General features: G+C 37.8%; 91 protein-coding genes, 7 tRNA genes and 1 pseudogene. 33 read left to right on the top strand and 66 right to left on the bottom strand.

Annotation, left to right across the window (positions count from 1 at the left end; translation table 11 throughout):
• Positions 1-385 precede the first annotated feature (385 nt).
• Positions 386-985: an OmpH family outer membrane protein gene (locus J7E57_RS23935; protein ID WP_029279685.1), complete on the top strand. Its 600-nt coding sequence runs from the start codon at positions 386-388 to the stop codon at positions 983-985.
• An 83-nt stretch (positions 986-1,068) separates the two neighbouring features.
• Positions 1,069-1,545, top strand: a complete 477-nt coding sequence (locus J7E57_RS23930) for a nucleoside deaminase (protein WP_215129351.1) — start codon at positions 1,069-1,071, stop codon at positions 1,543-1,545.
• Between the two features lie 50 nt (positions 1,546-1,595).
• On the opposite strand, the gene J7E57_RS23925 is transcribed toward J7E57_RS23930, so the two are convergent.
• Positions 1,596-3,521, bottom strand: coding sequence for a redoxin domain-containing protein (locus J7E57_RS23925; RefSeq protein ID WP_215129349.1), 1,926 nt, complete (start codon positions 3,519-3,521; stop codon positions 1,596-1,598).
• Positions 3,522-3,629: 108 nt separating this feature from the next.
• Here J7E57_RS23925 and J7E57_RS23920 point away from each other — a divergent pair, with 108 nt between their 5' ends.
• On the top strand, positions 3,630-4,403 hold the full coding sequence (locus J7E57_RS23920) for an EcsC family protein (protein ID WP_215129347.1): 774 nt from the start codon (positions 3,630-3,632) through the stop codon (positions 4,401-4,403).
• Between the two features lie 57 nt (positions 4,404-4,460).
• Here the strand turns inward: J7E57_RS23920 and J7E57_RS23915 are convergent, their stop codons facing one another.
• Entirely contained in the window at positions 4,461-4,862 is a 402-nt protein-coding gene (locus J7E57_RS23915) for an RNA-binding S4 domain-containing protein (protein WP_215129345.1), read from the bottom strand.
• Positions 4,863-5,110: 248 nt separating this feature from the next.
• Between J7E57_RS23915 and J7E57_RS23910 the strand changes: the two genes are divergently transcribed.
• Both J7E57_RS23910 and J7E57_RS23905 read left to right on the top strand, forming a co-directional pair.
• The gene (locus J7E57_RS23910) at positions 5,111-5,929 is read left to right on the top strand and encodes a 2,3,4,5-tetrahydropyridine-2,6-dicarboxylate N-succinyltransferase (protein WP_184469604.1); all 819 of its coding nucleotides are present in this window, start codon (positions 5,111-5,113) and stop codon (positions 5,927-5,929) included.
• A gap of 78 nt (positions 5,930-6,007) precedes the next feature.
• Positions 6,008-7,123 carry a glycosyltransferase family 4 protein gene (locus tag J7E57_RS23905; RefSeq protein ID WP_215129343.1) on the top strand — a complete coding sequence of 372 codons (1,116 nt, stop codon included), beginning with the start codon at positions 6,008-6,010 and terminating at the stop codon, positions 7,121-7,123.
• Between the two features lie 10 nt (positions 7,124-7,133).
• Here the strand turns inward: J7E57_RS23905 and J7E57_RS23900 are convergent, their stop codons facing one another.
• The 3 genes and pseudogenes from J7E57_RS23900 to J7E57_RS27530 all read right to left on the bottom strand — a co-directional run.
• Positions 7,134-7,691 (bottom strand): DUF4136 domain-containing protein, encoded by a 558-nt coding sequence (locus tag J7E57_RS23900; protein ID WP_215129341.1) that lies wholly within the window; start codon positions 7,689-7,691, stop codon positions 7,134-7,136.
• A 160-nt stretch (positions 7,692-7,851) separates the two neighbouring features.
• A complete protein-coding gene (locus J7E57_RS23895; protein WP_215129339.1) occupies positions 7,852-8,019 on the bottom strand; it encodes a hypothetical protein in 168 nt (55 codons plus the stop codon).
• 18 nt (positions 8,020-8,037) lie between these two features.
• A pseudogene (locus J7E57_RS27530) lies at positions 8,038-8,178 on the bottom strand (hypothetical protein); the annotation flags it as partial.
• A gap of 536 nt (positions 8,179-8,714) precedes the next feature.
• Here J7E57_RS27530 and J7E57_RS23885 point away from each other — a divergent pair.
• The 4 genes from J7E57_RS23885 (at position 8,715) to miaA (ending at position 12,592) form a co-directional block, all read left to right on the top strand.
• A complete protein-coding gene (locus J7E57_RS23885) occupies positions 8,715-9,281 on the top strand; it encodes an L-threonylcarbamoyladenylate synthase (RefSeq protein WP_215129337.1) in 567 nt (188 codons plus the stop codon).
• Between the two features lie 119 nt (positions 9,282-9,400).
• A complete protein-coding gene (locus tag J7E57_RS23880) occupies positions 9,401-10,807 on the top strand; it encodes a CCA tRNA nucleotidyltransferase (RefSeq protein WP_215129335.1) in 1,407 nt (468 codons plus the stop codon).
• Positions 10,808-10,906: 99 nt separating this feature from the next.
• Positions 10,907-11,554 (top strand): IS1096 element passenger TnpR family protein, encoded by a 648-nt coding sequence (locus tag J7E57_RS23875; RefSeq protein ID WP_215129333.1) that lies wholly within the window; start codon positions 10,907-10,909, stop codon positions 11,552-11,554.
• A 108-nt stretch (positions 11,555-11,662) separates the two neighbouring features.
• Positions 11,663-12,592, top strand: a complete 930-nt coding sequence (miaA, locus tag J7E57_RS23870; protein WP_215129331.1) for a tRNA (adenosine(37)-N6)-dimethylallyltransferase MiaA — start codon at positions 11,663-11,665, stop codon at positions 12,590-12,592.
• Positions 12,593-12,645: 53 nt separating this feature from the next.
• Here the strand turns inward: miaA and J7E57_RS23865 are convergent, their stop codons facing one another.
• The 23 genes from J7E57_RS23865 to rpsU all read right to left on the bottom strand — a co-directional run bounded on the left by J7E57_RS23865 (position 12,646) and on the right by rpsU (position 35,401).
• A complete protein-coding gene (locus tag J7E57_RS23865) occupies positions 12,646-13,944 on the bottom strand; it encodes a G-D-S-L family lipolytic protein (RefSeq protein WP_215129329.1) in 1,299 nt (432 codons plus the stop codon).
• 11 nt (positions 13,945-13,955) lie between these two features.
• Positions 13,956-15,179 carry an OmpP1/FadL family transporter gene (locus J7E57_RS23860; RefSeq protein ID WP_029279710.1) on the bottom strand — a complete coding sequence of 408 codons (1,224 nt, stop codon included), beginning with the start codon at positions 15,177-15,179 and terminating at the stop codon, positions 13,956-13,958.
• A gap of 76 nt (positions 15,180-15,255) precedes the next feature.
• Positions 15,256-15,567 (bottom strand): DUF3467 domain-containing protein, encoded by a 312-nt coding sequence (locus J7E57_RS23855; RefSeq protein WP_029279713.1) that lies wholly within the window; start codon positions 15,565-15,567, stop codon positions 15,256-15,258.
• 236 nt (positions 15,568-15,803) lie between these two features.
• Positions 15,804-17,537, bottom strand: coding sequence for a DUF4091 domain-containing protein (locus tag J7E57_RS23850; protein ID WP_215129327.1), 1,734 nt, complete (start codon positions 17,535-17,537; stop codon positions 15,804-15,806).
• 159 nt (positions 17,538-17,696) lie between these two features.
• Positions 17,697-21,983 (bottom strand): DNA-directed RNA polymerase subunit beta', encoded by a 4,287-nt coding sequence (gene rpoC / locus J7E57_RS23845; RefSeq protein WP_215129325.1) that lies wholly within the window; start codon positions 21,981-21,983, stop codon positions 17,697-17,699.
• An 88-nt stretch (positions 21,984-22,071) separates the two neighbouring features.
• Entirely contained in the window at positions 22,072-25,875 is a 3,804-nt protein-coding gene (gene rpoB / locus J7E57_RS23840; RefSeq protein ID WP_193419907.1) for a DNA-directed RNA polymerase subunit beta, read from the bottom strand.
• Positions 25,876-26,032: 157 nt separating this feature from the next.
• The gene (gene rplL, locus J7E57_RS23835; protein ID WP_029279312.1) at positions 26,033-26,410 is read right to left on the bottom strand and encodes a 50S ribosomal protein L7/L12; all 378 of its coding nucleotides are present in this window, start codon (positions 26,408-26,410) and stop codon (positions 26,033-26,035) included.
• Positions 26,411-26,474: 64 nt separating this feature from the next.
• Complete coding sequence (gene rplJ, locus J7E57_RS23830) at positions 26,475-26,996, bottom strand: 50S ribosomal protein L10 (RefSeq protein ID WP_215129323.1); 522 nt, start codon at positions 26,994-26,996, stop codon at positions 26,475-26,477.
• A 2-nt stretch (positions 26,997-26,998) separates the two neighbouring features.
• On the bottom strand, positions 26,999-27,697 hold the full coding sequence (gene rplA / locus J7E57_RS23825) for a 50S ribosomal protein L1 (protein ID WP_116250007.1): 699 nt from the start codon (positions 27,695-27,697) through the stop codon (positions 26,999-27,001).
• Between the two features lie 20 nt (positions 27,698-27,717).
• Positions 27,718-28,161, bottom strand: coding sequence for a 50S ribosomal protein L11 (gene rplK / locus J7E57_RS23820; RefSeq protein ID WP_010601094.1), 444 nt, complete (start codon positions 28,159-28,161; stop codon positions 27,718-27,720).
• A 223-nt stretch (positions 28,162-28,384) separates the two neighbouring features.
• Complete coding sequence (locus tag J7E57_RS23815) at positions 28,385-28,921, bottom strand: hypothetical protein (protein WP_215129321.1); 537 nt, start codon at positions 28,919-28,921, stop codon at positions 28,385-28,387.
• A gap of 6 nt (positions 28,922-28,927) precedes the next feature.
• Entirely contained in the window at positions 28,928-30,271 is a 1,344-nt protein-coding gene (locus tag J7E57_RS23810) for a hypothetical protein (protein WP_215129319.1), read from the bottom strand.
• Between the two features lie 167 nt (positions 30,272-30,438).
• Positions 30,439-30,978 carry a transcription termination/antitermination protein NusG gene (gene nusG / locus J7E57_RS23805; protein WP_025143263.1) on the bottom strand — a complete coding sequence of 180 codons (540 nt, stop codon included), beginning with the start codon at positions 30,976-30,978 and terminating at the stop codon, positions 30,439-30,441.
• Between the two features lie 9 nt (positions 30,979-30,987).
• Entirely contained in the window at positions 30,988-31,185 is a 198-nt protein-coding gene (gene secE, locus J7E57_RS23800; protein WP_029279332.1) for a preprotein translocase subunit SecE, read from the bottom strand.
• Positions 31,186-31,294: 109 nt separating this feature from the next.
• Positions 31,295-31,365, bottom strand: a tRNA-Trp gene (locus J7E57_RS23795).
• Between the two features lie 83 nt (positions 31,366-31,448).
• Positions 31,449-32,636: an elongation factor Tu gene (tuf, locus tag J7E57_RS23790; RefSeq protein ID WP_029279334.1), complete on the bottom strand. Its 1,188-nt coding sequence runs from the start codon at positions 32,634-32,636 to the stop codon at positions 31,449-31,451.
• Between the two features lie 125 nt (positions 32,637-32,761).
• Positions 32,762-32,833: transfer RNA gene (locus tag J7E57_RS23785), tRNA-Thr, on the bottom strand.
• A gap of 80 nt (positions 32,834-32,913) precedes the next feature.
• Positions 32,914-32,989, bottom strand: a tRNA-Gly gene (locus tag J7E57_RS23780).
• An 81-nt stretch (positions 32,990-33,070) separates the two neighbouring features.
• A tRNA-Tyr gene (locus J7E57_RS23775) sits at positions 33,071-33,153 on the bottom strand.
• Between the two features lie 39 nt (positions 33,154-33,192).
• Positions 33,193-33,265, bottom strand: a tRNA-Thr gene (locus J7E57_RS23770).
• A gap of 536 nt (positions 33,266-33,801) precedes the next feature.
• A complete protein-coding gene (hpf, locus tag J7E57_RS23765) occupies positions 33,802-34,149 on the bottom strand; it encodes a ribosome hibernation-promoting factor, HPF/YfiA family (RefSeq protein WP_215129317.1) in 348 nt (115 codons plus the stop codon).
• 14 nt (positions 34,150-34,163) lie between these two features.
• Positions 34,164-35,048 carry a tyrosine-type recombinase/integrase gene (locus tag J7E57_RS23760; RefSeq protein ID WP_215129315.1) on the bottom strand — a complete coding sequence of 295 codons (885 nt, stop codon included), beginning with the start codon at positions 35,046-35,048 and terminating at the stop codon, positions 34,164-34,166.
• Between the two features lie 158 nt (positions 35,049-35,206).
• Positions 35,207-35,401, bottom strand: coding sequence for a 30S ribosomal protein S21 (gene rpsU, locus J7E57_RS23755; RefSeq protein WP_025143268.1), 195 nt, complete (start codon positions 35,399-35,401; stop codon positions 35,207-35,209).
• Between the two features lie 169 nt (positions 35,402-35,570).
• Between rpsU and J7E57_RS23750 the strand changes: the two genes are divergently transcribed.
• Positions 35,571-35,957 (top strand): hypothetical protein, encoded by a 387-nt coding sequence (locus tag J7E57_RS23750; protein WP_029277247.1) that lies wholly within the window; start codon positions 35,571-35,573, stop codon positions 35,955-35,957.
• An 86-nt stretch (positions 35,958-36,043) separates the two neighbouring features.
• Here J7E57_RS23750 and J7E57_RS23745 read toward each other — a convergent pair whose 3' ends face one another.
• From J7E57_RS23745 to J7E57_RS23735, 3 genes are all read right to left on the bottom strand, one after another.
• On the bottom strand, positions 36,044-36,217 hold the full coding sequence (locus tag J7E57_RS23745; RefSeq protein WP_167343677.1) for a DUF6496 domain-containing protein: 174 nt from the start codon (positions 36,215-36,217) through the stop codon (positions 36,044-36,046).
• A 245-nt stretch (positions 36,218-36,462) separates the two neighbouring features.
• A complete protein-coding gene (locus J7E57_RS23740; RefSeq protein ID WP_215129313.1) occupies positions 36,463-37,617 on the bottom strand; it encodes an acyl-CoA dehydrogenase family protein in 1,155 nt (384 codons plus the stop codon).
• 753 nt (positions 37,618-38,370) lie between these two features.
• Entirely contained in the window at positions 38,371-39,264 is an 894-nt protein-coding gene (locus tag J7E57_RS23735) for a ComEA family DNA-binding protein (protein ID WP_215129311.1), read from the bottom strand.
• Between the two features lie 95 nt (positions 39,265-39,359).
• Here J7E57_RS23735 and J7E57_RS23730 point away from each other — a divergent pair, with 95 nt between their 5' ends.
• From J7E57_RS23730 to J7E57_RS23715, 4 genes are all read left to right on the top strand, one after another.
• On the top strand, positions 39,360-41,111 hold the full coding sequence (locus J7E57_RS23730) for a lysophospholipid acyltransferase family protein (RefSeq protein ID WP_215129308.1): 1,752 nt from the start codon (positions 39,360-39,362) through the stop codon (positions 41,109-41,111).
• A 338-nt stretch (positions 41,112-41,449) separates the two neighbouring features.
• Positions 41,450-42,256 (top strand): lysophospholipid acyltransferase family protein, encoded by an 807-nt coding sequence (locus J7E57_RS23725; RefSeq protein ID WP_215129306.1) that lies wholly within the window; start codon positions 41,450-41,452, stop codon positions 42,254-42,256.
• 181 nt (positions 42,257-42,437) lie between these two features.
• Positions 42,438-43,589 carry a hypothetical protein gene (locus J7E57_RS23720; RefSeq protein ID WP_215129304.1) on the top strand — a complete coding sequence of 384 codons (1,152 nt, stop codon included), beginning with the start codon at positions 42,438-42,440 and terminating at the stop codon, positions 43,587-43,589.
• Between the two features lie 115 nt (positions 43,590-43,704).
• Positions 43,705-43,980 (top strand): hypothetical protein, encoded by a 276-nt coding sequence (locus J7E57_RS23715; protein WP_116250017.1) that lies wholly within the window; start codon positions 43,705-43,707, stop codon positions 43,978-43,980.
• On the opposite strand, the gene J7E57_RS23710 is transcribed toward J7E57_RS23715, so the two are convergent.
• Complete coding sequence (locus tag J7E57_RS23710; RefSeq protein WP_215129302.1) at positions 43,977-44,129, bottom strand: hypothetical protein; 153 nt, start codon at positions 44,127-44,129, stop codon at positions 43,977-43,979. The two genes, J7E57_RS23715 and J7E57_RS23710, sit on opposite strands and share 4 nt — an antisense overlap.
• 148 nt (positions 44,130-44,277) lie before the next feature.
• Between J7E57_RS23710 and J7E57_RS23705 the strand changes: the two genes are divergently transcribed.
• Positions 44,278-44,583 (top strand): hypothetical protein, encoded by a 306-nt coding sequence (locus J7E57_RS23705; RefSeq protein WP_215129300.1) that lies wholly within the window; start codon positions 44,278-44,280, stop codon positions 44,581-44,583.
• A gap of 109 nt (positions 44,584-44,692) precedes the next feature.
• On the opposite strand, the gene J7E57_RS23700 is transcribed toward J7E57_RS23705, so the two are convergent.
• The 15 genes from J7E57_RS23700 to rpsT all read right to left on the bottom strand — a co-directional run bounded on the left by J7E57_RS23700 (position 44,693) and on the right by rpsT (position 60,609).
• The gene (locus J7E57_RS23700; RefSeq protein ID WP_215129298.1) at positions 44,693-45,865 is read right to left on the bottom strand and encodes a M57 family metalloprotease; all 1,173 of its coding nucleotides are present in this window, start codon (positions 45,863-45,865) and stop codon (positions 44,693-44,695) included.
• A gap of 121 nt (positions 45,866-45,986) precedes the next feature.
• Complete coding sequence (locus J7E57_RS23695) at positions 45,987-47,351, bottom strand: hypothetical protein (protein WP_215129296.1); 1,365 nt, start codon at positions 47,349-47,351, stop codon at positions 45,987-45,989.
• A 78-nt stretch (positions 47,352-47,429) separates the two neighbouring features.
• Positions 47,430-50,222, bottom strand: coding sequence for a TonB-dependent receptor (locus J7E57_RS23690; RefSeq protein ID WP_215129294.1), 2,793 nt, complete (start codon positions 50,220-50,222; stop codon positions 47,430-47,432).
• 111 nt (positions 50,223-50,333) lie between these two features.
• Positions 50,334-50,849, bottom strand: coding sequence for a DUF962 domain-containing protein (locus tag J7E57_RS23685; RefSeq protein WP_215129292.1), 516 nt, complete (start codon positions 50,847-50,849; stop codon positions 50,334-50,336).
• 186 nt (positions 50,850-51,035) lie between these two features.
• Positions 51,036-52,607, bottom strand: a complete 1,572-nt coding sequence (gene rny, locus J7E57_RS23680; RefSeq protein ID WP_215129290.1) for a ribonuclease Y — start codon at positions 52,605-52,607, stop codon at positions 51,036-51,038.
• A gap of 294 nt (positions 52,608-52,901) precedes the next feature.
• On the bottom strand, positions 52,902-53,192 hold the full coding sequence (locus tag J7E57_RS23675; protein WP_029277272.1) for a cell division protein ZapA: 291 nt from the start codon (positions 53,190-53,192) through the stop codon (positions 52,902-52,904).
• A gap of 33 nt (positions 53,193-53,225) precedes the next feature.
• Positions 53,226-53,516 carry a hypothetical protein gene (locus J7E57_RS23670; protein ID WP_029277274.1) on the bottom strand — a complete coding sequence of 97 codons (291 nt, stop codon included), beginning with the start codon at positions 53,514-53,516 and terminating at the stop codon, positions 53,226-53,228.
• A 31-nt stretch (positions 53,517-53,547) separates the two neighbouring features.
• Positions 53,548-55,947: a phenylalanine--tRNA ligase subunit beta gene (gene pheT, locus J7E57_RS23665; protein WP_215129288.1), complete on the bottom strand. Its 2,400-nt coding sequence runs from the start codon at positions 55,945-55,947 to the stop codon at positions 53,548-53,550.
• Positions 55,948-56,080: 133 nt separating this feature from the next.
• Positions 56,081-56,275, bottom strand: coding sequence for a hypothetical protein (locus tag J7E57_RS23660; RefSeq protein WP_215129286.1), 195 nt, complete (start codon positions 56,273-56,275; stop codon positions 56,081-56,083).
• 9 nt (positions 56,276-56,284) lie between these two features.
• On the bottom strand, positions 56,285-56,479 hold the full coding sequence (locus J7E57_RS23655; protein ID WP_215129284.1) for a hypothetical protein: 195 nt from the start codon (positions 56,477-56,479) through the stop codon (positions 56,285-56,287).
• 1 nt (position 56,480) lies between these two features.
• Positions 56,481-57,875 carry a radical SAM protein gene (locus J7E57_RS23650; RefSeq protein ID WP_215129282.1) on the bottom strand — a complete coding sequence of 465 codons (1,395 nt, stop codon included), beginning with the start codon at positions 57,873-57,875 and terminating at the stop codon, positions 56,481-56,483.
• A 5-nt stretch (positions 57,876-57,880) separates the two neighbouring features.
• Positions 57,881-58,639, bottom strand: a complete 759-nt coding sequence (locus tag J7E57_RS23645) for a prolipoprotein diacylglyceryl transferase (protein WP_215129281.1) — start codon at positions 58,637-58,639, stop codon at positions 57,881-57,883.
• 3 nt (positions 58,640-58,642) lie between these two features.
• On the bottom strand, positions 58,643-59,479 hold the full coding sequence (locus J7E57_RS23640; protein WP_215129280.1) for an endonuclease/exonuclease/phosphatase family protein: 837 nt from the start codon (positions 59,477-59,479) through the stop codon (positions 58,643-58,645).
• A 107-nt stretch (positions 59,480-59,586) separates the two neighbouring features.
• Complete coding sequence (gene radC, locus J7E57_RS23635; protein ID WP_215129279.1) at positions 59,587-60,285, bottom strand: RadC family protein; 699 nt, start codon at positions 60,283-60,285, stop codon at positions 59,587-59,589.
• Positions 60,286-60,354: 69 nt separating this feature from the next.
• Entirely contained in the window at positions 60,355-60,609 is a 255-nt protein-coding gene (gene rpsT / locus J7E57_RS23630; protein WP_187071663.1) for a 30S ribosomal protein S20, read from the bottom strand.
• Between the two features lie 242 nt (positions 60,610-60,851).
• Between rpsT and purN the strand changes: the two genes are divergently transcribed.
• The 7 genes from purN to rodA all read left to right on the top strand — a co-directional run bounded on the left by purN (position 60,852) and on the right by rodA (position 69,219).
• Positions 60,852-61,430 (top strand): phosphoribosylglycinamide formyltransferase, encoded by a 579-nt coding sequence (gene purN / locus J7E57_RS23625; RefSeq protein ID WP_215129278.1) that lies wholly within the window; start codon positions 60,852-60,854, stop codon positions 61,428-61,430.
• Between the two features lie 171 nt (positions 61,431-61,601).
• Positions 61,602-63,128 (top strand): bifunctional phosphoribosylaminoimidazolecarboxamide formyltransferase/IMP cyclohydrolase, encoded by a 1,527-nt coding sequence (gene purH, locus J7E57_RS23620; protein WP_215129276.1) that lies wholly within the window; start codon positions 61,602-61,604, stop codon positions 63,126-63,128.
• Between the two features lie 352 nt (positions 63,129-63,480).
• The gene (locus tag J7E57_RS23615) at positions 63,481-64,503 is read left to right on the top strand and encodes a rod shape-determining protein (RefSeq protein WP_010601761.1); all 1,023 of its coding nucleotides are present in this window, start codon (positions 63,481-63,483) and stop codon (positions 64,501-64,503) included.
• A gap of 95 nt (positions 64,504-64,598) precedes the next feature.
• Complete coding sequence (gene mreC / locus J7E57_RS23610) at positions 64,599-65,438, top strand: rod shape-determining protein MreC (protein WP_215129274.1); 840 nt, start codon at positions 64,599-64,601, stop codon at positions 65,436-65,438.
• Entirely contained in the window at positions 65,431-65,946 is a 516-nt protein-coding gene (locus J7E57_RS23605) for a rod shape-determining protein MreD (protein WP_215129272.1), read from the top strand. The genes mreC and J7E57_RS23605 overlap by 8 nt, the downstream gene beginning before the upstream one ends.
• The gene (mrdA, locus tag J7E57_RS23600) at positions 65,946-67,955 is read left to right on the top strand and encodes a penicillin-binding protein 2 (RefSeq protein ID WP_215129270.1); all 2,010 of its coding nucleotides are present in this window, start codon (positions 65,946-65,948) and stop codon (positions 67,953-67,955) included. The genes J7E57_RS23605 and mrdA overlap by 1 nt, the downstream gene beginning before the upstream one ends.
• Before the next feature lies 1 nt (position 67,956).
• Complete coding sequence (rodA, locus tag J7E57_RS23595) at positions 67,957-69,219, top strand: rod shape-determining protein RodA (RefSeq protein WP_215129268.1); 1,263 nt, start codon at positions 67,957-67,959, stop codon at positions 69,217-69,219.
• Between the two features lie 564 nt (positions 69,220-69,783).
• Here rodA and J7E57_RS23590 read toward each other — a convergent pair.
• The gene (locus J7E57_RS23590; RefSeq protein WP_215129266.1) at positions 69,784-70,974 is read right to left on the bottom strand and encodes a hypothetical protein; all 1,191 of its coding nucleotides are present in this window, start codon (positions 70,972-70,974) and stop codon (positions 69,784-69,786) included.
• 123 nt (positions 70,975-71,097) lie between these two features.
• Between J7E57_RS23590 and J7E57_RS23585 the strand changes: the two genes are divergently transcribed.
• From J7E57_RS23585 to J7E57_RS23570, 4 genes are all read left to right on the top strand, one after another.
• Complete coding sequence (locus J7E57_RS23585) at positions 71,098-71,679, top strand: thymidine kinase (RefSeq protein WP_215129264.1); 582 nt, start codon at positions 71,098-71,100, stop codon at positions 71,677-71,679.
• 48 nt (positions 71,680-71,727) lie between these two features.
• Positions 71,728-72,333, top strand: a complete 606-nt coding sequence (locus J7E57_RS23580) for a Crp/Fnr family transcriptional regulator (RefSeq protein WP_215129262.1) — start codon at positions 71,728-71,730, stop codon at positions 72,331-72,333.
• Positions 72,334-72,406: 73 nt separating this feature from the next.
• Positions 72,407-73,339, top strand: a complete 933-nt coding sequence (locus J7E57_RS23575) for an NAD-dependent epimerase/dehydratase family protein (protein WP_215129260.1) — start codon at positions 72,407-72,409, stop codon at positions 73,337-73,339.
• 47 nt (positions 73,340-73,386) lie between these two features.
• Positions 73,387-74,208 (top strand): SDR family oxidoreductase, encoded by an 822-nt coding sequence (locus J7E57_RS23570; protein WP_215129258.1) that lies wholly within the window; start codon positions 73,387-73,389, stop codon positions 74,206-74,208.
• A 181-nt stretch (positions 74,209-74,389) separates the two neighbouring features.
• On the opposite strand, the gene J7E57_RS23565 is transcribed toward J7E57_RS23570, so the two are convergent.
• The 12 genes from J7E57_RS23565 to J7E57_RS23510 all read right to left on the bottom strand — a co-directional run bounded on the left by J7E57_RS23565 (position 74,390) and on the right by J7E57_RS23510 (position 90,270).
• Complete coding sequence (locus tag J7E57_RS23565; RefSeq protein ID WP_215129256.1) at positions 74,390-77,776, bottom strand: DEAD/DEAH box helicase; 3,387 nt, start codon at positions 77,774-77,776, stop codon at positions 74,390-74,392.
• Positions 77,777-77,803: 27 nt separating this feature from the next.
• The gene (locus J7E57_RS23560; protein WP_215129254.1) at positions 77,804-78,109 is read right to left on the bottom strand and encodes a helix-turn-helix domain-containing protein; all 306 of its coding nucleotides are present in this window, start codon (positions 78,107-78,109) and stop codon (positions 77,804-77,806) included.
• On the bottom strand, positions 78,090-78,443 hold the full coding sequence (locus tag J7E57_RS23555; protein ID WP_215129252.1) for a type II toxin-antitoxin system RelE/ParE family toxin: 354 nt from the start codon (positions 78,441-78,443) through the stop codon (positions 78,090-78,092). Before J7E57_RS23555 ends, J7E57_RS23560 begins: the two co-directional genes overlap by 20 nt.
• 136 nt (positions 78,444-78,579) lie before the next feature.
• Positions 78,580-79,611, bottom strand: a complete 1,032-nt coding sequence (locus J7E57_RS23550; protein WP_215129250.1) for a GntR family transcriptional regulator — start codon at positions 79,609-79,611, stop codon at positions 78,580-78,582.
• A gap of 43 nt (positions 79,612-79,654) precedes the next feature.
• The gene (locus tag J7E57_RS23545; protein ID WP_215129248.1) at positions 79,655-81,040 is read right to left on the bottom strand and encodes an FGGY-family carbohydrate kinase; all 1,386 of its coding nucleotides are present in this window, start codon (positions 81,038-81,040) and stop codon (positions 79,655-79,657) included.
• A 15-nt stretch (positions 81,041-81,055) separates the two neighbouring features.
• Positions 81,056-82,336: a sugar isomerase gene (locus J7E57_RS23540; RefSeq protein WP_215129246.1), complete on the bottom strand. Its 1,281-nt coding sequence runs from the start codon at positions 82,334-82,336 to the stop codon at positions 81,056-81,058.
• Between the two features lie 229 nt (positions 82,337-82,565).
• Positions 82,566-84,686: a bifunctional aldolase/short-chain dehydrogenase gene (locus J7E57_RS23535; RefSeq protein WP_215129244.1), complete on the bottom strand. Its 2,121-nt coding sequence runs from the start codon at positions 84,684-84,686 to the stop codon at positions 82,566-82,568.
• 28 nt (positions 84,687-84,714) lie between these two features.
• A complete protein-coding gene (rhaT, locus tag J7E57_RS23530) occupies positions 84,715-85,809 on the bottom strand; it encodes an L-rhamnose/proton symporter RhaT (protein WP_215129242.1) in 1,095 nt (364 codons plus the stop codon).
• A 600-nt stretch (positions 85,810-86,409) separates the two neighbouring features.
• Positions 86,410-87,267, bottom strand: coding sequence for an alpha/beta hydrolase (locus tag J7E57_RS23525; protein ID WP_215129240.1), 858 nt, complete (start codon positions 87,265-87,267; stop codon positions 86,410-86,412).
• 18 nt (positions 87,268-87,285) lie between these two features.
• Positions 87,286-87,753: a nucleoside triphosphate pyrophosphohydrolase family protein gene (locus J7E57_RS23520; protein WP_057932530.1), complete on the bottom strand. Its 468-nt coding sequence runs from the start codon at positions 87,751-87,753 to the stop codon at positions 87,286-87,288.
• Between the two features lie 698 nt (positions 87,754-88,451).
• Positions 88,452-89,186, bottom strand: a complete 735-nt coding sequence (locus J7E57_RS23515) for a LytR/AlgR family response regulator transcription factor (protein WP_215129238.1) — start codon at positions 89,184-89,186, stop codon at positions 88,452-88,454.
• Between the two features lie 76 nt (positions 89,187-89,262).
• Entirely contained in the window at positions 89,263-90,270 is a 1,008-nt protein-coding gene (locus J7E57_RS23510) for a sensor histidine kinase (protein ID WP_215129236.1), read from the bottom strand.
• Between the two features lie 207 nt (positions 90,271-90,477).
• Between J7E57_RS23510 and J7E57_RS23505 the strand changes: the two genes are divergently transcribed.
• On the top strand, positions 90,478-92,892 hold the full coding sequence (locus J7E57_RS23505; RefSeq protein WP_215129234.1) for an outer membrane beta-barrel family protein: 2,415 nt from the start codon (positions 90,478-90,480) through the stop codon (positions 92,890-92,892).
• 141 nt (positions 92,893-93,033) lie between these two features.
• On the opposite strand, the gene J7E57_RS23500 is transcribed toward J7E57_RS23505, so the two are convergent.
• A complete protein-coding gene (locus J7E57_RS23500; RefSeq protein WP_215129232.1) occupies positions 93,034-93,516 on the bottom strand; it encodes a GNAT family N-acetyltransferase in 483 nt (160 codons plus the stop codon).
• 106 nt (positions 93,517-93,622) lie between these two features.
• Here J7E57_RS23500 and J7E57_RS23495 point away from each other — a divergent pair, with 106 nt between their 5' ends.
• Together J7E57_RS23495 and J7E57_RS23490 are read left to right on the top strand one after the other, a co-directional pair.
• A complete protein-coding gene (locus J7E57_RS23495) occupies positions 93,623-93,904 on the top strand; it encodes a hypothetical protein (protein WP_215129230.1) in 282 nt (93 codons plus the stop codon).
• Between the two features lie 62 nt (positions 93,905-93,966).
• Positions 93,967-94,569, top strand: a complete 603-nt coding sequence (locus tag J7E57_RS23490; protein WP_215129228.1) for a hypothetical protein — start codon at positions 93,967-93,969, stop codon at positions 94,567-94,569.
• Positions 94,570-94,636: 67 nt separating this feature from the next.
• Here the strand turns inward: J7E57_RS23490 and J7E57_RS23485 are convergent, their stop codons facing one another.
• The gene (locus J7E57_RS23485; protein ID WP_215129226.1) at positions 94,637-96,235 is read right to left on the bottom strand and encodes a S41 family peptidase; all 1,599 of its coding nucleotides are present in this window, start codon (positions 96,233-96,235) and stop codon (positions 94,637-94,639) included.
• Positions 96,236-96,554: 319 nt separating this feature from the next.
• Between J7E57_RS23485 and J7E57_RS23480 the strand changes: the two genes are divergently transcribed.
• On the top strand, positions 96,555-97,004 hold the full coding sequence (locus tag J7E57_RS23480) for an SRPBCC family protein (protein ID WP_215129224.1): 450 nt from the start codon (positions 96,555-96,557) through the stop codon (positions 97,002-97,004).
• 59 nt (positions 97,005-97,063) lie between these two features.
• On the opposite strand, the gene J7E57_RS23475 is transcribed toward J7E57_RS23480, so the two are convergent.
• Positions 97,064-97,136, bottom strand: a tRNA-Phe gene (locus J7E57_RS23475).
• Between the two features lie 964 nt (positions 97,137-98,100).
• Positions 98,101-98,173 (bottom strand) — tRNA-Phe (locus tag J7E57_RS23470).
• 228 nt (positions 98,174-98,401) lie between these two features.
• On the opposite strand from J7E57_RS23470, the gene J7E57_RS23465 reads away from it, so the two are divergent.
• Genes J7E57_RS23465 through J7E57_RS23455 form a run of 3 tightly spaced genes read left to right on the top strand, consistent with a single transcriptional unit; the run spans position 98,402 to position 101,093 of the window.
• Positions 98,402-99,697, top strand: a complete 1,296-nt coding sequence (locus tag J7E57_RS23465; RefSeq protein ID WP_215129222.1) for a (Fe-S)-binding protein — start codon at positions 98,402-98,404, stop codon at positions 99,695-99,697.
• A 9-nt stretch (positions 99,698-99,706) separates the two neighbouring features.
• The gene (locus J7E57_RS23460; protein ID WP_215129221.1) at positions 99,707-100,258 is read left to right on the top strand and encodes a TPM domain-containing protein; all 552 of its coding nucleotides are present in this window, start codon (positions 99,707-99,709) and stop codon (positions 100,256-100,258) included.
• Between the two features lie 46 nt (positions 100,259-100,304).
• Positions 100,305-101,093, top strand: coding sequence for a (Fe-S)-binding protein (locus J7E57_RS23455; protein ID WP_251030022.1), 789 nt, complete (start codon positions 100,305-100,307; stop codon positions 101,091-101,093).
• Between the two features lie 373 nt (positions 101,094-101,466).
• Here J7E57_RS23455 and J7E57_RS23450 read toward each other — a convergent pair whose 3' ends face one another.
• A complete protein-coding gene (locus tag J7E57_RS23450) occupies positions 101,467-102,804 on the bottom strand; it encodes a TldD/PmbA family protein (RefSeq protein WP_215129217.1) in 1,338 nt (445 codons plus the stop codon).
• Positions 102,805-102,812: 8 nt separating this feature from the next.
• Positions 102,813-104,450, bottom strand: a complete 1,638-nt coding sequence (locus J7E57_RS23445) for a TldD/PmbA family protein (protein ID WP_215129215.1) — start codon at positions 104,448-104,450, stop codon at positions 102,813-102,815.
• Positions 104,451-104,646 lie beyond the last annotated feature (196 nt).

The following is a 104,646-nucleotide window of genomic DNA, read 5'->3' as shown; positions in this document are numbered from 1 at the left end:
GTTCCAGAGGAACGCCTCATGGGTAGAAAAAAATGAAACATTTTTTTCGTTCCGTAGGAACGTTTGGTGTTATGAAATTTACTATGGCCACCCTGCAACCCCTAATAGCCATTACTAGCCGTGCCACCTAAACCCGATGGCAGCGGGCATGAAATAAAGCGGACAGCGGGACGAGCAACGATTTGAAATACTGACCTTGCTTTTCAAATCACCACTTATCATATTGCGCGGTTAGTGGTAGGCGCTTAGCGTTTAGTAAATTAAATGCTTAACCAACGGCCCAACGCAAAATCTACTTTGCATCAACTTGTGTTGCGATAGACTTTTCTTTAAATTGGATATAAAAACTAATTTATATAAGTTTGCTAAAATTTATTAAACAAGAATGGAAAGAAGAACCTTTAAAACCTTTGGTTTACTTGCAACAGCAACTTTGATAACTGCTTTCTCTGCATGCCAGAACAAAGACACTAAAACTACTGAAACTAAAAAAACAGAGGGTACTACTGCAGCGGTTTCTCAAACTGAGAAAATTGTGTATGTAAACTCCGACTCGTTACTTACAAAATATGAATACTTCAAAGACCTAAAAGTGAAATTTGAAGGTAAGACCAAAAATGCTCAGGCAGACATGCAAGCTAAAGGTCAGGCTTTTCAAAGAGAAGTTGCACAATACCAGCAATCGGCACAAACTTTATCTGCCGATCAACGTAAAAGCACCGAAGAGCGTTTAGCACGTAAACAACAAGAGCTACAAACTTACCAACAAAATGCTGGCGGTGCTTTACAGAATGAGCAAGCTGCTGAGAATGAAAAACTTTATGATAAAGTGGCTGATTACTTAAAAGGTTACGCTAAAGAAAAAGGTTATAAAATGGTTTTAACTTACTCAAAAGGTAACAGCGCTATTTTATTTGCCGACGAAAGTTTAGATGTTACTTCAGAAGTAATTAAAGGCTTAAACGCAGAATACAGCAAAAAATAAGCGAATAGCCATTAAAATATAAATGCCTCGTATAAAATCGGGGCATTTTTTTTGTGCTGTTTTTTATAGAAGATCAAATTAATATGGACAATCAACATCAGGAATATATGCGGATGGCAATCGAGTTATCCGTACAAAATGTAAGCGAAAGCATTGGTGGGCCTTTTGGAGCTGTAGTGGTAAAAGATGGGAGGTTGATTGCCAAATCGGCAAATAAGGTAACCTCTACCAACGATCCAACAGCGCATGCGGAGGTTTCGGCAATCAGGCTGGCCTGTACCGAATTAAACACTTTCGATTTAAGTGGCTGTGTAATTTATACCAGTTGTGAACCTTGCCCCATGTGTTTAGGCGCCATTTATTGGGCAAGAATTGATACGATTTATTATGCAAATACCAAGGCTGACGCCGAACACATTGGTTTTAGTGATAAATTTATCTACGAAGAGCTAGACAAGCCGATGGAAAACAGAAGCCTGCCGGTTATCCAGCTGATGCGCGATGAAGCCCTGGCAGCTTTTAAGCTATGGGAAACCTCACCAATGAGGATAGAATACTAAAACAGAAAAGGTGCCGATAATCAGCACCTTTTCTGTTTGGAAATCATTGTTTATTTGCTCGATTCTTTTCCTGCCAGCAAGCCGATCATCGAGTCTATTTCTTTCACCACACCATCATCAGAGCCAGAAAAACCTACAGCTTTAAACCTGATATTACCATCCCCATCAATCACAAATTTGGTTGGGATTCCATCAACTTTATAGGCGCTTACCACATCAAATCTGGAAGGGTCTTTTACGTTTTTGGTATCGTACAGCACATTAAAATTGTATTTTTTTGCAGTAATAAAATCAGTTACCAATTTTTCTCTATTCTCTTCTGTTTGCCAGGTATTTACAAACAGGAATACCACATTTGGATTACTGGCGTATTTGTTTAAGGCCTTTTGCATGCCTGGGAAAGAAGACACACAAGGTCCGCACCAGGTTGCCCAATAATCTAAAATTACGATCTTTCCTTTCAAACTGGCTAGACTTACGGTTTCGCCTTTAAGATTGGTTAATGAAAACGCAGGGGCTGGAATATTAATCATTTTCTTTATCCATTCTGCACGCTCCTTTTCCAATGCTGCTTTTTCTAAATTGGCCAGGTAAGTTTCATAAGTTCCATCTTTCTTTAGTTTAGTATAAAGCATTTTAAATTCGTTCTTTAACGAATCATTGCCTTTACCCTCTTTAATTAATTTTTCGGCCTCACTATAAGCTTTATCATCTTGGCCATCCTTAATTAAATAAGTTACATAACGGGACGATACATCGGGCGGAACTGTTGCATATAAAGGAATGGCCTTCTCTTGCATAGCTAAAGCCTCTTTAAATTTTCCCTGATGATATAGTAACAGTCCATAAGTATCAGCATACATACCATAAGCGCCGTCTAAATATTTGAGGTATTCTTCTTTAGTGTTGTAATATTTTGGCATCTCATCATTTCTTGATGCTTCTATCAGTTCGAGCGATTGTTTTGAAAGCTGAGCAGCAAGCCCGATATTCTCTTTTTTCTCAGCAGACGGCCAGGCAAAACTATTGTTATACAAACTTGCCCTGGTCATTTTATCGGTGACCTTCTTGGCGTAATCCTGAAATTTCTCCAGATCTTTAGCTTTTATAGCGCTGTTAGCCAACATACTATAAATTGAGTTCAATCTACCTGCATCTACTGTTTTACCTGGATCAAGTTTAAAGGCAGCAATCATTTCTTCGGCCTTTTGTATTTGTGTGGCAAAATCTTTTGTACCATAAAGTGAATTCATACCATCATTCCAGGCGTAATTTCCTGTAGGGTATTTTTTAATTATGATGGCTTTAACAGAATCTGCCTGAGTTTTTTTCTTTAATAGCGAGTAAAGGCTTAAAGCTGTACCTAAATCTTCTTCTTTTGGTTCTTTTAGTTTCGTTAATGCAGAAATATTCTCGTTGATTAGTTTTGTTCCTTTGTCTTTATCTGCTTTGTACTCGAGCGACAGATATTGATTTAGATTTTTCTTTTTCAGCTCGGGTTTTAAAGCAAAAGCTTGTTTATACAGTGAAACGGCCTTTTCAGGATCGATAGTAAGACCCAAATAGTAATTTCCTGCCAATCCGTACAAAAAAGCTTCGTTAAGATAAGCTTCAGCTGGCACTTTCCCTGCTTTAGTGAATTCTAAAACATAACCAGCAGGCGCTTCATCTTTTTTATCACCTACCGAAAAAGCAAGTCCAACTATGGTAACGCTATCCGGAGTAGAAATTTCTCCCGTATAAACCGTTCCGTCTTTAGTGAGTTCAATTTTAGTGCTTTTGGGGTTCGATTTTGAAAAAAAAGTATAACTGGTACATTTTACATCAGCCAAATTTTCGAGATTGGTCCCCTTGGGGTTGTAAGTAAATTTAACTGTATTTCCTGCTGCAGGCGTATTAGCAGAAAATTTCACGCCTTGTGCATTTGCTACTCCAGCAGCAAATACGAGTAAGCATAATAATTTTAAGGTTTTCATAATGAAAGGATTAAGTTTTTATCAGGCAACTAAATATATAGTTTATTCTTTATTCTTCAAAGTTATTTTATATTAAATTTTAAGGAATAATTATTGTAGTAATTAAGCATGACCTACGAACAAAAAATAACGGGTGAATTAGATTTCTGGAGGTTTAAAACCTTGCAGAAACCTTCTCTTTTTAATAAGGTAACCGATAAAGTTCAGAAAAAAATTAATAGTTATATCCCTGATAAGGTTCATAACGCGATCACATCCGCCATTAAACAAATGGTTAAGGCTGTGCTTTTTGGTTCAACATTTACCACGTCGAAGCCAATTACCGATTTAACCTTGATGCACCGCGAGGCATTAATTAAGCAAAAGATAGAAAACTATAAAAAAACAGGTGCTGCAGAAGGCGGAATTACAGGTGCAGGAGGTTTTTTAATGAGCCTGGCAGATTTCCCCCTATTGCTGGGCATAAAGATGAAGATGCTTTTTGATATTGCCGCAGTTTACGGATACGATGTTAAAGATTACCGCGAACGTTTATATATTTTACACATCTTCCAGCTGGCCTTTTCAAGCAAAGAAGAAAGCCAGAATGTATTTATGAAAATGCAGGATTGGGATGATAAAGCCCACCAATTACCTACCAATATTGATGAATTTGACTGGCTTACCTTCCAACAGCAATACCGCGATTATATTGATTTAGCCAAACTTGCGCAGATGCTTCCATTTGTAGGGGCAGCAGTCGGTGCAGTCGCCAATTATAAATTGATCGAAAAACTGGGCAAAACAGCAATGATGAGCTACCGGATGCGGTATTTTAGTCTTCAGTCCATAGTCCTAAGTCATGAGTCTATTGACGACTTAAGGCTCAAAAATGGGGGTTAATTATTTAATCCGAGCCTCGATTAGACTAAGGACTTTTGACTCAAGACTGGGGGCCAACTAATCCTCCTCGTCAAACATTCCTCCTATCAAATCGTCAGTTTCACGTCTGTCTTTTTTAGTCGGACGGCCAGTACCTCTATCGCGTTTTAAATTTGGTGCATGAAACATCGATTTAAAAGCATGTGTTTCTTCAACGGGCGTTAAATCTTTATATTTTGTTAAGGCTGTTGGCGAATCTGTTCTGTTGTACGACAGTTCTAGCACTTCGATAATTTTCTTTTCAATCCCTTTCGATACTTGATAAACCTCACCAACTTTCACAATAGCAGAAGGTTTAATATTCTGCCCTTTGAGTTTCACTCTTCCTGCTTTACAGGCATCGGTGGCCAGGCTCCGTGTTTTAAACAACCTGATCGCCCACAAATATTTATCTATCCTAAGTTTTTCTGTCTCTGTCATAAAATTCAAAAATACATAATTAGGTTAATTCCTATGTTGATTAATTGTAGAAACTGGTCAATCGGTTAGCTGCAGAATACGCCTAACCACAATTAACCTAATTCATAAGAATTTAACAATTAAGCACCCCGCAGACTCGGTTAACCAATTCAAAAGATTAACCAGTTAACCTATCTACAAAACAATTTAAACAATTAACCATTTAATAAGCAAAAATTGATTTATTTTGCGTAAAATTTAAAAACATCATGTATTCAGATTTAAAGAAATTAATTGAAGCCGCTTGGGAGGATAGAACCCTTTTAAAATACAGTAACTATTGCGAAGCCATTGAAGCCGTTATTATGGGCCTTGATAAGGGTGAAATTCGTGTTGCTGAACCAGTTTTAAACTCTTGGGGCATTAATGAATGGGTAAAGAAAGCAGTAATTTTATATTTCCCGATTCGCGAGATGAAAGAAATTAAAAGTGGTCCTTTCGTTTACCACGATAAAATGGATTTAAAAACCGATTATAAAACAACTGGTGTACGTGTTGTGCCTATGGCAAGTGCGCGTTATGGTGCGTTTTTAGCAAAAGGTGTAATCATGATGCCATCGTACGTAAACATTGGCGCTTACGTTGATGAAGGTACTATGGTTGATACCTGGGCTACTGTTGGTTCTTGTGCACAAATTGGTAAACGCGTTCACTTAAGTGGTGGTGTGGGTATTGGTGGTGTTTTAGAGCCTGTACAAGCTGCTCCGGTTATTATCGAAGATGATGCATTTCTAGGCTCTAGGGCAATTGTGGTAGAAGGTGTTAAAGTAGAAAGAGAAGCTGTTTTAGGTGCTAATGTGGTATTAACTGCATCAACTAAAATTATTGATGTTACCGGCCCAACACCAGTAGAATATAAAGGAATTGTTCCTGCACGTTCGGTGGTAATACCAGGAAGCTATACTAAAAAATTCCCTGCGGGCGAATTCCAGGTACCTTGTGCTTTAATTATTGGTAAACGTAAAGAAAGTACAGATAAGAAAACTTCGCTTAACGATGCGTTGAGAGAAAATAACGTAGCCGTATAAATGGTTTAAGGTATAGGGCTTAAGGTGTAAGGTAACACCCAAAGCCTTACACCTTTTACCTTAAACCTTACACCTCTAATGAAGATTGGATACGATGGCAAGCGTGCTGCCAATAACTTAACAGGATTAGGTAATTACAGCCGGTCTTTAATTGAGCATTTGGCACATCAGTTTCCTCAGCACCAGTATTTGGTGTACGCTCCAAAAGTAAAATCGGCCAAACAGATTGATGCTTTTCTCGCAAATGAAAACATCGAACTGAAGCTTCCAAAAAACGGGCCTTTTTTATGGCGAAGTTTAAATATCCTTAAAGATTTAAATCAAGATGGTTGCCAGATTTATCATGGGCTCAGTCATGAAATTCCATTAGCCATACAACATACCCGGATTAAATCGATTGTTACCATTCATGATTTAATTTTTCTTCGCTTCCCTCAGTATTATAAATTTATAGACCGGAAATTATACGAGTGGAAAAGCAAATCTGCATGTAAACGGGCCAATAAAATTATCGCCATCAGCGAAAAAACAAAAGAAGACATTATTGATTTATATGGGATCAGTTCTGAAAAAATTGAGGTAATTTACCAAAGCTGTGATGACAGTTTTAAAACACCTTTTGCTAAAGAAACCTTAAGCCGCATTAAGGCAACTTATAAACTGCCTGAAAAATACATCCTAAACGTTGGCACCATTGAAGAGCGTAAAAACCTTAAATTGGCTGTTCAGGCTTTAAAAGAGGTTAATGAGGAGTATAAATTTGTGGTAATAGGTAAACAAACGGCTTATTTCAAAACCGTTGAGAAAGAAATAGAAAAACTCGGCCTTAAAAACAGAATTCTATTCTTAAAAAATATCCCTTTTGCCGATCTACCTGGTATTTATCAAATGGCAAATGTTTTTGTTTATCCTTCCTTTTATGAAGGTTTTGGGATTCCGATTATCGAGGCGCTATATTCGGGGGTCCCTGTTGTTGCAGCAACTGGGTCGTGCCTGGAAGAAGCTGGCGGACCAGATAGCTTATACATTTCACCTGATGATGCTAACGGACTTGCAAAAGCCATTAATCAAATTCTTGAAAGACCGCAGCTCCAAAAAGAGATGAAGGAAAAAGGGCTGGAATTTGTTCAAAAATTCAACAGCCCTGTAGTTACTCAGCAATTAATGGATTGCTATTTAGATATTTTAACGTAACGGCTACAAATTATTTAGCAGCAGTAACAGTTGGTGGATATTGCGCCAATATTTCTTTTACGCCGGTGTATAAACGTTCTTCTCTTTTGTTAAAGCTATCGAGGTTAAAACCGGATCCCTGTCCGTGCCAGAATAAGATCTTTTTAGCAGGATCTAAGAAATCTATAATGATTGTACCTTCAATATATTGGTTTACATAGGTTCCGCCGCCGCCCCAGAAAGGGTTTCCCCAGCCGCCACGCCAGCCCCATCCCCAGCCACCGTAGTAACCTGGACCATAAACATCTGTTTTTTCCCGGGCAACTACCACCAAATTCACCAATAAATCAGGTCGGTCTGATTTGGTAAATCCTTTGGCATTCATCTCAGATTCAACCGCGGCTATTAATCTGCGTTTATCCAGATTATTAAGCTTAACCCTTGCTATGCCTTTATCGTAAAAATTGTAAGTTTTGTAACCGCTTAAATCGACATTTTTATCATAATCTGATGCGGTGCGGAGTGTTGTACATCCTGCTAATGCCAATACCACTGTAAAAAGCATTAATAATTTTTGTGCTGTTCTCATTTTGTGCGCTGTTGTGTAAATAACCTGATTAAATATAACGATTTTGACAATCAAAAAGGAAAATCATTTATATTTTTTACAATCAGATTGTTATCTGTAAAACGATTTCTGTTTGATTATGTTTTGATGCTATCTATCTGTGATTAAATATTTTACAAAATCAATATAATTCCTTAATAGGTGCAACTGTTTGTTTGATATTACTTGATCCCGTTAGAGAATAAGTAACTACATCATTATTTTTTTCTACATCCTTTTTATTTGCTTTCCACTTTGAAATAAACGTGCCATGACTGATCATTTCATCATCGGTATAAGCATTTGGCATTTTTAGTTCTATAGGAAACTAGTCTACATATTCTGTTTCTTCTAAAGTATAGCGATATATATTTTCAGTATCACTCACTTCAGATATAATGCCTGGCAAACCGCCGAATTTCCATGGCCCAGCTTTAACTAAATTATCTTTTTTAAACCAGGCAATATATTTACGGCCTCCTAAACTCGGTTTCGGCCCTCATACAAGTTTCGCCATTAATTTTCCTTGTTTCGGAAGAGATTTTCCAATTAAAATTGTTCAACGTATCCACCACTAAATAAGTTGCCTTTGGCCAGATGTTTTCCGCATATATAAGACCAGAAATATCTGGCGATTTCAACACAAATGGCACTCTCTTCTCATTGTCTTTCACCATCAACTTAGCCCTCGTCCTCCTACGTAGGCCCTCATAGGTCGTATCATTCTTAAAACTAGTACTTGGCATAGCTATTTCTAACGACTGCCCATTTAAATAATATTGCTCCAATTTTATATCACTGGTTATTCCACTAATATTGATGTTGTTTGTATAATGAAATATGATTTTTTTTGGGCAATAACGAATGGAGATAAACCGATAAATATTGCGAGGGCGAATAACTTTTTCATATTATTTTAGCGTTTGCATAAAAATATAGACTCTTAAAGTCAAAAACCAAACATTAACATTATTTAACTTCCTCTTAATAAATTAACTTTGTAAAATGCTAAGAGACGAGATTAACAAAGCTTTTGAAGTATTAAAATCGGGCGGGGTGATCCTCTACCCTACCGATACCATTTGGGGAATAGGTTGCGATGCCACAAATCCTGAAGCAGTGGATAAAGTGCTTAAAATAAAAAACCGTCCTGCCGAAAAAAGCCTCATTGTGTTACTGGATGTAGACAGCAAACTGCAAAGTTATGTTGCTGAAATACCTGATGTGGCTTATGATTTAATTGAATATGCTGAAAATCCTTTAACCATTATTTTCTCTGGAGCAAAAAATCTAGCCCAAAATGTAATAAATGCAGATGGAAGCGCGGGAATCAGAGTTGTTAAACACGATTTTTGCACACCATTAATCCAACGCTTCAGGAAACCTATAGTTTCTACCTCTGCAAATTTAAGCGGGCAGCCTTCGCCAAAATTCTTTGACGATATAGCCCCCGAAATTATTGATGCTGTTGATTATGTGGTAGATTTTGAGCAGGAAAACCGAACCAACAGAAAGCCATCAACCATTATGAAACTTTCTCCCGGCGGACAATTTGAGTTTATTAGGAAGTAAGCCTCAATAGTTTTTATTAATTTCGCATCATTAAGTAATTCGTCACCCAATTTATTTTCAGCGACTTAATACTAATAAATGCTGATCTCGCACATTCGGGACAGCACGAAGCAATTTTTATGCAGCAACACCTACAAAACCCCATATTTAAAACCTTATCCACAATTGCCGATAAGAGCAATACCGAAGCATATGTAATCGGAGGCTTTGTTCGCGATTTATTTTTAAATCGCCCTTCAAAAGATATTGATGTTGTTGTTGTGGGCAGTGGAATAGAATATGCTGAAGCAGTGGGTAGAAAACTGAGCACCAAAGTTGCTGTTTTTAAAAATTTTGGTACAGCAAATATTAAATATCAAGATTTAGAAGTCGAATTTGTAGGCGCTAGAAAAGAATCTTACCGTTCTGATTCCCGTAAACCAATTGTTGAAGATGGTACTTTAGAAGATGACCAGCTGCGCAGAGATTTTACCATCAATGCTTTAGCGATCAATTTAAATGCCGATCATTTTGGTGAACTGTTAGATCCGTTTGACGGGATTAAAGATTTAGAAAACAAGCTCATCCGTACCCCACTCGATCCGGAAGTTACTTTTTCCGACGATCCTTTGCGCATGATGAGGGCAATCCGCTTTGCTTCGCAGCTTAATTTCAACATCGATCCGGCTGCCCTAAATGCCATTAAAACGCAAAAACAGCGTATTACCATTGTATCAAAAGAGCGGATAACAGATGAGATGAATAAAATCATCCTTTCAAAAAAACCTTCTATAGGCTTTAAACATCTTTTTGATACAGGCTTATTGCAGCTCATTTTCCCTCAAATGGCACAGCTTTATGGGGTAGAGATTATTAAAGGAAAAGGACATAAAGACAATTTTTACCATACACTTGAAGTATTAGATAACATTTGCGCAGACACTGATGATTTATGGTTGCGTTGGGCGGCTATCTTACATGATATTGCCAAACCAGCCACTAAACGTTTTGAAGAAGGCCACGGTTGGACATTCCACGGGCATGAAGATAGAGGAGCCAGAATGGTTCCGAAAATATTTGCACAGTTAAAACTACCTTTAAACGAAAAGATGAAGTATGTGCAAAAATTGGTACAGCTTCATTTACGCCCGATTGTTCTGGCACAGGAAACCGTTACAGATTCTGCGGTAAGGCGATTACTTTTTGATGCCGGCGAAGAAATTGAAAGTTTAATGCTGCTTTGCAACGCCGATGTAACGACTAAAAACGAATACAAAAAAACAAAATACCGAAACAACTTTGAGCTGGTTAAACAAAAGCTTAAGGATGTAGAAGAACGCGATAAAATTAGAAACTGGCAGCCCCCTATTTCAGGAAACGATATCATGGAAACTTTCGGACTTGATGCAGGAAAAGAGGTTGGTATAATCAAAAATGCCATCCGCGAAGCCATATTAGAGGGCGAGATCACAAACGACTATCACGAAGCATTTAATTTTATGCTAAATCAGGCAAAACAAATGGGATTAAATCCTGTTAATAAATAATTTAATTGCTAAAACACTACAATTAGGCTGTCTTTTATGCCACCTGATATTTGTGGTAATTATAAATTAACTTTATTTTTACTGTTCCAAAACACTATAATGGCTATTTATAAATTTAGAATTACTTTCGAAGATTTTGATGATGTTGTAAGAGAGATCGACATTAAATCAAACCAAACATTTGAAGACCTGCATAAGGCTATTCACAGATCTACGGGTTATAATGTCGAAAAATCTTCCTCTTTTTACGTAAGCACCGATAATTGGTTAAAAGGTGATGAAATTGCTTATTTACCAAGTGAGCGTAAAAAAGACCGTGTAGTTTTAATGGAGAATTCTAAACTAAGTGGTTTTATTGAAGACCCTCATCAAAAGTTTTACTATATCTACAATTTCGATCGCCCTTATGATTTTCATGTAGAGCTGGTAAAAATAATTTTAGATGCCGATCCAAATATAGAATATCCATTTTTAGCTAAAAGCAGTGGTGAAGCACCCAAAATAATGGAGCAAAACAGTCCACAGGCAGTTGATCCAAGAGGTGCAGCAGCGGCGGCAAGCGAATTTGATTTCTTAAATGAAATGAACTTTGTACCAGAAGATACCGACGAATTGGAAGCCATGGGCGAAATGGGTATCAATACCGAAGAGAGAGAGGAAGATGAAGAAAGCGAAGAAGACGAATTCGGCGACGAATTTTCTGATAGTGATAACTTCGAAGATGATAGCCACAAAGACGACTATTAATTCACAATATCGGCATGCTGCCCAGAACCTTCGGATCAGCACTAATCGAACGAATTATTACCCATACAAAGTCAGATGTATACATCTGACTTTTTCTTTTAAAATGTTATGCTTACTGTAGATCAAACTAGTAAAAAATCAAAAACCTTAATTTCTATTGTTGGACCCACCGCAATAGGAAAGACGGCTTTGGCAATACAATTGGCACAACATTTTGATACAGAAATCATTTCTGCCGATTCCCGTCAGTTTTTTAAGGAAATGGCCATAGGAACCGCAAAACCTGATGCAGGCGAGTTAGCAGCGGCAAAACATCACTTTATTGATTCACATTCGGTTTCACAACTGTTCAGCACAGGCGATTTTGAAATAGAAGGGCTAAATACCCTCGATCAAATTTTTAAAAAACACAATCTGGCCATTATGGTTGGAGGTTCAGGTTTATATGTTAATGCCTTAACTAATGGCTTGGATGAAATGCCAGATATTGATTTAGCCATACGTGAAAGGCTCAATAAACAGTTTGAAGAAGAAGGATTATCAAGTATCCAAAAACAGCTGGCAACATTAGATCCTGAATATTTTGCAAAGGTAGATCAACAAAATCCACAAAGAATGATCAGGGGTTTGGAGGTATTTTTATCAACCGGACAAAAACTTTCGTCAATGCTTTCCGCTACAAAAAAGAAAAGACCATTTAACATTATCAAAATAGGTCTCAATACCGATCGTGCTATCCTTTACGACCGAATCAACCAAAGAGTTGATAAAATGATTGCTGATGGTTTACTAGAAGAGGTGAAATCGCTAATACCCTTTAAAAAATATAATGCTTTAAACACGGTAGGCTACAGTGAGCTTTTCGACTACCTAGACGGAAAATTATCTTTTGAAGATGCCATTTCTGCAATCAAACAAAACACACGTCGCTTTGCCAAACGCCAACTCACCTGGTTTAGAAGAGATGAAGAGATCAATTGGTTTGAACCTATTGAAAAAGAAAAGGTAATCAATTTTATCCATGATAGGCTAAAATGAAAAAAGGTCCCAACAGCGTTAGAACCTTTTAAAAATATAAAAATCTTTTTGAATTAATTTGGGAATTTAACGCCTCTATATTGCGTAATATCAATGTTTGGTACAGTAGAACCGTATTTAGCATTAATGGCATCTATAAATACATTGGCAATTACTGCATTTCCACGTGGCGTTAAGTGAACACCATCTAAAGAGAATGCGCCACCGGTAATAAATGAAGCATTGATACCAACCCCCTGAACATTAATACCAGTTTTAACCTGATTAAAATAAGCATAAGTGTCTGCAATGGCTAAACCTTTGCTTGTGGCTAAAGATTTAATGCTGCTATTGTAGCTATTTACATAATCTTTTAATTTAATTACTTCATCCTTATCTAATACCCATTTATTTTCAATCGGATTTAATGGGTGTAAACCATAAGGAATGCCAGAACCATTAGGCTTGCCAAATATGCCCTCTGATTGAAACGGTAAACGGATTAAATCTTCAGCGGTTGCAGGCCTTACCGCACCCGTCCCTGTTTGAATATAAATAGCTGCCGCGGCAGGATTAATTGCTTTGGCAGCATTTAATAAAGCTGCTACGGTAACTGTATTAAAATAAGGGATTGCAGTTACATCAGGAATAGTACCAACTATACCTTTTTGGCCAGCTGCAGTTAAAACATTTAAAAAATTAGCATATAAAGAAGAAAAAGTAACCTTATCTGTTAAAGCCGTTGTAGGATCGGTAGATACGGTAACTGCACCATTTAAAGCGTAACCCAATACATCATTATTTCCAAGCCAAAGCGAGAAAAAAGTATGATTTCTTCCTTGAATAAACTGAAAATAATTGGTTTTACCTACCTGAGCATCTGGCAACAAACGCTCGAAATAAGGATTTGCAGCACTGAAAGTAAGCGTTGGATCGAAGGCCAGATCAACACGCATTCCAGGTATACCCAAGTTTTGGATTTCGCCATTGTATTTGTCTAAATGCTTCGCTGCATCTCTTATAGCCAGTTTATCAACAACAGGAGTTAAAGTTGGGGTACCATTAACCAGTGCTGTTAAAGAAATATAACCTGAGCCGTTTGAATGTTCTTCGCTAAAAAACGGAGAGGTAAATGCCCCACCACCTACCATAGCCATTTTGGCGGCAATTAAGTTTGGATAAGCAACTTTTTGTCCTTCCAAATATAAACCTCCATCGGCATATCCTGAAGTTAAGGAGTTACCCACAGCAATGTATTTACTAAAATTAGCTTGTCCGGCAGTTGTACCTGCAGGCGTTTCTATTTCGGGTCTACAAGCTGCTGCAAAAAGGATGATAGCAGCAACGAAACTATTTAATATATATCTTTTCATTTAAATTTCTCCTACCATTTATAAGTTAATGAAATACCTGGTGCATAAACCAAAGTTTTAAAGGTACCATCTAGGCCCGTTTCAATATTCTTTTGTTTACGCGATTTAACATCTTCAAAAAAGAACGATGCATTAACTTCGAAATGGCGGGTTGGCGTATAACCTAAACCTGCACTTAAAATGTATCGGTCAGCATCAGGAGCTTCGGGTGTTACGTACCCATCCTGTACCGGCGAGAAAGCATAACCAATACCTGCTCTTAATGCTAATTTCTCTGAGGCCTGGTGGTTAATACCTAATTTAAACGAAGAACCATCACGATAATTGCGCGCTGATTTTGTATCAACGAGCGCAGGTGTATTGGTAGCATAATCAAAAGACAAATCCTGATAAATATGCCATTGTACCCAACTTGCATCAAAAGCTAAAACTGTACTTTTTGACAATGGAATACCTATACCTAAACTTGTGGTAGCTGGTAAGGGTAATTCAGCGTTAAAGGTATTTCCTGCTGGAAAAGATCCTTCTAATGACTTTGGAACTTCAAATTCTGCTGAACCACCATCAAGTTTCGTAATTACCTTCGATTTATGTACGAGTGCGAAAGAGATATTGCTTAATGTTTTGATATATAAACCCGCATTCCATCCATAACCTGTTCCGGTACCATCTAAGGTTGCTTTTCCCGAACGACCATCAGGAAAATTTACAGGAATAGCTCTTTGAAGATTTACATCGCCATGGTTATAAACAAAACCTGCACCTATACCAATACGATCGGTAATTTTTATACTTAATGTTGGTTGAAAATAGATTGCTTTTAAATTTAGTGAGGTTAAAGCATACTTACCAGACCAATTATCGCCCCAATCTACTAAACCGCCAAAAGGGGTATACACCCCTAAGCCTAACTTCCACTTATTTGATTTCGGCCCCCACACCGCATAAAACTCGAAAGGAGGGGCAATTTTGTTCTTCACATCCTCTGTAACGTTCGAACCCGTTTGTTTAAAAGCGGATTTAAATAATAATGGGTTTACACCTGCTGAAACTGAGTTTTTCTCTAAGAAAGTTACTGCACCGGGATTATAAAATACGGAAGCCTCGTCTAAAGCCAACGCAGAACCTGCACCTGCCATACCAATTTGTTTCTGTCCTTGTAAATTAACCTGGAAACCCTGCCCCAAAACCCAAAGTGGGGCAGAAAGTAATGCGCTCAATAAAAATTTTTTCATCTATAAATGGTTATACACAAATATATACTATGCTAACATAGCAAACAAATATTTGTTTGTAAGATTTTGAATAGTCTTACGCTTGAGCGGTTGGCCCGCCGAAGCCCATAGGAAAAGGTGGTTCTTCTTGAGTTTTAATACGCCCGTTTACGGCTTCGAATTTCTGAATATTATCCTCCAATGCTGATAATAAACGCTTTGCGTGTTCTGGAGTTAAGATAATTCTTGATTTAACTTTTGCCTTCGGAATTCCCGGCATTACACGGATAAAATCTAATACAAATTCTGTATTAGAGTGGGTAATGATGGCTAAGTTAGAAAAAATTCCTTCAGCGATTTCTTCCGATAACTCTATATTTAATTGATTCTCGTTTTGTTGTTCTTCCATAATAGCTCAAAAATAAAAAATTCCACTGCTTAAGTGGAATTTAAAACATAATGTTTGAAATAAAATTAATTTTATGGCGCTTTAAAAGTTATTTCTCTAAAAAATCTAACGCAGCAATAGCTAATGCTTTTTTTATTGTCTGCAATAACCATTGCTTTACTTGTATATATTTTGCCGAAATTCACAATGCACCAGGCAGATCATCAACCCCACAAAAAAGTATTTGGCTTCATCTATTATTTGTTTAGCAGCGGTTTTACGCGTTTTAAAATTTCATCAGCAGTAACCATTGATAAAGATTTTAAGTTGAAATTTTCTAAAGCTTTATTCAATTCCTCAAGTGCTGCTGTATTCTTATTTTTGGTATAAAGTGCCTGCAGTTGCTTAATTTTCTCAAAATCCTGTCCACCTTCAATCAATTTTTCAAACCTGACCGATGTTAATGGTCCGGGATAAACCTGATAAGTATCGCCAGCGGGCCAAGCTGTAAAACGCGTATCGGTTAAAGGATTTTTGGTCCAGCTGTTATATGCCCAACGCAAATAACCGCCCATATTTTTATTGGCGGTATACCAACCCATCCATACCTGTTCTGCAGGCGAAGAGAAACTGAATGCATTTGGGTAAGGTTCGGTACAGCAAGTATACCAGGTGCTGGTTTTACCTTGCTCGTTACGTTTTTGCAACACATCAGCCGGAAATTCCCATTTTGAAGCAATGCAATAATTATCGATATCTTTTTCGATTTCCTGATGGTATTCACCAGCTAAAGCGAGTTTCCATTTCGGATCAACACTTTTTAATAGTTTAATTACAGCCTGCATAGCTTTCATCGGGCGCTCATCCATAGCGATATATGTCTTCTCGAACCAGTTCTTAGCTTTTAAATGTTTGGTGAAATCGGTAAGCATGTTCTTCCAAAATGCATCATAAGCAGGTGTTCCAATAGCTTCTGTAAAAACAACCTCTTTTTGTGCAGTTTCATCCCAATAGGTAAAAGCAATTTTCCACGGTACCATACTGTAGCAATTAATACGTTGATTTATGCCAGTGGCCATTACAAAAGCAATGTATCTATCAAATAGGTTATAATCGTAAAGCCAACTGCCATCTTTTTTCTTTATCCATTTGATTAAACTTGGATAATCATCGTAGGTTTGATGCCCCCAGGGTTCGTTTACAATACTTGCTGTAATTGTTTTCTGTCCGGCATTGGCCAACATTGTATAATATGGTTTCATTAATACAAAATGTTCGTCGCTCCATAATTTTACGTTATGCGCCCGGGCAATAGCAGCAGGATGCTGCCATAAATCTAAATCGTATTTCCACGCACTTGGAGGTGGTAAAGTTTTATCGAGTACCTTGATTTTAATGGCCAGATTGTATTCCTTTTCCCCTTTAATTTTGACTGTTCCAGAGTAACTTCCGGCTTTTACATTAACAGGAACTTTTATACTTAACCAAACTGGTTGTGTATTTTTAGCATTAATGCCGATTGTATTAAGTTTGGTATTGATCAGGTCTGCTACATACGATGAATCAAAATCTGCAGCTTTACGGTAGCCACAGCCATCTCTAAACTCGTCGGTAATTACATATCTAATTATACCTGAAGTAATGTTTTCTTTTTTTATGCTGTTGCCTTGTTGATCTTTGAGATCAGAAACCTGTATACTGATGTTGGTATGCTTAGCTTTTGTCCAAAGCAACAGCTGGGTATGTACTTTTTCTCCTTTCCAGGCAGCAGTATTCCATGTATTTTGAATTGAAATGGCTGGAGGTACCTCTTTTGCAAACCTGAGGTTACTATTAGCAAAACTAATATTTAAACCTCCAGAGGTATTATTCCACTCCTTATTTATAGTTTCGCTATCTGGCAATTTTGCTTTTTGCAAGGCCAGACTAACATCCTGAGCTGCGCTTGTTAAACCCAAGCCCATGATTAATATCACAGATAAAAACTTCATAAACCTAAGTTAATCAAACCTAATAGAATAAGATTAAGTGATTAAGAAGGTGCCCCTACGCAAACGTTTGACGGACTGTAACAAAATAGATAGATTCTTTCATAAAACAAAAAAGCCCTCTGAATAAAAATTCAGAGGGCTTAAAATTACTATTAAAATCTAAGCTTCTACTTCTTCTTGTTTCGAAGCTAATAATTTATCGTATTCTTCTTGAGAACCAACGATGATTCTTTCGTAACCACGTACACCAGTACCTGAAGGGATTAAGTGACCAACGATCACGTTTTCTTTCAAGCCTAACATATTATCGCGTTTACCTGCAATAGCTGCCTCATTTAATACTTTCGTAGTTTCCTGGAACGAAGCCGCAGAAATGAACGATTTAGTACCTAATGATGCACGTGTAATACCTTGTAAGATAGAACTTGCAGTTGCTGGTCTTGCATCTCTAACCGTGATCTGTTTTAAATCTTTACGTTTCAATTGAGAATTTTCGTCTCTTAATCTGCGTAATGAAACAATCTGACCTGGTTTGATATCTGTCGCATCACCTGCATCTTCTACCACTTTCTTATCGTACATGGCATCGTTCTCGTCAGCAAAATCCCAACGGTCTACAGCATTGTTTTCTAAGAAAATAGTATCACCTGGATCTTCAATGTGAACTTTCTGCATCATCTGGTGAACAATTACCTCGAAGTGCTTATCGTTAATTTTCACACCTTGTAAACGGTAAACCTCTTGAATACCATTTACCAGGTATTCTTGAACCGCTGCAGGGCCTTTAATTGATAAGATATCCGCAGGAGAAATTGATCCATCTGACAACGGCATACCCGCTTTCACAAAGTCGTTATCCTGTACAAGGATGTGTTTCGACAATGGAACCAAGTATTTTTTAACTTCACCATCTTTCGATTCGATTGTAATTTCACGGTTACCACGTTTAACGCCACCTAAAGTTACCACACCATCAATCTCAGTTACTACAGCTGGGTTAGATGGGTTACGTGCTTCAAATAATTCCGTTACACGAGGTAAACCACCTGTAATATCTCGGGTTTTACCAGTTGCACGAGGAATTTTAGCGATAATCTGACCAGTTTGGATTGCTTCACCTTCATCAACTGAAACGTGGGCACCTACCGGAATGTTATAACCTTTAATGAATTCACCTTTCTTATCAACGATCTGAACTGAAGGGTTTTTAGTTTTATCACGTGTATCGATAATTACTTTTTCACGGTGACCAGTTTGCTCATCTGATTCTTCACGGAAGGTTACACCTTCAATAATGGCATCAAATTGTGCTTTACCGGCAAATTCTGATAGAATAACCGCGTTGTACGGATCCCACGAACAGATTTTATCACCTTTAGAAAGTTTATCACCTTCTTTTACGAACAAGAATGCACCGTAAGGAATGTTATTGGTTACAATGATACGTCCGGTTCCTGGTTCAACAATTTTGAACTCACCTGAACGACCTAATACTACCTGAACTGTTCCTTCTTCTGTTTGTGTATCAACAGTACGGATATTTTCGAATTCGATTACACCATCAAACTTAGCTACGATGTTAGATTCTGCAGCGATGTTCGATGCAGTACCACCCACGTGGAAAGTACGAAGTGTTAACTGTGTACCTGGCTCACCGATTGATTGTGCTGCAATTACACCAACTGCTTCACCTCTTTGAACGCGTTTACCAGATGCCAAGTTACGGCCATAACATAATGCGCAAACACCACGTTTGTTCTCGCAAGTTAATACCGAACGGATTTCGATACCTTCTAATGGAGACTCTTCGATCAATTTGGCAACATCTTCGTTGATATCTTCGCCAGCACTCACCAATAATGTGTTATCCAAAGGATTATAAACATCATGTAATGAAGTGCGCCCTAAAATCCTGTCGTATAATGGCTCAACAATATCTTCCTGATCTTTTAACGCAGTTGTGTACATACCTCTTAAAGTACCACAATCAACCGAGTTAACAATCATATCCTGTGCAACATCATGTAAACGACGGGTTAAGTAACCCGCATCAGCTGTTTTTAACGCCGTATCAGCCAAACCTTTACGCGCACCGTGGGTAGAGATAAAGTACTCTAATACCGATAAGCCTTCTTTAAAGTTTGATAAGATCGGGTTTTCGATAATATCACCACCTGAACCAGATTTTTGAGGTTTCGCCATCAAACCACGCATTCCGCAAAGCTGACGAATCTGCTCTTTAGATCCACGTGCACCTGAATCAAGCATCATGTAAACTGAGTTAAAACCTTGGTTATCTGATGATAACTGAGTCATAACGAATGTAGTTAACCTGTTGTTGATACGGGTCCAGATATCGATAATCTGGTTGTAACGTTCGTTGTTGGTAATGAAACCCATGTTATAGTTGTTTCTTACCTCTTCAACTTCAGCTGCTGCCTGTTCTAATAAAGTATGTTTTTCTACCGGAATGTTTACGTCTTGTAAGTTGAACGATAAACCTCCCTGGAATGCCATACGGAATCCTAATTCTTTGATATCATCTAAGAATTGAGAAGCACGGGCCATACCAGTCATTTTCACTACTTCACCAATAATATCTCTTAAAGATTTTTTGGTTAATAATTCATTGATATAACCAACTTCTTCAGGAACCATTTGGTTGAACAATACTCTACCTACAGTGGTTTCAGTTAATTTATTAACGATAGAACCATCGCCTTGTTTAACATTTACCCTTACTTTGATAAATGCATGCAAGTCTAATTCTTTCTCGTTATAAGCAATGATAACTTCTTCTGGTGAATAGAAATTCGAATCCTGTCCTTTTACAACTCTGGTTTCATCTGTTCTACGGCCTTTAGTAATATAATAAAGACCCAAAACCATATCCTGTGATGGTACTGTGATTGGCGTACCATTTGCAGGGTTTAAGATATTGTGTGCGGCCAACATTAATACTTGGGCTTCCAAAATTGCTGCATTACCTAAAGGTAAGTGGACAGCCATCTGGTCACCATCAAAATCGGCGTTGAACGCAGTACAAACTAGTGGGTGTAACTGGATTGCTTTCCCTTCAATTAATTTTGGCTGGAAAGCCTGAATACCTAGTCTGTGTAGCGTAGGTGCACGGTTCAATAATACCGGGTGACCTTTTAATACATTTTCTAAAATATCCCAAACTAATGGATCTTTTCTATCAACGATTTTCTTAGCAGATTTAACTGTTTTTACTACACCACGCTCAATCATCTTACGAATAATGAATGGTTTGTAAAGCTCAGCAGCCATATCTTTCGGAATACCGCACTCGTGCAATTTAAGGCTAGGCCCTACAACAATTACCGAACGAGCTGAATAATCCACACGTTTACCTAATAAATTCTGACGGAAACGACCTTGTTTACCTTTCAGGATATCTGAAAGTGATTTCAAAGCACGGTTACCTTCAGTTTTTACCGCATTAACTTTACGTGAGTTATCGAATAACGAATCTACAGCTTCCTGCAGCATACGTTTCTCGTTACGTAAAATTACCTCTGGTGCTTTAATCTCGATCAAACGTTTTAAACGGTTGTTACGGATAATTACACGGCGGTATAAATCATTTAAATCGGAAGTAGCGAAACGGCCACCTTCTAATGGTACTAACGGACGTAATTCTGGTGGAATAACCGGAACGATTTTAACAATCATCCACTCAGGGCGATTCTCGATACGTGTATTAGCTCCACGGAAAGCTTCAACAACCTGAAGACGCTTTAAAGCCTCATTTTTACGTTGCTGAGAAGTTTCGTTAGCTGCCTGGTGACGTAAATCATAAGATAAAGTATCTAAATCAATACGTTTTAATAAATCTTCTAATGCTTCAGCACCCATTTTGGCGATGAATTTATTAGGATCTTTATCGTCTAAGTATTGGTTTTCTTTAGGTAATTTATCTAAGATATCTAAATATTCTTCTTCCGTTAAGAAGTCCATATAGTTGATACCTTCTTCAGCCATTAAGCCTGATTGAATAACTACGTAACGCTCGTAATAGATAATTAAATCTAATTTTTTAGTAGGTAAACCTAATAAATAACCGATTTTGTTTGGTAAAGAGCGGAAGTACCAGATGTGTGCAACAGGAACCACTAAAGCAATGTGTCCCATACGCTCACGACGTACTTTTTTCTCCGTTACTTCAACACCACAACGATCGCAAACAATACCTTTATAACGGATACGTTTGTATTTACCGCAATGACATTCGTAATCTTTTACCGGACCAAAAATACGCTCACAGAACAAACCATCACGCTCAGGTTTGTAAGTACGGTAGTTAATGGTTTCTGGTTTCAACACCTCACCGCTTGAACGTTCCAAAATAATTTCTGGAGACGATAAGCTAATCGTGATTGATGTGAAATTGCTTTTTAATTTATTATCCTTTTTGTAAGACATATCTTTTTGTTTTTAGTAGCAAGTACTTGGTATCGAGTATCAAGACGGATAATCCAATCTTGATACTCGATACATTAATACTCAATACTTAGTCTAACGTAATATCTAAACCTAATCCACGTAACTCATGTACCAATACGTTGAACGATTCTGGTACACCTGGTGTTGGTAGGTTTTCACCTTTAACAATGGCTTCGTAAGTTTTGGCTCTTCCGATTACATCATCCGATTTAACGGTTAAGATCTCCTGAAGAATATTAGCTGCACCGAATGCCTCTAATGCCCAAACCTCCATCTCACCAAAACGCTGACCACCGAACTGGGCTTTACCACCCAAAGGTTGTTGTGTAATTAATGAGTATGGTCCGATTGAACGGGCGTGCATCTTATCATCAACCATGTGACCTAATTTCAACATGTAGATAATACCTACAGTTGTAGTCTGATCGAAACGCTCACCTGTTAAACCATTGTATAAGTAGGTTTTTCCTGAAGCAGGAACTCCCGCTTTAGCAATCCACTCTTCTACTTCTTGGTGGGTAGCACCATCAAAAATCGGTGTTGCAAATTTAACACCTAATTCCTGGCCGGCCCAAGCTAAAATAGTTTCGTAGATCTGGCCAAGGTTCATACGTGAAGGTACACCCAATGGGTTCAACACGATATCAACCGGAGTACCATCAGCTAAGAAAGGCATATCCTCATCACGTACAATACGTGCAACAATACCTTTGTTACCGTGGCGACCCGCCATTTTATCACCTACTTTTAATTTACGTTTTTTAGCTACATAAACTTTTGCCATCTGTACGATTCCTGAAGGAAGCTCATCACCTACACTGATCGCGAATTTATCGCGTTTGTAAGCACCAAGTTCTTCGTTAACACGGATACCGTAGTTGTGAAGCAACATTTTAATCATCTCGTTTTTATCATCATCAGTAGTCCATTTATTAGGGCTAATATGAGCAAATTCAAGTTCTGCTAAAATTTTCTGAGTAAATTTAGCGCCTTTAGCAACCAATAATTCTTTGTAAATGTTAAATACACCCTGAGATGTTTTGCCGTTTACGATAGTGAATAATTTGTCAACTAATTCTGCTTTTAATTTCTCAGTGATATTGTTATATCCTTTGTCTAATTTCTCAATTGCCGATTTCTCTTCAGCTTTTGTAGTTTTCTTAGCTCGGCTGAATAATTTAGTATCAATTACCACACCTTGGATTGAAGGAGGAGTTTTTAAAGACGCATCTTTAACATCACCTGCTTTATCACCAAAAATTGCACGTAGTAATTTCTCTTCCGGTGAAGGATCAGATTCTCCTTTTGGAGTAATCTTACCAATTAAAATATCACCTTCTTTTACATCAGCACCAATACGGATAATACCGTTTTCATCAAGGTCTTTAGTAGCCTCTTCAGAAACGTTCGGGATATCTGGTGTTAATTCCTCTTCTCCACGTTTAGTATCACGTACTTCTAATTCAAACTCTTCAATATGCAATGAAGTGAAAACGTCATCACGAACAATACGCTCGTTGATTACAATCGCATCCTCAAAGTTGAAACCTTGCCAAGGCATGAATGCCACTTTCAGGTTTCTACCCAATGCTAATTCACCATTTTCAGTTGCATAACCTTCGCAAAGTACTTGTCCTTTAGTAACTTTCTGACCTTTCTTAACGATTGGTTTTAAGTTGATACAAGTATTCTGGTTGGTTTTTTTGAATTTAATTAAACGGTAAGTTTTGCTATCACCTTCAAATGAAACTAAACGATCATCTTCGTTACGTTCATATTTAATGGTGATTTCGTTAGCGTCAACATACTCTACAACACCGTCACCTTCTGCGTTGATCAAAGTTCTTGAGTCACGTGCAACGCGACCTTCTAAACCTGTACCTACAATTGGTGCTTCAGGACGTAACAATGGTACGGCCTGACGTTGCATGTTCGATCCCATCAAAGCCCTGTTCGCATCATCATGTTCTAAGAACGGAATTAACGAAGCAGCGATTGAAGTAATCTGGTTAGGCGCAACGTCCATTAAGTCTAATTTCTCAGGCTCAATAATCGGGAAGTCACCCTCATAACGCGCTTTAACACGCGGTGTGGTAAAATTACCTTTATCATCATACTCTGCATTGGCCTGAGCGATGGTTTTACCATCTTCGTCCTCAGCAGATAAATAAATAACGTCTGAATCTACAACTACTTTACCATCTTCAACACGTTTGTATGGTGTTTCGATGAAACCTAAATTATTGATTTTTGCATGCACACAAAGTGATGAAATCAAACCAATGTTTGGTCCCTCTGGTGTTTCAATAGTACATAAACGACCATAGTGCGTATAGTGAACGTCACGTACCTCGAAACCGGCACGCTCACGCGATAAACCACCTGGACCTAAAGCCGATAAACGGCGTTTGTGTGTGATCTCTGCCAATGGATTTGTTTGATCCATGAACTGAGACAACTGGTTAGTACCAAAGAAAGAGTTGATAACAGACGATAACGTACGGGCGTTAATCAAATCAGTTGGTGTAAACACCTCGTTATCGCGAATATTCATACGCTCACGGATTGTTCTGGCCATACGGGCTAAACCAACACCAAATTGTGCGTACAATTGCTCACCTACCGTACGTACACGACGGTTAGACAAGTGATCGATATCATCTACCTCTTCTTTTGAGTTGATCAATTTGATCAGGTATTTCACAATTGCAATAATATCTGCTTTTGTTAATACTTTAACCTCATCAGGGGTATTCATTTTTAATTTACGGTTGATGCGGTAACGACCAACATCTCCTAAATCGTAACGTTTATCTGAAAAGAATAAACGATCAATGATACCACGGGCTGTTTCCTCATCAGGTGGTTCTGCGTTACGCAAAGCACGATAGATGTTTTCTACAGCTTCTTTTTCTGAGTTTGATGTATCTTTCTGTAATGTATTATATATAATGGTATAATCAGCCTGACTTGCGCCATCTTCTTTAGACAAGATGATGCTTTTTACGCCTGCTTCGATAACCATATCAATGTGTTCGTCTTCTAAAACGGTTTCTCTTTCAAGAATCACTTCATTACGGTCGATAGAAACTACCTCACCTGTATCTTCATCTACAAAATCTTCAACCCATTTTTTCAATACTCTTGCCGCCAGTTTACGACCGATGTATTTCTTTAAACCAGATTTACTAACTTTTACTTCGTCAGCAAGATCAAAAAGTTCTAAGATATCTTTATCAGAATCGTAACCGATAGCCCGTAATAAAGTGGTAACCGGGAATTTTTTCTTACGATCGATATAAGCATACATCACGTTATTAACGTCTGTAGCGAACTCGATCCATGAACCTTTGAAAGGAATTACACGTGCAGAATACAGTTTGGTTCCATTTGTGTGACGGCTTTGACCGAAAAACACTCCTGGAGAACGGTGTAATTGCGAAACGATAACACGTTCTGCACCGTTGATAACAAACGTACCTTTTGGTGTCATATACGGGATTGTACCTAAGTACACATCCTGGATAATGGTTTCAAAATCTTCATGTTCTACATCATTACAAGAAAGTTTCAGCTTTGCTTTTAATGGAACATTGTAGGTTAATCCACGCTCAATACACTCATGTATATCGTAACGTGGCGGATCAACAAAATAATCAAGAAACTCTAATACGAAGATATTTCTTGAATCTGTTATTGGAAAGTTTTCAGCAAACACTTTAAACAAACCTTCGCTAGAGCGATCGTCTGATGTGGTATCTATCTGGAAAAATTCTCTGAATGATTGCAATTGCACATCCAGAAAATCCGGATAGTCTATAATGTGCTTACTAGTTGCAAAATTTACTCTTTGTTCGACTGTCTTTGCCAATGGACTAAAAGATTTTAGTTTAAGAATAAACTATTTGTTTGGTTTCAGTTTCAAGCATTCTCATTAACCAAACAAAATGAGATGTTTATAAACAGGTAAAGACACCGACATTTTCAGTCGGTGTCTAATACATTTTTAGCTTAGCTAAGTTAAGTGATTACTTAATCTCAACTACTGCTCCAGCTTCTTCTAATTGTTTTTTAAGAGCTTCTGCTTCGTCTTTAGTAACACCAGCTTTTAATTCTTTTGGTGCTCCGTCAACTAAGTCTTTTGCTTCTTTCAAACCAAGGCCAGTTAAGTCTTTAACAAGTTTCACAACTGCTAATTTAGCGCCACCAGCTTCTTTTAAGATAACATCAAATGATGTTTTTTCTGCAGCAGCAGCAGGTGCATCACCACCAGCAGCAGGACCAGCAACTACAGCAGCAGCTGCAGGCTCGATACCATACTCGTCTTTTAAGATTTGAGCTAATTCGTTAACTTCTTTAACTGTTAAGTTTACTAATTGCTCAGCAAACGATTTTAAATCTGCCATTTTATTAAGATTTTAAAAATTTACGTAAAAATAATTTTGTTTAATTGCGAACTTAAGGTGTTCGTTAACCTTCTCTTTCTTGTAGAGTTTTAACAATTCCTGCAATTTTGCCTCCGCTTGATTTAAGCGCAGATATAACATTCTTAGCTGGTGATTGTAATAATCCAATGATATCGCCAATAAGCTCTTCTCTCGATTTTAAGCTTACTAAGTTATTCAATTGGTCATCGCCAACGTATACTGATGAATCTATATATGCTGCTTTAAGCAATGGTTTATCAGATGTTCTTCTCAAAGTTTTAATCAACTTAGCCGGAGCGTTTGCTGTTTTTGAGAATAATAATGATGATGAACCTTTAAGGGCTTCGTATATCTCAGAAGCATCGCCATCTAAACCTTCAATCGCTTTGCGGATTAAAGAGTTTTTAGCAACCTTCATGATGATATCATCTTCAAAACACTTGCGGCGGATGTTATTAATCTGCTCAACAGAAAGGCTAGAAGTATCAGCAATATAAAAATTGCCATACTCTTGCATTTGTCCTTGTAGTTCTAAAACTACTTCGTTTTTTTCTTCTCTGTTCATGATTAGATCCCCGCTACTGATTTTGTTTCAATTGCAATTCCAGGACTCATTGTAGAAGACACGTGAATGCTCTTAAAATAAGTTCCTTTAGCAGCAGATGGTTTTAATTTTGAAATTACCTGAATGATTTCAAGTGCATTCTCATAAATTTTATCTGCTGGGAATGATACTTTCCCTATTGAAGCGTGTATAATACCGCTTTTGTCTACTTTAAAATCAATCTTACCTGCTTTAACCTCTGTTACAGCTTTACCAACTTCGTTAGTTACTGTACCAGATTTTGGATTTGGCATTAAGTTCCTTGGACCTAAAACGCGGCCTAATTTACCTACCTTTGCCATACAAGCTGGTGTTGTGATAATAATGTCTACATCGGTCCAACCACCTTCAATTTTAGCCACATATTCGTCTAAACCTACGAAGTCTGCGCCGGCTGCTCTTGCTTCTTCTTCCTTATCAGGAGTTACTAAAGCTAAAACACGAACAGTTTTACCTGTACCGTGTGGTAAAGTAGCAATACCACGTACCATTTGATTCGCTTTACGCGGATCTACACCTAAAGATACATCAATATCAACTGATGCATCGAATTTAGTGGTAGTGATTTCTTTTACCAAAGCAGCAGCAGCCTGTAAAGTATAAGCTTTACCAGCTTCTATTTTAGCGTGTGCCTTTTTTTGATTTTTAGTTAATTTCGCCACTGTTGTAAACTGTTTTTTAATTAATTGTTCCAGGGTGCGTCACCAGAAACGGTGATTCCCATACTGCGTGCTGTACCAGCAACCATACTCATTGCAGATTCGATTGTAAATGCATTTAAATCAGGCATTTTATCTTCAGCAATAACTTTAATCTGGTCCCAGGTCACCGATCCAACTTTTTTACGGTTAGGCTCAGCAGAACCACTCTGTAATTTAGTAGCATCTTTTAACTGGATAGCTACAGGAGGGGTTTTGATGATGAAATCGAATGACTTATCAGCATAAACAGTAATTACAACTGGCAATACTTTACCTGCTTTATCTTGGGTACGAGCGTTGTACTGTTTGCAAAACTCCATAATATTCACCCCTTTAGCACCTAATGCAGGTCCTACTGGTGGCGATGGATTTGCCGCTCCGCCTTTGATCTGTAATTTGATCATTGCACTGACTTCTTTTGCCATTTTGTGTTTTTTGTTTATTTAAAACTCAATGTTAAATATTGGAAGCATGTAACATTTAAATTCCTTTATGTTCCTATAAAACTAAAAGGACTGCAAAGATATGGATAATCTTGCAGTCCTACAATAGTTTGAGAAAAATATATTTCAAGCGTAGTTAAACTCAATTTTACAACTTAAGCCTAACTGACTCAAATTAGAAAAAACTTAACACCGGGACTAATATCTAATTTATAGGGTCAAAAAAATTATTGATAAACGGCTTTAGTAATATAACCCTATGTTTATTGCTTGTCTTGATTACTGGCCACAAAGATGAGAAACCATTTAAAAATTCATTTAAATTAGAAATCTTATCATCTTCTGGTCGCTTAAAAAGCATTGGAAAAACCAATATCTTATTTCTATAAACAAAATCATCAATATGCATTTTTTTAAAATCGCTAATTAAACTCTCATTTACCATAACAATTTCAGTTTTATTTCTTGAAACATTTTCTGAAAAAAAAACATCATCCACATTTCCTAAAGAGTCAACGGAAAGACCAACCGAAAATAAAAATGCACTATTTTTTGGCTTATTAAATAGCGCCTCGCTCTTAATATATTTATCCAATCTTTTCAAAATGGCGACTCTTATGTCTGCTTTTTGCCCAGAAGAGGTAATGACTATTGATGTCAATTCTTCTACTTTGGATTCTTGTGAGAAACATATGTTTACAAAACTCAATAAGAAACATATACTAATAATTATTCCTTTCATATTTTTTTAATTACAATAAGTACCATGTCTCAAATTTGCAGCCGTACTCTTTCTATGTTTATCCATTAAATTTTGAATTTCTACACGCTCAGCTTCTGACAATTTTGTTTTATAAAATGGAGTATCTTCTAATCCTCCCCAAGACAATGCCCAGGCGTCTCTATCACTAAGATTTGGAAATGCAACCTTTAGAGCCCCCATCATCAAAAACACATATTTATCTGCCATAGTTTGGTGCTGATTTGATATTAAATAATTACCTGAAGCATCTTTTCCTAATTGAGTATCCATGTAAGCATGCAAAATCTCGTGGTATATTGTTGACAAAATATATTCCTTAGACCTTTGTGGTAATGTATTTTCATTTAGATTAATTATAAACGAGTATGCACTATTACCATGTGTGGTACCCGCAACTGTATCTGGTAAGGTAGTAATGTCATAAAAAACAATATCACGATCATTGAAGTTATTAGTACCAAATTCATCATTTAACATATTTCTGATTGTTGTTTTAGCAGTCTGAGCATGTGAAAGCTGCGCTTTTATACAATCATTTTGAACACTGTCTTTTATTTCGAACACAGCTTCCCCTCCATTTCCACCTGTTCCACCACCTCCACCGCTACCCATATCTCCATAATCACCTCCATTAGGTCCATAATCAACACCACTCTCGTTCTGACAGTAGGTTTCAGAACCATTCTCATACCAGTAATCGCTTCCTGCAACACCTTCTACATAATTGTGTCCATAATAATGAATAGTGTAACAATTTAGCCGTCTTAAAATCACTTGTTTATAGATATCAGATTCAGCTAATTTAACAGAGATGATCTGCCCGTCTGCCCCATATGCAAAAGCTTTTATGAAGTTCCCACTCCAATCCTCAATAGTTGCGGTTCCAATAAATTTTTCACTTGCATATTGTGTAGTTATATTCGGAATTAGGGTTACCCATTCTGCATGTCTTACATCTTTGGCATCCCTATAGATGATCAAGTAACTAGTTACCCTTTTATAACCAGTATTATCGTCGTTTGTTATTCGAAAATCATTATCGAACTTTATGGGAACAATTACAGCATTACCAACTGATATTTTTTTCACAAAAGCCTTATCCCATAAAGGCGTTTTTTCTATGCTATGCCTAATATTGTTATCGTTTAGTGCTATTTGTTTTAAAATAATGCTTTCAAAGTAAGTTCTCGATTCATTTAGAAGCTCAGTATTTAATTCAGTAATTGAAGCTTCACGACTTTTTTTACAAGAATAGATTACAGCAGTAATAGTAATAAGAATGATGAAAGCAAGAAAGGGTTTCTTTGATAATTTGATTTTTTTTATCACTTTGTTAATTTAGATTTTGATAATTAATAATTATTTGAGAGATGAGGTGAACTAATATAGCAATAAATTTAAAACTACAAACAAATAAGACAAAAACGTATCTAAAAAAATGAAGACAAAAAAAACCCCGAATTAATCGGGGCTTCTGAATATCTCAAAATAATTCCTTACTCTTTTTCTACTTGCATGTAGTTAAGTTCAAGCGGCGTTTTACGACCGAAAATCTTAACCATTACTTTCAGTTTTTTCTTCTCTTCGTTTACCTCTTCGATAATACCTGAGAAACCATTGAAAGGTCCGTCCATTACTTTAATGCCTTCGCCAACATAGTAAGGCACGTTCATCGTTTCACCTTGCTCGCTCATTTCATCAACCACACCTAAAATACGGTTAACTTCTGCCTGGCGCATTGGGATTGGATTGCCAGCTTTATCACCCAAGAAACCAATAACACTATTAATTCCTTTAATGATGTGTTCTAATTCTCCATCTAATGTAGCTTCGATTAAAACATAACCAGGATAAAAGTTACGTTCTTTGGCAATTTTTTTACCATCTTTCATTTGGTAATATTTTTCCATTGGTATTAAAACCTGAGGAACCAAATGAGAGAAACCTAAACGGCTGATCTCAGCATCAATGTACTGTTTTACTTTCTTTTCCTTACCGCTAACAGCCCTTACAACGTACCACTTTAGATCGCTCATTAGTAAATATTAATTAGAAAGTGATTTATAAAAAGTATCTAACACAAATGTTGATCCTTTATCCATTGCAAAAATAACCAATGCAATAATTAAAGAAGCCACTAATACAAGAATTGCAGAACTTTGCAGTTCACCCCAAGTAGGCCATGTAACCTTCTGGGTCATTTCATCGTACGATTCTTTTATAAACTCAACTACTTTAGCCATATTTAATTTATTGAATGACAGAATGACTAAATGAGTGAATGATAATATTCGAAAGCTAACCTTCAAATTTAATCATTCACTCATTCAATTACTCAACCATTGTTTTGAGCACGGGAACAAGGATTCGAACCCTGATCAAAGGTTTTGGAGACCTCTATTCTACCGTTGAACTATTCCCGTAATTAGAAAGCAAAGTGCTTAAGCGCACTTAAACACTTTGCTTTTCTTATTTTTCTTTAGTCCCGATAAATCGGGATTTAAGATTATTTTAAAATTTCAGTTACCTGACCAGCACCTACTGTTCTACCACCTTCACGGATAGCGAAACGTAGACCTTTTTCCATTGCGATAGCGTTGATCAACTTTACAGTGATTGTAACGTTATCACCTGGCATTACCATCTCAGTACCTTCAGCTAGTGAAATCTCACCAGTAACATCTGTAGTACGGAAATAGAATTGAGGACGGTATTTGTTGAAGAATGGAGTGTGACGACCACCTTCTGCTTTTGATAATACATAGATCTCAGCTTTGAAATCAGTGTGAGGAGTTACTGAACCTGGTTTACAGATTACCATACCACGACGGATATCAGTTTTCTCAATACCACGTAACAATAAACCTACGTTATCACCAGCTTCACCATAATCTAAGATCTTACGGAACATCTCAACACCAGTTACTGTAGATTTTAAGTTCTCAGCACCCATACCTAAGATTTCAACTGGATCTCCAGAGTTGATTACACCACGCTCGATACGACCAGTTGCTACAGTACCACGACCAGTGATCGAGAATACATCTTCAACAGGCATCAAGAATGGAAGCTCAGTTAAACGTGGAGGAATTGGAATGTAGCTATCAACAGCATCCATTAATTCCATAATTTTTGCTACCCATTTAGCATCTCCGTTCAAACCACCTAAAGCAGAACCTTGAATAACAGGAATATCATCACCAGGGAAATCGTAGAACGATAATAATTCACGAACTTCCATTTCTACTAATTCTAATAATTCAGGATCATCAACCATATCCACTTTGTTCATGAATACAACCAATGAAGGTACACCAACCTGACGAGCCAATAAGATGTGCTCACGAGTTTGTGGCATTGGACCATCAGTAGCAGCAACAACGATAATAGCACCATCCATTTGAGCCGCACCTGTAACCATGTTTTTAACATAATCCGCGTGACCTGGACAATCTACGTGTGCGTAGTGACGGTTTGCAGTTGAATACTCAACGTGCGCAGTATTAATTGTAATACCTCTTTCTTTTTCCTCAGGAGCTGAGTCAATTGAATCGAATGAACGTGCCTCAGATAAACCTGCATCAGCTAAAACTTTTGTAATAGCTGCTGTTAAAGTTGTTTTACCGTGATCGACGTGACCGATTGTACCGATGTTTAAGTGCGGTTTACTACGGTCAAATTTTTCTTTTGCCATTTTATTTATAACTAATTAGTAGGTTAACTTTTTATTAATTTTATTTATTGTTTTGATGCAATGCAACACAAAAAACCTTGTCTACCCTGCATATTAAACAGATTTAACAAAGCTTTATTATCCTGAGCCAACTATGGGAATTGAACCCATGACCTCTTCCTTACCAAGGAAGTGCTCTACCGCTGAGCTAAGTCGGCTTTTTAGTTTCCAGTTCCAGCCTTTTAGTTTTAACCAAATTAAAACTGTTACCAATAACTGCCCACTTTCTAATTTTTATTGGAGCGGAAGACGAGGTTCGAACTCGCGACCTATAGCTTGGAAGGCTATCGCTCTACCAACTGAGCTACTTCCGCTTTTAAAAACCAGTGATTGATTGAATGAAAGAATGATAGAAATAATCTCTCATTAAAACATTTGGTCGTTCATTTAAAGTGTGGGGAGAGAAGGATTCGAACCTTCGAAATCTTGCGATAACAGAGTTACAGTCTGTCCCATTTGGCCGCTCTGGAATCTCCCCATTTTTTACTTTAAAATGCTAACACTTTAAAATAAAAAGAGCCTCCTATCGGAATCGAACCAATGACCTACTGATTACAAGTCAGTTGCTCTACCAGCTGAGCTAAGGAGGCTTTAAATTTTGTGCAATGATACGAAAAATCTTCATTTTTCATACTATTAACGTGTTTTTTTAAAACTTTTATCTTTTTAAAGAACAAGCCTTTTCTTCTTGGCCTAACACCGTTTCCGAAAGGGAATGCAAATATACACACTTATATTTCACTTCAAAATAAATTTGAAAAAAAATAGCGAAATTTTTAGCCCTCCCACTCAATTAAGACGATTTAAAATAATAGGTACTTCATAATCAGTCGCTTTGCTTTCGCTTAAAATTGTATTATTTTTTTAACTTTTTCTGTGTTCTAACGAATATGAATCGGTTTTTAAGTTTAATTGCACTTGCTCTCATGTCCTGGCGCTTTCCGGCTACCACTTCTTATCTCCTTTAACATCACCAAATCGTTTACATCCTTATTAATTTTACAAAAAAATCAATCGATACCATTTATTAATTAGTTAAAAACAACAGCAAATTCCTCACGGTAGTCCATAAAAAAGGCAACATAATGATTAATCATGTTGCCTTTTCTTAAAATAATGCTAATTTTTAATAATCAGCGGCTTCGCTTTCGCTTAAAATTGCTTTATGCTCACTTAATTTTGCGCGTGTTTTATCCTTATGTTTAGTGATCTGCTTTCTTAACGATTCAATTGCCAGATCTGTGGCTTCTTCGAATGATTTACATTGTTCTTTAGCGAAGAGGGTCCCTCCCGGTACAATGAGTTTTATCTCACTAATTTTATTGGCCTCATCCTCTACGTTTTCTAACTTTAAATACACTTCTCCGCTGATGATCTGGTCGAAAAACTGATCTAGCTTATTTGCTTTTTTTTGTACAAAATCTAACAACTTACTGTCTGCACTGAAGTGGATTGATTGAACTCCGATTTTCATTTTTCCTCCTTTTTTTACGCCTTTGGATGGGCTTGTTTATAAATTGTTTTTAATCTTTCGATCGAATTGTGGGTGTAAACCTGGGTTGCTGCTAAGCTGGCGTGACCCAAAAGTTCTTTAATTGCATTTAGATCTGCTCCTGCATTTAGCAGGCTTGTTGCATAACTGTGCCGAAGCACGTGGGGACTTTTCTTCTCATTGGTTGATACGTGGTTTAGGTATGAGGTAACAATACGGTATATTAACTTTGGATATGCCGCTGCACCTGTATTGGTAACGATTAAGATAGGCAAATTGTTATTAAAGTTTTGCAACTTTTTTAGCTCAACATAGGTATTTACCTGATTGATAAGCTGTTTATTTACAGGAATGATCCGTTCTTTATTTCTTTTACCCAATACCTTTATTGTTCCCGAATAAATATCAATATCAGTATCTTTTAACTGGAGTAGTTCTGTTAAACGCATGCCGGTACCAAAAAGCAACTCGATTACCAGGTGATCGCGAACAGAAGAGAAGCTCTCATTAAAATAATGCTCCGAATCCAATAGCTGATCCATTTTTTGAGAATCAACAAATACGGGTAACCTTTTGGGTATTTTTGGTGCTTTGATTAAAATGGTTGGATTTTGATCAATCTTTCCGGTTCGCTGCAAAAATTTATAAAAACTCCTTAATGTCGAAATTTTTCTATTGATGGTATGTTCTGATACTTTCTTCTCCATCAGATCTACCATATAGCTCCTGAGATGAATATGCTTAACTTCTAAAAAGTTTAGCTCGAATGTAATATTGGCATACTCTTCAAACTGATCTAAATCTGTTTGATAAGAGGTAATGGTGTGCCGAGAATAGCGCTTCTCGTGAGTTAAATAGGTTATAAAACTTTTTAGCAACATTCAATATCTTTTTGCTGGGCATTGATATGAAGTTACAAATAGTTTTGATATAAAGAAATCATTAATTAATTGTTTATTGTAAAGTTTTTGATTTCTTTTTAAAACAAAAAAGTCCCGATCAAATGATCAGGACTTTTTTGTTTTTATATCGTAAACAACTAAGAAGTTGTATCTAGATTCATATTCTGAATGTAAACAGCATGTTTAATTTCAGTACGGCGAGCAACGGATTTTTTCTCGTATGCTTGGCGACTACGTAGTTCTCTCAATACACCAGTTTTTTCAAACTTTTTCTTGAAACGTTTAAGGGCTTTATCTAATGATTCGCCGTCTTTAATGTTGATAATGATCATAACGCTGAAATACCTCCTCTCGTGGTTTTTAAAATTTCCCGTGCTATCGGGGCTGCAAATGTAAGCAAAATATTGAAAATGAGAAAGGTTTTATAAAAAGAAAATTTATTTAAAATCGTTAGTTAAACTAAACTGTTGTTTACCTACATTTATATATCCATTATATGATATGACAACAGGCAAAAAAGTAGGCTCAATTATCGCAGTTATAGTCGTTATTTTACTAGTAGCAATCTGCTATTACCGGTATTTCTTTGTTTTTGGCGAAGGCGTTAAAGCCGGCGAATTAAATTATGTAGTAAAGAAAGGCTATCTGTTTAAAACCTACGAAGGGAAATTGATCCAGAGTGGGGTAAAATCCAGACAAGCGGGAACATTACAAAATAATGAGTTTGAGTTTTCTATTGCAAGTAAAGAAATTGCAGATAAAATGATGGCCAATAGTGGCAAATTTTACGAACTCCACTATAAAGAATATAAAAATACCCTGCCCTGGCGCGGATTTAGCGTTTATGTAGTAGATAGCATTTTAACTACAAAAGATATACCGCAGTAAGGTAAATGGTTTAGGGTTTAGGGTTTAGGGGAAATTATTATTTTGAAGATTAGTTTTAAAACCTTACACCATAAACCCTTTGCCACCTAACCTTTTTTCGGCACCTTCGCTCCTTCTTTCCTGGCTTCCGATAATCCGATAGCTATTGCCTGCTTTTTGGAAGTCACTTTTTTACCTGACCCGCTTTTAAGCTTACCTTCTTTCATTTCGTGCATGGTTTTTTCTACTTTCTCACCAGCTTTTTCTGAATACTTTGCCATATTTTTAGTTCATTAGTTCAATGGTCAATAGTTTATTGATAATTGCCCATTGATTATTAGTCTTTAATCTTTAATAAAAACACCGGCAATTTAAAGTTGGTTTTGAAAATTTTAAAACAAAAAAATCCGGAGGTGGTTAAACCGTCCGGATGCTCATAATATATTTGGTTTTTATAAGGTTGAAGGCGAAAGGTTTAAGGTATAAGGTTCAATGCATAAGCCCTAAACCTTCTACCTTAAACCCTCTACCTTGATAATACTTCTCTTGCAATTACAATTTTCTGTATTTCAGACGTTCCTTCGCCTATTGTACATAATTTACTATCGCGATAAAATTTTTCTACCGGAAAATCTTTGGTATAACCATAACCGCCAAATATCTGAACAGCTTCTGTTGCTACCCTTACCGAAACCTCTGAGGCAAAATATTTTGCCATGGCCGATTCTTTTGTCATGGGCAAATGCCTGTTCTTTAAATCTGCCGCCTGGCGGATCAATAATTCGGCTGCTTCAATTTCGGTAGCCATATCAGCCAGTTTAAAACTAATGGCCTGAAAGCTGGCAATGGGCTGACCAAACTGTTGGCGTTGTTTTGAATAAGCTACCGCAGCATCAAAAGCACCTTTTGCAATACCTAAAGCCAATGCCGCAATAGAAATCCTTCCGCCATCCAACACTTTCATCGCCTGTTTAAAACCTTCACCAACATTACCCAATAAATTAGCCTTTGGCACACGGCAGTTATCAAAAATCATTTCTGTGGTTTCTGATGCACGCATGCCTAATTTATTTTCTTTTTTGCCTGCTGTAAAACCTGGTGTACCACGCTCTACCACAATGGCCGAAATCCCTTTCGAACTTCCCTGCTCCCCTGTTCTCACCATCACCACTGCAATATCGCCACTTTTACCATGGGTAATCCAGTTTTTTGCACCATTTATTATATAGTCATCACCATCTTCAACAGCGGTGGTCATCATTCTCAGTGCATCCGAACCTGTGTTTGCTTCTGTTAAACCCCAGGCACCAATCCATTCGGCCGTAGCCAGTTTTGGTAACCACCTCTGCTTCTGTTCTGCATTGGCAAAGGCCAGAATATGCCCGGTACATAAAGAGTTGTGTGCAGCCAGCGATAAGCCGATTGAACCACAAACCCGGGCCACTTCTACAATTACATCAACATATTCCTGATAGCCCAATCCAGAGCCTCCATATTCTTCGGGGACCAAAACGCCCATTAAGCCTAATTCTCCGAGCTGTTTAAACAATTCGACAGGAAAATGCTGTGCCTCATCCCATTCCATTATATGTGGACGGATGTTTTTCTCTGCAAAATCGCGGACCATGGCCTTTACACTCTGCTGAGTTTCTGTTTCTGAAAAATCGAAGCTTACGCTCATTAAATTTATATTTTATAGTTAGTTGAGGCAATTATAAACAATTATTTGATAGTTAGTTACCATTAAATATTTGTGCAATTACAGAATGAAATGGTATTCGGTTCAATTAGTTTATCGGTTAATTTTAAACCTTGAAATTAATGGAGAAAGTTTTTTCTGTTTTTTTTACAACTATAGCAGAATAAACTAATTATATGGAGTTTTTGATGAATGTAGATAAAATTGAAGGAATGGCAATAGATGTATACATTCAGTTTTTCGCAAAATATTGTTGAAATGGATTCTTTTTAAACCTTGCAAGCAATTAACGCTAACGCCCTGTTTTGTGTTCCTAAACCTGATCGGAGCGAACACGGAATGCAACGGAGTAAAGCAAAGAGCAGGGACAAATGTTCCTATGAAATACAGGTTTTGCTTTTTCAAAGCCAAAAATAAATATTTGTTTTTTTTGGAAAGCAGGTTCTTGGCATTTAGGATAATGCAGTCCCGCTCCCGCTTCTGCCCCGATTGAAGAAATCGGTGGCATCCCGCTTTGATCGGGTTTAGGTGGCGCGGCCGGTAATAAGATTTAGGGCTGCATGTTGCAGGAATAATATATGCCTTCAAAATTTTCTTTGGGGTTTAAAGCACTGTTTTGTGTTCCTAAACCTGATCGGAGCGAACACGGAGTGCAACGGAGTAAAGCAAAGAGCAGGAACAAATGTTCTTATGAAATACAGGTTTTGCTTTTCAAAACCAAAAATAATATTCCTTCTAAAAAGAAATATAAGGGATAATTTTATCTATAACCTGCTGGTTTAGGAGCACAATCTTCTTCAGATCAGATATGCCGGAATAATTACCATGCTGCTTACGGTATTGAATAATGGCATTAATCTGCTTGTAAGAAAGGTATGGATTCCGCTTTAAATCGTCAAACGTTGCTGTATTTATATTTATTGTTTTTAATGGGGCATTACTGATTTCAATCTGATCTTTAATTTCGGCATACTTATTAGAATCTAATCCATAAACTTCGAGAAGCTGCTCTTTCTTGTAAAAACCACCTAAACGTTCACGGTATTTAATAATTCTAAGCGCAAAAGTTCCGCCAATACCTTTTATCTCATCCAATTGTGCAGAATCGGCTTTATTAATATCGACGATTACTAAAGTTTTTTTAGCGTATTTATCGAAAGGTGCATATTTTCTTGAGGTATTGATGGGCTGATCGGGTATGTTAACATAAGGCAATATCTTTTTATACATTTCTGGCGAAATGGTATACATTTTCTGAAGATCTTCGGCTTTGTAAAATTTGCCGCCCTTAGCGGTATAATTCATAACCGATTGTGCCTGTTTTGCTGATAAACCTAAAGTTTGCCAACCCTGTGCATCTAAAGTGTTGGGATTGAATTTGAAAAGTTTAACCGTTTTTTCGGGATTTGAATTTTCAATCCGATCACGAATGGTATTGACATGTGCCCGATCTGTTATGGTTATCTTCTGAATTTGTGCTAAAAGATTTGAACCATCATTTGAAACGGGCCGATAATAGCCATATATAATAGGTGTTGCCTTAATTACAATAATAATAAAGACTAGAAATAGCAATCCATTAAATTCACTTTTGCTAACACCAAAATTTTTGTTGAGCCAAATTCTCATTGATGCGATATGACATGTGTATTATAAATATAAATCTTATTTTTGGAATTGCAAAACAGAACAGGTTTTGCCTATCAACAATCTAAGAATTTTATATGAAGATCATAACTACATCTGAGTTTGCAAAAGCAACGAAGATAGATAAGCTAGGTGTACCGGGTTTAGCAGGTTTGATGATGGAGATCATGAAACTGAACGACATCAACGACGTATTCGCTCAAAATCAACACTTTAAAGGCTTAGAATTTGTAGACAAGATATTAGAAACCATTGGCGTTTCTATAGAATTTGATGATGATGATTTAAATAGTATTCCAAAAACAGGCCCTTTTATTGCTATTGCAAATCACCCTTATGGTGGTGTAGAAGGTTTGGCTTTAGTTAAACTATTGTGTACGGTTAGGCCAGATGCCAAGGTGATGGTCAACTTCATTTTGAAAAAAATACCAAACCTTGATGAATTTTTTGTTGCTGTTAACCCTTTCGAAAACGTTCAACATACATCGAGCATCAGTGGTTTAAAAACTACTTTTGATCTACTTAGAAACGGGGTTCCGATTGGCATTTTCCCTGCAGGAGAGGTTTCTACCTTTAAGTTGGATGCCCAGCAGGTAACCGATAGGATGTGGCATCCTGTTGTTGGAAAACTGATTGCTAAAGCAAAAGTGCCTGTTGTACCTATTTATTTTCACGGCAATAACGGTGTTTTCTTTAACATTTTAAGCTTCATCCACCCTACCCTGCGTACAGCAAAACTACCTTCGGAGTTTTTAAATAAACATGGGCGCACCATTAAGGTACGGGTTGGTAAACCAATAGCCGTATCTGAAATTTCGCATATGAACAGCAGCAATAAACTGATGGACTTTTTAAGGGCCCGTACGTATGCACTTGGTGTTGGCTTAGATACAGAGAAAAAACTCTTTAATCCACTAAACTTATTCAAAATTAAAAAGAAACCTGCTGAGGTAATTGAAGAAGCTTCGAGGCTTTTAATTAAAAATGAGGTAACGCTCCTAGAAGATTTCAAGGTTTGGACGGAGAAAAATTACGAAGTATACATTGTTCCGACTTTAAAAATCCCAAATATTTTAAGAGAAATTGGCCGTTTACGTGAAATTACTTTCCGCGAGGTTGGTGAAGGAACCAACAAAAAAATCGATCTTGATAATTATGATATCTACTATAACCACTTATTTATTTGGGATAAGGATTTAGAAAATATTGTAGGTGCCTACCGGATTGGTAAAGGGGATGAAATTTTAGAAAGCATGGGCCGCCGTGGTTTCTACCTTTCAGAGTTGTTCAAAATGAAAGATCAGTTCTACCCGATGTTGAGACAAGGGATCGAGCTGGGCAGATCGTGGATCAGAAAAGAATACCAGGGTAAACCACTTCCATTGTTTTTGCTTTGGAAAGGCATTTTAAAGTATCTGATCGACAATCCACAATACCGTTACATGTTCGGGCCAGTGAGTATTAGCAACAACTTTTCTAAATTTAGCAAGGCCTTAATTGTAGATTATATTACCAAAAACCATTTCGATTATGAGTTGGCTAAATATGTTAAGCCCCGAAACAAATTCAAAGCCGATTTATTACCTATTTCTACCGATACCTTGGTAGATAGCAGCGAATCATTCAAAGATTTAGACAGTATAATCGGAGACATTGAAAATTCACATATTAAAATACCAGTATTGTTGAGGCAGTATATGAACCTGAATGCAAAGATTATCTCATTCAATATCGACCCTAAGTTTTCTGATTGTTTAGATGGCTTCCTGGTGGTTGATACGCACAATATCCCACCAGAAATGCTCGAAAAGCTCGGCAAGAATCTATAAATGAATTCCATAAAAAAACCCAGACATCCATCTGGGTTTTTTATTATCAACTAACCTAAACTTTATAAATACTAACCAAATATTTATGCCACAAAAGTAGGTTTGCCCTGTTAAATTGGTGTTAATGAAATATTATTTATAGAATTTTCTTCCTTACAACTTCTTAATCGATTATACGCTGTTGTTCATATTATTCCATTATCTTTAGGTACTCTGTATGAGCTATGATAAACATTCTTCTTCGTGAGGACAGAATGTTTCCCGCCCTTATATTTAGCTCAAATAAAAAATCATTTATCAAGTTGCTTCCCTAATGGAATCGATTTTGAACTATAATTATGACAGTCATTTCTAAAGAGAATTTTTCAAAGGCAACAGGCATTTGTAATATTCCGATCCCTGGTCTTGCTTCCTTTTTAATGAAGTTCTTGAAGATTAATGACTTCAATGGAATTATTAGAGATGCGAATACCTTAGAAGGGGAAAAATTCGCCAATCATATTCTGGATGTTCTGGGCGTTACGATTCAGATCAGTGATGAAGATTTGGCCAACATCCCAAAAGAGGGTGCATTTATTGCGATTGCAAACCACCCCTACGGTGCCATAGAATCATTGGCACTATTAAGTACACTTGCCATTCACCGACCTGACACGATGTTTATGGGGAATTTTCTGTTAAAGAAAATTCCAAATCTTGAGAAATGCATTATCGCGGTAAATCCGTTCGAAAAAGTTCAGGATTCATCAAGTATTAGCGGATTAAAAACAACTTTAAAAGTTTTAAAAGATGGTAGTCCTGTTGCTATTTTTCCGGCAGGCGAAGTTTCTTCTTATAAATTCAGGAAAAATCAGATTACCGACCGCGAATGGCATCCCGTGGTTGGGAAAATCATCTCCAAAGCCAATGTACCCATACTACCTGTATATTTTCATGGCAATAATGGTATCTTTTTTAGCCTGCTGAAATTTATACACCCTTCGTTACAAACAGCAAAGCTGATTTCAGAGTTATTCAACAAAAATGGTCACCAGTTAAAAATCAGTATCGGCAAACCCATTCATTTGAAAGAAATAGACTGTAAGGATTGTAATACCTCGCTTTTAAAACATTTAAGAAAGGGACTTTATGCCCTAAAAAAGTAAGCTGATCCGAAATTCATAAAAATACAATGTTAATTTCCCATTAAGCACCACCTCATTGTTTACATAAAGAAATTGTTGCTTTTATGTTAATAATAGGTAAATTTAATGTAACCAAATATCGAGCGGTTTGAAAAGAGGGAGTTACACATATATTTTGAGGACCATTTTGTTCGTTTGCCTGATGATGAATACCGTTATCTCGAAGGGACAGAATTATTCTTTCGATTTTTATGATGGAACTTTCAACTTTAGCATCGACTCTTCAGTCGTTTTTCCAATACCAAAAACAGCAACTACATCAGCCGTTTCAAACTTTTACAGCCGCATCTCTTCTGGTCAATACGCACCTCTAATCTCGTCTTTAGAAAAATACCAGAAAAAATATAATTTAAACGATTGGATTTATTATCAACTGATCCGAAAAACAGCCGAACAGATTAGTCCGAAAGCAGATAATTATTTTGGCTATACTTTATATAAATGGTTTTTACTGAGTAAATGCGGCTACGATGCAAGGTTAGCTGTAGGTAACGATCAGGTTATCTTTTATGTAAGAAATGAAGAGGATATCAGCGATATTCCGTTTTTTATGATTGACGATAAAAAGTTTATGTGCTTAAATTATCACGATTATGGCAAACTGTTTAAGCAGGCCGATGCTTACAAACCTGTTAAAATTTTAATTCCAGAGGCTAAAAGTGCTTTCTCTTATAAGGTTACCCGAATGCCCGATTTTAAACCAGAAAGTTATCAGGAAAAAGATATCGAATTTAGCTACCGTCAAAAAATTCATCATTTTAAGCTAAAAGTTAATGAAGATATACAAACCATTTTCAAAAACTATCCGGTAGTCGATTTTGAGAGTTATTTTAATATTCCCTTAAGCAGAGAAACATATAGCTCTCTTATTCCCACCTTGAAAGAAAACCTGAAACACATGGATCAGAAAAAAGGCGTCGATTACCTGATGAGGTTTACCCGATATGGTTTTTTATACGAAGATGACGGTGAAAATTTTGGTAAGGAAAAACGATTCTCGCCTGAACAAACATTATTAAGCACCTACAGCGATTGCGATGACCGGGCCGCACTATTTTTCTATTTGGTAAAGGAAATATATAATCTGCCGATGATTGCCCTGTTATACCCTAAACATTTAACTATTGCCGTACAGTTCGACAAACCAATTGGCGAACCGGTTACTTATAAAGGTAAGAAGTACTCGTACTGCGAGCCTACACCCCAGGCGCAGAATCTAAAAATCGGACAACTTTCTTCAAATTTCAAGAACAGTAAATACGAAGTGGTTTATGCATATGAGCCTAAGAAATAAGCCCTTGTATTAAATTAATGTTAAAAAATCGTTATTTTATCAACAACAGGTTGATTCATTAGCTATTTAAGGTAATTTAGATTTCTCATATTGAGTTAAATCTAAAACCTTGTCTATGTCTGCTATTATCTATACCGTTTTAAAGGAATTTTTTGTTGAGGTGAACGGTCACGCTATAAAGGCTAGAATTATGTCGCCGATTAACGATGGCAAAGTTTTCGTTTTCAAAATCAGTTCATTTTACAAAAGCAAAACTGATTCTGATGCTTATGAACCCGCATCAACATTTACTTCTTATGCAAATGCTGAACGGCATTTACTTCAATACCTGGAAGGTTTCCAGAATACATTAGATCTGGGCGGCGATATAGCACCAGGAAGTACTTTTTAGTTATTTTCTTTATCATCTTTCTCAGGTGGAAGTTCAGACTGGATTACCTCTTCTTCAAATTCCTTTTTGTCTTTTTGGTTTCTTTTGATCAGGTAGGCAATTAAAATGATGACCAGAACCGCAACACCGATTAATATTGGATAATTCATATTCGTTCGATTAAATTCTAACCTATGTGATTTAACCTAAGTTATGAGAAATATTTTATATGTTAAGCAGCTAGTTATGTGTTAACATAATCATAATATTAATTTAACTTTCCGATTCTCTATCTTTGGGAAAACCCATAAGTTTTAGATGAAAAAGAACAAATCCAAGTCGAAAAGTCATTCGACAAGCAAAAAACTACGCAAAGAATTAGAATCGAAATTAGCCCTTGCATTTAACGAATTGGTTATCCAGTATGGCAAAGCAAAAAAAGCCGATAAAGTAATCGAAAAATTTGCAAAGCAATTAACTAAAAAAATTACTTTCTCCACTCAAGATGATTCTATAACGCCATATATCAAAGAAGAGCAAGTTACTCCTGCAACTCCGAAGGCAAAAGCTGCTAAACCTGCTGTAGCAAAGAAAGCAAAAGAAGAGGTTAAAGAGGCAGTATAAATACGATTATAAAATAAAGCGGGTGTTCACCATAATGGAGAACACCCGCTTTATTTCTTTTAAACAATAGTCAAACTTATTAGCGAACTGATAGATTTCACCAACAGAATTACTGAACAACAATATTTTTTGTTGCCGTTACTGGTGTTGTATACTTGCCACCAGAAACGGTACATTGTAACTGATAATTACCAGAAGCAGGGAAGCCTATTCCTGGAGTTGTTTCTGTTGTAAAAGTCCCTATGGTTTCGTCATATACAGTACCATTTATACCAATAGCCCTCCAATGGTAACTTACCCCTTGCGCTAGATAACTCATCTTAAAATAATCTTCACCATAAGGTGAGAAATATTTGTTACCAGAAATATAAGGTACCACTAAGCTACCATTATTAACTGGATATAATATACTGATGGCGATAGCATCATAATTAGAAGGTAACAATGGATATGTGTAAGCACTATAATCACTTAAACCTGTGCTACCATTCATTACTGAATTTGGATCAGATGTTGGCGTACCAGCAATTAAATTTTCTCCAATTGAAGTTGGTGGATCATTGGTTTGCCAGTTAGTGTGTCTCAAACCTAAGCAATGACCGATTTCATGAATCACATTCCAAGCAGCCTGTCCATCATTTAAATAATTATCGGTAAAGGGGATTTTAACATTACGGTTAATTAAAATTAAATTACCTGGTTTATTATCATCAGTAGGAAACTTTGCCCTTGCTACCTCATCAGAACCTAGTTGATTATTATCATCTTTAATAACGATATCAATATTAGTTGGATCTAATGAATAATCAGTTAGCGATGTATAGATTAAATTAAGTTTAACATTACTATTTGAGGTACTATTCCAAACCGTTACTGCCTTCTTTAGTGCATTATACCAAGTAATGTCTCCATATATTGAGGCATCAACAGATATATTTATGTTATGGTTACTAATGCTACTAATTAAATTATTTGTGCTAGCCTGCGATATTCTGCCACCAACACCCATCAATTTTTCTGGACTCTTTGTTGATGACAAAGATTCTTTTGAAATCATTATATCGCCTTCAACTATATAATATTCCTGAAATTCTGTAATACCTTTTGTTTGAAAACCTAATGCCTTAATTTTTGCAATTATGGACGGATCAATATTAATAGTAGAATCTTGAGCAATATCCAGTTCCGCCGATTTCTTACAAGAGAAAATTGTTATTGTTAACATTAAAAGGAGAAAGCACACAATCCTTGAGAATGAGCTTAAAATAGATGTTCTTTTCATATTTATGTATATACACCTAAAATAAGCCTCTCATTGTTAAGTAATTAACAAATGATTATTAAATTTATTCAACAAAAAAAGCCGAAGTAAAACTTCGGCTTTCAGTTATAAGAATTTCTTTTTAGTAAACTTTAGCACCTGGGTTAAAGTTTGTCCAGCCAGTTGTCCAGTTATCAGTTGCACTGAAAGCACCTCTGTAAGTCACTGCCGTGAAGAATGAAGAGCCATCTGGGCTTACCCATGTTCCAGCTAAAGCAGCAGAACCAGCATTAGGAATTAAGTCTGGAGCTGTAGCGGTTAATGGGGCTTTTAAACCTGCATCTGTAACAGCTGCTAAAGTTACATTACCCTCTGTTTCTGCCTTTGTTTTGATTGCAGCGGATGTAATTACGCCTTGTGCACTTGCATCAAAAGATTGATATGGATTAGCTACCGCATGCACTAAATTATTTTTAAATGTAGCAGCTCCAGAAACATAATCAGTAGCAGTTTGTGAAGACTCAATTGAGAAACCAGCAGCTTTATACCCTAATAAAATTGAGTTGTTTAATGCAAACTGAGCAGCTCTTCTGAAACGTGCAGCAAAGTTATTTGTAGAGGCGGCATTATCGTTACCATTGGTACCAACAAATGTAAAATTAGATAATACCGGCTTAGTTCTTGGCGTTGATGGGCCAGTTGTTGGAATAGTTGCTTCATTGTCACACTCAATACCATTACTTTGATCGGCAGCGTCAAAATAATTAGCCAATTTATAACTTACAGCAAACTGGATTTTTCCAGAGTAACCGAAATCAAAGTCGAAATCATCATCAGACGTACCATAAGCAATTAAATACTTTCCGTTAACAGTTCCACCGAAGAATTCGAAAGCATCATCTTTTGCATATGATACCTGAATATGATCTAGGGTTGTTCCGTTTCCTACCGCATATAAACTAAGTGCATTTACCTCACTGTTAGCGCTAAAGGCAATACCAGCATATTCAATACGTACATATTTTATTGTACCAGAGTTATCGTTTACTACTGTACCTAAACCAAATGTGCCCGATACTCCACCTTCAACATTAGATACTGAAGTTCTGTTAGTAGGCGCATTACCGATAATTGTAATACCTGCCCAGTCACCTGGATTTCTATCACCTGCTGCTCTACCAGAAGTAAACACGATTGGTTTGTCTACAGTACCCACAGCCTCAATTCTAGCTCCTTTATCAATTACTAATGCTCCTTTTGAAGATACATCACTCTTTATAACAGTTCCAGCCTCTACTGTAAGCACTGCACCACTTTGTACATGGGTTTCGCCCTTTAATATCCAAACTCTATCTGCAGTTAATGTTTTATTTGCAGTTACGTTACTAGGGATTGTTTCTGGCGCAGCCGGCTCCTCTACTATCGGGTCGCCATCGTTTTTCTTACAAGCAGACATTGTTACAGCTAAAATTGATAACGATGCCAATAATACTTTAAAATTTTTCATGTTCAAATTTTGTTTAAGCAAATTAACCTGGATACTTTTAACACAAAGCAAAACACAGATTAAGTTATTGTTAATTAATTATTTATTTTTAAAATCGATGTTATAACTAAATCCTATTGTAAAATTCGTACCGCTTTTGTAGCTGTAATAGATAGCATCATCAGCTCTATTATAGGTCTTATTATTTGGCCCGAAGTTTAAGAAAGATACATTTGATTGGTTAAGAATATCTGAAACATTCAGCTTAATCTCACCTTTGTTTTTTAGCACTTTTTTAGAGATTTGAAAATCTATAACATCTCTTCCTTTCTCATAGATATTTGGCACAGATTCGTTACCAACCTTACCAATTCTATCACCAATTCTATTATAAAGCACATTGAATGACAAACCAGTTTCAGGTGAATTATACTGTATACCTGCATTAATCAAAAAAGGTGACAAACCTTGTAGTTGTCTTGTTTGGAAACCAGGGATACTCGATCGAACTTCAGATTTCAAGTATGTAAAGTTTGCAAATGCAATTAAGTTCTCTAACCATTTAGCGTCAAACAAGAAAGTAAGTTTCTTACGAATGTCTAACTCAAAGCCATATGTATATGCCTTATCAGCATTTTGATAACTGAACTTTAAATTGTCAGCCGTTGAAGAACCATCTGTGACTTGTTCAATCGGATTCTGGAAATTTTTATAAAAAACGGAGAAAGTAAATGCCTCACCTGGAGAAGGATAATATTCATACCGAATATCTGCATTGGTATTTTGACTTCTTACTAGATCAGGGTTTCCACCAATTTGAACACCTTCTTCCTGATTGACGAATACGAAAGGCGCCAATTCTCTTAATTCTGGTCTGGTTATAGTTCTTGAACCAGAAAGCCTGAAATTAGACTTTTCATTTAAACTATATGTCAAATTTAATGAAGGAAGTACATCAAAAAAGTCTTTCTCATAAGATCTTTTTTGTCCTGTACTATTCAGAGCATCAATAGTTTGTTTATAACCTTCAACTCTTGCTCCTAGAATTAAACGCACTTTTTCAGCAAGTGCTTGATCCAACATCAGGTAACCTGCATTTAAATCTGTTTTCCCTGTATAACTATCTTGATTGTTAGTGATCTCATCCAGCACAAATCCATCTCTGGAGATATTATTTGTACTGAATATAGTTTCTTTTGGAAGAATTAATTTATTTGCATCAAATTCACTAGAGCTAGCTGGAGTATACAGGAAAATTCTAGCATTAAAATCTCTATCCCTTACTTGTTTCAAACCACCAAATTTGAATGTACCTTTTTTATTAAAAACGTTAACGGGAAGACTAAGTGAAGCACTTCCACCATAATTATTCTCATTCAAATCAGAGAAAAATCTTTTGGTATTATCATCAATTAAACTAAATGGTGAGTTCGAATTTTGAATACTACCATACATAATTGTCCGTAAATCTGGCTGTTCTCTTTTAATTAAAGCATAGTTTAAATTCCATTCTAGCTTAATGTTTTTCTCACCCAACTGATGCTCGCCCTCTAATTGAGAACTTAATAGTGATTTCTGATTTACCTCTGAAGAGGTATATCTGATATCAGTATTTTGATTTATAAACCCATTTCTGTTTATGTAACTATCTTCGAATGATTGATTAAATAAGTTTTTTAATGAAATTTTATTCTTCCTAATTTTATATGAAAAGTTAGCAAGTCCACCCAAAGCTACATTGTATCTATAATTTAAATCTTGATATTTATTTATAAAGTTGATACCATCGAAAGCCTCTCGTTCTGCAATTCTCTTATTTTGCTCTCTTCTATAATTTAACGAAATAATACTACCGAAGGTTCCTTCGTTCTTGAACTTAGCAACATTTCCCCAAGTAAATTGATAATTTTGCAAAGGTAAAGCGGTATATTTTCTTTCAGCATAAAGATTAGGAAACAATTTCGAATTGGCTATCCTAAGGTTTGTTGACCCTCCATTATACGCACTCCTGGTACTAGGAAAATTTGTCGGCAAACTTCTGGTTCCATCATCAAACCCTAAAAAGTCAGTACTGTTCCTTTCGTTCGAATAAAAATCTTTAAAAGTCGATTGGGTATTATATCCTGTTGAAACAGCAAAGTTGATGAATTTACTATCAGGTATGTCTTTTGTGACCACTTGCGTAACACCGCCAGCAAAATCTCCTGGTAAATCGGGGGTTGCAGTTTTGTTAATCACGATCTTATCAATCATATTAGAAGGTATAATATCAAAAGAGAATGCTCGTTTATCAGGCTCCGTACTGGGTAACAAGGAATTATTGATTAACGCAACATTATAACGATCAGATAAACCTCTAATAACTAGAAACTTTCCGTCTTGAATACTAGCGCCACTTACCCTTTTTAAAACTTCAGAAGTATTTTTATCGGGAGATTTTCTAATTTGATCTGCAGTTATACCACTTGAGATACGAGTGCTATTTTTTTGCGAAGCATACAAAGAATTCACAGATTCTTGTTTAACTGAGGCTGTGATTGTTACATCACCTAAATTTGCCCCCCCCGCTTCTTCTAAAATTAAGTTTACAATAGTTGACTGATTACCTGAAACCTGAATGTCGCTTACATTCTTTGATGTGTAACCTACATAAGATAAATTCAAGGTATATTTTCCAGCAGTTAATCCACCAATAGCGTACCTTCCTTCTATATCGGTAGAAACACCTTTTGTAGTACCAGCTATTTTAACCGTTACCCCAATTAAGGTTTCACCCGTTTTTTTATCGGTAACCGTTCCAGAAATTTTTCCTGTTTGCGCATACGCAAGTATGCTGATCGTTAAAGCGAACACAGTGAGTGCCGCTCTTTTAAAAGAGTTTAGTAAGTCCAATTTGCCTTTATTTGATAAGGGCAAAAGTATTACCACAGTGTTAACTGCAAGTTAGGTATTAATTAATATTACTTTACCTTAAGGTTAACTGAATGTTAATCACTTTTCGAATCAGTAACGAATACCCACTTTCCTGCAAATGAAGTGCAATAACCAGATCGGACCTATTAACAAGAACTTAACATCATCAAGGAATGAAGGTTTTTTCCCCTCAATTTTATGTCCGATAAACTGACCAATCCAGGCGGCAACAAATATTGCTGCATAAATGGCATAGGCCGTTCCGCTCCCTAAGCCCACCGCTTGCTCAATCTTTACGATGATGTAACTCATTAAACCCACCACCCAGATCATCAAAAAAAACAATACCGGCGAAAGTGTAAAATAATAATACAAACTAAAGGCCAATAGAAAAGATGCCCAGTTAAAAAAACCATTATAACTTCCTAAAAAACCGATATGCGGAAAAGGGATCTGCCAGATCAAACCCAGTAAGCTGAACACAATTAACGGAACACAGATCCAGTGCACCAGCTTGTTGGTTGGATTCTGATGACTTTCGGCATACTTATCAAAAAGTATATCTACTGACCGTTTGGGTTCGATTGTTATGGTTGGCTTGCTCATTATGTAAAAATAAAAAAAAGCGATGGAATATCCATCGCTTATATTTTGTTTCACTCATTTCGTTTCGTGAGGACACGAACCGAGGCAAGTGAACCTTTTCTACATTTTGTTTCGTGAGACACGAACAGAGGCTAGATAATCTTTCTGTAATTAGATCCTGAAACAAGTTCAGGATGACGATTTAATCTATTTTGCAAATGCTACAGAACGGGTTTCTCTAATTACGGTAACCTTAATCTGACCTGGATAGGTCATTTCGGTTTGAATACGGGTTGAAATATCTGCAGCTAAAAGTTCTGCCTGTGCATCAGTAATACGTTCACTTTCTACAATCACGCGTAATTCTCTACCAGCCTGAATTGCAAAGGTTTTTTCTACACCAGGGTAAGATAAAGCCAGTTCTTCTAAATCTTTAAGGCGTTTAATATAACTTTCTACCACCTCACGACGTGCACCTGGACGCGCACCAGAGATTGCATCACAAGCCTGTACGATTGGAGAGATCATTGAAGTCATCTCAATTTCATCGTGGTGGGCACCAATAGCATTACAGATTTCAGGGTGCTCTTTATATTTCTCGGCCAATTGCATACCTAAAATTGCGTGTGGCAATTCAGGGTTATCATCAGGCACTTTACCTATATCGTGTAATAAACCTGCACGTTTAGCCATTTTAGCATTTAAGCCCAATTCGGCAGCCATCGTCGCACAGAAATTAGCCACCTCACGAGAGTGATGTAACAAGTTTTGTCCGTAAGATGAACGGTAACGCATACGGCCAACCATACGGATTAACTCAGGGTGTAAACCATGGATACCTAAATCGATTACTGTACGCTCACCAATCTCTACAATTTCGTCTTCGATCTGTTTTTTGGTTTTCGCTACAATTTCCTCGATACGGGCCGGGTGGATACGCCCATCTGTTACCAAGCGGTGTAAAGCCAAACGGGCAATTTCTCTTCTTACCGGATCGAAACCTGATAAAATAATTGCTTCTGGTGTATCATCAACAATAATCTCAATACCGGTAGCAGCTTCTAAAGCACGGATGTTTCTACCCTCTCTACCAATAACACGACCTTTAATCTCATCGCTTTCAATATGGAAAATAGATACCGAATTTTCAATTGCAGCTTCAGTAGCAGTACGCTGAATGGTTTGGATAACCACTTTTTTGGCTTCTTTACTTGCTGTAAGTTTTGCCTCATCAACAATATCCTTAATCTGGATCATGGCCTGTGTACGGGCAACTTCTTTTAAGTTTTCTACCAACTGGTTTTTAGCCTCTTCTGCAGATAAACCTGCAATGGTTTCCAATTGCGTGAGGTGCTGGTTTTTTAAAACCTCAACTTCTTCTTGCTTTTTAACGGCAATTTCGGTCTGTTTTTCTAAAACGCTTTTTTGCTTATCGAGTTCTTGTTCTTTTTTATTGAAATTTTCCATGCGCTGGTTTACCGATTGCTCTTTCTGCTTCATGGTATTTTCGCGTTGGTTAATGTTATTATTTTTGGCATTCACTTCTTGCTCATGCTCCGCTTTCATTTGCAAAAACTTTTCTTTTGCTTCTAAAAGTTTATTCTTTTTTAAGATCTCTGCATTGTTTTCTGCATCTTTTAAAATCTTTTTCACTTTGCTTTGTGCGGCAACTTCCTGCTGTTTAAGCAAGTTACGCAGTAGGAATCTTCCTACCACCACTCCGATAGCAATACCCGCTATTACGGCAAATACGTATCCTAATATTTCAACTATTTCCATTTTGTTTTTTAAGTAAAAAAAAACCGCAACTAATTTTTAAAGTCTCATACATTTTAAACCTCAACTAAGCATAATTAGGGTTTAAGCCATTTTCAGGTGCCATAGCAGATGAAATACGCCCTCTTAACCCTATAGATATTGAAGTGTTAAGTTTTATAAAATTTGAAACTCAAAAACTAGCCGCGGCTATGTTTTTATGCTAATATTCGCGTCGTCATCCTAAATTTATTTTAGGATCTAATTAAATAGGCTCTGAAACAAGTTCAGAGTGACGAATCGCCGAAAGAACGAACCTTATTTTGAAAAGAAATTACTGAGTAAAACATCCAATTCTTCAACTTTATCAGCAACAGCAGTATCCTGATTTTGTACTTTATTTTCTGTTCTTAATACGGCTGTTGCATAGTGTAATACTGCCATAGAAAGAAGATCCTGCTTATCTCTAACCGCATAATTATCTTGATAATCTTTTATGCGCTCATTGATCATTTTTGCTGCCCGTCTCACAATTTCTTCCTCTTCCATATTCACCTTTAGTGGATAAATACGGTCGGAAATGGTTATTTTAATCGAGATTTCTCCCATTTGTTTAGCTTAGTTTCTGATTTCTCTGCATCATTATTTTTTTAATAATGCAATACTTTTATCAATCTCCCGCACAAAATCGTTAATTTTTTGTTTAATGTCAAGCGATTTTTCGCTTGTTCCCTCTATACTTTTAGCCAATTTTGTAACCCTTAATTTTTCATCAAGTTCTACATTTTTGCCTTTCGCTGTATCGAGTGCTACTTTTAACGATTGATTTTCAAGCTTTAATAAATCATTTTCTTCCTGTAGCGCATTACATAGCTCTAATACCTGAGCCGTTTTTTGTAATACCTTATCTAATTGATCTGCAACAGAAGTCATGAATTTATTTCTAAAAATACGAATTTATATTTTATTTCCTAATTTCTGCACCAGCTTGTGCGGTTAAATTCGCGATTAATTTCTGCATCGTGTTTTCAATCTGCTTATCGGTTAAGGTTTGTTCCTCATCCTGCAAAATGAAGTTCAAGGCATACGATTTTTTGCCTTCAGGTAATTTATCACCTACATACACATCGAACACACCAACCTCTTTGATCAGCTTTTTATCAGTTTTGAAAGCAATACCTTTTAAAGTATCAAAAGTTACCGCCTGATCGATCAATAAAGATAAATCTCTACGCACTTGCGGATACTTAGAAACCTCTTTGTTAACGATTTTATTTTTCCTTACAATATCCAACAAGGCAGCCCAATCAAAATCGGCATAAAAAACCTCCGCACTTACATCGGCTACTTTACGGTCGGCTTTTGAAACTGCACCAAAACTTACCAGGGTCTTATCCCCACGGAAATATTTAATCCCGTAAGCAAAGTTTTCATCGTTTAAGGTATCGGTTTGATAGCTTGCAATACCCAAACGGCTTATAATGGCATCAACTGCCGATTTTAAGTTATAAAAGGTAGCCGATTTAGCATTGTGGTTCCATTGCTCGCTTTGTTTGGCCCCAGAAATTAATAATAACAACCTTGGGCGCTCTACGTACTGCTCATTGATCAAATGATAGGTTTTACCAAATTCATAAAACTTAACATCAGCATTTTTACGGTTCTGGTTGTAAGCCACACTTTCTAATGCCGGCATCAATAAATGCTGGCGCATTACATTTAAATCGCTGCTTAGGGGATTTAAAATAAATACAGCTTCGTCTAAATTTTTCGAATAAGCCGATTTAGTTAACGAGTTGCACATAATTTCTGCATAACCGTTTGAGGTAAGCATATCTGCAATTACGTTGTGCGTATTTTCTTTTTCAGGCTTAATGCTGTAAGAAAGCGATGCATTTACCTTTGAAGGGATTTCGATATTGTTATAACCGTAAATACGCAATACTTCTTCTGTAATATCACATTCGCGGGTTACATCAACTTTAAACGATGGTACTCTTAAAGCCAAAGTATCTTCAGAGGTATTGGTTGCCACAATACCCAAAGCGGTAATAATGTGTTTAATTTCGGCTGATGGAATGTTTGCACCAATTAATTTATTGATATTGGTATAACTTACTTCAAACTCGAATGGCTTGATATGACTTGGATAAATATCAGAAACTGATGAGGAGATTTCCCCGCCAGCCAGTTCTTTAATTAATAATGCTGCGTATTTTAAAGCCGTAACCGTAATCTCCGGATCGGTACCACGCTCGTAACGGAAAGAAGCATCGGTTTTTAAGCCATGTCTTTTTGAGGTTTTACGTACAGAAACCGAATTAAAATAAGCACTTTCCAGGAAAATATTTTTGGTATTAGCATCAACTCCAGAAGATTTTCCACCGAAAACACCTGCAATACACATTGGTGTTTCGGTATTGCAGATCATTAAATCATCTGCGCTGAGTTTACGCTCAACATCATCAAGGGTTACAAAAGGCGTTCCTTCAGCTACTTTTTTCACGATTACTTTTCCGCCGGTAATTTTGTCGGCATCGAAAGCATGTAAAGGCTGTCCTAAACCATGAAGCACATAATTGGTAATATCAACCACATTATTGATGGGACGTAAACCAATTACCTTTAATTTATCTTTTAACCACTCTGGCGATTCTTTTACGGTAACACCAGAAAGTGTTAGGCTGCTATAACGCGGACAAGCGGCTAAATCTTCTACCTCTACCGGAATTACCAGATTTTCATTATCTGTTTTAAAAGCTGAAAGATCAGGCATTTCATATTCACTTCTGAAATAAGCGGCCAAATCTCTCGCCACACCTAAATGAGAAGCTGCATCAGCACGGTTTGGTGTTAATCCGATTTCGAAAACAAAATCGTCATCCATTTTGAAATGGTCTTTTGCACGGATTCCTATTTCGGTATCATTGGCAAGGATCATAATCCCATCATGCGATTTACCTAAACCGATTTCATCTTCGGCACAGATCATTCCCTGCGAAAGTTCTCCCCTGATTTTTGATTCTTTTATTTTAAATGGTTCGCCCTCTAAAGGATATACGGTTGTGCCTACGGTAGCTACTACCACTTTTTGACCAGCACCTACATTTGGGGCACCGCAAACAATCTGAAGGTTTTCTTTACCCCCAACGTTTACAGTAGTAATACGCAAACGATCGGCATTGGGATGCTGAACACAGGTTAATACTTCGCCAATAACCAATCCCTCTAAACCGCCCACTACAGGCTGCACTTTTTCTACACTTTCTACTTCTAAACCAACATTGGTAAGAATTAACGAAAGTTCTTGAGGTGTTTTATCGATCTGTACGAATTGTTTTAACCAGTTATATGATATTTTCATTTTGGAGTATCAAGTAGCGAGTGCCCAGTATCAAGACAAATCTTGAAGGACACTCTAATTTCATAAAACGCAAAGATATTATTTAAAGGTCAAAGGAGAAAGTTAAACCCGCAATCTTGACACAATAAAATGACTAATGGCCAATATTTAAATTAGATAGAATTACTGCGCATGCTCCTGCTCCTATTATCAACATTATAACAGATGCAATAACCAGTTTAAGGCCGGGTTTAACTGGTTGATTTTTCGCAGCTTTTACGATGATCTGAATGATGCCAATTACAAACAACAATGCGACAACTACCCAATATACAATAAAAAGTCCCATAGCCGATATTTAACTGTTAAAGAGCAACACCGCACAGGCACCAAAACCAATGACCATCATAATTACCGAAATAATAAGCAATTTTAACCCAGATTTTACAGGCTCGTTCCTTGATGATTTGATAATAATCTGAATAATTCCCACCACAAAGAGTACAACTGCAGTAAGACAATAAACAATGAATAATCCGAATAAACCTTCCATGTTAGTTCATATTTAATTTTTCCCTGATCAGATCTATTTTGTTGTCGCGGTAAAAAATATTCATGGTTTCGAAGGGTACCATTTTATATTTGTCACTCACAATATGTACACAGGATTTTTTAACAGCGCGTACATCAAAATCCAGCGGGTCCATAAAATTCATGATGATAATCCGAAATAAATTATCGTAACTTAAACTATCCGATTTTACCCTTGGAAGGCAACACATCAATTCGCCAAAGGTATCTTCGGCACAATCTACCGAAACACCTGTACTAAACAAATTCAGCATGTGTTCTTTCAATTTTTCATCGTGTTCGAAAACGATGGTATTTTTCGAATTGTTGAGTAAATCTTCCGGATTGATCAGATGTGTCATCGGGATCACCTCATCGCCGATTTTTAATGCATAGGCCATACACAGCGCATCGGGATTACAGGGTACAGGGATTAAATCCTGAGGGGTAAAAACAGGGTATTGCTCATAAATTTTTCTGCGCACCTCAGTTAGGGTGATTCTTCCCTGTTGATCGTTATAATCATCATTTCTTCCGGCAACCTGAGTAGGCTGGAAAGTAACGCCGCGAACACATTTCTGCTTAAGTGCATAATCTAAAATATCGCCAATTTCATGATCGTTAAGGCCATTTTGCAAAGTAACCACCAAAGTAGTAGATACATTAAACTGGTTGAGGTGATCGATGGCTTTTCTTCTTACTTCGGTAAGGTCTTCTCCCCTTAGCTTGGTTAATACTTCGGCGCTGAAACTATCAAACTGCAGGTAAATTTCGAAATCGGGCATATAGCTTGCTAATTTTTCTACAAAGCCAATATCTTTTGCAATCCTGATACCATTCGTATTCACCATTAAATGTTTAATGGGTTTTGTTTTGGCAAGGTCTAAAATCTTAAAAAAATCGGGATGTACGGTTGGTTCTCCACCCGAAAGTTGAACCACATCGGGTTCACCTTCGTTTGCCACAACAACATCCATCATACGTTCTATTTCTTCCAGCGTACGGTGCCTGCCATAACTTGGCGATGACATGGCATAACATGTTGGACAGGCCAGGTTGCAACGATCAGTAACCTCTATTACGGTTAAACACGAATGTTGTTCATGATCGGTACACAAACCGCAATCGTAAGGGCAACCGTAGTGCACTTTAGTATTAAACTTAAGCGGCATTTCCGATTGTTTATTGTAATTCCTGATCTGTTTGTAATATTCTACATCATCAGCAATCATTACTTTGCTATCGCCATGCGTTCTGCAATTCTTCAGCATAAATACCTTAGCATCCTGAAAAACAATTTTCGCATCACAAAGCTGTAAACATTCGGGGCAAAGACTTTTGGTATAATCGTAGTATATATAATCTCTGGTATTGGCCATAATGTTTACTGTTTATGTAAAATCTGTTTCGAAATTCTGATGATGAATTTATAATAATAAATAAAAATAAACAATGCAGACCAATGAATGCTGCTTAAATTTAAAAATAATGAATGGTAAGGTTTTATAAATTCTACCCAAAAACGGAACAGAAAATACAATACCATAAACAATTTAAAACGGTCTCCATTGATCAATGCCTTATTTTTCAAGCCATTGAACAAAAAAATCAAAAGTATGAGGTAAACCATTTCGTAGAGCATGATGGGATGCCGCAATATGCCATCGCCCAAATCCATACCCGTAAAAAAATCGGTGGGAATGCCGTAGGTTGGCTCGTCGATCCCCATGGAAAAGCAACCAATACGGCCAATAATAAGGGCAACCAAAATCGGGATAACGTAGACATCTCCGGAGGCGGTATTCACACCTATTATCTTTTTTATCAATTCAACACCGAACAAACCGCCAAGCAAACCGCCAACAATGGTTTTACTTTGATAAAGAACTGAAAAACTAAGGTGGTGGAGTACTTCAGGCGTTTCGAGCACAGCAATTACACGCGAGCCAATTAATGCCCCAAGCATGGCGCCCAACATAATCCACAGTCTGTTTTCGTCAGATATCGGGTCTTTAATTCCTTTTTTATATAAATAATATAACCTAACACCAATTATAAATGCCAGTGTTTCGAAAATATAATGATAATGGTATGGGCTACCAAAAAGCTCGAATTGAAAGGGAAACAGAGATTTTAACAGCATTTATTAAAACCAAAGTCTACAAAAAACAGGTAAATGATCAGAATAATACCTTTTATCCTTACTATCAGTTAATACAGCGAATTTCTGCACCTTAAATCCTTTGTTTACAAAAATGTAGTCGATCCTGTTTTTCAGGTCACTGTTAAAATCAAAAGCATTAAAAGTCCCTGTCGGGCCATATGGAGGCTCTACAGAAACATCTTTCGCATCAATAAGAAAAGATTTTATAGTAGCAATGGCTTCTGTCTCTGGCGTTACGTTTAAGTCGCCGGTAAAAACAACCGGTAGCGTTGGTGCAATCTGCTGAATTTTACGTTTAAGCAATTTAGCTGATTCGATCCTCGCCTGAACACCGATATGATCGTAATGTGTGTTAAAAACGATAAACTCTTTTTTATTCTGCTTATCGTACAATTTAACCCAGCTGCATACCCGGTTAAGTGCGGCATCCCAACCTTTTGATGGAACATCTGGTGTTTCTGACAACCAGAAAGTTCCGCCATCCTTTTTAGTGAACCTGTTTTTATCAAAATAAACAGCAGAAAATTCTCCCTTTCTTTTACCATCCTCACGACCAACACCCACTACATCGAAATTGGAATTCTCCAAAAGCGCATCAAACTGCTCAGGTAAGGCTTCCTGTACACAAAGAATATCAGCATCATGAAATTTCACCAGGGCTTTAACATTATCTTTCCGGTTAGGCCAGGCATTAACACCATCAGATGCTACATTTAAACGGATATTGTAAGTAATAATATTGATAGGGGCTGCCGTTTTTTGCGCAAATGCCATAACGGTTAACAAAAGAAAAACAGGGATGATTTTTAAAGTATTCATAAATATAATTACACAATTTAATTAATGCTGGCCAGCCAGTAATATTTAATTTTAAGCCGCTATTATACTAATTTAACGTTAATTGTACTTTAACAACCAAATATCTTTTAAATTAAATCTTCATCCCGATAACTATAGTAACGGTTATTGGCAAAAATCAGGTGATCGACCACATACAGGCTAAGCAAATTTCCTGAGGCAACCATATTCCTGGTCAATTTATCGTCGCTCTCACTGGGCTTTAAACTTCCTGAAGGATGGTTATGTGCCAATACAATATTTGCCGCATTGTTTTCTAAAGCTGTTTTAAAAATAATTTTCGGATCGGCTACCGTACCCGCCTGCCCCCCTTTACTGATCAAAAATTTACCTATTACCCGGTTAGACCTGTTAAGGAGTAATATCCAGAACTCTTCGTGATTGAGATTAGCGAAAGTTTGATGTAAATATTTATAAACATCGTTAGAAGTAGTAACATGGGTAATGGCCTCCTCAGCAGTTTCCTTCCGCCGCAAACCAAGCTCCAGAGCGGCAATTATAGTTAATGCTTTGGCTTCTCCAATACCTCTAAACCTCGAAAGATCCAGAATAGAAGCTTTTCCCAGTTTTGTTAAATTGTTGTCGTAAAACGATAAAATCCTTTTACTTAAATCTACAGCGGTTTCATTTTTACTTCCCGAGCCAATTAAAATAGCAATCAGTTCGGCATCTGTTAAATGTCTTCGGCCGTGTAATAAAAGTTTTTCACGCGGGCGATCTTCTTCAGCCCATAACTTTATACCTAGTTTCTGTTCGTAATTTTCCATTTTTTTAGACAAAAAAAGGCATCCTAACTTTTGATTAGGATGCCTTACTAATATCGTAAAAAAATTGGCTTATTTTAAACCGTTAACGAATTTCGTTAATTTTGATTTGTTATTAGCCGCTTTGTTTTTGTGGATAATACTCTTTTTAGCTAAACGATCTAACATAGAGATTACTTTAGGCAATAAATCAGATGCAGATTTTTTATCTTCTGCAGCACGTAATCTTTTAATAAAGGTACGTGTAGTTTTTGCCTGATATCTGTTACGTAAACGTTTTGTTGCGTTTGCTCTAATTCTTTTTAATGAAGATTTATGATTTGCCATTTCTATTTAGCCTTTTATTTTTCTTATTCGTTTCCTATAATTCGGGTTGCAAATATAGGATTAATGTTTTTAAATTACAAAACACTTTCAACTTTTTTTTCATTAAAATTGAACCCCATTTCCGAACTGCAAAAATACATTAAAATTATTCATTATAAATACTTTAACTTAATTCAATAAAATTTCCTTTCGATTAAGAAAACAGGCTTAAAAATACTATTTTTGGGCAAAACGATTTTTGAGTGAAAAAACGAATAGCCATCTTTGCATCAGGTTCTGGCTCCAATGCCCAAAAACTGATGGAGCATTTTAAACGGAGTAATGAAATAGAAATATCTTTGGTGTTAACCAATAATGCTGATGCCTATGTATTGCAGAGAGCTGATAATTTCGAAATCCCCACTCATATTTTCGACAAAAATGAGTTCTATAAAACCGATGAAATAATAGATCTTCTCAAAAATCTTGAAATCGATTTTGTTGTGCTTGCGGGTTTTCTCTGGCTGATCCCTAAAAACCTGATCCATGCTTACCCCGGCAGAATTGTAAATATCCATCCGGCAATCCTTCCAAAATTTGGCGGTAAGGGTATGTACGGAGACCATGTACACAATGCTGTTATGGCCGCCGGCGAAACCGAAGGCGGAATAACCATTCATTATGTTAATGAAAACTATGACGAAGGAGAGTATATTTATCAGGCAAGGTACAGAATAGACAAAAATGACAATCTGGAAATGGTAAAGTTTAAAGGTCAGCAGCTCGAACACCAGCATTACCCACGTATTGTAGAAACCATTGTGAAAAAGATCAGCAAATAAATTATACAATAAAACGGGTTAATAGGCTATTTAATCGGGCTTTAGAAGAGCTTACCTGGCAAATGAATATACCTTATTATATATAGTGGAATAAAATTTAATATTGATAGGTAAATCTCATTAAAAAACAATCCTGTTTTACTACCTTTGCGGCTCAAAATTTTCAGTAGAATGAGTCAATCCATTAAAATCAAAAACGCTTTAATCTCAGTATATTATAAAGATGGTTTGGAGCCATTGGTAAAATTGTTGGCCGCGCAAGGGGTACAGTTATTTTCTACCGGTGGAACAGAGCAATTCATCAAAGATTTAAATCTTCCGGTTACGGCAGTTGAAGATTTAACAGGTTATCCATCTATTTTAGGCGGACGTGTTAAAACCCTACATCCGAAAGTATTTGGTGGAATTTTAAACCGTAGAGCGTTAGCGGGAGATCAGGAGCAGATTGCTGAATATGAGATCCCTGAAATTGATTTGGTTATTGTTGACTTATACCCTTTTGAAGAAACTGTAAAAGCAGGCGGAACACCAGAAGAAATTATCGAGAAAATAGACATCGGTGGTATTTCCTTAATCCGTGCAGCTGCGAAAAACTTCAACGATGTGGTGATTATCGCATCGAAAAACGACTACCCTACTTTACAAGCCCAATTAGAAGCCCAAAATGGTGAAACTACTTTAGCACAACGTAAAGCATTCGCTAAAACAGCTTTCCATACTTCTTCTCATTACGATACTGCAATTTTTAATTATTTCAATACTGAAGAGCCGCTTGATGTTTTTAAACAAAGTGTAACTGAAGCTAAAACTTTGCGTTATGGTGAAAACCCTCATCAAGGTGGTGTATTTTATGGCGATTTAAATGCGATGTTTACCAAACTTAATGGTAAAGAGCTCTCTTACAACAATTTGGTTGATGTAGATGCGGCTGTTGCTTTAATCGACGAATTTGAAGATCCAACTTTTGCAATCTTAAAACATACAAACGCCTGTGGTATTGCTTCCCGCCCTACTGTTAAACAAGCCTGGATTGATGCATTGGCCTGCGATCCGGTTTCTGCTTTTGGTGGTGTATTGATTACCAATGTTGCGGTAGATTTAGAAACGGCTCAAGAAATCAACAATCTTTTCTTTGAAGTATTAATAGCACCTTCTTACCAAGCAGAAGCAATTGAGTTATTCAGCAAAAAGAAAAACCGCGTTATTTTACAACGTAACGAGGTTGAGTTGAGCAAAAAACAATTTAAAACCTTATTAAACGGTGTAATTGAGCAGGATAAAGATTTAATTATCGAAGGTCCTGAACAAATGACAACCGTAACCGATAAAGCACCAACTGCACAAGAGTTAAAAGATTTGTTCTTCGCTAACAAAATTGTAAAACATACTAAATCGAATACCATTGTTTTGGTTAAGGATGATGTTTTAATTGCAAGCGGCGTTGGTCAAACTTCGCGTGTTGACGCCTTAAGACAAGCGATTGAAAAAGCAGCGGCTTTCGGATTCAGCGTTAAAGGTGCTGCTATGGCTTCTGATGCTTTCTTTCCTTTCCCTGATTGTGTTGAAATTGCTGCCGAAGCCGGAATTACAGCTGTTCTGCAACCAGGTGGATCGATTAAAGATGCTGATTCTGTTGCTAAAGCAAACGAAAAAGGCATTGCAATGGTAACCACTGGGGTAAGACACTTTAAACACTAGAAAGGTAAAAGGTTGAGGGTTTAAAGTGGAAGGTTTTACCTATCGAAAGGCCAAATTCACCACGCAGGTATGAAACTTTGAGGGGCTTCCCCCTTTGGAGGGGGCAGGGGGAGGAAATTTGAAAAGCCGGGCCCAGGTAACCTAACCCCACAACAGTCGATCCGATTTTTCATCAGATGGAACGGATAGCAGGACTGCTTTAACCTAAGAATTACAGCTTTTTATTTTCTGAACATTTTAATTGCCTTAAAAACAATTTAATAACTAAAAATAAAACTTAAAACAATAAAAAAGCTATTTTTACATTAGGAATAGTATAGATTTGATAAAATAAAGAAAACATACCTTATACATGGGATTATTTAACTGGTTTACGCAAGAAGTTGCCATCGATTTAGGTACTGCGAATACCCTGATTATACATAACGACAAAGTAGTTGTAGATGAGCCATCTATCGTTGCTTTCGATCGTACTACAAACAAAGTCATTGCTATAGGTCGTCAGGCAATGCAAATGGAGGGTAAAACCCACGATAATATTAAAACCGTTCGTCCATTAAAAGATGGTGTTATTGCCGATTTCAACGCTGCTGAAGCAATGATTAAAGGCATGATCCGCATGCTTAATGGCGGTAAAGGATGGATGTTCCCATCTTTACGTATGGTAATCTGTATCCCATCTGGTATTACTGAAGTAGAAAAACGTGCAGTACGCGATTCAGCTGAAATTGCCGGTGCAAAAGAGGTATACTTAATTCATGAGCCAATGGCAGCTGCCGTAGGTATCGGGATTGATGTAGAAGAGCCAATGGGTAACATGATTATCGATATAGGTGGCGGTACGACAGAAATTGCGGTTATCGCTTTATCAGGTATCGTGTGCGATCAATCTATCCGCGTTGCGGGAGATAACTTCGACTCTGATATTGTAAACTATATCCGCCGTCAACACAACATTATGATTGGTGACCGTACCGCTGAAAAAATTAAAATTGAAGTTGGTGCAGCTTTACCTGAATTACAGGATGCTCCTGCTGATTTCGCAGTTCAAGGTCGCGATTTAATGACTGGTGTACCTAAACAGATCACGGTTTCTTATACCGAAATTGCCCACTGTTTAGATAAATCGATCTCTAAAATTGAAGAAGCAATTTTAAAAGCTTTAGAGATTACGCCTCCAGAGCTTTCGGCAGATATTTACCAAACTGGTATTTATTTAACCGGTGGTGGTGCATTGTTAAGAGGTTTAGATAAACGTGTAGCTGCTAAAACCAAATTACCTGTTCACGTTGCGGAAGATCCGCTTCGTGCAGTAGTTCGTGGAACCGGCATCGCCCTTAAAAACATTGGCGGATATAAATTCTTAATGCAATAACATTTAGTTTGGAGTTTGGGGTTGTGAGCTTGGAGTTTTCCATTCATACGCCAAACTATTAACTCCCAACTCCGAACTTTTAACTCCAAACTCAAATGCGTAACCTTTGGATTTTCATCAGCAGATACAACGCATTTTTCTTATTTATCATTTTTTTTATCGTAGGGATCTATCTAACGGTGAAAAACAACTCCTATCAGCGTAGCGTAACTTTAAACTCAAGCAATGAGATAGTAGGTACCGCATACGAAAGATTAAATATTTTTAAACGATATTTAAATCTGGGTATGGTTAACGATAGCCTTGCGGCCGAAAATGCCAAGCTTAAAAGCCAGTTACTAGGATTAACTACGGTAGATACGACCAAGGATGTTAAAGTGGTAGATACGGTTACCAATCAGCAATACACTTATTTGGCTGCCAAAGTGGTTAAAAATTCGATCACTTTACGCAACAACGTAATGACGATTAATAAAGGCACTGTTGATGGCATTAAAAGCGGTATGGCTGTTATTGCGCCTCAACGCGGAGTGGTCGGCTTTATCCGCGATGTTTCTGCACATTTGGCAACCATACAATCGCTATTGCATAAAGACACTAAAATTAGTGTAACCTTGAAAAAGAACAATGCGCTTGGGTCATTAGTTTGGGGCGATGGAAATTTCGATATTAAAAAGGCATTTGTTAAAGAGGTGCCCAACCACATTAAAATGTACGTTGGCGATAGTGTTGTTACTTCAGGTTACGGGTCATTTCCTGCCGGAATTTTGGTTGGAAAAATCATTAATCCTAATGTAGCCACCAATGATAATTTCTTATCAGGAGAATTAAATTTATTTACAGATTTTAGCACATTGCAGTATGTATATGTGGTTAAAGATAAAAAAGCCGAAGAGCAAAAGGCTTTGGAAAGCTTAGTTAAACCGAATGAATAGTAGAATCATAATTGTAAATGTGATCAGGTGGTTTTTACTCCTTTTTGTGCAGATCTTCCTGCTCAAAAACATGGGCTTTTATGATCTTTCCACACCGTTTATCTATGTGCTGTTTTTGCTCCTGCTTCCATTCGGAATCCCCAATATTTTGTTGTACTTATTGGCTTTTGGAACAGGACTAACACTCGACGCTTTTTACGATACTATGGGCGTACATGCTACGGCCTGCGTGGTATTGGCTTTTGTAAGGATTTCCTTTATATCGATAAGTTTAAACCGCGACGCAATTGACGACCCAGAACCAGCGTTAAGTTATATGGGTTTCCAATGGTTTTCACTTTATGCTTTTCTTTGCGTTGTTGCACACCACTTGGTGCTGTTCTTTTTAGAAACATTTAGGCTAACCGAAATTGGTTATACCTTAATGAGATGCGGCTTAAGTTGTATCTTTACACTGCTTATTATTTTATTGGTAGAGTTTATATTCTATAGAAGAACACCACGCTAATGGATCAATTATTTAACCGAAAATATATCGTTCAAGGATTATTTATTGTAATCGCCCTGATTTTATTGGGGAAGTTATTTTATATCCAGATTATTAGCGATGCGGCTTTCGTTTCTGCAGAAAGTAATGTTCTACGAAAAATCTATAAATACCCGGCCCGTGGTGCCATTCTAGACCGGAACATGAAGGTGATTGTACAGAATGAACCTGTGTACGACCTCATGGTTACGCCAAACGAAGTAAAACCTTTTGATACCTTGGCACTTGCACAGGCATTAGACATTTCTTTTGAAGACGTTCGGAAAAACCTTAAAAAAGCAAGGGGAAAATCGAGTTATCAGGCTACCCCTTTCCTCAAACAGATTTCGGTTCAAAGTTACGCTCGCCTACAGGAAACCCTTTACCGTTTTCCGGGCTTTAGAACACAAGACAGAACCATCAGACATTATCCTGATAGTGTTGGCGGACAGCTATTTGGCTACGTAAAAGAAGTAAGTCCCACCGATATCGAAAAATCTGAAGGCTTTTACAAACCTGGCGATTATAAGGGTAAAAGTGGTTTAGAGTTTTCTTATGAAGAAACTTTAAGGGGCGAAAAGGGTGTAATTAATACGGTATACGATGCACACAATACCCCACAGGGAAGTTATGCCGATGGTAAATACGATGTAAACGCGGTTTCGGGCGAAAGATTGATCTCAGGCATCGATATGAGGATTCAAAAACTCGGTGAGGAGTTGATGATGAACAAGGTTGGGGCAATTGTAGCGATTGAGCCTGCTACCGGAGAAATTCTTTCATTGGTAAGTAGTCCGGGCTATGATCCAAATCTTTTGGTTGGCAGAAACCAGGGGAACAATTATATGGAGTTTATTGTGGGCAATCCATACCGCCCATCTTTAGTAAGACCAATAATGGGTTACTATCCCCCAGGATCGTCATTTAAGCCAGTTGATGCACTAATTGGACTACAAGAAGGCGTAATAGATCCCAATACCACATTCTTTTGTCCGCACTATTATCAGGCTGGAAATAGAAAAATTAAATGCGAACACTTTGATGGTTCAATTTCTTTACGAAGAGGCATAGCCCGTTCCTGCAATACTTATTTTTGCTATGTTTTTCAAAAGTTGATTACCAAAAATGGGATGAAAAACCAAAGACAAACCTATCAGGAGTGGCGCGATAAAGTGGCTAAATTTGGTTTCGGATCAAAGCTCGACATCGATATGCCCTATGAAAGAAAGGGCTATTTTTATACCGCAGACCACTACGATAAAATTTATGGCAAAAGATGGGGCTACACCAATGTAATTTCGCAGGCCATTGGTCAGGGTGAGATTACCGCTACCCCATTACAGATGGCAAATGCCATGGCCATAATTGCTAATCGTGGTTATTACATTAAACCGCACTTAATTAAAGGTATAGGCGATAAAAACCTGGTTAAAAAAGAATATGTAGTTAAAAATTATGTAGGCGTAGACGCCAAACATTTCGAACCTGTAATTGATGGTATGCAGGATGCCGTAAACACCAGCTGGGGAACGGCCATACTATCACGAATTCCAGATGTGGTACTCTGCGGAAAAACAGGAACGGTACAAAACCCACATGGCAAAAACCACTCGGTATTTATAGGCTTTGCGCCAAGGGATAATCCGAAAATTGCCATCGCCGTAATTGTCGAAAATGCGGGTTATGGCAGTACCTATGCAGCACCAATTGCCAGCTACATGATCGAAAAATATCTGAAAGGTAGTGTTAGTGGTGAAAGAGCTGCTCAGGCAGAATGGATGAAGAATCAAAATCTGCTCCCTCTACTAATCGACAAAACAAAAAAGACCAAATTAACAAAGGCAGATAGCCTGTTGCTTAAAAAGGCAGATTCGACCAAAAGGGTAAAAGATAGCTTGAGAATTAAATCGGCGACGATAAAACAAACAGTTACCACAAAACCTAAAGAATTAAAATCAGCAATCATCGATAAACCTGTAACCAACAAATAAAATGCAGCAGCAACAGGGAAACCGTTTTTTCTTTAATGTAGATTGGATTACTGTTTTAATCTATATCGCCTTATGCACTATTGGTTTTGTCAATATTTATGCGTCAGTTCCGCCAGAACAAACAACGGTGTTTGGCTTTAGCACACTTTACGGCAAACAGCTTATTTATGTCATCACCGGCTTAATTTTAGGCCTGTCTATTTTATTATTTGATGGAAGGCTTTTTAATGTCTTCTCGCCCTTTATTTATGGGGGCACATTACTGTTGCTAATGGCCGTATTGGTAATCGGAAATAAAGTGGCCGGGAACCAGGCATGGATCGCGATAGGCTCTTTCAAACTTCAACCCGCAGAATTTGCCAAGTTTGGCACAGCCTTACTTTTAGCGAGGTATGTAGGCGCATTTAACCCTAAATTCCGGGATGTTAAATCCATCATGATTGCCGGGTTAATTGTTGCCGTACCACTATTGTTAATTATGCTTCAGCCTGATACGGGTTCGGCGCTGGTGTTTCTTGCATTTATGTTTCCATTGTACCGTGAAGGTTTATCAGGTTATTTTCTATTGATATTTTTGGGAATGATTGTGCTCTTTATTGCCGATTTCTTGGTCCCTACCTATATCTTAATCATCATTATTAGCACTATTGCCGGCCTCTTTATTTACAACAACAGAAGAAAACAAAAAATAATATTCTCTACTGTTTTGGTAACCGTTTTCGCTATTGGCTATCTATTTTTAATAAAAATTGCCTACGAAAAAGTTTTAGCCCCCCATCAACGTAGCCGTATCGAATTGATGTTAGGGCTTAAAACCGATAATAAAGGTGCAGGTTATAATGTAATTCAATCGCAGATTGCCATAGGCTCGGGACAGGCAGCTGGCCGTGGATTTTTACAGGGCACACAAACTAAATATGGTTATGTACCCGAGCAAAGTACCGATTTCATCTTCTCTACCATAGGCGAAGAATGGGGATTTATGGGTTGTTCTGTGGTGATAGGTTTGTACATGTTCCTGCTACTCCGATTGGTTAATTTAGCAGAAAGACAACGATCTACATTCTCCAGGGTATATGGCTATAGCGTAGCCTGTATCCTCTTTTTCCACGTTTTTATTAATATCGGGATGACGATTGGTATTATTCCCGTAATTGGGATTCCCCTACCGTTAATTAGTTATGGCGGTTCGTCGTTATGGAGTTTTACGATCTTACTGTTCATCTTTTTAAAGCTGGACTCTAACCGGATGGGATTTATTTAGTCGGGAGTCAAAAGTCGTTAATCCAAAGTCGTTAGATTTTTATGTTTTGGAAAGCAGAACCTGTATTTCAAATTAATGCCTCTTCCCGCTAACCGCTTTACTACGTGTCGCTTTTATCGGGTTTAGGTGGCGGCTGCAGTGCTACTATCCATGGTTAATAAACCCGACAGAATAGAAATACTTTTTGCAGAAAAGGTATTTATGTTGTGTAGAAACTTCGCAAAAAGATTGAAATGATGGCGGGGCTACAGCACCTATGAAATGCTGAACACTCATTTCCTAATGATTTACAAATTGGAATGGCTCATTTATAATCAGGCCAGAGTTGATATGCGTCACCCTGAGTCTTCAGCTTTTTAGAAAAACATTAGGATTCCTTTGGAGGAGAGATCTTTAACATTGTTCAAAGATTTCTCCATTGCGCTGCGCTCCAGTCGAAATGACGACTGATTTTAGAACTCTGTCATTGGTAATGTATTTTCAGGGCCTAATGGATACTGAAACAAGTTCAGTATGACGATGCGCGTGTAAGACCAGGCGCTAAACGCCTTACGCTTATCGCTTCTACCTACTAAACCTTCGGTTCAACAACTCGTAAAACTGATCAACTGTAGCCTGTTTATCGGCCCAGTTATTTTTCGCCGCATAATTATTCTGCAGGTAGCTATCTGCCGCTTCAAAACTACTCATCTTATTTATGATATCAATTACTTCCGAATAGGCCAGATTATACCCATTAAAAAGATCTTTGATAAAAAGTAACTTTTCGTTTAAACTAATCGCCTGCTTTAAATCGGCGATAGGTGCTTTAACAGGCTCATCACTTTTACCATTTGTTTTGGCAAGCAGATCATTTAAACTTGGTGCAGGTTTAGTCGCTTCAGGCTGTGGAGATGGTTTTACCGGAACTGCTTCAGGCCTAAACAAGGGGCGCTCCTGTTCAACAGGCGGCGAAATAATGGGATCATCCAGTTTCACATCTTTCAGTGCCTCAATAGGCTCACTTGGCACAGCAACCGGTTCTACTTCTTTAACAACTGCAACAGGTTCTTCTTCGGCAATTACTAAAGGTTCTTCCTCTTCTTCCTGCGGAATTAAAAAAGGTTCAGGACCAATTTCATCTTCTTCAGTTGGTACAGGCTCTTCCTGAACAGATAAAGTTTCTTCCTTTTCGTGAATTATCTTTTTACGTGCTAAAATTTCGGCTTCTTCTTTGCTTAAAGGGCGATCGAAAATTTCTTCAACAGATTTCGCTTCATAATCGAACTGGCCGTTTTCATCGTGTGTACCCAATACAAATTCAAAAGTATGATCATCCTGGTCTGGCTTAAAGAAATCTTTATTCGAAAGCGATGCGGCTTTTGCTTCTTCAATAATTTCATCATCCAGCACTTCCTGTTCGGGCTTCACATCCACACGTTCTTCCTCTTCCTGAGCAGTAGCCACTTCTTCCAGTTCCTGCGGATCGAAACACTCATCATCTTCTACATAACTTTTTTCAACTTCGGGCAGTATAATGGTATTTTGTTCGGCCAACAAAGCATGATTTCCAGGTTCAGCAGGCTTATCTTCTACTATAGTATTTAATTTTTTGACGACATTCACATGATCAGAAAGAAAATGAGCATTGGCCAGAAAAAGCTCCAGCTCCAAATCGTTTAATTGCTGAGGATTTTGAGCTAAAAACTGATATTGCTCATTTAATTCTGTTAAAATGCTGCCGATCTTTCTGAAAATATCCTGTTGGTTCATCATAAAATTAAAACGAATTTTTAGTCGATTTATGTTGGTAACTATGTGTTCAAAAATAACACATAATTCCCATATTTGTTCGGTTTAAAAATTATAGAACGGACATAGGGGAATAAAAAAAGAGGCATGTTATTTAGCGAACAAAATTTTAGAAGAAGGGGCGAATTTTCGGGAAGTATAGAGGTGGTATGTGGCTCTATGTTTTCTGGTAAAACGGAAGAACTGATCCGCAGATTAAAAAGAGCCCAGATTGCTAAATTGAACGTCGAAATTTTTAAACCCCGTACCGATACCCGCTACCATGAAACTGCTGTGGTTTCGCACGATTTAAACTCGATAAACTCTACTCCGGTCGATAGCGCTTCAGCCATTTTACTGCTTGGCACCAATACACAGGTGGTTGGCATAGATGAAGCGCAGTTTTTTGATGATGAACTGCCTGATGTTTGCAATAAACTTGCCCTTAAAGGTATACGGGTTATTGTTGCGGGCCTGGATATGGATTTTACAGGCAAACCCTTTGGCCCGATGCCAGCCTTAATGGCCATTGCCGAACATGTTACTAAAGTAAATGCCGTTTGTGTTTGTTGTGGAAACCCTGCCTTATATAGTTACCGCACCGTTGCTGATGAAGCTACCGTTTTATTAGGCGAAAAGGAAAGTTATGAGCCACGATGCAGGGCTTGCTATAATCTGAGCAAGGGATAATACCATGATTGATTAATCTGTACCTTTAAGTTGGACTTAAATATTGATATGGATAAACAATTTAAAATCAATGCTTTTAGAACCGGTTTAGCAAAGTTCGTAACTTTCGAAGACAACGAATGGGAAATCTTAATTCAGTACCTGAGTTTTTCTACCCTAAAGAAAAAGGAACATTTTGTAGTTGAAGGAAAAGTATGCGATTATATTGCCTTTATTATTCAGGGTGCTGTAAGGCATTATCATGTTAAAGAAGGACAAGAAATTACCGGTTATTTCTGTTTTGAAAACGAGCTGGTAAGTGCCTATAAAAGCTTTGTAAAAAGAGTACCGAGTACAAACTATATTCAAGCCTTGGAGGAAACCCAACTTATTCTTATTGCTTACGCCGATCTTCAGAAAATGTTAAACCACCCCGTGCTGGGGTTGAAAATGGAACGGTTTGGCCGTCTGGTTGCTGAATATTACATCTGCTGTTTTGAAGACCGTCTTAATGCTTTTGTTACCCAAAGCCCCGAAGAGCGTTATACTGCGCTTGAAAAAACTGCAAAAGATATTTTCCAGCGTGTTCCACAACACTATATCGCCAATTTTTTAGGTATTACCCCTGTTTCACTCTCGCGTATCCGTAAACGCACACTCATTTTAAAGGATTAAATTAATCCTTATCTTTTGTTAACGTTTTTATGGTTCAATGCCGCATAACTTTGAACTAATCAAAAACGAAGATATGCACACTATACTTGGCGCCGGCGGACCAACAGCAAACGCACTAACCAGAGAATTAATCAATACTAACGAAACCATTAGATTGGTTAGCCGAAAACCAATTTCTACAAGCAACCCAAATGTAAGCTGGGTTAAGGCCGATTTATTAAATGGAGCTGAACTTTTCGCAGCAGCAGAAGGTTCGAAAGTAATATACATGTGCGCCGGTTTGGTTTACGATGCCAAAGTATGGCAAGAACAATGGCCGGTTATTATTCAAAATGTAATTAACTTAACTAAACGTACAGGCGCAAGGCTAATATTTTTTGATAATGTTTATATGTATGGCCTGGTAAATGGGCCAATGACAGAAGATACGCCTTACCATCCCTGTAGCTTAAAAGGAGAAGTAAGGGCAAAGGTAGCCGAACAATTAATGAGCGAATCCAAAGCGGGTAAAATAAATGTAACCATTGCCCGTTCTGCAGATTTTTACGGAGCAGATTCGATGAACAGCTTTTTTGACATGATGGTACTCAATAAGTTTGCAGAAAAAAATAGCGCTCAATGGATAGGAGACCCAAATACACTACACAGTTTTACTTACATTGAAGATGCTGGAAAAGCTTTATTTTTGTTAGGACAAACACCCGATTCTGGCAACCAAATATGGCACCTGCCAACCGCGGCTCCCTTAAAAGGGAAAGCTTTTATAGAAATGGCTGCAAAAATTTATGAAACCAAACCTCAATATTCGACCATTAATAAACTGATGCTACGTTTAGTAGGTTTACTTAAAAAGGTAGTTGCGGGTACTGTAGAAATGTATTATCAGTACGATCATGATTATCATTTCGATTCTACCAAATTTGAAAAGGCATTCAACTTTAAGCCTACTGCTTATTATGATGGCATTTTAAAATTATCAAAAACCATGTATAAAAAGCAGAATTGACATGAATCAGGGCAAATTATAAAGCCAACTATTTATCTTTAGCGCCAATGATTCAAGATAATACGACACATAAAAACAGTATTAAAACCATATCGATTTTAGGTTGCGGCTGGTTTGGCTTGGCTTTAGCCAAAAAATTGATCGGGTTAAACTATACCGTTAAGGGCTCTACCACAAGCCGGGAGAAGTTAGCAATACTTCAGGATGAAAATATACAGCCTTTTTTGATCAATTTTACGGCAGAAGCGGTTATGGCCGATCCAGCATTTTTTGAGGCCGATACCTTGTTTATCTGTATTCCTCCAAAGCGCAATTCGACTGAACTCCTTGATTATCCCCAAAAGATAGATTCAATTTTGGCTGCTGCGAAAGATAAATCGAAGCATGTGGTATTGATCAGTTCGACGAGTGTTTATGCTGATGAAAACAAAACAGTAAATGAAACCAGCGAGACACATCCTGATACGGATTCAGGAAGAGTCGTTTTAGCTGCAGAAATTCTATTTAAAGAACTATTTCCCGAAAACTGCACAGTGATCCGCTTTGCGGGCTTAATTGGCCCTGACCGTAACCCTGGGAGGTTTTTTGCCGGAAAAAGTAATGTACCGAATGGTTTAGCTCCCGTAAACTTGATTCACCAAACAGATGCTGTAGGGATTGCGGTCAAGCTTTTGGAAAAACAGGCATTCGGCAGAACATACAATGCCTGCTCTCCAAACCATCCTGCAAAAATGGATTTCTATATTAATGCAGCCAAAACCACAGGGCTTGCCGAACCTGATTTTATTGCAGAAAAGAAAGATTGGAAAATCGTGGAAAGTGTTAATATACCTGAGTTTTTGGGTTATGCGTTTGAGGTTTTGACTTAAATGACTGACTTACTGCTTGTTGTATTTATAAGTCGCATCGTCATTCCCAACTTGATTGGGAATCGTAATGCCATAAGCTTTAAGATTCCCACCTGTGTGGGAATGACGACATCTTCACGAACCAAAACTAGATTCATCAGCATAGTCCATCGACAGGCTCAGGATGACAACATGGATGAATTTAACTCAACAACCCCAATAATTCTTTCTTAGTCAAATTCTTGAATAAACTTCCATCCGTCTGGATCAGATCCTTAACCAGGTCTTTTTTCGTGGCCTGAAGTTTCATAATTTTCTCTTCAATGGTATCAGGGCAGATTAAACGCACAGCCATTACATTTTTATGCTGGCCGATCCGATATGCCCGATCTATGGCCTGGTTTTCTACAGCAGGGTTCCACCAAGGGTCTACCAGATAAACATAATCGGCTTCGGTAAGGTTCAATCCGGTACCACCAGCCTTTAAACTGATCAGGAAAACTGGAATATCAGCATTTTGCTGAAAAGAGGTAACCACTTCGGCTCTTTTACGGGTTTGCCCCGTAAGGTATTCGTATTTAATGCCACGGTTTTCCAATTGCTTTTTAATCAGATCGAGCATGGTTACAAATTGAGAAAAAACCAGGATTTTATGTTTTCCGGCCTTGCTCTCAATCTGCTCCATCAATACATCAATTTTTGATGATGCCTGTAAATAAGATTTCCCATCAGCCAATAATGCGGCCGAATTGCAGATCTGCCTTAGGGTGGTAATACTCTTCAGCACGTGCATCGAACTTTTAGGCAGCTCATCTTCCTGTTTACCCAGAATAAAATCCTGAATTTCCTTTTTGTTCGCTTCGTACACTTCGCGCTGCTCTGCCCCCATTTCGCAGTACAGTACAATTTCCGTTTTATCGGGAAGTTCTTTCGCCACCTGTTCTTTTGTTCTGCGCAGAATAAACGGTCTTATTTTTTGCTGAAGTTCCTCTGCCCTTCTGCTATCCTTAAACTGATCGATAGGGGTTGAATATAAATCGGCAAACTGCTGTTTACTGCCAAACAAACCCGGACAGGCGAATGATAGCTGCCCATACAAATCAAAGGTATTGTTCTCTATAGGCGTTCCCGTCATGGTTACTTTATTCCTTGATTGCAGCATCCGAACCGCTTTATAACGTTGTGAATCTGGGTTTTTGATCAGCTGCGATTCATCTAAAAAGATATAGTTAAAGCGATAATCTTTTAGGAAACGGATATCAGAAAGCAGCGTTCCGTAAGAGGTTAAAATGATTTCGTAATCATCGAAAGTATCAGTTGTTTTGGTTCGTTCGCCAGCATAAATGGTTTTTACCTTTATAGATGGTGCAAATTTCTCTACTTCAGCCTTCCAGTTAAATATTAACGATGCCGGAACAACCACCAGATTTGTATTGTGCTTTACTTTTTCTCGCTGTGATAAAATGAAAGCCAAAACCTGGATGGTTTTACCCAATCCCATATCATCGGCCAGGCAAGAACCAAAGTTAAAATCATCTAAAAAGTTGAGCCAGTTTAAGCCGTCTTTCTGGTAATGGCGTAACGTTGCGGTTAAACCTTTTGGCACCTCTACCTCTTGAATCGAATCTGTTCCTTCAAATTTCTGTTTATAAAGTTTCAATTCGTTCTTTACATCACCATCCAATAAAGCATCTTCATAAAGCTCATTGATAGATGCAAATTTAATTTTTGGTGTAAGAATAGCCTCTTCGGTTACTTCACCTGCACTAAAATAAGCAGCAAATTTTTCGATCCATTCATGTGGCAATATGCCCTGTGTTCCATCATCAAGTGTTACAAACTTGCTTTTGTTCCTGATTGATTTATGCAAATGCTTTAGCGCAACCTGTTGCTTGCCAAACTTCACCTTTACTTTGGTTTCGAACCAATCTGTCCCACTTAATACCTCGATATTAATTTTCGCCTGAAATTCACTCAATTTATTGTTTTTGAGTTGATTAAAGCCTAAAATATGAATGCCTTTATTTCGCCATACTTCAAAAGTATCTAGGAACCAGGCTTCTTCTAAAAACCGTTTGCGGTGCAGATAATAAGAATCGTTGGTTTCCTGATCGTAGAAATAAGGATGCTGCTTTAAAACGTTCCCAATAAACTGCAGTTCTGCCGCTTCGTCACGATGCAAGGTAAAGAGATTGCCCAATTTATCCTGCGCCTGGATCTGCTTTTTAGACATCACAGGAATTTCCAGGTTCCCATAACGCATTACCGGTGTAAGGAGGATATAATCTTCAGATTCCGACAGGTAGATCAATTGCTCATTTTCCAGATCGAAACCTTTTTCTTCGATCTGGCTTTTGGTAGCAGGTTTTAAATAAGAATAATCGACATGGATACTTCCTTCTAATGGCACTAAAATAACTTTTTGAAACTCAGGATATTTTGTTTTATGTAGAATTAACCTGTTGCTCTGCTTTTTAAAAAAACCGATTACGCGTAAAAAATCCAGTCTGCCGATCAAATAAAGCTGATCTTTAAGTTTAACAAAATACTGATGCACCAATACCAGGTTATCCAGCTCATAAGATTTGCCTTCGATAATCAACCGACCTGTAATTTCGTAATAATCATCACGTTGGTTTACTGAAAGGCGTAAATCTACGTCCAATAAATGAACATCAACTGCGGCAATGGTCGAGGCTTGAACCACGACCGATTGCTTGCTGTCCTGAAGATAAAAAGGGATCTGCTCCGGATTTTTCACGACAGCTTTTAAGGCTTCTAGCTCCGCTTCACTTTGATCTGTATTGTAGTTCTGCTGAAAAGTGGTAATTCCGCTATAGAATTTTACCAGATCATTATCATTGGTTTTAAAAAGCAGATCTGCCGGGTTAATTCCTTTTATCGGGTTTTTAATTTTTCCACCTTTGGTGGTTTCAGCCTCAAATAATTCTACCGTTAAATTGTTGTAATAACGGTGCTGGCCCAACACCAAGATCATTTTACCCTGATCGCTTTTGGCCTGCGCTTTTGCTTTAGGTTTTGCTACGGGTAGTAAAAGTTCCTGTAAATTTTGTTGTGCTTCTTTGTTGAATGGTTGCAGGGCATCCATTTTCGGTCTGATCTCAAGCTGACCGTTTTCATAGCTCAGGCTAAAAAGAAGATCAAGATTTTCTTCTTTTTCCAACCCGTAATCGGCTGCAATTTTCAAAAGCTTTTGCTTGCGCAGGTTAGCATCAAAGAAAATAAGTAAATCCTGGCGTTGAAGAATATTGTATAAAACCCTTGCCTGATGTTCGCAAAGCTTATATTTCGGCGTGGCACATCGGCAAGAAAGCTTTACCGAGTTTTCATGCTGCTGAACCTGAACAATCGGGAAAGGTAATCCGGAGGCCACATCACTAAATGCCGCAAAATCCAGCTCAATCTGTTCTGGAAAAAGTTGGTAAAAGCCTTTAACATCCGTATGGATCAATCCGCTTAAATGTTTGAGGATAACAATCTGGCTAAGATTTTTCAGGTTAAAATCCTTTAAGATATAATCGTAAGGATTTTGCTCTGATACTTGATGCGTTGTTACCTGTTCACTCATTTAAACTAAATAAAGTAATGTTTTTTTTTATAAACTCACATTTAGGTTCAAATGTCCCCCGAGTCCAACTTTAATAATTCTCATTAAAGTCGAAAGCCTAATGTCGCTTGCATTATTTTCTATTCTTGAAATGTAAGTTTTTGTAGTACCACATTTTTCTGCAAGTTGTTCTTGTGTCATTCCCTTTTCTTTACGAAGTTCTTGAAGCATGGCTCCTAATTTAAAACTCTCAAATTCTTGTTCGTAAGTTTCTCTATGCTCAGTCCCACGTTTGCCATATTCTTTGTCCAAATGGTCAGCAAATGATGTCAATTTATTTTTTGTCTTTTCCATCGAAATATTTCTTTTTAAGTTTCTCGGCCAGTTCGATTTCGTTTTTAGGCGTTTTTTGAGTTTTCTTTTGAAAACCATTTACAAGTATGATTAGTTTTCCCTTATCGAAAAAACTAAATACCCGAAAAATATCTGAGCCAACTTCGACCCTGATTTCAAAAAGCCCTGTTGAACCTGTGATGTGCTTGAAGTATTTTTCGGGAACTTTTTCCAGTGTAGCGATTAATTGTAAAGTCCAATTGAATTTTTTCTTTACGTTGGGCTTAAGCTGTTCGTAAAAATCCAAATAATACTCTTCAAAGTAGAAAATGTCCCTGATAAATTCCTCGTTCATCAACCAAATTTAAGCCAATACAAAGTTAGCTAATTAGATAACAAATTCAAAATATATTAACTACACGAAAGAATGCATTTTGCTGGGTAAAGCTCTGAACTAAATCTACTTCGTAGCGAGTTGAAGATCGTCCAACTTAAAGCGACTTACGCAGGTTCAGATAAAAAGGAACTTCAATCTTTTCGGTTTTTCCACTGAGGATAAACTCGGCTGCTTGTGCCCCCAATTGGCTAAAATCAGTCGAGATTGTAGTAATACCATCTAAAATGATTCTTTTTAACGGTGTTTCGTTATAAGAAATTACGCCAACATCTTTCCCGATTTTAAGTTTTTGCGCAATTAAACGTTCAATAAGCATCACCAGATCGTCTTCCATCAGGTTAATGTATACCTCCCCAGGATTAATTTCTTCGTCTTTAATGTTATGAATTACTTTATGATCGAAAGCATATTGCTGGCAGAACCTGTAAAAACCGGTTAGAATCTCGTGTGGAAAATAGCTATTTTTTGGGAAGATAATTTTTAAGGTCCGGTAATGAGATAGCCGATCTAAAGCCTGTTCTAAAGCCGCGTAAATATCCTGCGCAAAGTTTTCATAAGCCGCAGCATAATCGCCTGTTACTCCTGGCAACAATTTATCAAGGATAACTAGTTTTTCTTTTGGAATGGTATTGATAATTTCGTGTGCATTTTCGCCTCCTTCTAAAAAATGTGGAATAATTACAAAGTGCGAATAATCATCACGTTTGGTAACGATCATTTTTTTAAACAGTGCGAAATCGTTGTTGTAGATATAAAAGTCTATCGCAGCACGCTCACCCAATGTTTTTGTAAACGAATCGTAAATGATCTTTTTGTGCGTACTGAGTTTATTAAAAAGTAGACAGACCTTTAGTTTACGCGAGAAATCGGTATTGATGATGAAATAACCCTTACCCGGTACAGAATCTACCACCCCAAGTTTCCGGAGGTTGCGGTAACCTTTTTCGGCAGTATCTCTCGACATTTCCAAACTGAAGCTCAGTTCATTAATAGACGGCAATAAACTATTTTTCAGAAGTTTACCACTTTCAATTGCGGCCAAAATAGCATTGGTTAACTGCTTGTATTTTGGCGTCGACGAATACTCGTCGACGTTAATGTAGGGTATTAAATCTTCTGGTTTCAAAATGGTTATATTGATATAGGAAATTCCTAATATAAGGAAATTCCTAAAAATCTAATGTACGTTGTATGGCAGAATAGTATTTTAACTGGATCATATCCGTTGGTGCAGGGTTTTCGTTCCACGCATCATTTATTGCTAAGGCCGTTCCTATCGCCGTAGCCTGCGAAACTGAAGAGGCATAAACCTCAATATCTGGAATAGAAGTAGCCAAAAGATGCATATAAATTGCATTTTTACCGAAACCACCGTCTACAAAAATTCTTTTCACACCTGCATTTAAAATTAGCTTTAACGAGTAAATCTGCTGTTTGATCAGATCAAAAATTAATTGGTGATAGGCTTCTTCTGCCGTTTGAAAGAGGTTCAGATCACGCTCCGGGAAAGCAGAATTTGCTGAAAAGCCCTGCTGCTCCTGTTGGTTTTCAGGGATTTTATTGGCCAGTTTCAAAATCATTGAAGGATTAAACTTTAAATGTTTAAACAGATAGGCGGCGCGATCGAAATGTTCTGCTATACGCTTAAGCTGTACCTCGTGCTCATAACCAGCAAAAATACGTGAAGCCTTTACCGCTTTACCTTTAAAGTGCATGTAACACAGGCAATCCTGTTTAAGTTCTTCGGCAGTTAAAGGCTGCTGGTTGAAAGGGTTTAAACTGATACACCAGGTTCCTGTTGAAATGAGCACAAACGGTGTATTAAAATTGGCTAGATAGGGAATCAGTGCTGCAGAACTATCGTGCAAACCTACACCAACCTTTACGCTGCTCCCTTCGAAATCAGTTTTCAGGCTGGAATCTGCAGGGGTAAATGCACCAAATTTCTCATCGATTTTTTCGGTAGTAACCCAGTTATGGTATTCACTTTTATTGAAATCCCAAAGCTGGGTGTGGCAGCCTATGCTGGTAATATCAGCCACGGCCTTACCCGTAATTAAATAACTTAAATATTGAGGCAGGTGTAAAGCCCACTTCACTTTTTTAAATATTTCGGGCTTTTCGTTTTTCAGGCGATACAATTGCATCCCTGAATTTAAGCTGCCCAAAATTGGTGAGGCCGTTTCTAAGGAAATCTTCTCCTCACCTCCGTATTTTGCATAAAATGCTTTTTTAAGCTCTTCGGGGTATTCTTTTAAATAGTTATAAAGTGGTGTTAGGGGATCGCCGTTTTCATCGAGATAAACAAAACTGGCACCATAAGTAGAAAAGTTTATGGCCCTAATATCGAACTCTTTTAACTGTAAAACCTGGTGCAGGGAATCGTAAACTGATGAACGCAGGCTTTCGAGATTTTCGCATGGTTCGCCATCCTCATCAACTGTTTCTACAAAACGTGCAGACCGTTCGTAAACAATACTGTAGTTTTCATCAATTAGAAACAGTTTTTTATTCGTTTTCCCAACATCAAATATGGCAATAACAGGTTTAGGCATTTTCTATTTCTCTATTTACAAACCTGTGGCAACAGTATTTCCGCGGTGATTAACTAACTTAGTTCTAACTTCTAAACCGCGGTATAAAGCGATTGGTGATAAAGCAGCTCCAGCCCTTAATCTGGCTTCGGCTACCAAAGCCCTTAAATCGCTCCGGAAAGTATGCTGCAAAATTTCCTGTGCTTTTGCTACATCGTTGTTGTTCTGCGCTTCGTTTAATGCTTTTCTATCAACCAATAAGGCTTGTGCATAAGCAATCATAATCGCTTCCACTGATTGTAATAAATCTTCTAGAGGGTCTTTCACATTGTGAGAAGCATCTATCATCCAACCTAAATCTTTTGCATGGTTCATACCTTTTGCATCCATACCCTCTACCAGTTCGTTAAAAATTAAGAATAACTGGTAAGGTTTAATGCTTCCTGCGGTTAAATCATCATCGCCATATTTAGAATCATTAAAGTGGAAACCACCCAATTTTCCTTCCATTAACAATAAAGCAACAATCTGCTCAATGTTTGCATTAGGCAAATGGTGGCCCAAATCGACCAATGTATAGGCTTTTTTACCTAGTTTACTTGCATATAACAATGATTGTCCCCAATCGCCAACCGTAGTTGAATAAAAATTAGGTTCGAAGGCTTTGTACTCCACAAACATTTTCCAATCTTCTGGCAGTGCTGAATAGATTTCTTGCAGACTTTCTAATGTATTTTCGAAAGCTTTGCGGAAATTAAGCTGACCAGGGAAACAAGAACCATCGGCTAGCCAAACGGTTAATGCATCAGATCCTAGCGCGATGCCATGTTTAATTACTTCTATATTATGCTCGATCGCCTGTTTACGGATTTCTTTATTTACATTCTGTAACGAACCAAATTTATAGCTATGTGCAGAACCTTTCTGATCTTGAAAGGTATTCGAGTTCATGGCATCGAATTTTAAACCATAGCCAGATGCCAAAGTTTTTAACGCTTCAGCATCTTGAGGAATATCCCAAGGAATGTGAAGCGAAATTGCGCCACTTGCGCCATTAAGGGCATGAAGCAGACCAACATCTTCAATTTTTTCTTCAATGGTACGTGGTTCACCACCAGTAATGGCAAAACGCCCAAAACGTGTTCCACCTGTACCTAAAGCCCAACTTGGAATGGCAATCTGAAAATCAACCAATTTCTGGATTACGCTTTCTACATCAACGTGCGCCCAATCTTCTTTTAAAAAAGAAAGTTTACGCTGATGTGAGGTTAAAAGGGAGTCGTTATGTTTTTCTATTTGGTTCTGCTCGATATTCATGAGAATATTTGGTTTATTAGGTTAATGTTGCGGCGATACAATCGCCGTTCTCGCTCATCCTCGTTCCAAACGGGGGCGATTATAAAAAAATTAAAGTCATTTCGGTCTGTGCCTGGCACAGACCGATTAAACAATTTACTAAAACTGAATTTGTCGCCATGGTCTGTGTCCTCACAGACCATTTAACTTATCTTCTTTCGATCTGTGGAGACACAAACCGTGGATTAAGCTATCTTACAAATGCCATGGCTACTCCGCCATCAACATTTAAAACATTTCCGGTTGATTTGTGCAGCAAGCCACCCACAAAGGCGAAACAAGCATTGGCAATATCATCTGGTAGTATAATCTGATTTAACAAAGTACGTTTCGCGTAATAAGCCGGTAGTTCTGCAACGGTAATTCCGTAAGCTTTTGCACGGCCTTCTGCCCAACCCCCTGCCCAGATATTACTATCGCTGATTACAGCATCAGGATTAACTACATTTACACGGATATTATCGGCTCCCAATTCTGCAGCATTTAACCTGCTCAAATGTAACTGGGCAGCTTTTGCACTGCCATAACCGGCATTGTTAGGTCCGCTTACCAGGGCGTTCTTACTTACAATATTAATGATATCGCCACCAATATTCTGCTTTTGCATCGTATTTGTTGCAGCCTGAGTAATAAAAAACTGACCTTTTACCAAAACATCATATAATAAGTCCCAATCCTTCTCGGTATGATCAGCAATGGTTTTAGAAATCGATAACCCTGCATTGTTTACAATAATATCTACTCCACCAAAAGCCAAAGCAGCCGAATCGAAAGCTTGTTTAATATCTGCTTCGCTGGTTACATTTAAAATTGCGGTACTATAAGAATCTTTACCATACAGGCTTGCAAATTCCTTACCTGCTTCCTCCAAACGCTCGGCATTCATATCGTTTAAAATCACCACGCCACCTTCTGCAACAAACTTTTTAGCAATTGCTTTACCTATACCACCTGCACTACCGGTAATCAAAGCAATTTTACCTGTTAAAGGTTTTGGCTTAGGCATACGCTGTAACTTCGCTTCTTCCAACAACCAATATTCGATGTTAAAAGCTTCCTGGTGCGGTAAAGAAGTATATTCTGAAACGGCCTCAGCGCCTTTCATTACGTTAATGGCATTGATATAGAATTCTGCAGCAACCCTTGCCGTTTGTTTATCCTTAGAGAAGGTAAACATTCCGATACCAGGATATAAAATAACAACCGGATTGGTATCGCGAATGGCAGGACTGTTTGGATGTTTACAGGCTTCGTAATAAGCCGTGTACATTGCCCTATATGCTTCGAAAGCTGGCTCCAATGTTTCTTTTAGTGCTTTAACATCCGATAAATCGGCATCGCTTGCTAAAGTTAAAACCAGCGGACTGATTTTGGTGCGTAAAAAGTGATCAGGGCAGCTTGTGCCCATTGGGGCAAGGCGATCCAAATCGTTAGAATTGATGAATTCTAAAACACGACTGTCGTCGGTAAAATGACCGATCATGTGCTGTTTAGAAGAACATAAACCACGCAAAACAGGTGCTAAAGCAGCCGCTTGTTGTTTACGCTGATCTGCTGCTGCACTTTCAATCTTCTGTCCACCAAAAACAGGTCTTTTTTTTCCATAATTCTGGCTGAGGTAATCAGAACAGATTTCGATTACTTCTAAGGTATTCAGGTAACTTTCGTAAGCCGTATCGCCCCAGGTAAACAAACCATGTGAGCCCAACATAATACCACGGATACCTGGATTCTCATCTAAACATTGCTTTAATTGCAGGCCCAGTTCGAAACCAGGTTTTTTCCATTCTACCCAGCCTATCGTTCCACCAAATAATTCTTCGGTAATTTTTTTACCGTCTTTAGCCGCAGCGATGGCGATAGCCGCATCCGGGTGCAAGTGATCGATATGTGCAAACGGTAAAAAACCATGCAGAGGAGTATCGATTGATGGTGCTTTAGAACTTAAATCGAAAATACAGTGGTTAAACAGTTCAACCATTTCATCTTCGTGTTCTACACCACGGTAAATATTTTTCAGACTACGCAAACGATCAACATATAATGCTGCAAGACCACTTTTCTTTAAGGTACCTAAATCGCCACCTGAGCCTTTTACCCACATTACTTCGGTTTCTAGGCCGGTAAGCGGATCTTTTTCCAATACTTTACACGAGGTATTTCCACCTCCATAATTGGTTAAGCGTAAATCTGCACCCAATAAATTTGAGCGATAAATTAAGAGGGCAACTTCATCACCAGCAAGTTTTGCGGCTTCCTCTTCATCCCACAAATAGCTTACGTGCTTATAACTTTTCGTATCGATTGACATTCTTATATTCTATTTAAATTTTTATTTATTAACCTTTTATTGAATTACCATAACCAACAATGAGTACCGAAATGATGATGGTTAAAATACCCGCCAAAACAGTAATCAATGTTTTTCTCGACACACCTTTCCACTCTTTTAATACCAGCCCCCATACATTGGCAATTAAAATGATAAAGGCCATGTGCAGAATCCACGAACTGGCACCGTTACCCATTTTGCTTTCGCCCATGCCATAGAAAAAGAATTGTAAGAACCAGGTGGTACCTGCCAATGCCGAAAAAATATAATTTTTTAACAGTGGCGTTTTTGCATTGGTATAATCGCCAAATGTTTTATTCCTTGCATTTAATACCATACACCAGATAAAATTGGTGGTTAAACCACCCCAAAGCACAATTACATAAGTAACGTTGTTCTGGAATAAGAAATTACCTGTTTCAGCAGGATTTGCTGCTTTCCAGATGGCGTTTGCAGCTTCAGCCATTGGTTTTCCGGCTTCGATACCAAAGTTAAAGCAAGCACTTAAAACACCCGAAACAATACCCACGAATAGACCAAGGCCAAACTTATATTCTGTTTTAACCTCCATGCCGTGAGGATCGGTAATACCAGATTTCATTTCCTTCTCTTTCATCATACCTGCTTTACCGCAGATGACAATACCCACAACGCAGACTAACAGCCCCAGCAATACCATGCGACCCCAATCGGTATGTAGAAACATGGTAAAAGTATCTTTACCTGCCTGAGGGAAAAAATCAAAGTAGATAGATGGCAGAATCGAACCCAAAACCATACAAAGTCCTAAAATGATACTACTCCCTAATGATACACCCAGATAACGGACGCCTAAACCATAGGTTAAGCCTCCAATACCCCAAAGCAAACCAAAAAAATAGGTTAGCCATAAAATACTACCGTTGGTACTGGTTATAATTGCCGTAAAATTCGGGATGGTTAAAAAAGCAGCAAGTGGCGGAACGATTAACCAGGAGAAGATTCCTCCAACGATCCAGTAACTTTCCCAGGCCCAGCCTTTAACTTTTTTGTACGGAATATAAAAACTTCCGGAGGCGAAACCACCGAAGAAATGAAAAATTACACCTAAAATTGCTTGCATGCGCTATTAATATATTTGGTTGCTCTAAAATAGAATATACAGTAATTTTAACTGTTATGCACTGTTATGGATGAGCAATAAATTGGTCCATGGAACTATTAGTCGGGAGACCAAGACGGAGGTAGGAAGTTATAATGTATAAAAACAGATACCAATTCTTTTTCGTGTGTCAGATATTACCATCTGACACCTAACTAAGATCTTAAAGTTTTAATTATCTAGTTCAGGTTATTAAGTATAAATCCTTCTATTTTTTAGAAAATGAAGAGGCAGCATTTCATAGGTGCTGTTTCCCGCCATTCGCTTTATCCCGATTGAAAATAATCGGGATGCTCGCTACTGTCGGGTTTAGTTAACAATGGTTTGTTTACAATAGCCGATTTTTATTATTGGCAGATGAAAAATCTCTGTTCCCTGCACTAGTCTAGGTTAAATAAACCCGATTGTTGGGAAGAGCTTCCGATCCTTCATCGGAACTCGAACCAAAAGCGGGACTGAAAATGCCAAAGCACAAAACCACTCATTTCCTATTAACCTCTTTAAGCTAACTGGAACAGTTTAAGAATCCTTTCTGGCGCATGATGTTACCGCCTGATACATTTATGACATTGGAAGCGCAGAAATTCTCTTCACAATATCCTCAATTACCTCAAGCGATCTGAGGATTTTATAATGCCCCACATCCTCAAAAGATTTTGAACTGATTGCGGGATATTTATCCAAAAATTCTTTAAGAAATGGGTATGGCGAAATATGATCGGCAGGATCATAAGCCAGAAAATGATCTAAATCCGGACTTAACTGATACAGTTCGGTCAGGTTAAAGTGGCTTACAGGAACGGGGAATTCTTTGGCAAAGTTGCTGAAAAAGATATCTTGATCCTTGATGCCGATGTTCACCGAATCGAGACTTTGTTCGAAGTTTTCTTTCAGTCTGATTAATTGTGCGATACTAATAAGCAGATTGGGCGTAACACCCAGCTCCTGCAAAGCAATTACATTAGCCATGCCGCCAAGCGAATGCCCAATGAGGACATCAGGTTGTGCATAGTTTAAGGCAATAGATTTTACTGAACCGGCATATAACATCAGGTTGGAAAATTCAGAGATTGAGCTTCCGTTGCCAGGTGCATCAAAAGCAATGATTTCCAGGTCATCTATTTTCAGGAGCTCAATAATCAGTTCATAAAAATCTAAAGCCTTCGAAGCCCAGCCATGCGTAAGTAACACTTTACGTTTTCCATTTCCCCAGCTAAAGCAGTTAATGCTTATATCGGCATTGGTAAAATAGGCATCAAAAACCTTGAGGCTAAACTGTTTCGAGGTAGCAATAAGCTGTTCCTGATGCAGGCGTAATGGCATTTTGGGGGAGTAGAAAATAAACTCACGCATTAAAGCTGCATCAGGCGCCGCCTGCGTTAATTTTAGCTCGTTTACAATTTGTTTTAGCCTTTTCAATTCAAGCTTATTTATGAGTTAAACCAGATGTGATTTTAAATCAGCTGGCGAATAGTTGATCGATTTTAAAGTCTTGTCGTCAGATTTCCTGAACACCAAAAACAGTCCGTCGATTTCTTTGTAATAAGATTCGGTCTGGTCTTTATCTAAATAAAACTGAATGGTTTGTTCTGCTTCTTCTACGGTTTTACAAGCTTTGCTCATGTTAGAACGGTGAACTTCATCAAATAAAGTTTTAAATTTTCCACCCAAACCAAACTCATGGATCGCACCCGCCAAAACATACTGCAGATCGCAAAGGGCATCAGCAACTTCTACCAGATCATCATTTTCTACTGCTTCCTGTAATTCTTTCAACTCTTCAGCTAAAAGCGAAATACGGAGATTGGCTCTTTGTTTTGAAGGAATAACTGGACTTTCGAGAATAGGGTGTTTAAAGGTGGTGTGAAATTCTGCAACCTGGTTTAGCGAATTCGTTTCTTGCATGGTGATGTTTGATTTAATCTTTATACAGCAAACTTAAAAAAATCGGAAGAAATAATGGGGAGAATTTATGCACACAGCTGATTAATTGTTGAAACTGGTTAATCGGTTAACTGATTGTTTAATTTCTTTATTGCAGAATTCTTAAAACTAGCTAATTGGTTAACCAAAGATGAATCCCAAACAATTTAACAATCAAACCTTCAACAATTAACCAACCCCGTCTTAATGTCCTCAACTTCTTAATGATCAAAGAAAAATAAAGTCTTAAAGCTTTTTACCATTAAGGGATTAAGAACATTAAGATAGAAGTTAACTGGAGATCAATCCCAACCAATTTAACAATCAAACCTTCAACAATTAACCACCCCCGCCTTAATGTCCTCAACTTCTTAATGATCAAAGAAAAATAAAGTCTTAAAGCTTTTTACCATTAAGGGATTAAGAACATTAAGATAGAAGTTAACTGGAGATCAATCCCAACCAATTTAACAATCAAACCTTCAACAATTAACCAACCCCGCCTTAACGCCCTCAACTTCTTAATGATCAAAGAAAAATAAAGTCTTAAAGCTTTTTACCATTAAGGGATTAAGAACAATAAGATAGAAGTTAACTGGAGATCAATCCCAACAAGTAAACAATTTAGAAATTAAACCTTCAACAATTAACCAGTTAACCGATTTATACAATTAACCAAACTACCCATTCCTCTTCCCTTCCCTAACCACTTTAAAAAACTCTTCTTTATAGGTTTCGCCGATGGGAATCGCTTGGTCGCTAATATAAACGGTATTCCCATCTATCATCTTAATTTTTTCGATAGAGATAATGTACGATTTATGGATGCGGTAAAAAGGCGGCCGGGGCAGCTCAGTTTCCAGCTCACGCAGTGCCTGGTAGGTCACAATCCTTTGGGTGGCGGTATAAACTGAAACATAGTTTTTCAATCCTTCAATGTATAGGATATCTTCATAATTGACCTTAATAAACTTGTTCTTGGTATCACCTTTAATGAAAATAAAATCGTTCACCTGCGTCACCTGCTGCACAACAATTTCTTGCTGAACGGGTGCCACAGGCATTAAAATCTGTTGCGCTTTAGTAGCTGCTTTATAAAAACGCTCGTATGAGATCGGCTTAAGCAAATAATCTACCACATCAAGATCAAAGCCTTCTAAAGCATATTCTGGATAGGCTGTGGTTAGAATTACTTTGCATTTACCTCCACAGATTTTCAAAAACTGGATCCCGGTTAATTCTGGCATCTGTATATCTAAAAAAACAAGATCAACTTTACCTTCCTGAACCAGGTTAAGTGCTTCAAAAGCATTTGTAGTGGTCCCAACCAATGCTAAAAAAGGGGTTTTATTGATAAAGGCAGCAATAATATCTGAAGCGTAAGATTCATCATCAACGGCAAGGCAACGGATCATGGTTGGAGGTTATGGGTTAACGTTTAGGGGTTAGCGACTAGCGCAAATAAAGTATTTCAATGATACAACTTATCCGCTATAGATTTAAAATTAATGTGCTTTTGTAAGTATTGCCATTGTTCGAAATCAACAATTCATGCTTTTCGGGATAAATCAGATCCAACCTGCGGTGGATATTTACCATGCCCACACCACTTGAATGATCTTTCTGCGCATGGCTGATCTTATTGCTCACCTCGAAACTTAAGCGTTTGTTCTGCACCTTAAGTTTAATGCGCACAGGCTGTGCTTCATCATTTACCACGCCATGTTTAAGGGCATTTTCAACAAAAGGGATCAGGATCAGCGAAGCTATTTTTTGGTTGGCAATGCCCTCGGTTGTAAAGTCGACATAAAATTTGGGTTCAAAACGCATCTTAAATAACGCCACATAACTCTCCAGATATTCTACTTCCTTATCTAAACTTACTTTTCCATCAGGACTATCATTTAAAGTATAGCGCATTAAATCTGATAACCGCAAAACAGCATTGGCCAGTTGATCGGAAACAGGAATGGCCAAAGAATAAACATAATTTAAGGTATTGTACAGAAAGTGTGGATTGATCTGTGATTTCAAAAATGAAAGTTCAGCCTTCACCACTTCTTCCTTAAGTTTCCTGTTAACCTGTTCCGACTTGAAGCTATGCTCGATACCATAAACCGCAGCAGGTGTAACAATAAAACCAATGCTCCAATAAATATTATCTGTGATGTAAGCCCAGGCTGTTGTACCATCATCATAGTTATGAAAACCAAGCCATTTTAAATAAAGCACTTCTTCTATTAAATACCTAAGTGCAATAAATACCCCTATGGTAAACAAAATGCCACCGATTAACTGAAGTACTTTATTCTTTTTCAAAAATCTTGGATATACCCATAAGTAACAGATGTAGAACTCTATCACTTGTATAAAATTCATAGAGATATTCAAAGCGGCCTTGCTAAAAGTTGTACCATCAATTAAATAGCCACCATAAAAATAGCCTAATACGAGTATCCAGCAAAAAATATGGATGGAAATGGTTCCTATTCTTTTCATGGCCTAAAACTATGCAAAGCTTTTTTAACTGCCTATTTTCTTATTCCAAACCTGCATATAATTATCCCAACCTCTATAATTTAAGTATCAATACCTTTTGTTGCCAAAAAAAGCGTTGGGATAATATTTTAAAGGGTTGGGATTATTTAATTTTTAGGCTGATGCAACCTCTTCATCTTTGAATCGTCAATATAAAACAAACACGATATGAACCTCTTATTTAAATCTGCTCTTTTTGCGCTGCTTATTTCTAGCCTTCAAACCACTTTTGCTCAAAACATTAAGGTATCGGGAACCGTTACCGACAAAAGCAATAAAGCACTCGATTATGCGTCAGTAGCATTAATCCACTTACCCGATTCGGCTTCGGTTGCCTTACAAGTCACCAACCAACAAGGTTTATACGAGTTCAGCAATGTTAAATCTGGCAGGTATTTTATTAAAGCCTTAATGATGGGTTACGGTAAAAACCAATCTATACCATTTGAAGTAAAAGATATGGCTGTTAAAGTTCCGTCAATTACGCTGGAAGACCACGCTCAAAACCTGAAAGATGTAAACATCGTATCGAAAATGCCTGTAATTGATCAAAAAGCAGACAGGGTGATTGTAAATGTAGAACAGATGAATACCGCAGGTGATAATGCACTGGAAGTAATCAGCAGATCGCCGGGAGTAAAACTGGATAAGGACGATAACATTGTGCTGAAAGGTAAAAAAGGAATCAACGTGATGATCGATGGTAAGATGAGCTATATGACCGGCGTGGAATTAACCACTTACCTCAAATCGCTACCTGGATCGGTATTAAGTAAAATCGAACTGATTTCTAACCCTCCATCCTCTTTCGATGCTGCTGGCACAGCAGGGATCATCAACATTAAACTCAAAAGAAATAAAATGCAGGGCTTTAATGGAAACCTGAATATGGGTGGTGGTTACGGCCGCTATGAAAAAGTTTATGCTGGCACCAACCTCAATTACAATATCGGTAAGGTGAGTACCTATGTACGCTTAAACGCCGGACACTATAATTCATACAACAGGTTAACTTTAAACAGAACAATTGGCGACGAACAATATAACCAGCTTAATTTCTGGCACCCGGTAACCAATAGCTTAAATTATTCTACCGGTGCTGATTATTTTATCAATGAGAAACATACCTTAGGCTTAATGGTAAAAGGCTTTACCGCACCCGAAGAAACCAAGGTAAACAGCAATTCGGTAAATTATAATGCAGCGGGTATAAAAATGGGCGGAACATCGATGTTTAATCCGCAAAGCAATACCGAAAAAAACCATGCACTTAATTTAAATTACCGTTTCAAAACAGATACATTGGGCGGTGAACTGGGTTTTGATGCCGATTATGTTCAATACGACAACAGCAAGAACGAAACATTTACCAATAATTACCTCGATGCCAGTGATCAGCTGATCGGCAATCCAATCGATTTACGCAACAAAGGCATGGGCAATGTTTCTATCTATTCCATTAAGGCCGATTATAGCTTAAATTTTTCAAAAACATTAAAAATGGAAACTGGCTGGAAAAGCAGCTGGGTAAAATCACAGAGCGATGTACGTTTCGATTCGCTAAAAACCGCTGGCTGGATTAACGATCCGCGCCGAACCAACGCCTTTTTATACAATGAGAACATTAACGCAGGTTATCTTTCTTTAGATCAGAGCTTCAAAAACCTACAGATCAAAGCAGGTTTACGTGCAGAACAGACTTTGGGCAATGGCAGTTCATCGGGAACCAATACGCTGATCGACAGGAAATACTGGAAACTTTTCCCAACGCTATTTATCTCCTTAAAACTGGATTCGAACAACCTCGTAACGGCTGCCTATCGCAAAAGCATCAACAGGCCATCATACAGCAGTTTAAATCCCTTTACCTTTTATACCGATCCCTATACTGCCATACAGGGAAACCCATTATTACAGCCATCCTATGCCAATAGTTTTGAATTTAATTACTCAATTAAAAATTTCAGGGTATTAACGTTGAGTTATTCGGTAAGTAATGGCGCGATGTGGGAGGTGATTTATCAGGACAATAGCACAAAAGAAAGTATCTCCAGGCCAGAAAACCTGAACCGTACAACAAATTTTTATATGGCCACCGGAAGTCCTTTTGATGTAACCAAATGGTGGAACAACAGTACCGAAGTTTCTGTTGGTTATAACCGAACCACATCGGCAGTACAGGGAAATGGCTATAATGCCTTCTCGTGGAACTGGTCCGTTATGTCGGATAATACCATCACTTTGCCTAAAAACTACAGCTTAAGCTTATACGGTTATTACGATTCTCCTTCTATTTCTGGTTTATTCCGCAGTTTGGGAAATTATCAGCTCAATGTTGGCGCTAAAAAGTCATTCTGGAACAAAAATGCAACCTTGGCCTTAAAAGTAAACGATATCTTTAATACCAGTAAATTCAGAGCCAATCTGGAATACAATAACATTAAAACCTATTGGCAGAACGAATGGGAAAGCCGTAGGATAAACTTAAGTTTCACCTATAAATTCGGAAACATGAAAATCAAAACTGCCCGCAGCAGGCAAACCGGAACAAGCGATGAGGAAAAAAGAGTCGGCAAAAATTAAGATTAAAGGGTTAACTGTATAAATCGGTTAACTGCTTAATTGAGCTTGATTTATCAATTCCAACAATTAAACAGTTTCAACTTGAGCTGTATTTCTCGATTTCAACAGTTAACCGATTAACCAGTTTCAACAATTAACCTTCTATAAAACCAGTAGCATCCAAACATTACAGGCAAAATGGCCAGAATTACCCAATGGAGCTGCGATTTTTTTAAATCCTGCCTTTTCGTACATCGCAATTGCCCTTTTAAGATCGGGAAACGATTCAAGGTAAATCTCATTATACCCAAAGTGCTGCGCCGATTCTATACTTTTCTCCATGAGCATTTTGCCAATCCCTTTTCCGCGCGAAGATGCCGAGGTGTACAATTTAACCAGCTCAACACAACCATCTGGCAAGCCTTCAGTTGGATAAATACCACAGCCACCAATAATAACACCATCCTCTTCGGCCAACCAGTAAGCCGATTGAGGGTGTTCGAAAACTGTAGACAACGCATCGGTTGTAGGGTCGGTGTAAACAGTGCCAGGCTTGTCTATTTTAAATTCTCTTAAAATCGTCCTGATCATTGAAGCAGTAGCAGTATTATCTTGTACAGTTATCTTCCTGATGGTAATGGCCATATTGCTATTTTTTTTTGTAAAGTTAGAAAATGAGCAATTGCTTTATAATAATATCAAACAAAATAAATCGAATTTCATTTATAAAGTATTAAAACAGATTTATACCATGGAAAACGAAGAAAATAAAAAAGGAGCAATGCAAGGCAACAATCACCCAAAACCGACAGATGATGTACAGTTGGAAATTGAAACCGTAATCCCTTCAACAGAAAAAGAAACAGATAAACCAGGTGAGCCCGCACAAAAAACCGAAGAGGTTAATGAGGAAAAAGCAAAACTCAATGATCAGGAAGAAGAAGCTGACTCTACAGAGAAACCTGCTGAAGAAAACAAAACTGATAGCGATAATAAGCGGGATGATATTGAAACCATTACACCAAGCACCTAAGTTAATTTTGTTAAACCCAATTGCAGCTGAAATAGTTTTAGTATTTTGGCGTTATGAATAACATGAAAGAAAAACTATTGCTTTTCCTGTTTACCATAAGCATTTTTGGCTGTGGAATAAACAGGCAGGCACAGCAGATAAAAGCCCTGGAAGACTGCACTTATAAAATTACAGGTGTACAGCAAGTATCAATTGCAGGCACGGATATTAAAAAATTAATGGACCAGCAAAGTTTTAGCTTAACCAGTTTACCAGGGGTTGCATTAGGCTTATTGAGAAAAGACATTCCTTTAAGAGCCAATCTGAATTTAGAAATAACCAATCCATCGAGTAGTTTAGCAGCCATTAACCAGTTCGAATATAAAATTTTGGTCAATAATACCGATTTGGCAGAGGGCATTGTTAATCAAAATGTAAGCATTGCACAAGGGCAAACAGTTACTGTTCCTGTACAATTGGTGAGCAATATTTATGGATTAGTGTCTAATGGAAATGTTTTTAATGATATTATTAAGGCCGCTCAGAAAGGATCAGCTTCAAAAGATGAAAAACTAGGTTTATTAACCATTAAAATAAAGCCGACCTTTATGCTTGGCAATACACCTGTTAAATATCCTGGTTACATTACCATTAACAAAGATATCAGCAGTAAAATATTATTGTAGATATCACCAGAAATAAAAATGCCTACTTAACAAACATGTTAAGTGGGCATTTTCGTTAAAAGATTGATTAAAATCTTTTATCAGGTGTCATGATCATCCCCTTAATTCCTTTTGGATCCAACTTTTCATCCAGCGACCTCAGTTCTGCAACCGATAGTTTTGATGGCATTGCTGTTGTGGTTGCACTTAAGCTAGCTGTTTTTGCAGCAGTAGTTACAAAATTACCGTTTTTGGCATACAATAATGCGTAAGCCAACAAAGTCTCTGTTTCATCTCCCCACGCTTTGGTTAAATCTTCTGCCGATTCTTTATCAACCGTCAGGCCTGAATAGTAGCCACCAACGCCAAGTTTATTTTTCGTTTCAAATTCTGGGATATACATATCCACCTTATCTATTCTGATCGGGAAGAAACCAACAGGTTTACCATAAGTTGTTCTACCGATTAACTTTACATCCATTACTGGTTTTAAGCTGTTAATGGTTAACTCGCTTGCAGATGCAGTAGATTCCGTTACGATAAAATAAACCCTGTTTAATGTTAAACTACCTGATTTTGCAAATTTCTCTATATTATCGGCAGCTGTAGGCGAATAATTTAAATCAGCATAAGTGGCATACTTTCCATTTACACCCGTGGTAAAGGTCTGTAATTTACCCGCATCATCTAACAATGGTTGGTGTGCCAAAATGGAGGCTTTACGCTGAGCAGTAGTGATAGACTGTAGATAGTTATTGTAATAAGAAGTAAACATCGTATTACCTGTTTCTCCTGCTGGTGCTGCTAAATTAATTATTTGGGTAGCTGTTGAAACATAACCCCCACCGTTATAGCGTAAATCAATAACCAATTCGCTTACTCCCTGGGTAGCAAAAGTAGAAAAAACTGCATTTATGGCTGCAGAGGCATTATTGGTAAAACTATTAAATACAATGTAACCCACTTTCTTTGTACCAACCGTATAAACATTGGTAAATAATATCGGGTTAACGGTATATAAACTGCTAGCTATAACAGCTGTTTTCGGATTGCCTCCAATATCATTAAATGCCAAAGTCACACTTGCATTTGTACCAAAAATGGCGTTATTTAAAAAATTAACGGCACCAGGATAGGTTAGATCTGTTCTTCCATTTACACTGGTTATCCTACAGCCACGGGTTAACCCCTGCAATGCTGCCGGTGAGTTTGGATAAACATATTTTACTCTTAAATCTGTCGTGCTATTATACTGAACAGAAAAACCATAATCACTGGCCGAACCGTTTACATCTGCTTTAAGCGCACCTGTTTTACCCGAGGTAGCTGCCGTATAGTCGAAAAACGAATATTTAGGTTCGCTTGAAGTGCTTACAAATTCATAAGGTTTTCCTGTTGCCGGATCTAAAGAATATTGTGTCATGGCATATAGCTCAGCTTCATTTGAACTAAATCCGCGCGGATTAAACACTTCATAAGTTGGTAGCGAAGTATTCCAATAATAAAGTTCTTTACCGTATAAAAAGATAGAATCTTTAGTCAATTCATCCCGCGTTCCGGTAGGCGTAGTAACAACTGGTGGGGTTATTGGCTCATCAGGCGCAGGACTGCTCTTTTTGCAGCCGGTAATGGCCCCAAAGCTTAAAAAACCTAGTGCAACCAGGTAAAGGAATCTCTTATTTCTCATGGAAATTATTGTAACATTATCTTTTATATACGTACCGGGCAAAGGTTAAGTTGTTCAGGAATAAACTTTTGTCAACCAACAAACTAAATTTAATTCAAAATATTGTGCTGCTGTGCATATGCATCAATCAATTACGTAAATCTACCGATTAAATTACTTTTTACTGAGATATTTATTAAATTTCAAAAAAGACATTCCAAAACAGTGGCCAGACGAAAGTCCTTATGCCCCTATAAATTGTCGCCTTTGCACCGCTTAAGTCAATCAAATTCTCTGCAAATTTGTTATACTAAATTATCTGATTTAAAAACCAAGAACCATGGAAAAGATCGAATTTAAAACCACAATTAACGCCACAGCAGAAAAAGTTTGGGATGCGCTGTTTGGCGTAGAAACCTACCCCAAGTGGACAGCTGTTTTCGCAGAAGGATCGCGTGTAGAAACCGATTGGAAAAAAGGAAGCAAAGCCCTTTTTCTGGGTGATAACGGAGATGGAATGGTAGCTGTTATTCAAGATAATATCCCTAACCGGTACATGTCTATCAAACACCTGGGCGAAATAAAAGACGGCAAGGAAGATCTCAGCGGGGATTGGGGCGAGACACTCGAGAATTACACCCTCAATGAAAAAGATGGCAGGACAGAACTCCTTATCGATATGAACATTAACGATGAATGGAAAGATTATTTCGAAAAAACCTGGCCTAAAGCGCTAGATAAGGTAAAAGAGATAGCCGAGAAACAAAATGAATATCACGTAGAAACATAAATGTTCGCTACCTCAAAACGTAAAAAGCCTTACATTTCTGTAAGGCTTTTGTTTTTAAGTGGTGCCACCTGGATTCGAACCAGGGACACAAGGATTTTCAGTCCTTTGCTCTACCGACTGAGCTATGGCACCCCCTTTTGGGATTGCAAATGTAGTATTCTTTTTCCCAAATCCAAAAAAGGATTTAAGTTTATTTAAAAAAATAGAGACCTATTTAGCCATATGAATTCATTTTTCTGACAATCAGTAAGATGCAATCAACAAAATACTTATCAATTCTGCTACTTCTTATTGACCATCGTAAACAATAATGACTTTAGCGCTTTCCCAAAACGGTTTATTAGATCAAGAAAAAAGTTTGGAGATGGAAGTATTTGTGGATTGGGAATAGGAAAACAGTGCCTTAGTATTTGGCTACTGTAGCCCCCGCCTTCCACTTTACTCCACTTTACTCCGCTGCGCTTCGTGTTCGTTCCAGTCGGGTTTAAACAACAAAGACAGTAGTTTTTGGCGGGATTTGCGCCTGAAAAGCGGTTCAAGATTTAGTTCATTTTCTTCTTAACATCCTGACCCGGATTTTCGGTCTTTCGGACTCCTCTGTATGGATCAAGCAAAAAAGTTGGGGATGGAGGTATTTTTGGATTGGGAATGGGAAAACGGCGCTAGTAGTGCTTGGCTACTGTAGTCCCGCCTTCCACTTTACTCCGCTTCGCTTCGTGTTCGTTCCAATCCAGGTTTAAATAACAATTCAGTGGTTTTTGGCGGGATTTCCGCCTGAAAATTGGTTCAAGGTTTTGTTCATTTTCTTCTTAACATCCATAATCCGGATTTCGGTCCTTCGGTCTTCTCTGTACAAACCCAGCTCAATAGCTCCTACAGCAGCGAAATCCTTTTGGCTGGCGGTTCATGAGCAGTATAGATCGAGTTTCCAAAAGATTGGAGCGTATGGAGGGACTACCATTGTTCGGAGCAAGCCATTGCGTTCCAAATTAATATGAGCTCCCAAATTTACGCTTGAGCCTCCTTTAATTCCCGTAAAATATAGCGAAAGGCCGGAAACCAAAAAAGCCTCTCATTTCTGAAAGACTTTTGGAAGTGGTGCCACCTGGATTCGAACCAGGGACACAAGGATTTTCAGTCCTTTGCTCTACCGACTGAGCTATGGCACCATCCGTTTGGGATTGCAAATGTAGTGTTCTTTTTTCAAAAGCAAAATTTTTTTTCGATTATTTCATTCCTGCGCTGATTATCAATTAATTAATTTTTAACGATTTTTAAAGCAGGCCTTAATCCTTGCTTAGAATGAGTACAAACAAACAATTTTATTATTTTTTTTATGCATGCATAGCAATTTATTTAGATTAATATCCTAATTTAGCGTAACAATCTAATATTGCATGGTAGCACAGATCCTTTTTCTAGTACTTACACTTGCAGCAATTGCGCTGTTTACAGTTAACCTGCGTAAAATAATTCGCAATATCCGTTTAGGAAAACCGGTAAATCGACAAGATCAGCCACAAAAAAGATTAATGACCATGCTTCGCGTGGCATTTGGTCAGTCTAAAATGGTTGTCCGCCCTATCCCTGCCTTTCTCCACTTTTTTGTTTACATCGGTTTCGTAATCATTAACATTGAAGTATTGGAGATCATGATCGATGGTTTATTCGGCACGCACCGTATTTTTAATGGACTGGGTGGTTTATATAATTTTCTGATCGGATCTTTTGAAATCCTGGCTTTTACCGTTTGGGTTTCCTGCGCCATTTTTCTGGTCCGCAGAAATATACTCAAGCTTAAACGCTTTAGCGGCGTAGAGATGAAAAGCTGGCCAAAATCTGATGCCAATTATATTCTCATCACCGAGATTTTATTAATGAGTGCTTTTTTGTTCATGAATGCAGCTGATGCAAAATTACAACTTTTGGGTGCCAGCCATTATGTTAATGCAGGTGCATTTCCGGTAAGCCAGTATTTAATGAATATCCTGCCTTCATCAGAAAGCGCCTTGCGCATAGTAGAGCGCGGCTGCTGGTGGTTCCACATTATAGGCATTTTGGCTTTCTTAAATTACCTGCCTTACTCGAAACACTTTCATATTCTTTTCGCCTTTCCAAATACCTACTTTTCTAATTTGGAGCCTAAAGGTGAGTTTACAAATATGGCCTCAGTTACCAATGAAGTAAAGGCCATGCTGGATCCTTCTTTTGTTCCGGCAGAAACCGAACCTGGTAAATTTGGCGCCAAAGATGTAACCGATTTAAGCTGGGTAAACCTGATGAATGCTTATACCTGTACTGAATGCGGAAGGTGTACTTCGGTATGCCCGGCAAATATTACAGGTAAACTTTTATCGCCACGGAAAATTATGATGGATACCCGCGACCGTATTACAGAAGTGGGCCAAAATATTGATAAACATGGCGCAGAACATCATGATGGAAAATCTTTATTAGACGATTATATCAGCAGAGAAGAAATTTGGGCTTGCACGAGCTGTAACGCCTGCGTAGAGGCCTGTCCGGTAAACATTGATCCTCTACAGATTATTATGGAGCTCCGCCGTTTTGCAGTGATGGAAGAATCGCAGGCACCGGGAAGTATCAATGCCATGATGGGGAACATCGAAAATAACCAGGCACCCTGGAAATACTCTCCGGCCGACCGTTTTAACTGGGCTGAAGAAAAATAGTTTTAAGATATGAAGAGCAAAGCTTTTTTGATTTTATCCGTTCTGATCTTACTAATCAATCCACTCAGGACTCATGCGCAGGTTCAGAAAGAGATCACAAAAGAAAAGCTGGAAGGTTATAGAAAAACGTTTTGGGACAATATCCCGAAACCAAAAGGCTGGGTGAACGATTACGAGCTGGATTTTAATAAAAAACAGATTGCATCATTGGAAAACCAGATTTTAAAGTTTAAAGCAGAATCAGGCATCCAGATCACCATAGTAACGGTTGATACGATGATGACAAGCAAGAAAAAGTTCAACGATCTTGCTTTAAGGATTGCCAATAGCTGGAAACCCGGAGAAAAAGGAAAAGACAATGGAATTTTGATTGCCTTTTCACGCAAACACCGGCTAATTAGAATATGTAATGGATATGGCATTGAAAAACTGATATCCGATAAGGAAACAAAAGAAGTGATCGATAGGTACATCATCCCCCACTTTAAAAAAGATGACTATTATACAGGAGCATTTACAGGTTTAACCGAGTTGATTAAATTGTTAAAGAAAAAACAATAGTACACATCTGGTCTATTGTACCGGATACTAACTAATGATTATAAAAATGGAATTTAAAGTCCCTACAATGGCCGAGTTAATGGCCGCAGGTGAAGAACCGGAAATATTATTTTGGGTTGGCTGCGCTGGAAGTTACGATGAAAGAGCGCAGAAAATTACCCGCGACATCTGCAAGATTTTACATCATGTAGGCATCAAATATGCTGTTTTGGGCACAGAGGAAAGCTGTACAGGCGATCCGGCCAAGCGGGCTGGTAACGAGTTTCTTTTCCAGATGCAGGCCATGACCAATATCGAGGTATTAAATGCTTACAACATTAAAAAAATTGTAACAGGCTGCCCGCATTGCTTCAATACCATTAAAAATGAGTATCCGGGTTTAGGCGGCAGTTACGAAGTGATCCACCATACACAATTGATACAGGATCTGATTAACGAAGGCAAACTAAAAGCTGAAGGTGGCGAAAGTTTTAAAGGTAAAAAAATCACCTATCACGATCCATGTTATTTGGGCCGTGGAAATGGAATTTACGAAGCGCCCAGAAAAGCCTTAGAGATACTTGATGCACAGTTGGTAGAAATGAAACGCTGCAAAAGTAATGGCTTATGCTGTGGTGCAGGAGGCGCACAGATGTTTAAAGAACCAGAAAAGGGAAATAAAGATATTAATGTAGAACGCATTGATGAGGCTTTACAAACTAATCCACAGGTTATTGCAGCAGGTTGCCCATTCTGTATGACCATGCTAAGCGACGGTATTAAACTAAAAGATAAAGAACAGGAAGTTAAGGTGTTGGATATTGCTGAGATTACAGCAAGAGCAAATGGCCTGTAACAATCGTTTTTAGATATTCAATCTGTCACGTTGTTCAAAGGACTCCTACGGAGAGCCTGTCGAAACGCTTAAATCTGTAATTAAACAGATCCTTCGACAAGTTATAAATGACAGATTCCAATAGAAAGATAGTCATCTCGACTGGAGTGCAACGGAATGGAGAGATCTTTAAACTATGATGTTACCGAAAAGTTTAAAGATTTCTCCATTACGCTACCGATGAAAAATCGGTGAGCTTCAGTCGAAATGACGATATTATTTCACTTAAGTTCTCTTGTCATTTATATTGATTTTCATAAAATAAATTATCCTTTAGGGTAACAAACCAATATTAATGACACAGCTTCTTTTACAATGTCACTGATGTATTCCTCTATACCGCGTCAGATAAAGAGGTAAAAGTAAAATCTCTTATTCTTAATGGAGGTAAAAGATAGTTGGCTTCCGATTCGGCACTAACTGTTCTTTCGGCTATTCCGATTTCATCCAGGTTGTTCAACATAATAATCGGACTTTCATTGAAACGGAAATTTTTGACTGGGAACTTGATCTCTCCATTTTCGATATAAAAAGTACCATCCCTGGTCAGCCCTGTAAGCAAAAGGGTTTGTGGATCTACCGTGCGGATGTACCATAAGCGTGTAACCAATATACCTTTTTCTGTTCCTTTGATCAGCTCTTCCAGCGTTTTCGTTCCGCCTTTCATAATGGCGCCACCTGGGAATGGAATCGTTTTAATCCCGGTTTTTTGGGCCCAGTACCTCGAACTGTATAAATTTTTAACCACTCCCTTTTCTATCCAGTTTACTTTCTGTTGCGGTCGCCCATCTCCAGACCATGTTGCAGTTGGCAGTTCGGGATTCCATGGGTCAGAGTAGATATTTACTCTTTCATCCACCAGCTGTTCTCCCACCTTCGTTTTGCCTCCAGTTTTGCTCATAAAGCTCCGTCCTTCATCGGCCTGCCTGGCATCCATCGAGAAGAATAGGTTTTCCAGCATCACTGCTACCGCAGTCGGTTCTAAAATAACGGTATACTTACCTGGTTCTATGGCCTTTGCCGTTACCGACGACATGGCCTTTTTGGCTGCTATAGCTGTATCAGCTTTTGCGTTGAGTTTGCTAAAATCGTTGTATCCCCTTGTGGCATAACCAGATCCTTTACCATCATCAGTTCTTACGGTAATATTAAAAGCTACATCGGTTGAAGTATTGTAGGCAAACAAACCTTTACTGTTCATCATTGCCGAACAGCCTATACTGTTGGATAAAAACCCTGCAGCATTCAGCTTGCTGTCTATAGCCTGTTTTAAACTGGCCTGTACTGCATCGGCCCTGTCTTTCGGGGTAACGGCTGCAGTAGCCGGAGAAAAGGTAGGCGAATCGGCACCATACTCCTGCGGACCGAGAAAAGGCATAAATTCAGGATTTTCGGGTGCCAGCTGAGCAAGTTCTTCTGCCCTGCGCACTACTTTTTCCAATGAGGCATCGTCAAATTCATTTATAGTGGCCGTACCCAGTTTTTTTCCGAAGGCAGAACTAACTACCAGGCTGTTCGCGCTTATTCCCCCACTGGTTGATACCGAATTTCGGGCGTACCTTATATTACCGCTATCTGAGCAATTTAGGTTTACTTCACATTGTTCTGCTTTAGAGTAAGAAAGTACTTTAGTTAAAAGTGCCTTTGCTTCTGCTTTTGTTAAGATTGGCATAATTTCTATCAGATTTTTCTAGCGGTGTTGATCACATTAACCTTATTAAACCGTGTGGTTGCCGATCCGTGAGATACAGCACTCACCTGACCTGGCTGGCCTTTACCATCAAAGAACGAACCTCCTAAGCGGTAATCGCTCTGATCACAAATGGCTACACACGAATTCCAGAATTCCTGAGTATTGGCCTGATAGGCTACATCTTTAAGCATACCTACAATTTTCCCTGCTTTAATTTCGTAATAAAGCTGACCGCCGAACTGAAAGTTATAACGTTGCTGATCGATCGAGAAAGACCCATCGCCTACAATGTAAATGCCTTTTTCAACATTTTTAATCTGATCGGCTATGCTCAGCTTAGCTTTGCCCGGCTGCAGTGAAATGTTGGCCATACGCTGAAACTGCACACTACTCCAGTTATCAGCATAACAACAGCCTTGTGAAGCATTTAAACCTAATATATGCGCCTGATCTCTGATAGCCTGGTAATTTACCAATATACCGTCTTTAATTACATCCCATTTTCCGCATTTTACACCTTCATCATCATACCCAACAGCTCCTAATGATCCGACTTCGGTTTTATCGGCAGTAATATTAACCTCCTTGCTGCCATAATTAAATTTTTTAGATTCCCATTTGTCAAGTGTCAGGAAACTGGTTCCTGCATAATTGGCCTCATAGCCCAACACCCGGTCAAGCTCGGTTGGATGACCGCACGATTCGTGTATGGTTAACCATAAATGTGAAGGATCCAATACCAGATCATACTTACCTGGCTCTACTGATTTTGCCTTCATTTTTTCACCCAACTGCCTGGCTCCCTGTGTGGCATCTTCAAGCATATCGTACCTGCCTTTATAAAGCGTACCCGAAGCTGTTTGTATTTTATCCTGTGGCCTTGCATCCAGGTATTCGTATCCCTTGCCAGTAGGTGCACTCAATGCATTTCTCGTTTCGAACTTACCAGTTGCCTTATCTATTTTAGTGATAAAAAAAGTAGGCCAAATACGGTGGATGTCCTGATCGATGTATGAACCATCGGTAGATGCAAAATATTTTTGTTCATTTACGGCAAATAAGATGGAGTTGATGTAATCTGCACCACCTTTCATTGCCGCATCGTTCACCGCCAGCAATAAATCTACCTTTTCTTTTACGGGTACCTCAAAGGTATTTTTTTCAATCGGTGCTTTCCAGCTTACCTCACCATATCCTTTTTGTGGCGCCAACTTTACGGGCTCTCTTAACAAACGGGCATTTTCTTTGGCAATAGTTACCGCCAGTTCGGCTGCTTTGGCAATACTATCTTTGTCCATTTTGTCGGTTGCCGCAAATCCCCAACTGCCATTCGAAATTACCCTGATACCAATTCCGTACGATTCGGTATTTACAATATTCTCTACTTTATCCTCGCGTGTAACAACGTATTGGTTAAGATACCTACCTACGCGCACATCAGTATAAGTTGCGCCTTTTGAGCGTGCCGCATTTAGGGCTACATCAGACAAGATTTTTTTAGCCGCCGGATCGATATACGTTAAGGCTTGCTCGGGGGAAATCTCTTTCCCAAAAACTGGAATAGCAGGAAGCATAGCCGCGGCAGCCCCTACTCCAGTTAAATAAATAAAGTTTCTACGTTTCAAGATGAGATTGTTTAAATGTAACTGAATATAAGTGTTTTAACTTATATTCAAAAATTTCTTGATCCTTGTACTGTTTAGGTTGTTTATTTTTCTGCTACTATGTCGGTTTCCGTGCCACAAACCAAAGTTCATAGCCCCGATCGAAGCGGCATCCCCGATATTTCATCGGGATAAAGCAAAGAGGTACTGTCTTTAA

The organism is Pedobacter sp. ISL-64 (genome assembly GCF_018613605.1).
Taxonomy (GTDB): domain Bacteria; phylum Bacteroidota; class Bacteroidia; order Sphingobacteriales; family Sphingobacteriaceae; genus Pedobacter.
The sequence above is the reverse complement of the archived record's forward strand: the minus strand, read 5'-3'. Positions and strand labels throughout refer to the sequence as shown.

Bases quoted from the DNA above. Each gene is read 5' to 3' on its own strand.
- radC (WP_215129279.1), bottom strand. From the start codon at position 60,285: ATGGAAAATTACGAACAGAAACTAGGTATAAAGTTATGGGCTGAAGAA.
- J7E57_RS23875 (WP_215129333.1), top strand. From the start codon at position 10,907: ATGGCTATTTATAAATTTAGAATTACTTTCGAAGATTTTGATGATGTT.
- mrdA (WP_215129270.1), top strand. From the start codon at position 65,946: ATGGATCAATTATTTAACCGAAAATATATCGTTCAAGGATTATTTATT.
- J7E57_RS23480 (WP_215129224.1), top strand. From the start codon at position 96,555: ATGGAAAAGATCGAATTTAAAACCACAATTAACGCCACAGCAGAAAAA.
- J7E57_RS23740 (WP_215129313.1), bottom strand. From the start codon at position 37,617: ATGAGCGTAAGCTTCGATTTTTCAGAAACAGAAACTCAGCAGAGTGTA.
- rplK (WP_010601094.1), bottom strand. From the start codon at position 28,161: ATGGCAAAAGAAGTCAGTGCAATGATCAAATTACAGATCAAAGGCGGA.
- J7E57_RS23555 (WP_215129252.1), bottom strand. From the start codon at position 78,443: ATGAACGAGGAATTTATCAGGGACATTTTCTACTTTGAAGAGTATTAT.
- J7E57_RS23650 (WP_215129282.1), bottom strand. From the start codon at position 57,875: ATGGCCAATACCAGAGATTATATATACTACGATTATACCAAAAGTCTT.
- J7E57_RS23745 (WP_167343677.1), bottom strand. From the start codon at position 36,217: ATGGCAAAGTATTCAGAAAAAGCTGGTGAGAAAGTAGAAAAAACCATG.
- J7E57_RS23815 (WP_215129321.1), bottom strand. From the start codon at position 28,921: ATGAAAGGAATAATTATTAGTATATGTTTCTTATTGAGTTTTGTAAAC.
- J7E57_RS23920 (WP_215129347.1), top strand. From the start codon at position 3,630: ATGACCTACGAACAAAAAATAACGGGTGAATTAGATTTCTGGAGGTTT.
- J7E57_RS23460 (WP_215129221.1), top strand. From the start codon at position 99,707: ATGAAGAGCAAAGCTTTTTTGATTTTATCCGTTCTGATCTTACTAATC.
- rodA (WP_215129268.1), top strand. From the start codon at position 67,957: ATGCAGCAGCAACAGGGAAACCGTTTTTTCTTTAATGTAGATTGGATT.
- J7E57_RS23900 (WP_215129341.1), bottom strand. From the start codon at position 7,691: ATGAGAACAGCACAAAAATTATTAATGCTTTTTACAGTGGTATTGGCA.
- J7E57_RS23580 (WP_215129262.1), top strand. From the start codon at position 71,728: ATGGATAAACAATTTAAAATCAATGCTTTTAGAACCGGTTTAGCAAAG.
- J7E57_RS23545 (WP_215129248.1), bottom strand. From the start codon at position 81,040: ATGCCTAAACCTGTTATTGCCATATTTGATGTTGGGAAAACGAATAAA.
- J7E57_RS23455 (WP_251030022.1), top strand. From the start codon at position 100,305: ATGGAATTTAAAGTCCCTACAATGGCCGAGTTAATGGCCGCAGGTGAA.
- J7E57_RS23935 (WP_029279685.1), top strand. From the start codon at position 386: ATGGAAAGAAGAACCTTTAAAACCTTTGGTTTACTTGCAACAGCAACT.
- J7E57_RS23500 (WP_215129232.1), bottom strand. From the start codon at position 93,516: ATGGCCATTACCATCAGGAAGATAACTGTACAAGATAATACTGCTACT.
- J7E57_RS23510 (WP_215129236.1), bottom strand. From the start codon at position 90,270: ATGAAAAGAATAGGAACCATTTCCATCCATATTTTTTGCTGGATACTC.
- J7E57_RS23495 (WP_215129230.1), top strand. From the start codon at position 93,623: ATGGAAAACGAAGAAAATAAAAAAGGAGCAATGCAAGGCAACAATCAC.
- J7E57_RS23905 (WP_215129343.1), top strand. From the start codon at position 6,008: ATGAAGATTGGATACGATGGCAAGCGTGCTGCCAATAACTTAACAGGA.
- J7E57_RS23865 (WP_215129329.1), bottom strand. From the start codon at position 13,944: ATGAAAAGATATATATTAAATAGTTTCGTTGCTGCTATCATCCTTTTT.
- J7E57_RS23925 (WP_215129349.1), bottom strand. From the start codon at position 3,521: ATGAAAACCTTAAAATTATTATGCTTACTCGTATTTGCTGCTGGAGTA.
- J7E57_RS23685 (WP_215129292.1), bottom strand. From the start codon at position 50,849: ATGAGCAAGCCAACCATAACAATCGAACCCAAACGGTCAGTAGATATA.
- J7E57_RS23590 (WP_215129266.1), bottom strand. From the start codon at position 70,974: ATGATGAACCAACAGGATATTTTCAGAAAGATCGGCAGCATTTTAACA.
- J7E57_RS23715 (WP_116250017.1), top strand. From the start codon at position 43,705: ATGTCTGCTATTATCTATACCGTTTTAAAGGAATTTTTTGTTGAGGTG.
- J7E57_RS23520 (WP_057932530.1), bottom strand. From the start codon at position 87,753: ATGCAAGAAACGAATTCGCTAAACCAGGTTGCAGAATTTCACACCACC.
- J7E57_RS23675 (WP_029277272.1), bottom strand. From the start codon at position 53,192: ATGGGAGAAATCTCGATTAAAATAACCATTTCCGACCGTATTTATCCA.
- J7E57_RS23670 (WP_029277274.1), bottom strand. From the start codon at position 53,516: ATGACTTCTGTTGCAGATCAATTAGATAAGGTATTACAAAAAACGGCT.
- J7E57_RS23565 (WP_215129256.1), bottom strand. From the start codon at position 77,776: ATGAGTGAACAGGTAACAACGCATCAAGTATCAGAGCAAAATCCTTAC.
- J7E57_RS23720 (WP_215129304.1), top strand. From the start codon at position 42,438: ATGATGAATACCGTTATCTCGAAGGGACAGAATTATTCTTTCGATTTT.
- rhaT (WP_215129242.1), bottom strand. From the start codon at position 85,809: ATGCAAGCAATTTTAGGTGTAATTTTTCATTTCTTCGGTGGTTTCGCC.
- J7E57_RS23695 (WP_215129296.1), bottom strand. From the start codon at position 47,351: ATGAAAAATTTTAAAGTATTATTGGCATCGTTATCAATTTTAGCTGTA.
- J7E57_RS23855 (WP_029279713.1), bottom strand. From the start codon at position 15,567: ATGGAAGAACAACAAAACGAGAATCAATTAAATATAGAGTTATCGGAA.
- J7E57_RS23930 (WP_215129351.1), top strand. From the start codon at position 1,069: ATGGACAATCAACATCAGGAATATATGCGGATGGCAATCGAGTTATCC.
- J7E57_RS23860 (WP_029279710.1), bottom strand. From the start codon at position 15,179: ATGAAAAAATTTTTATTGAGCGCATTACTTTCTGCCCCACTTTGGGTT.
- J7E57_RS23750 (WP_029277247.1), top strand. From the start codon at position 35,571: ATGACAACAGGCAAAAAAGTAGGCTCAATTATCGCAGTTATAGTCGTT.
- rplJ (WP_215129323.1), bottom strand. From the start codon at position 26,996: ATGAACAGAGAAGAAAAAAACGAAGTAGTTTTAGAACTACAAGGACAA.
- J7E57_RS23710 (WP_215129302.1), bottom strand. From the start codon at position 44,129: ATGAATTATCCAATATTAATCGGTGTTGCGGTTCTGGTCATCATTTTA.
- J7E57_RS23660 (WP_215129286.1), bottom strand. From the start codon at position 56,275: ATGGGACTTTTTATTGTATATTGGGTAGTTGTCGCATTGTTGTTTGTA.
- J7E57_RS23490 (WP_215129228.1), top strand. From the start codon at position 93,967: ATGAAAGAAAAACTATTGCTTTTCCTGTTTACCATAAGCATTTTTGGC.
- rny (WP_215129290.1), bottom strand. From the start codon at position 52,607: ATGGAAATAGTTGAAATATTAGGATACGTATTTGCCGTAATAGCGGGT.
- J7E57_RS23485 (WP_215129226.1), bottom strand. From the start codon at position 96,235: ATGAGAAATAAGAGATTCCTTTACCTGGTTGCACTAGGTTTTTTAAGC.
- mreC (WP_215129274.1), top strand. From the start codon at position 64,599: ATGCGTAACCTTTGGATTTTCATCAGCAGATACAACGCATTTTTCTTA.
- J7E57_RS23910 (WP_184469604.1), top strand. From the start codon at position 5,111: ATGTATTCAGATTTAAAGAAATTAATTGAAGCCGCTTGGGAGGATAGA.
- J7E57_RS23760 (WP_215129315.1), bottom strand. From the start codon at position 35,048: ATGTTGCTAAAAAGTTTTATAACCTATTTAACTCACGAGAAGCGCTAT.
- J7E57_RS23640 (WP_215129280.1), bottom strand. From the start codon at position 59,479: ATGAATACTTTAAAAATCATCCCTGTTTTTCTTTTGTTAACCGTTATG.
- J7E57_RS23465 (WP_215129222.1), top strand. From the start codon at position 98,402: ATGGTAGCACAGATCCTTTTTCTAGTACTTACACTTGCAGCAATTGCG.
- rpsT (WP_187071663.1), bottom strand. From the start codon at position 60,609: ATGGCAAATCATAAATCTTCATTAAAAAGAATTAGAGCAAACGCAACA.
- J7E57_RS23655 (WP_215129284.1), bottom strand. From the start codon at position 56,479: ATGGAAGGTTTATTCGGATTATTCATTGTTTATTGTCTTACTGCAGTT.
- secE (WP_029279332.1), bottom strand. From the start codon at position 31,185: ATGGCTAAAGTAGTTGAGTTTATAAAAGAATCGTACGATGAAATGACC.
- J7E57_RS23605 (WP_215129272.1), top strand. From the start codon at position 65,431: ATGAATAGTAGAATCATAATTGTAAATGTGATCAGGTGGTTTTTACTC.
- J7E57_RS23575 (WP_215129260.1), top strand. From the start codon at position 72,407: ATGCACACTATACTTGGCGCCGGCGGACCAACAGCAAACGCACTAACC.
- J7E57_RS23570 (WP_215129258.1), top strand. From the start codon at position 73,387: ATGATTCAAGATAATACGACACATAAAAACAGTATTAAAACCATATCG.
- J7E57_RS23505 (WP_215129234.1), top strand. From the start codon at position 90,478: ATGAACCTCTTATTTAAATCTGCTCTTTTTGCGCTGCTTATTTCTAGC.
- purH (WP_215129276.1), top strand. From the start codon at position 61,602: ATGAGTCAATCCATTAAAATCAAAAACGCTTTAATCTCAGTATATTAT.
- miaA (WP_215129331.1), top strand. From the start codon at position 11,663: ATGCTTACTGTAGATCAAACTAGTAAAAAATCAAAAACCTTAATTTCT.
- J7E57_RS23885 (WP_215129337.1), top strand. From the start codon at position 8,715: ATGCTAAGAGACGAGATTAACAAAGCTTTTGAAGTATTAAAATCGGGC.
- J7E57_RS23535 (WP_215129244.1), bottom strand. From the start codon at position 84,686: ATGTCAATCGATACGAAAAGTTATAAGCACGTAAGCTATTTGTGGGAT.
- J7E57_RS23705 (WP_215129300.1), top strand. From the start codon at position 44,278: ATGAAAAAGAACAAATCCAAGTCGAAAAGTCATTCGACAAGCAAAAAA.
- J7E57_RS23450 (WP_215129217.1), bottom strand. From the start codon at position 102,804: ATGCCAATCTTAACAAAAGCAGAAGCAAAGGCACTTTTAACTAAAGTA.
- pheT (WP_215129288.1), bottom strand. From the start codon at position 55,947: ATGAAAATATCATATAACTGGTTAAAACAATTCGTACAGATCGATAAA.
- J7E57_RS23730 (WP_215129308.1), top strand. From the start codon at position 39,360: ATGAAGATCATAACTACATCTGAGTTTGCAAAAGCAACGAAGATAGAT.
- nusG (WP_025143263.1), bottom strand. From the start codon at position 30,978: ATGAGCGATCTAAAGTGGTACGTTGTAAGGGCTGTTAGCGGTAAGGAA.
- J7E57_RS23540 (WP_215129246.1), bottom strand. From the start codon at position 82,336: ATGAATATCGAGCAGAACCAAATAGAAAAACATAACGACTCCCTTTTA.
- J7E57_RS23645 (WP_215129281.1), bottom strand. From the start codon at position 58,639: ATGCTGTTAAAATCTCTGTTTCCCTTTCAATTCGAGCTTTTTGGTAGC.
- tuf (WP_029279334.1), bottom strand. From the start codon at position 32,636: ATGGCAAAAGAAAAATTTGACCGTAGTAAACCGCACTTAAACATCGGT.
- rpoC (WP_215129325.1), bottom strand. From the start codon at position 21,983: ATGTCTTACAAAAAGGATAATAAATTAAAAAGCAATTTCACATCAATC.
- J7E57_RS23735 (WP_215129311.1), bottom strand. From the start codon at position 39,264: ATGAGAATTTGGCTCAACAAAAATTTTGGTGTTAGCAAAAGTGAATTT.
- J7E57_RS23850 (WP_215129327.1), bottom strand. From the start codon at position 17,537: ATGAAGTTTTTATCTGTGATATTAATCATGGGCTTGGGTTTAACAAGC.
- rpsU (WP_025143268.1), bottom strand. From the start codon at position 35,401: ATGATCATTATCAACATTAAAGACGGCGAATCATTAGATAAAGCCCTT.
- J7E57_RS23725 (WP_215129306.1), top strand. From the start codon at position 41,450: ATGACAGTCATTTCTAAAGAGAATTTTTCAAAGGCAACAGGCATTTGT.
- J7E57_RS23895 (WP_215129339.1), bottom strand. From the start codon at position 8,019: ATGCCAAATGCTTATACCGATGATGAAATGATCAGTCATGGCACGTTT.
- J7E57_RS23515 (WP_215129238.1), bottom strand. From the start codon at position 89,186: ATGATCCGTTGCCTTGCCGTTGATGATGAATCTTACGCTTCAGATATT.
- rplL (WP_029279312.1), bottom strand. From the start codon at position 26,410: ATGGCAGATTTAAAATCGTTTGCTGAGCAATTAGTAAACTTAACAGTT.
- J7E57_RS23880 (WP_215129335.1), top strand. From the start codon at position 9,401: ATGCAGCAACACCTACAAAACCCCATATTTAAAACCTTATCCACAATT.
- hpf (WP_215129317.1), bottom strand. From the start codon at position 34,149: ATGAAAATCGGAGTTCAATCAATCCACTTCAGTGCAGACAGTAAGTTG.
- J7E57_RS23615 (WP_010601761.1), top strand. From the start codon at position 63,481: ATGGGATTATTTAACTGGTTTACGCAAGAAGTTGCCATCGATTTAGGT.
- J7E57_RS23700 (WP_215129298.1), bottom strand. From the start codon at position 45,865: ATGAAAAGAACATCTATTTTAAGCTCATTCTCAAGGATTGTGTGCTTT.
- J7E57_RS23585 (WP_215129264.1), top strand. From the start codon at position 71,098: ATGTTATTTAGCGAACAAAATTTTAGAAGAAGGGGCGAATTTTCGGGA.
- J7E57_RS23915 (WP_215129345.1), bottom strand. From the start codon at position 4,862: ATGACAGAGACAGAAAAACTTAGGATAGATAAATATTTGTGGGCGATC.
- J7E57_RS23560 (WP_215129254.1), bottom strand. From the start codon at position 78,109: ATGGAAAAGACAAAAAATAAATTGACATCATTTGCTGACCATTTGGAC.